General features: G+C 63.1%; 72 protein-coding genes and 1 pseudogene (1 of these 73 only partly in view). 24 read left to right on the top strand and 49 right to left on the bottom strand.

All coding sequences use genetic code 11. The features are described 5' to 3' along the window. Window positions 1–151: 151 nt before the first annotated feature. Window positions 152–1,201 (bottom strand): threonine aldolase family protein, encoded by a 1,050-nt coding sequence (locus NKJ67_RS23685; RefSeq protein ID WP_127329363.1) that lies wholly within the window; start codon window positions 1,199–1,201, stop codon window positions 152–154. A 509-nt stretch (window positions 1,202–1,710) separates the two neighbouring features. Here NKJ67_RS23685 and gltB point away from each other — a divergent pair. Together gltB and NKJ67_RS23675 are read left to right on the top strand one after the other, a co-directional pair. Then, window positions 1,711–6,447 (top strand): glutamate synthase large subunit, encoded by a 4,737-nt coding sequence (gltB, locus tag NKJ67_RS23680; RefSeq protein ID WP_128363167.1) that lies wholly within the window; start codon window positions 1,711–1,713, stop codon window positions 6,445–6,447. A 141-nt stretch (window positions 6,448–6,588) separates the two neighbouring features. Continuing rightward, window positions 6,589–8,043, top strand: coding sequence for a glutamate synthase subunit beta (locus NKJ67_RS23675; RefSeq protein WP_127272441.1), 1,455 nt, complete (start codon window positions 6,589–6,591; stop codon window positions 8,041–8,043). Between the two features lie 21 nt (window positions 8,044–8,064). Here the strand turns inward: NKJ67_RS23675 and NKJ67_RS23670 are convergent, their stop codons facing one another. Together NKJ67_RS23670 and NKJ67_RS23665 are read right to left on the bottom strand one after the other, a co-directional pair. Further along, complete coding sequence (locus NKJ67_RS23670) at window positions 8,065–9,273, bottom strand: SGNH/GDSL hydrolase family protein (protein ID WP_292559420.1); 1,209 nt, start codon at window positions 9,271–9,273, stop codon at window positions 8,065–8,067. A gap of 98 nt (window positions 9,274–9,371) precedes the next feature. Next, window positions 9,372–10,592: a lytic murein transglycosylase gene (locus tag NKJ67_RS23665; protein WP_352583408.1), complete on the bottom strand. Its 1,221-nt coding sequence runs from the start codon at window positions 10,590–10,592 to the stop codon at window positions 9,372–9,374. A 209-nt stretch (window positions 10,593–10,801) separates the two neighbouring features. On the opposite strand from NKJ67_RS23665, the gene galU reads away from it, so the two are divergent. Beyond that, the gene (gene galU / locus NKJ67_RS23660; protein WP_127270261.1) at window positions 10,802–11,707 is read left to right on the top strand and encodes a UTP--glucose-1-phosphate uridylyltransferase GalU; all 906 of its coding nucleotides are present in this window, start codon (window positions 10,802–10,804) and stop codon (window positions 11,705–11,707) included. Between the two features lie 71 nt (window positions 11,708–11,778). Here the strand turns inward: galU and NKJ67_RS23655 are convergent, their stop codons facing one another. Then, entirely contained in the window at window positions 11,779–13,557 is a 1,779-nt protein-coding gene (locus tag NKJ67_RS23655; RefSeq protein WP_352583406.1) for an outer membrane beta-barrel protein, read from the bottom strand. A gap of 245 nt (window positions 13,558–13,802) precedes the next feature. Here NKJ67_RS23655 and NKJ67_RS23650 point away from each other — a divergent pair, with 245 nt between their 5' ends. After that, a complete protein-coding gene (locus NKJ67_RS23650; RefSeq protein ID WP_352583404.1) occupies window positions 13,803–14,804 on the top strand; it encodes a KpsF/GutQ family sugar-phosphate isomerase in 1,002 nt (333 codons plus the stop codon). Window positions 14,805–14,970: 166 nt separating this feature from the next. Here the strand turns inward: NKJ67_RS23650 and NKJ67_RS23645 are convergent, their stop codons facing one another. The 8 genes from NKJ67_RS23645 to NKJ67_RS23610 form a co-directional block, all read right to left on the bottom strand. After that, window positions 14,971–15,435, bottom strand: coding sequence for an NfeD family protein (locus tag NKJ67_RS23645; RefSeq protein WP_127269754.1), 465 nt, complete (start codon window positions 15,433–15,435; stop codon window positions 14,971–14,973). Between the two features lie 11 nt (window positions 15,436–15,446). Continuing rightward, complete coding sequence (locus NKJ67_RS23640) at window positions 15,447–16,397, bottom strand: SPFH domain-containing protein (RefSeq protein WP_352583402.1); 951 nt, start codon at window positions 16,395–16,397, stop codon at window positions 15,447–15,449. A gap of 121 nt (window positions 16,398–16,518) precedes the next feature. Beyond that, window positions 16,519–17,730: an NAD(P)/FAD-dependent oxidoreductase gene (locus NKJ67_RS23635; RefSeq protein WP_352583400.1), complete on the bottom strand. Its 1,212-nt coding sequence runs from the start codon at window positions 17,728–17,730 to the stop codon at window positions 16,519–16,521. A gap of 51 nt (window positions 17,731–17,781) precedes the next feature. Next, entirely contained in the window at window positions 17,782–18,846 is a 1,065-nt protein-coding gene (gene hemH / locus NKJ67_RS23630; protein WP_352583398.1) for a ferrochelatase, read from the bottom strand. Between the two features lie 234 nt (window positions 18,847–19,080). After that, complete coding sequence (locus NKJ67_RS23625) at window positions 19,081–21,153, bottom strand: 5'-nucleotidase C-terminal domain-containing protein (RefSeq protein ID WP_352583396.1); 2,073 nt, start codon at window positions 21,151–21,153, stop codon at window positions 19,081–19,083. A gap of 187 nt (window positions 21,154–21,340) precedes the next feature. Then, window positions 21,341–21,718, bottom strand: coding sequence for an outer membrane lipoprotein Omp10 (omp10, locus tag NKJ67_RS23620; protein ID WP_127259982.1), 378 nt, complete (start codon window positions 21,716–21,718; stop codon window positions 21,341–21,343). 183 nt (window positions 21,719–21,901) lie between these two features. Then, window positions 21,902–23,347, bottom strand: coding sequence for a homospermidine synthase (locus tag NKJ67_RS23615; RefSeq protein WP_352583394.1), 1,446 nt, complete (start codon window positions 23,345–23,347; stop codon window positions 21,902–21,904). 233 nt (window positions 23,348–23,580) lie between these two features. Then, entirely contained in the window at window positions 23,581–24,630 is a 1,050-nt protein-coding gene (locus NKJ67_RS23610; protein ID WP_352583392.1) for a LacI family DNA-binding transcriptional regulator, read from the bottom strand. A 193-nt stretch (window positions 24,631–24,823) separates the two neighbouring features. Between NKJ67_RS23610 and NKJ67_RS23605 the strand changes: the two genes are divergently transcribed. Further along, window positions 24,824–25,153, top strand: coding sequence for a MoaF-related domain-containing protein (locus NKJ67_RS23605; protein WP_352583390.1), 330 nt, complete (start codon window positions 24,824–24,826; stop codon window positions 25,151–25,153). A gap of 128 nt (window positions 25,154–25,281) precedes the next feature. Beyond that, window positions 25,282–25,725 carry a hypothetical protein gene (locus tag NKJ67_RS23600; protein WP_352583388.1) on the top strand — a complete coding sequence of 148 codons (444 nt, stop codon included), beginning with the start codon at window positions 25,282–25,284 and terminating at the stop codon, window positions 25,723–25,725. Here the strand turns inward: NKJ67_RS23600 and NKJ67_RS23595 are convergent. From NKJ67_RS23595 to NKJ67_RS23575, 5 genes are all read right to left on the bottom strand, one after another. Beyond that, window positions 25,722–26,663 (bottom strand): heme-dependent oxidative N-demethylase family protein, encoded by a 942-nt coding sequence (locus NKJ67_RS23595; RefSeq protein WP_352583386.1) that lies wholly within the window; start codon window positions 26,661–26,663, stop codon window positions 25,722–25,724. The two genes, NKJ67_RS23600 and NKJ67_RS23595, sit on opposite strands and share 4 nt — an antisense overlap. A 12-nt stretch (window positions 26,664–26,675) precedes the next feature. Continuing rightward, complete coding sequence (locus tag NKJ67_RS23590) at window positions 26,676–27,338, bottom strand: aminotransferase class IV family protein (RefSeq protein WP_352583384.1); 663 nt, start codon at window positions 27,336–27,338, stop codon at window positions 26,676–26,678. Then, the gene (locus NKJ67_RS23585; RefSeq protein ID WP_352583382.1) at window positions 27,287–28,432 is read right to left on the bottom strand and encodes an aminodeoxychorismate synthase component I; all 1,146 of its coding nucleotides are present in this window, start codon (window positions 28,430–28,432) and stop codon (window positions 27,287–27,289) included. Before NKJ67_RS23585 ends, NKJ67_RS23590 begins: the two co-directional genes overlap by 52 nt. A gap of 179 nt (window positions 28,433–28,611) precedes the next feature. Continuing rightward, window positions 28,612–29,352 carry a helix-hairpin-helix domain-containing protein gene (locus NKJ67_RS23580; protein ID WP_352583380.1) on the bottom strand — a complete coding sequence of 247 codons (741 nt, stop codon included), beginning with the start codon at window positions 29,350–29,352 and terminating at the stop codon, window positions 28,612–28,614. 361 nt (window positions 29,353–29,713) lie between these two features. After that, window positions 29,714–31,546 carry a M3 family oligoendopeptidase gene (locus tag NKJ67_RS23575; RefSeq protein WP_127290769.1) on the bottom strand — a complete coding sequence of 611 codons (1,833 nt, stop codon included), beginning with the start codon at window positions 31,544–31,546 and terminating at the stop codon, window positions 29,714–29,716. A 177-nt stretch (window positions 31,547–31,723) separates the two neighbouring features. On the opposite strand from NKJ67_RS23575, the gene NKJ67_RS23570 reads away from it, so the two are divergent. From NKJ67_RS23570 to NKJ67_RS23560, 3 genes are all read left to right on the top strand, one after another. Beyond that, window positions 31,724–33,259, top strand: coding sequence for a sigma-54-dependent transcriptional regulator (locus NKJ67_RS23570; protein ID WP_352583378.1), 1,536 nt, complete (start codon window positions 31,724–31,726; stop codon window positions 33,257–33,259). A 403-nt stretch (window positions 33,260–33,662) separates the two neighbouring features. Beyond that, a complete protein-coding gene (locus tag NKJ67_RS23565) occupies window positions 33,663–35,489 on the top strand; it encodes a peptidoglycan L,D-endopeptidase MepK (RefSeq protein ID WP_352583376.1) in 1,827 nt (608 codons plus the stop codon). A 165-nt stretch (window positions 35,490–35,654) separates the two neighbouring features. Further along, window positions 35,655–35,846 (top strand): hypothetical protein, encoded by a 192-nt coding sequence (locus NKJ67_RS23560; protein WP_352583374.1) that lies wholly within the window; start codon window positions 35,655–35,657, stop codon window positions 35,844–35,846. Between the two features lie 73 nt (window positions 35,847–35,919). Here the strand turns inward: NKJ67_RS23560 and NKJ67_RS23555 are convergent, their stop codons facing one another. Next, a complete protein-coding gene (locus NKJ67_RS23555) occupies window positions 35,920–36,558 on the bottom strand; it encodes a 2-dehydro-3-deoxy-phosphogluconate aldolase (RefSeq protein WP_352583372.1) in 639 nt (212 codons plus the stop codon). A 311-nt stretch (window positions 36,559–36,869) separates the two neighbouring features. Here NKJ67_RS23555 and trhO point away from each other — a divergent pair, with 311 nt between their 5' ends. From trhO to NKJ67_RS23540, 3 genes are all read left to right on the top strand, one after another. Further along, window positions 36,870–37,790: an oxygen-dependent tRNA uridine(34) hydroxylase TrhO gene (trhO, locus tag NKJ67_RS23550; protein WP_127268076.1), complete on the top strand. Its 921-nt coding sequence runs from the start codon at window positions 36,870–36,872 to the stop codon at window positions 37,788–37,790. A gap of 117 nt (window positions 37,791–37,907) precedes the next feature. Further along, window positions 37,908–38,645: a tellurite resistance TerB family protein gene (locus NKJ67_RS23545; protein ID WP_127809400.1), complete on the top strand. Its 738-nt coding sequence runs from the start codon at window positions 37,908–37,910 to the stop codon at window positions 38,643–38,645. Between the two features lie 258 nt (window positions 38,646–38,903). Beyond that, a complete protein-coding gene (locus tag NKJ67_RS23540; protein ID WP_352583369.1) occupies window positions 38,904–39,659 on the top strand; it encodes an SDR family oxidoreductase in 756 nt (251 codons plus the stop codon). On the opposite strand, the gene NKJ67_RS23535 is transcribed toward NKJ67_RS23540, so the two are convergent. Next, on the bottom strand, window positions 39,660–40,025 hold the full coding sequence (locus NKJ67_RS23535) for a YciI family protein (protein WP_352583367.1): 366 nt from the start codon (window positions 40,023–40,025) through the stop codon (window positions 39,660–39,662). It lies immediately after the preceding gene. Window positions 40,026–40,177: 152 nt separating this feature from the next. Then, window positions 40,178–41,362: a pyridoxal phosphate-dependent aminotransferase gene (locus tag NKJ67_RS23530; protein ID WP_352583365.1), complete on the bottom strand. Its 1,185-nt coding sequence runs from the start codon at window positions 41,360–41,362 to the stop codon at window positions 40,178–40,180. A gap of 83 nt (window positions 41,363–41,445) precedes the next feature. Between NKJ67_RS23530 and NKJ67_RS23525 the strand changes: the two genes are divergently transcribed. From NKJ67_RS23525 to denD, 4 genes are all read left to right on the top strand, one after another. Further along, window positions 41,446–42,132, top strand: coding sequence for a GNAT family N-acetyltransferase (locus tag NKJ67_RS23525; RefSeq protein ID WP_352583363.1), 687 nt, complete (start codon window positions 41,446–41,448; stop codon window positions 42,130–42,132). 10 nt (window positions 42,133–42,142) lie between these two features. Further along, window positions 42,143–43,126, top strand: a complete 984-nt coding sequence (locus NKJ67_RS23520) for a cation diffusion facilitator family transporter (RefSeq protein ID WP_352583361.1) — start codon at window positions 42,143–42,145, stop codon at window positions 43,124–43,126. Window positions 43,127–43,215: 89 nt separating this feature from the next. Further along, entirely contained in the window at window positions 43,216–43,428 is a 213-nt protein-coding gene (locus tag NKJ67_RS23515; protein WP_128308117.1) for a hypothetical protein, read from the top strand. 16 nt (window positions 43,429–43,444) lie between these two features. Further along, window positions 43,445–44,422 (top strand): D-erythronate dehydrogenase, encoded by a 978-nt coding sequence (gene denD / locus NKJ67_RS23510; protein WP_127326656.1) that lies wholly within the window; start codon window positions 43,445–43,447, stop codon window positions 44,420–44,422. Between the two features lie 23 nt (window positions 44,423–44,445). Here the strand turns inward: denD and NKJ67_RS23505 are convergent, their stop codons facing one another. The 4 genes from NKJ67_RS23505 to NKJ67_RS23490 form a co-directional block, all read right to left on the bottom strand. After that, on the bottom strand, window positions 44,446–45,654 hold the full coding sequence (locus NKJ67_RS23505) for a nickel/cobalt transporter (RefSeq protein ID WP_352583359.1): 1,209 nt from the start codon (window positions 45,652–45,654) through the stop codon (window positions 44,446–44,448). Further along, on the bottom strand, window positions 45,651–46,319 hold the full coding sequence (locus NKJ67_RS23500) for a DUF1007 family protein (RefSeq protein ID WP_256745502.1): 669 nt from the start codon (window positions 46,317–46,319) through the stop codon (window positions 45,651–45,653). The genes NKJ67_RS23505 and NKJ67_RS23500 overlap by 4 nt, the downstream gene beginning before the upstream one ends. 82 nt (window positions 46,320–46,401) lie before the next feature. After that, window positions 46,402–47,301 carry a LysR family transcriptional regulator gene (locus tag NKJ67_RS23495; RefSeq protein WP_352583357.1) on the bottom strand — a complete coding sequence of 300 codons (900 nt, stop codon included), beginning with the start codon at window positions 47,299–47,301 and terminating at the stop codon, window positions 46,402–46,404. 2 nt (window positions 47,302–47,303) lie between these two features. After that, on the bottom strand, window positions 47,304–48,500 hold the full coding sequence (locus tag NKJ67_RS23490) for an amidase (RefSeq protein WP_127326658.1): 1,197 nt from the start codon (window positions 48,498–48,500) through the stop codon (window positions 47,304–47,306). Between the two features lie 540 nt (window positions 48,501–49,040). Here NKJ67_RS23490 and odc2 point away from each other — a divergent pair. Then, window positions 49,041–50,174, top strand: coding sequence for an ornithine/lysine decarboxylase (gene odc2, locus NKJ67_RS23485; RefSeq protein ID WP_127320768.1), 1,134 nt, complete (start codon window positions 49,041–49,043; stop codon window positions 50,172–50,174). A 170-nt stretch (window positions 50,175–50,344) separates the two neighbouring features. Next, entirely contained in the window at window positions 50,345–50,914 is a 570-nt protein-coding gene (locus NKJ67_RS23480; protein ID WP_127270036.1) for a GNAT family N-acetyltransferase, read from the top strand. A 91-nt stretch (window positions 50,915–51,005) separates the two neighbouring features. Here NKJ67_RS23480 and NKJ67_RS23475 read toward each other — a convergent pair whose 3' ends face one another. The 11 genes and pseudogenes from NKJ67_RS23475 to NKJ67_RS23430 form a co-directional block, all read right to left on the bottom strand. After that, window positions 51,006–51,290, bottom strand: a complete 285-nt coding sequence (locus NKJ67_RS23475; RefSeq protein WP_013529756.1) for an SCP2 sterol-binding domain-containing protein — start codon at window positions 51,288–51,290, stop codon at window positions 51,006–51,008. 198 nt (window positions 51,291–51,488) lie between these two features. Then, the gene (locus tag NKJ67_RS23470) at window positions 51,489–52,004 is read right to left on the bottom strand and encodes a hypothetical protein (protein ID WP_127270032.1); all 516 of its coding nucleotides are present in this window, start codon (window positions 52,002–52,004) and stop codon (window positions 51,489–51,491) included. Between the two features lie 97 nt (window positions 52,005–52,101). After that, entirely contained in the window at window positions 52,102–52,527 is a 426-nt protein-coding gene (locus NKJ67_RS23465) for a hypothetical protein (protein ID WP_127270030.1), read from the bottom strand. 13 nt (window positions 52,528–52,540) lie between these two features. Beyond that, window positions 52,541–53,152 carry a rod-binding protein gene (locus NKJ67_RS23460; RefSeq protein WP_164748967.1) on the bottom strand — a complete coding sequence of 204 codons (612 nt, stop codon included), beginning with the start codon at window positions 53,150–53,152 and terminating at the stop codon, window positions 52,541–52,543. Continuing rightward, window positions 53,140–53,295, bottom strand: a complete 156-nt coding sequence (locus NKJ67_RS23455) for a hypothetical protein (RefSeq protein ID WP_164748966.1) — start codon at window positions 53,293–53,295, stop codon at window positions 53,140–53,142. Before NKJ67_RS23455 ends, NKJ67_RS23460 begins: the two co-directional genes overlap by 13 nt. Before the next feature lie 46 nt (window positions 53,296–53,341). Beyond that, window positions 53,342–54,235, bottom strand: a complete 894-nt coding sequence (locus tag NKJ67_RS23450) for a carbohydrate ABC transporter permease (protein ID WP_127271704.1) — start codon at window positions 54,233–54,235, stop codon at window positions 53,342–53,344. A gap of 1 nt (window position 54,236) precedes the next feature. Beyond that, window positions 54,237–55,088 (bottom strand): carbohydrate ABC transporter permease, encoded by an 852-nt coding sequence (locus NKJ67_RS23445; RefSeq protein ID WP_372337954.1) that lies wholly within the window; start codon window positions 55,086–55,088, stop codon window positions 54,237–54,239. Window positions 55,089–55,281: 193 nt separating this feature from the next. Further along, window positions 55,282–56,607 (bottom strand): ABC transporter substrate-binding protein, encoded by a 1,326-nt coding sequence (locus NKJ67_RS23440; protein ID WP_352583353.1) that lies wholly within the window; start codon window positions 56,605–56,607, stop codon window positions 55,282–55,284. Between the two features lie 36 nt (window positions 56,608–56,643). Next, window positions 56,644–57,729 (bottom strand): ABC transporter ATP-binding protein, encoded by a 1,086-nt coding sequence (locus tag NKJ67_RS23435; RefSeq protein WP_127271287.1) that lies wholly within the window; start codon window positions 57,727–57,729, stop codon window positions 56,644–56,646. A 180-nt stretch (window positions 57,730–57,909) separates the two neighbouring features. Continuing rightward, a pseudogene (locus NKJ67_RS35170) lies at window positions 57,910–58,092 on the bottom strand (hypothetical protein); the annotation flags it as partial. Between the two features lie 93 nt (window positions 58,093–58,185). Next, window positions 58,186–63,183 carry an autotransporter domain-containing protein gene (locus tag NKJ67_RS23430; protein ID WP_352583351.1) on the bottom strand — a complete coding sequence of 1,666 codons (4,998 nt, stop codon included), beginning with the start codon at window positions 63,181–63,183 and terminating at the stop codon, window positions 58,186–58,188. A gap of 57 nt (window positions 63,184–63,240) precedes the next feature. Between NKJ67_RS23430 and NKJ67_RS23425 the strand changes: the two genes are divergently transcribed. The 4 genes from NKJ67_RS23425 to NKJ67_RS23410 all read left to right on the top strand — a co-directional run bounded on the left by NKJ67_RS23425 (window position 63,241) and on the right by NKJ67_RS23410 (window position 67,116). After that, complete coding sequence (locus NKJ67_RS23425) at window positions 63,241–63,903, top strand: hypothetical protein (protein WP_352583349.1); 663 nt, start codon at window positions 63,241–63,243, stop codon at window positions 63,901–63,903. Window positions 63,904–64,282: 379 nt separating this feature from the next. Further along, entirely contained in the window at window positions 64,283–65,731 is a 1,449-nt protein-coding gene (locus NKJ67_RS23420) for a sensor histidine kinase (protein WP_352583347.1), read from the top strand. After that, complete coding sequence (locus NKJ67_RS23415) at window positions 65,728–66,423, top strand: response regulator transcription factor (protein ID WP_352583345.1); 696 nt, start codon at window positions 65,728–65,730, stop codon at window positions 66,421–66,423. The genes NKJ67_RS23420 and NKJ67_RS23415 overlap by 4 nt, the downstream gene beginning before the upstream one ends. A 174-nt stretch (window positions 66,424–66,597) precedes the next feature. Then, complete coding sequence (locus tag NKJ67_RS23410) at window positions 66,598–67,116, top strand: anthrone oxygenase family protein (protein ID WP_352583343.1); 519 nt, start codon at window positions 66,598–66,600, stop codon at window positions 67,114–67,116. Window positions 67,117–67,135: 19 nt separating this feature from the next. Here the strand turns inward: NKJ67_RS23410 and NKJ67_RS23405 are convergent, their stop codons facing one another. The 3 genes from NKJ67_RS23405 to flhA are packed head-to-tail and all read right to left on the bottom strand — an operon-like array spanning window position 67,136 to window position 70,358. Beyond that, a complete protein-coding gene (locus NKJ67_RS23405) occupies window positions 67,136–67,519 on the bottom strand; it encodes a hypothetical protein (RefSeq protein ID WP_352583341.1) in 384 nt (127 codons plus the stop codon). Window positions 67,520–67,521: 2 nt separating this feature from the next. Then, a complete protein-coding gene (fliR, locus tag NKJ67_RS23400; protein ID WP_023810025.1) occupies window positions 67,522–68,274 on the bottom strand; it encodes a flagellar biosynthetic protein FliR in 753 nt (250 codons plus the stop codon). Continuing rightward, the gene (flhA, locus tag NKJ67_RS23395; RefSeq protein ID WP_352583339.1) at window positions 68,271–70,358 is read right to left on the bottom strand and encodes a flagellar biosynthesis protein FlhA; all 2,088 of its coding nucleotides are present in this window, start codon (window positions 70,356–70,358) and stop codon (window positions 68,271–68,273) included. The genes fliR and flhA overlap by 4 nt, the downstream gene beginning before the upstream one ends. A 570-nt stretch (window positions 70,359–70,928) precedes the next feature. On the opposite strand from flhA, the gene NKJ67_RS23390 reads away from it, so the two are divergent. Further along, the gene (locus NKJ67_RS23390) at window positions 70,929–71,228 is read left to right on the top strand and encodes a putative quinol monooxygenase (RefSeq protein WP_352583337.1); all 300 of its coding nucleotides are present in this window, start codon (window positions 70,929–70,931) and stop codon (window positions 71,226–71,228) included. A 134-nt stretch (window positions 71,229–71,362) separates the two neighbouring features. Next, window positions 71,363–73,144 carry a chloride channel protein gene (locus NKJ67_RS23385; protein WP_352583335.1) on the top strand — a complete coding sequence of 594 codons (1,782 nt, stop codon included), beginning with the start codon at window positions 71,363–71,365 and terminating at the stop codon, window positions 73,142–73,144. Window positions 73,145–73,158: 14 nt separating this feature from the next. On the opposite strand, the gene NKJ67_RS23380 is transcribed toward NKJ67_RS23385, so the two are convergent. From NKJ67_RS23380 to fliK, 11 genes are all read right to left on the bottom strand, one after another. Continuing rightward, a complete protein-coding gene (locus tag NKJ67_RS23380; RefSeq protein ID WP_352583333.1) occupies window positions 73,159–74,802 on the bottom strand; it encodes an MFS transporter in 1,644 nt (547 codons plus the stop codon). A 230-nt stretch (window positions 74,803–75,032) separates the two neighbouring features. Then, entirely contained in the window at window positions 75,033–75,299 is a 267-nt protein-coding gene (gene fliQ / locus NKJ67_RS23375) for a flagellar biosynthesis protein FliQ (RefSeq protein WP_023810020.1), read from the bottom strand. A 24-nt stretch (window positions 75,300–75,323) separates the two neighbouring features. Continuing rightward, the gene (flgD, locus tag NKJ67_RS23370) at window positions 75,324–75,731 is read right to left on the bottom strand and encodes a flagellar hook assembly protein FlgD (RefSeq protein WP_013529774.1); all 408 of its coding nucleotides are present in this window, start codon (window positions 75,729–75,731) and stop codon (window positions 75,324–75,326) included. Continuing rightward, a complete protein-coding gene (gene flbT, locus NKJ67_RS23365; RefSeq protein WP_023810019.1) occupies window positions 75,731–76,174 on the bottom strand; it encodes a flagellar biosynthesis repressor FlbT in 444 nt (147 codons plus the stop codon). Before flbT ends, flgD begins: the two co-directional genes overlap by 1 nt. After that, on the bottom strand, window positions 76,171–76,518 hold the full coding sequence (flaF, locus tag NKJ67_RS23360) for a flagellar biosynthesis regulator FlaF (protein ID WP_023810018.1): 348 nt from the start codon (window positions 76,516–76,518) through the stop codon (window positions 76,171–76,173). The genes flbT and flaF overlap by 4 nt, the downstream gene beginning before the upstream one ends. Window positions 76,519–76,549: 31 nt before the next feature. Then, a complete protein-coding gene (locus tag NKJ67_RS23355) occupies window positions 76,550–77,593 on the bottom strand; it encodes a flagellar hook-associated family protein (RefSeq protein WP_127269451.1) in 1,044 nt (347 codons plus the stop codon). Between the two features lie 4 nt (window positions 77,594–77,597). After that, window positions 77,598–79,052, bottom strand: a complete 1,455-nt coding sequence (flgK, locus tag NKJ67_RS23350; protein ID WP_352583331.1) for a flagellar hook-associated protein FlgK — start codon at window positions 79,050–79,052, stop codon at window positions 77,598–77,600. Between the two features lie 27 nt (window positions 79,053–79,079). Then, window positions 79,080–80,336, bottom strand: a complete 1,257-nt coding sequence (locus NKJ67_RS23345; protein ID WP_256745508.1) for a flagellar hook protein FlgE — start codon at window positions 80,334–80,336, stop codon at window positions 79,080–79,082. A gap of 79 nt (window positions 80,337–80,415) precedes the next feature. Further along, complete coding sequence (locus NKJ67_RS23340) at window positions 80,416–81,084, bottom strand: response regulator transcription factor (protein WP_013529780.1); 669 nt, start codon at window positions 81,082–81,084, stop codon at window positions 80,416–80,418. A gap of 222 nt (window positions 81,085–81,306) precedes the next feature. Then, a complete protein-coding gene (locus tag NKJ67_RS23335; RefSeq protein ID WP_352583329.1) occupies window positions 81,307–81,894 on the bottom strand; it encodes a transglycosylase SLT domain-containing protein in 588 nt (195 codons plus the stop codon). Further along, on the bottom strand, window positions 81,824–82,781 hold the 3' portion of the coding sequence (gene fliK, locus NKJ67_RS23330) for a flagellar hook-length control protein FliK (protein WP_352583327.1). Its footprint extends 425 nt past the window's final position; 958 of the gene's 1,383 nt are visible here — the last part of the coding sequence; its start codon lies beyond the right edge, outside the window; it ends in the stop codon at window positions 81,824–81,826. Before fliK ends, NKJ67_RS23335 begins: the two co-directional genes overlap by 71 nt.

Below are 82,781 nucleotides of genomic sequence, written 5' to 3'. Positions count from 1 at the left end.
CCCACGCCAACCGCACTCCGCGGCGCGGGGGGGGGGGTGGTTTTTTTAAAAACGCCCCTGGCCAACCCCCTATCAAAAAAATACCTGCCCCCCCGGTAGCCGCTGGGCGCCCCGACGCGCCCCGCTTTTTTGTTGTCGGGGAAATCCGTTATCAGGCGATCAGCTGGCCAAAACGGTCGACTTCATCGGCTGTCGTCGCAAAGCTGGTGACGAAGCGGTAGAGCAACTCGTCCTCGCCGATGTGGCCGTCAAAGCCATGCGGCTTGTGCCAGTCGTAGAAGGCGGCACCCGCGGCCTGCAGCCTCTCGGCCTCGGCCTTCTTGATCACCGCGAAAACCTCGTTCGCCTGCGGCAGCCATGCCAGCTTGGCCGTTGCCGAATCCTCGATCGCGGCGGCAAGGCGTGCGGCCATGGCGTTGGCGTGGCGGGCGGTGTCCAGCCACAATCCGTCCTTGAAATAGGCTTCGAACTGCGCCGCGACGAAGCGCGATTTCGAAAACAGCTGGGCGGCGCGCTTGCGCAGGAACGCCAATTCCCTGGCACGATCAAGATCGAACAGCACGATCGCTTCGGCGCACCAGCAGCCGTTCTTGGTGCCGCCGAAGGAGAGGATGTCGACGCCGCGTTTCCAGGTCATTTCGGCCGGTGTCGTGTCGAGTGCGACCAGCGCATTGGCAAAGCGGGCGCCATCCATGTGCAGGGGCACCGAATATTGTTTGGCGATCGCCGAGATCGTCTCGATCTCATCCAGACCGTAGATGGTGCCGACCTCGGTCGACTGGGTGATCGAAACGGCCATTGGCCGTCCCCAATGGACAATTTCCGGTGCGAAACGGCCGATGGTCCTTTCCAGATTGTGCGGATCGATCTTGCCCAGCGCGCCATCGATCTCATGCAGGCGAGAGCCGCCGGAAAAATATACCGGCGCGCCGCATTCGTCCTCGATGACATGCGATTCGCGATGGGCAAAGGAAATGCCGCCCGGCTTGTTGTAAGCGGTGAGCGCCAGCGAGTTGGCGGCCGTGCCGGTGGCGACGAAGAACACCGCGACCTCGCGTTCGAAAATCTCACTGAAGCGCTGGTAGACTGCCCGGTCGAGCGCACCGTCGCCATAGGCGGTGGAAAAGCCGCCGGCATTGGCCGACAGGCCGGCGGCAATATTGGGATGGGCGCCTGCCCAATTGTCGGAAGCGAAGAACATGCATCTGCCTATGTCTTGGGAGGTCGGGGGGTTGGGGAGATCGGGTTTTGGGGAAATCAGTCTGAAGTTGACCGGTTTCGCGAGCGGACCGCAAGGGGCCAGGCGCCGGAAAAACAGTAAAGCCAGCCAACCGGCAAAGCCCAAGTCGACGACTGAAGCTTACGTTTTTCCCGGACTTGACGACATTTTCTGTCGCGAAAAGCCCAAGTTTTTTGTGAATCGGTCTTGTGTGCGTCCCAGATTTCTGCCATAAAAATTTAGGACAGTAGTGCTGTCTTATTTTGTCGCACAAAACGAGCCGGATTGGCGTATCATTGGGCCTCTCCGGCTGTTGCCGCGAGCGACAGGTGGACAGCCAGACTCTGGCCTGTACGATTACCAGATGCGATCCATGCGGAAAGCCGCCTGGTTCGGCAAGGATTTCGCAAGACGTGCCACAAGGATCAGGGTGAGCCAAGCGCTTGCCGAGGCAAACCAGCGCCTGAATGGCTGGGAATGGAGGACAGGAGATGACGGACATGACGCACTCTGCGACGAACGGCCAGGCCGCGCAGACGAAAGCGGCAACCGTCAAAACCACCTTGCGATCCAATATTAGCCGAACCGCCAACGGCTTTTCCGCCCAGGGCCTCTACGATCCGCGCAACGAGCATGACGCCTGCGGCGTCGGCTTCATCGTCAATATGAAGGGCGTGAAGTCGCATCAGATCGTCAAGGACGGGCTGGCTGTGCTCGAAAACCTGACGCATCGCGGCGCCGTTGGCGCCGATCCGCTGGTCGGCGATGGCGCCGGCGTGCTGGTGCAGCTTCCCGACCAGTTCTTCCGTGAGGAGATGGCGGCCCAGGGCATCGAGCTGCCGCCGGCGGGTCAGTACGGCGTCGGACACTGGTTCATGCCGCAGGACGCGGCCCTTCGCGCCCATATCGAGGACATCATTGTCGAATCGGCGCAATCCGAGGGGCTTCCGCTCATCGGTTTCCGTGACGTGCCCGTCGACAATTCGTCGCTTTCGAAGGCGCCTGACATCGTGGCATCCGAGCCATTCCACCGGCAGATCTTCATCGGCCGCACGCCAGACATTACCGATGACGAGGAATACGAGGCCAGGCTCTATCTGCTGCGCAAGGTCATATCGGGCCGCATCTACGCCGAGAACGACAACAAGGACATCGGCGCCTATTGCGTGTCGCTGTCGGCGCGCACCATCGTCTACAAGGGCATGTTCCTGGCCTACCAGGTCGGCGCCTATTACAAGGACCTGATCGATCCGCGCTTCGAGACCGCGCTGATCCTCGTCCACCAGCGCTTCTCGACCAACACCTTCCCGTCTTGGAAGCTGGCGCATCCCTACCGCATGGTCGCCCACAATGGCGAGATCAACACCGTGCGCGGCAACAACAACTGGATGGCTGCGCGCCAGGCGTCGGTCGATTCCGAACTGTTCGGCAACAACATCTCGAAGCTGTGGCCGATTTCCTATGACGGCCAGTCCGACACCGCCTGCTTCGACAATGCGCTCGAGTTCCTGTTCCAGGGCGGGTACAGGCTCAGCCATGCCATGATGATGCTGATCCCGGAAGCCTGGGCGGGCAACAAGCTCATGGATGCCGATCGCAAGGCCTTCTACGAATACCATGCGGCACTGATGGAGCCGTGGGACGGGCCGGCGGCGGTGGTTTTCACCGATGGCCGCCAGATCGGCGCCACGCTCGACCGCAATGGCCTGCGCCCGGCACGCTACATCGTCACCGATGACGACCGCGTCATCATGGCCTCGGAAGCCGGCGTGCTGCCGGTGCCCGAGGAGAAGATCGTCAAGAAGTGGCGGCTGCAGCCAGGCCGGATGCTTCTGATCGACCTGGAGAAGGGGCGTATCGTCTCCGACGAGGAGCTCAAGTCGGAGATCGCGACCAAGCATCCCTACAAGACCTGGCTCGCCAACACACAGCTCATTCTCGAAGATTTGAAGCCGGTCGAGCCGCGCGCGCTGCGCAAGGATGTCAGCCTGCTCGATCGCCAGCAGGCATTCGGCTATAGCCAGGAAGACACCAAGCTGTTGATGTCGCCGATGGCGACGACAGGCCAGGAAGCGGTGGGCTCGATGGGCACCGACACGCCGATCTCGGCGATGTCGGACAAGTCGAAGCTGCTCTACACCTACTTCAAGCAGAACTTCGCCCAGGTCACCAACCCGCCGATCGATCCGATCCGCGAGGAGCTGGTGATGAGCCTGGTGTCCTTCATCGGGCCGCGGCCCAACATCTTCGACCTGGTCGGCAATTCGCGCCGCAAGCGGCTCGAGGTGCGCCAGCCGATCCTGACCAATGGCGATCTCGAAAAGATCCGTTCCATCGGCCACACCGAGGACCGCTTCGACACCAAGACGATCGACATCACCTATGGCTCGGCCGAAGGGGCCGCGGGCATGCAGGGCGCCATCGACCGGTTGTGCGAGCGGGCGGAGGCGGCGGTCGCCGGCGGCTACAACATCATCATCCTGTCCGACCGCCAGGTCGGGCCGGACCGCATCGCCATCCCGGCGCTGCTGGCTACGGCCGCGGTCCATCATCACCTGATCCGCAAGGGGCTGCGCACCTCGGTCGGCCTCGTCGTCGAATCCGGCGAGCCGCGCGAAGTGCATCATTTCTGCTGCCTTGCCGGCTATGGCGCCGAGGCGATCAATCCGTACCTTGCCTTCGACACGCTGCTCGACATGCACAAGCGCGGCGAACTGCCGAAGGAAGTGGACGCCTACGAGGTCGTTTCGCGCTACATCAAGTCGATCGGCAAGGGCATCCTCAAGGTGATGTCCAAGATGGGCATCTCGACCTACCAGTCTTATTGCGGCGCGCAGATTTTCGACGCCATCGGCCTGAAGACCGATTTCGTGCAGCAATACTTCACCGGCACCGCGACGCTGATCGAAGGCGTCGGCCTGGACGAGATCGCGGCCGAGACGCTCAGCCGCCACAATGACGGTTTCGGCAACGACCCCGTGCTGCGCAACAGCCTCGAGGTCGGCGGCGAATACATGTTCCGCATGCGGGGCGAGGCGCATATCTGGTCGCCCGACGCAGTCGCCACCTTGCAGCACGCCGTGCGCCAGGGGTCGTGGGAAACGTTCAAGGACTATTCCGCCCAGATCGACAGCGAGACGGCCCGCGCCCAGACCATTCGCGGCCTGTTCAAGATCAAGCTGGCCGGAGAAACCGGCCGCAAGAAGGTGGCGCTCGACGACGTCATGTCAGCGGCCGACATCGTCAAGCGGTTCTCGACCGGGGCGATGTCGTTCGGGTCGATCTCGCGCGAAGCGCATACCACGCTGGCGCGCGCGATGAACCAGATCGGCGGCAAGTCGAACACCGGCGAGGGCGGCGAAGAGGCCGACCGCTATCTGCCGCTGCCTGGCGGCGGCAAGAACCCCGAACGCTCGGCGATCAAGCAGATCGCCTCGGGCCGTTTCGGCGTCACGGCCGAATACCTCGTCAATTCCGACATGATGCAGATCAAGGTGGCGCAGGGCGCCAAGCCCGGCGAGGGCGGCCAGCTGCCCGGCCACAAGGTCGACGCGACCATCGCCAAGGTCCGGCATTCGACGCCGGGCGTGGGCCTGATCTCGCCGCCGCCGCATCACGACATCTATTCGATCGAGGATCTGGCACAGCTGATCTACGATCTGAAGAACGTCAATCCGGCGGCCGACGTGTCGGTCAAGCTGGTGTCGGAAGTCGGCGTCGGCACGGTCGCGGCGGGTGTCGCCAAGGCACGCGCCGACCACATCACCATTTCGGGCTATGATGGCGGCACTGGCGCCTCGCCGCTGACCTCGCTCAAGCATGCCGGCAGCCCATGGGAAATGGGCCTTGCCGAGACGCACCAGACGCTGGTGCTGAACGGTCTGCGGTCGCGCGTCGCGCTGCAGGTCGATGGTGGCTTGCGCACGGGGCGCGACGTTATCATCGGCGCGCTGCTTGGCGCCGACGAGTTCGGCTTCTCGACCGCGCCGCTGATCGCGGCCGGCTGCATCATGATGCGCAAGTGCCATCTCAACACCTGCCCGGTCGGCGTCGCGACGCAGGATCCGGTGCTGCGCAAGCGCTTCAAGGGCACGCCCGAGCATGTCATCAACTTCTTCTTCTACGTGGCGGAAGAGGTGCGGGAGCTGCTCGCCGAGATGGGTTATACCCATATCGACCAGATCATCGGCGACAGTGATCTTCTGGAAAAGCGCGACCTGATCGTGCACTGGAAGGCGCGCGGGCTCGATTTCTCTAAGATGTTCTTCAAGCCGGATGCGCCGCATGAGGCGGTGCACTGGACCGAGCGCCAGAAGCACCCGATCGACGACGTGCTCGACCGCAAGCTGATCGAACTGGCAAAGCCTGCGCTCGAAAGCAAGCTGCCGGTCAAGATCGAGGTCGATATCCGCAATGTCGACCGCTCGGCGGGCGCCATGCTGTCGGGTGAAGTGGCCAAGCGCTTCAAGCACAAGGGCCTGCGCGAGGACACCATCCAGGTGAAGCTGACCGGCACTGCCGGCCAGTCCTTCGGCGCCTTCCTGGCGCGCGGCATCTCGTTCGAGCTTGTCGGCGCCGGCAATGACTATGTCGGCAAGGGCCTGTCGGGCGGCCGCATCGTCATCCGGCCGCCGGAAGAGGCCAAGATCGTCGCGGCGGAGTCCATCATCGTCGGCAATACGGTGCTCTATGGCGCCACCGAGGGCGAGGCCTACTTTGCCGGCGTCGCCGGCGAGCGTTTCGCCGTGCGCAATTCGGGCGTCGCCGCCGTCGTCGAAGGCGTGGGCGACCATGGCTGCGAGTACATGACGGGCGGCATCGTCGTCGTCATCGGCAAGACCGGCCGCAATTTCGCCGCCGGCATGTCGGGCGGCGTCGCCTATGTGCTGGACGAGGCGGGCGATTTCGCCGAGCGCTGCAACATGGCGATGGTCGAGCTGGAGCCGGTTCCGGAAGAAGACGATCTGATGGAAAGGCTGCTGCACCATGGCGGCGACCTTGACCACAAGGGTCGCGTCGACGTCTCCGGCGACATGACCAGCCATGACGAGGAGCGGCTTTACCAGCTGATTTCCAACCATGTGCATTACACCGGGTCGGTACGCGGCCGCGAGATTCTCGACGACTGGACGATTTTCCGGCCGAAGTTCCGCAAGATCATGCCGGTCGAATACCGCCGCGCCCTGATCGAGATGGAACGCATGCGCATGGGCGTCGCGGCGGAATAGGCTTTGCAATTGCCGGGGAGCCCAGGCTTCCCGGCCCATCTTCATCGACAGTTTGACCTCCGGCGCAAGGTTGCCATGGCTGCCTCAAGGGGTTAACGGGTGCGGCGAAAACCGCACCATCTGGACAGCAGGAACTGGACTATGGGCAAGGTAACAGGCTTTCTCGAAATCGACCGGCAGGTGCACAAGTACCAGCCGGCCTCCGATCGCATCCGGCATTTCCGTGAATTCACGCTGCCGATGTCCGACAAGGAGGTCGAGAAACAGGCCGCGCGCTGCATGGATTGCGGCATTCCGTTCTGCCATGGGCCGACCGGTTGCCCGATCCACAACCAGATTCCGGACTGGAATGACCTCGTCTACAATGGCGACTGGGACAACGCGATCCGCAACCTGCATTCGACCAACAATTTCCCGGAGTTCACCGGCCGCATCTGCCCCGCGCCCTGCGAGGAAGCCTGCACGCTGAACCTCGAGGACATCCCCGTCGCCATCAAGACGGTCGAGCAGGCGATTGCCGACAAGGCCTATGAAACCGGCCACATCAGGCCCTATCCGCCGGAGAAGAAGACCGGCAAGCGCGTCGCCGTCATCGGCTCCGGCCCCGCCGGCATGGCGGCAGCCCAGCAGCTTGGCCGCGCCGGCCACGATGTCCATGTCTACGAGCGCGAAAGCCGGCCCGGCGGGCTGATGCGCTACGGCATTCCCGACTTCAAGATCGAGAAGCACTATATCGACCGGCGCATCGAGCAGATGCAGGGCGAGGGCGTGACCTTCCATTGCGGCGTCAATGTCGGTGTCGACAAGCCGGTTGCCGAGCTGCTCGCCGAACATGATGCCGTGCTCTATTGCGGCGGTTCGGAAACGCCGCGCGCGGCCGGCATTCCCGGCGACGATCTCGGCGGCGTGCATGACGCGATGCCCTATCTGGTGCAGCAGAACCGGCGTGTCGGCGGCGAACCGATTCAGTCGGTGGCATGGCCGTCGCATCCGATCATCGCCGGCGGCCAGCATGTCGTCGTCGTCGGCGGCGGCGATACCGCCTCCGACTGTGTCGGCACTGCTTTTCGCCAGGGTGCGGTGCGCGTCACCCAGCTCGACATCCGTCCGCAGCCGCCGGAGAAGGAAGACAAGCTTTCGGTCTGGCCCTATTGGGCGACCAAGATGCGCACCTCGTCCTCGCAGGCCGAAGGCGCGGAGCGCGAATTCCAGGTGGCGACACTCGAATTCATCGGCGAGGAAGGCCAGCTGACCGGCGTCAAGTGCTGCGAGGTCGACGACAAGCGCAAGCCGATCGCCGGCACCGAATTCGTCATTCGTGCCGATCTCGCCTTCATCGCCATCGGCTTTGCCGGGCCGGCTGCGGCCGGGGTGGCGAAGGAATTGGACGGTGAGATGAAGATCGCCACCGACAGCCGCCGCTCCAGGAATGTCGAGGCCAATGACCGCGACTACAAGACCAGCGTGGACAGGCTCTATGCGGCCGGCGACGTGCGTCGTGGCCAGTCGCTGGTCGTCTGGGCGATCCGCGAGGGCCGCCAGGCGGCACGCTCGATCGACGAGGCGTTGATGGGGTCGAGCGTTCTCCCGCGCTGAACCCAGGAGCGTGCAGCGATACTAACGATTGATCGCGGTCGTGGTATCGGTCGCGGCCTTTGGCGGCCATGAGAAATCGTCGGCGCGGCCGGGCGATGCAATCGGTGCCTTGCCCTCGACCACAAGCTTTTCACCGGGCAAGTCCGGATTGGCCTTCGCCGGCGGTGCCGCGCCCAGCAATTCGGAGCCACCGTCGAGTGCCGGATCGCTGAGCAGCATCGGCGCGGTGCGGTCGATAACGATGGGGGCCGCGGCCGGCGCCGGCGCCTCGACAGGTGCGCCCGCCGGAGCGGACGGTGTAATCACGCTTCCAGGCGCGGTCAGGCCGAGGATCTTCAGCAGCGGTTTTTCGGTGTAGAAGGCGAGTTTGCGCTTGCCCGCCCTCGAGACGTTGATGCCGTCATCGGCGCGCAGCCGCACCGGCTGGCCGTTGATGTCGGGGCCGCTGGTGACGAAAGCACCGTTCTCATCGACGAAGCCGTCCCAGACGTCGACGAATTCACCGCCATGGCTTTCAGCGGCCTGATGATAGATGTCGTTGAAGGCCAGCATATCGGAGGTCATCTTCGACACCCGGAACGCCGGCATGCCGACCCAGAGGAAGGGTACCTTTGCCTCCGCGACAGCTTTGCCGAACGCCTCGGTCCGGCGCTCATATTCCTTGGTCCAGGTTTCAGAGCGGGGCTGCTCGCGCACGTCACCCACCTTCATCTGCTGGCGGTCGTTGGAACCCAGCATGACGATCACGGCGGCAGGTTTTTCGGTCTCGATCAGCAATTTGATCTGTTCGGGCCAGTTGTAGAAATCATCGCGTACGAAGCCGGACGAGCCATTGCTGCGAACGACGATCCTGACGCCGGCATTCTCGGCAAAGGCGGTGTCGAGGCCTTCGGCGAGGCCGGCCGCCATGAAGTCTCCGACCACCAGCACGGTGCGAGCGTCCGGTGCCTTGTCGACCACCGGGATTTCCGGCTCCGCGGGCGGGCGCGGGGCGCGGGGTTTTTTCGCCTTGGGCCTGGGCCTCGGCTTCTGGATGTCCTGCGGCGGCTCGATGCGCTCGCTGCGGCGCGGGAACAGAAGGTCTCGCAGCGACCAGCCGCGGTTTTGCTGCTCCTGCGCCATGGCCGGCGCATGGAAGGCGCCAGCCACACCGACGGTGAGCACGATCACGGCCAGGATGAGCACCGGCATGCGACGAACAAGCCCTGCGATGCGCGCAGCCGAAGCCAATCGTTTCCTCCATCCCTTGGCGCAGCAAATGCCGCGCCAACCAGATTGCTACAGTGTCCTTTGCGCGCCCGAAAGGCCGCGCGGCACCGCAGGCGGCTCTATTTCTGCCGGAGCCACTTCAGCACTTCCATGCTCGGGTAACCGTCCTGGGTCAAGCCGGCCTTGGCCTGGAAGGCCAAGATGGCTGATTTCGAGCCGTCGCCGATCTTGCCGTCGAACTTGCCGTCATAAAGGCCATGTTGGGAAAGCCGCTGCTGCAGCTCCTGCCTTTCCTCGAAAGTGAGCTTGGTGAAAGGCCGCTTCCAGTCCTGCACGAGACCGCTGGAGCCGGCGATTTCGTCGGCAAGAAGGCCGACGGCCAGCGCATATTTGTCGGCGTTATTGTAGGCTTTGATGACCGTGAAATTCTTGATCATCAGGAAGGCCGGCCCGTTGCGGCCGTCCGGCACCTTCAGCGTCGCCTTGTCGGAGCCGTTCTTGAACGGCTTGCCGTTGGCCCTGACCACGCCGAGCGCCTGCCATTGCGACAGTGTTTTCGAGCCGCCGGGAAGCTTTCCAGCGGGCAAAGCAACCTCATAGCCCCAGGTCTTGCCGGCCTGCCAGCCATTCTTCTTCAACAAATTGGCTGATGTCGCCAGCGCATCGGGGATCGAATTCCAGATGTCGCGTTTGCCATTGCCGTCCATGTCGACGGCATAGTGCAGATAGCTGGTCGGGATGAACTGGGTATGGCCCATGGCGCCGGCCCAGGATCCGCTCAGATGGCTTTCGTCGATATCGCCGGTCTGCAGGATCTTCAGCGCGGCGACCAGCTGGGTGCGGGCGAATTTCGCCCGCTTCGGATCGGCATAGGCCAAGGTCGCCAGCGAGCGCACGACATTGCGCATGACGTCGTCGCGCTTGAGGATCTCGCCATAGTTCGATTCCATCGACCAGATGGCCAGCAGGATGTAGCGGTTGACACCGAACCTGGCCTCGATCCGGTCCAGCCACGGCTTCCATTTCCTGGCCATCTGCTGGCCGACGGCGACCGACTGGTCATGGACGCGGTTGTCGAAATAGTCCCAGGCAGGGGCCGTGAATTCAGGCTGCGTACGCGCCTTCTCCAGCACCACCGGATCGATATCCCCGATGTTCCTGAAGGCCTGGTCGTAGAGGGCGCCGGAAACGCCGCTCTGCACGGCGGTGGCGCGGAAGCCGGCGACCCACTGCCGGAAACCGGCATCGGCGAAAGCGGGGCCAGGCATCAGCAGAGCGAGCGATAGGCTGGCTGCCGCCATGACGCTGGTAAAAATTTTTGCGGCATTGCGAACGGACATCTTTTCCTCCTTCTCTGTCTCAGGAAAGACCATTCATCGCCGAACCAGGTTAGGAATTAGTTTACCATAGGCGCCACCGGGAACGAAAAGACGCTTCGAAGCTTTACCGGTGGACATTCCTCTCAGTTGCCCAGTAGTCCCGAATTCCGGCGTGAAAATGTCTTGGAACGGGGATTGCGGAGCTGGCCCTCAAACGGATAATTGAAAGCATGAAGAGAGTTCGCAAGGCAGTCTTCCCGGTCGCCGGTCTCGGCACACGGTTTCTCCCGGCCACCAAGGCTGTCCCCAAGGAAATGCTGACCGTCGTCGACCGGCCGGTGATCCAGTATGTGGTGGATGAGGCACGCGAGGCCGGCATCGAGCATTTCATCTTCGTCACCGGCCGCAACAAGGCCGTCATCGAGGACCATTTCGACATCCAGTTCGAACTCTATGACACGCTGGCCCAGCGCGGCAAGGACGACCAGCTCGCCCGCCTGCAACGGCTGCAGCCGGCGCCGGGGCAGACCAGTTTCACACGCCAGCAGGTACCGATGGGACTTGGCCATGCCGTCTGGTGCGCCCGCGAGCTCGTCGGCGACGAGCCCTTCGCGCTGTTGCTGCCCGACATGATCATGCAGTCGGAGAAGAGCTGCACGAAGGCAATGGTCGAGCTCTACGAGGAGACCGGCAACAACATCATCGCGGTGCAGGAATGCGCTCCCGCCGAAACCCACAAATACGGCATCGTCGGCCGCGGCGAGGACACGCATCACGGTTTCCGCATCACCGAGATGGTGGAAAAGCCGAAGGCCGGCACCGCGCCGTCCAATCTTTACATCAACGGCCGCTACATCCTGCAGCCGGAGATCTTCAAGATCCTTGAAGGCCAGGAAAAAGGCGCCGGCAACGAGATCCAGCTCACCGACGCCATGCTGAAGCTGGAAAAGCAGCAGCCTTTCTACGGCTACCACTATCGAGGCCGCACGTTCGACTGCGGATCGCCGGAAGGTTTTGTCGAGGCCAATGTCGCCTTCGCGCTGTGGCGCAGCGACATGAACGAGAACATGGCCGGTGTGATCCGCACGCTTCTCGATGAGATGAAGCCATCCGAGCGCCGCGGCGCCGCATCTTAAGTCGATGTCGATGTTCAGCCGGTCCGCGGAAGGGCCGGTCTGATCTCAACGCACGTTTGGCACGCAAGTCCTCAGCGCTGCACTTTCACGCCGAGGAAGATGCTGTTGGCGGTGTAGTCCCGGCCCGGCAGATTGCTGGTCAGTTTCTCGGTCCTCACCCTTGTGGTGAGGCCGGCGTAGCGGTTCAGCCACCAGGTCAGTCCGGCCTCGGCGCTCAACACCCTGTCATGGCCATCGATGCCGATGTAATCACGCCAGTCGAGGCCCAGAGCCGCATTGGCGGTGAGGTTGGCGCGAATCTGGCGTTCGCCGGTCAGGCGACCGGAATAGAGGATGTCGCCGCTTTCGCCCGATGTGGTCGTGGGCTCGACGGTGGTCCGCCCGGTCAGGCCGATCGTGGTGCCGCGCTCCGGTGACCATTTGAGGTCGGCGTTGACGGTGGCACCCGAGATCGCATCAAGGTTTTTGTCGTCGATCGCTTCCCTGAGCCAGCCGGCCGAGAATTCGCCCGACAGCTTCTCGCCCATGTCGAGTGCAAGGCCAGCGCGGGCGCCGAGCCGCGTCGACGAGCGCTCGAAGCCTTCATTGTCGATGCGTTGATCATAGGTCCGGCGGCCGACCTCGATTTCAGTGAACGGGGTCAGGGCAGGGGAGATCTCGTAGCCGGTGCGCAACGTCGCGGTGTAGAGCGTCGAGTCCTGATCCTTCTGCGACAGCGAGGTGCCGTCCGAGAGCTTGGCGTCGCCGTAAAAATCGTGCGAGACCGCGCCGGTTAGCGTGTACTGCATCTTGCCGAGATGCTTTTCGACGGCGAGGCTGCCATCGATGGTCTGCCGCAGCGGCTGCTTGCTGACGCCGGCAATGGCGTCCGGTGATGATGCCGATTCCGGCACGGCCTCGTAGCCGAGCTTGGCGATGGCTCGCAACTCATTGTCGAGGTCGACATTGAGCTGGCCTTCGATGCGCCCTTGCGCGTCGTGAACCGGGTAACCCGACACGGTCTCGCGAAAAAGGCCATAGCCGTCGATCGTGGCTGAGTTCTCGCGCCAGTCGGAGGCGGCGGAAAAGCGCAGCGCTGTCTCGGACAGCAGCGCCGACGTGCCGGCACTGCTCGAATCGCCGTTCGAGGTGGCGGTCAGGCCCTGTTCGATCGTCGGCCGGATGACGAAGGAGCCCCATTTGACGCCGGTGGCGGCAAACGGATCATCCTCCGGTTTCTTCTTCTGGCCTTCGATGGCGTCCGTGCGCTCCGCGCCTGGGTCGAGCTTCTGCCTGTCGGCACTGTCGATGGTGAGGGCGCGGCGGTTGGCCGTGTCCGCATCGGTGTCTTCACCATCGGTGGCGTCCGTCGTGGAGGCGGTGATGTCGGAGGTGTCGGCCGTCGATTTCTTCTTCTTTTTCGACTTGTCGGCAGCCTTGTCCTTGGCCTGGTCAGCAGCATTCTGCCCGGCAGTCGATGAGCGGCGGCGAGGCTTGGGCGGCGCCGCGATGTCGGCGGACGTGTCGTCAGTGGCTGCCGGCTGGTCGAAGAGGCTGCCGGTCGCGATGGCATCGCCGGTATCCGTATCGTCAGGCACAGCACCGGCGCTGGCCGGCAGATAGGTGCGGGCCGGCGCATTGTCCTGCGCGGCATTGGCCGGCTGTTGACCCTGCGCTGCCAGGGCCAGCTGTCTCGCCTTGCGCTGCTGGTCGGACAGGATCGCCGATTCCGAAACCTCGCCGCGCAGTTCGGTTTCCTGGGCATGGAGCGCAGTCGGGCGCAGCAAGGCAAACATGCTGGTTGCCAGCAGCAAGGCGCAGACCGCCTTGCCCTTTCTTCCTGTCGAATTTTCTGGCTGGGCCCCGGACATCGCCACCACTGCTTGCGCGGCGCACGCGCGCCATACTTACCGAACCGTAAATGGGGATGGTTAACGGAGGGTTGAGGCGGCGGCCCGTCAACCAGCTGAAGCGCTGATTTCCAAAGGGATTCATACCGCCTGCGTTAAGCTTTTGGTTTTCGCGCCTGCCGTCATCTAAAACCACCGCACGATCGGGCATGCCTTGGGCCATTTCTGTTGGACAGCGCGCCGGCAAAGCGCTAATCGCATCAGCCATGCATGCGGGATCCCTGGATAAGAAACCTTCGGACAGGCAAGCCTCGATCGCTTCGGCGCTGAGGACGGTGGCGACAGAACAGGCTGGTGTCGCAGCCCTCGCCGAGGCCTTGGAGAACGGATTGGCCGGGCCTTTCGCCCAGGCCGTCGAGACGATCTCGGGGATTGAAGGCCGGCTCATCGTCACCGGTGTCGGCAAAAGCGGCCATATCGGTTCGAAGATCGCGGCGACGCTGGCCTCGACAGGCACGCCGGCTTTCTTTGTCCATCCCGCCGAAGCCAACCACGGCGATCTCGGCATGATCGCCAGGGACGACGCCATCATCGCCATGTCGTGGTCGGGCGAAAGCAAGGAACTGATGGGCATCGTCGCCTATTCCAGGCGTTTTTCCATCCCGTTGATCGCCATCACCGCCGGAGAGACGTCGGCGCTGGCGCGGGCGGCGGACGTGGTGCTGCTTTTGCCACGCGCTCCCGAGGCCTGCCCGCACGGCCTGGCGCCAACGACATCGACGCTGCTGCAACTGGTGATGGGCGACGCGCTGGCGATTGCGCTGCTGGAAGCGCGCGGCTTCACGCCGGACCATTTCCGCACCTTCCACCCGGGCGGCCAGCTCGGCGCAAATCTGACGCAGATCCGCGAGATCATGCATGTCGGCGACAGGCTGCCGCTGGTGGTTGCGGGCACCGGCATGCAGGACGCGATCCTGGAACTGTCGCGCAAGGGATTTGGCTGCGTCGCGATCACCGACGCCCACGGGGCGCTGGTCGGCATCATCACCGATGGCGACATCCGCCGTCACATCGGCAGCAATCTGCTGGCGATGACGGTGGATCAGGTGATGACAAAAGGCCCGAAGACCGCGACGCCGGACACGCTGGTGGCAACGGCGCTGCAGACGATCAACAATTCAGCCATCACCAGCCTGATGGTGGTGGAGGGCCGGAAACCAGTCGGCCTCATCCACCTGCACGACCTGCTGCGTATCGGCGCCGCCTAAGGTGTGCTGATCTTAAGGTGATGCCGGCCTGCAAACGACGGTTTCCTGCGCTTCCGGTGCTCACGTACCCAAAGTACGCTCCGCTCTGGTTCTCGGAACCCACCGTTTTCGACTCGGCCTGACCTGAATCTCAACACACCTTGTCCAAGCGGTGGGTTTCAAGAATTCAGACCGCCTCGACGGTCAGTTCCAGATCCGTATCGGCCGCGCCCGTCACGCGCACTTGCGTGCCGGCCGGCAAATCCGGGCCGGAGACACGCCACAGCGTATCGCCCAGCTTGATGCGCCCGCGTCCGTCCCGGATCGGCTCGGCAAGTGTCGCCATCCTGCCGACCATTTGCGCGCCGCGCCGGTTGAGCAGCGGCTGGTCGGTCGGGTCGTTGCGGCTGCCGACCAGCTTCTTGCCGACATAGGCCGAGACCAGCGACAGCGCCAGGAAGGCGAGGACCTGGACCTGCCAGGTCCAGAAGCCGGCGTCCCAGACCAGCAGCGACACGGCGCCGATGATCAGCGCGGCGATGCCGATCCACAGCATGAAGATACCCGGCGCGATGACTTCCATCACCAGCAGGATGAAACCGAGTACCATCCAGTTCCACGGGCCGAGTTCGGAAACGATGCGGTCGATCATTGGTTTCGACCTCAGTTGTCGGTTGTGCGAACGACCGGCGGGCGCGCGGCCTGCCTCTGCGAGCCGGTCGTGCCTTCGCTGCGGAAGACTTCCTTGGCGATTTCGCCAATGCCGCCGAGCGAACCGATCAGCGACGATGCCTCGAAGGGCATCAGCACGATCTTGCTATTGGTGGCCGTGCCGATCCTGCCAAGCGCTTCAGTGTATTTCAGCGCTACGAAGTAGTTCAGCGCCTGCACATCGCCTTTGGAGATCGCTTCCGACACCACCTGGGTGGCGCGGGCTTCCGCCTCGGCCGAACGTTCGCGCGCCTCGGCATCGCGGAAGGCGGCTTCCTTGCGGCCCTCGGCCTCGAGGATCTGCGACTGCTTGAGGCCTTCGGCGGCAAGGATCTGGGCACGCTTGTTGCGTTCCGCGGTCATCTGCCGGCCCATCGATTCGATAAGGTTGGCCGGCGGGTTGATGTCCTTGATTTCGACGCGGGTGATCTTGATGCCCCACGGGTGGGCTGCCTCATCGACGACACGCAGCAGGCGCTCGTTGATGGCGTCACGGTTCGACAGGAGTTCATCGAGATCCATCGAACCCATGACGGTACGGATGTTGGTCATCGTCAGATTGAGGATGGCGTTCTGCAGGCCGGAAACCTGGTAGGCGGCCTGCGCCGCGTTGAGGATCTGGAAAAAGGCGATGCCGTCGACACCGACAATGGCGTTGTCGCGGGTGATGATTTCCTGGCTCGGAACGTCGAGCACCTGCTCCATCATGTTCATCTTGGCGCCGATACGGTCGATGAACGGGAAAATGAAATTGAGGCCTGGGCTCAGTGTCTTGGTGTAACGGCCAAAGCGCTCCACCGTATAATTGTAACCTTGCGGGATTGTCCTGATGCCTTTGATCAGCAGCACCAATACCAGAAGTGCAAGTGCACCAATCGCAATATCGAAACCACTGAAATCCATTTGGCTCTCCCTCAGACGAAGGCCGCACAAGCCATTCTCGCGCCGCCGACTTCACCAAAGACTTAAGTGTATTTCAGATGCGTTACAATCAGGTGATGATGGATTGTTTATAGGGTTGCACTCAGCGGTTGAAGGCAAACAATCTTGCATCCATGTCATCCAGCCCGTTGATCGAAGCCGGGACAATCTCGGAAGCGACCTGCGAGAAGGTGATGCCGTTGCCGCCGTAGCCCATCACCGCATGGATGCGCGGGTGGCGGGGAATGGCGCCGATATAGGGCAGGCCGGTGGTCGTGGTGCCGAACGAGCCGGTCCAGGCAAAATCGGGTCTGGTGTCGAGATGCGGAACTATCAGGCCGAGCTTCTCGGCGATGCGTGTGCTCTTGTCGGCGATCAGTGCGTCGCGCCGCGCTTCGTCGATAAAATCCTCGTCCTCGCCGCCGCAAATGACCCGGCCGTCGACCGTCGTGCGCATATACAGATACGGCTCCGACGCTTCCCAGATGAACGCTGCGTCCGGCCAGAGCTTTCGCGGTTGCGGGCGTGTCGCAATCGCCCATGTCGAGATGATCCGGTGGGCGGTGGCCGGCACGATGTCGACAAGTTCGTAGCCGGTGGCCAGAACAACATGTCGTGCGGTTATGGTCGGGCCATCCCTGGTCGTGACGACAACAGCTTCGGCGCTGTCCTCGATCATTGTGGCTTCCACGGGGGCATAGAAGCGTGCCTTGCGCTCCAGGGATTTCAGCAGCAGCCCAGCCGTCAGCTTGCGTGGGTCGAGGGCGATATTGCCGTGGCCGAGAATGGCGCCTTCGCGGTCGATGCCGAATTTCTCGGCTAGCTGTTGTCGGGTTAAGCAGATGGCGCCGATGCCGGCTAGCCGACGTGCCTCGGCCTCGTCGCGCAGTTCCGGCGGACCAAGCATCGTGCCGGCCAGATAGAGTGACGGCATGCGGCTTAGGCCACAGTTGATGCCGAGTTCGGCAATGCGTCCGGCGAGATTGGAAACGGCGAGCCGCGAGCGTCGCCAGGCCTGCTGGGCCGAAGCTCTGCCGACCATCTTCGAGAGCGTGGAGAGAGGCTGGTCTATTTCGAATGCCACCAGTGCGGTGGTTGCGGCCGTCGAGCCCTTCAGCGGGCCGCGCCGGTCGATGCAGATGACCCGATGGCCATCGGCCGTCAGCGCCTCGGCCATCATGGCGCCGCTGATGCCCATACCGACGACCAGCACATCCGTGTTGACGTCCCGGATCAGGCCGTCCGTCGGCACCGCAGGCGCGCGATAGGCCGACCAGACGGGCTGGCCAGTTCTGAGGTCGAGTTTGCGGGGCATCGCATTCTCCGGAGGCGCGCCTTAACGCCCCGGAGCTTGTGTTGTTCCGGGTTAGACCCAGCCGGACAGTTCGCGCCGCACCATCGCCTCGATCACCGCCATCCCTTCCGCGCTATCGTTGAGGCAAGGTATATGGGCGAAATTCTTGCCGCCGGCATGGTGGAAGGTTTCAGCCGCCTCGCGGCCGATCTCGTCCAGCGTCTCGATGCAGTCGACGGAAAAGCCGGGATTGACGATGCCGATCGACTTGACGCCGTCCTGCGCGAGTTTTTCCACCGTCTTGTCGGTGTAGGGCTGCAGCCATTCCTGCGCGCCGAAGCGTGACTGGAAGGTGATGATCAGTTTCTTGTCATCCCAGCCGAGCCGTTCGCGCAACAGCCGCGTCGTCTTCTGGCAATGGCAATGATAGGGGTCGCCCTTCTCGAAATACGGTTTTGGAATGCCGTGATAGGAGGTGATGACCACCTCCGGCTCGAAGTCCAGCGTCGCCAGATGCCGTTCGATCGAGCGCGCCAGCGCCTCGATATAGACCGGCTCGTCATAGTAGGGCGGCACGCTGCGGACGGCCGGTGCGCGGCGCATCTTCATCAGCGCGCGAAACAGCTGATCATTGGCGGTTGCCGTGGTCGTCGCCGAATATTGCGGATAGAGCGGGAAGGTAAGGATGCGGTCGCAGCCCTGGTCGACCAGACGCTGGGCAATGCTGGCGGTTGAAGGGTTGCCGTAGCGCATCGCCCAGTCGACGACGACATCAGGCAGGTCGCGCAGCGCTTCGGCCAGCTTTTCGGCCTGGGCGCGGGTATAGGTGCGCAGCGGCGACTCGTTCTTTTCCCGGTTCCAGATCCGTGCGTAGTTGGCGCCCGATTTCTTGGGCCGCCTGGTGAGCACAAGGCCATAGAGGATCGGGTACCAGATCGCCCTGTTGAGTTCGATGACGCGCGGGTCGGACAGGAATTCACGGAGATAGCGCCACATCGGCTTGAAATCGGTGCCGTCGGGCGTACCCAGATTGACCAGCATGACGCCGATCTTGCCCGCCTTGACCGGCGGATGCCCAGCGGGCAACGGGCCGGGCGCCTTTGCGGCCTTGGGTTCGGCAGGGGTGGGAAGCGTCATAAGGGTTCTCCGGAAGACGCGAACCTAACCATCTTGCGCGCGCATTCAATGCAGCGTCTGGCCGCACCTTAAAGCGGATTGTCTGAATGGATTCAGACGACCCGCTTTAAGCCTTTGTTTTTATGCACCTCGTTCTCCCAAACCGAGGTCACTTTGGGGCGACATGAATTAGCCCGAAAACAGGACGCCCGTCCGGTTTTCGGACGGGCGGTGTCATTCAGGCATATAGCGGGGCTATTGCGGCGGGATGGTCAGCGTTGCGCCAACAGGAAGCCGGCGCGGCTCATAACCCTCGTTGGCGCCCGAAATGACCTTCCATTTGGCACCGTCGCCATAGGCCTTCTTGGCCAGATCCCAATAAGTGTCGCCGGCAACGATGACATGGCTGGCTTCGGCCGGCACGGCCTCCGCTGGCTTTGCCGGCTCGGCGGCGGGAGCCGGTGCCGCCGGGGCGGGGGCTGCTTCAGCCGGTTTTGCCGCCTCTGCCGGTGGCGCCGGCGGGGGTGGCGCTCCCTCTGTCGATATGGCCGGGGGTGTGTTGGCGATATCGCCCGAGTTGGCCGGCAATTCGGGCATTGCCGGTGCCGCATCGGCAGGCTTGGCGGCTTCAGCCGGTGCGGGCGCCGGCGTGGCCGGCGCTGCTTCGGCTGGCTTGGCCGGATCGGTTGCCGGGGCCGCAGGCGCCGCGGCGACGGTCGCGGCTATTTCGGTGATGCGGCCGTCGAGCTTCGGCGTGTAGGGCCGGTGGGCGCCGAGGTAGTCGGCAACCACCTGTTCGAGGCCGGGGCCGTAATCATAGGCATTCTTGGCCTTGTCGGCGAAGACCTTGTAGCCGTCGCCACCCTGGCGGACATAGTTGTTGGTGGCGACCAGATAGTCCTTGTCCGGCTTGATCGGCGTCCAGGCGCCGCCCTCCATGACCTCCACCGATTTGACGCGGCCGGCATTGGGCGCGACGGATTTGTCGAAGGAGTATTTCAGGCCGGCGACCTGCGGGAAGCGCCCGGCGCCGTCCTCGACCTGGCTGAGGCCGCCCTCGAGGCTGGCCACCAGATCCTTGCCCGAAATCTGGAAGGTCGCCAGCGTGTTCTGGAACGGCAGCACGGTCAGCACTTCGCCCATGGTGACGGTGCCCTTGTCGATCGAGGCGCGCAGGCCGCCGCCATTGGAGATGACGATCTCGACGCCCTGTCCCTTGACGCGGTCGAGGATGGCGTCGGAGACGAGATTGCCCATCGCGCATTCGCGGGTGCGGCAGCTCTCGCGACTGCCGTCGATGACGTCGGTGGTTTCCGCCACTTCCTTGTTCTTCAACGCCTCGATCGGCGCTCCAAGCTCCTTGATACGGGCGAGCACGGCCGGGTCGGGGGTGATCGACTTGTCGAGATAGATCGGGTCGCCGCTGGCCGATTTGACGACGCCATTGTCGTCGAACACCACCTTGAACTCGCCGAGATATTTCGAGTAGGACGCCGCCTGCACCACCGGCACCTTGTAGCCGTCCGGATTGTCGACCATCGTCGGGTAGGGGCCTTCCGCCTTGGGGTCGGTGTTCGACAGCAGCGAATGGCTGTGGCCGCCGACGACGACATCGATGCCCGGGATCTTGGCAATGACGTCACGCTCGCGCCTGTAGCCGATATGGGTCACGGCGATGATCTTGTTGACGCCTTCGCCCTTGAGCTTCTCGACCTCGGCGGTGATCGACTTGACGTCGTCCTCTATTGCGACGTTGGGTCCGGGGGAAGCGAGGTCCGGCGTGTCGTTGGTGATCGCGCCGATGATGCCGATTTTCTGGCCGCCGACCTCGACGACAACAGATGGCTTGACGCGGTCGCCGAGCTTGGATTGCGCGTTGGCCTTCACATTGGCGCCGAGCACCGGGAACTTGATCATGTCGAGGAACGGCGCCAGGGCCACTTCGCCGTCGTCGAATTCATGGTTGCCGAGCGCCATGGCATCGAACTTCATGTCGTTGAGGAATTCGCCTTCGACCTTGCCCTTGTAAGTGGAGTAGAACAGTGAACCCTGGAAATTGTCGCCTGCGCTGAGCAGCAGCACGTTCTGGCCTTGCAGCTTCTTGCGCTCCTGGGCGATCGCGGTGATCAGCCGGCCCGCGCCACCGATGCACTCGCCCTTGGTTTCCTCGTCCGCCGAGCAGGTCGATTCATATTTGTTGTTGCCTTCGATGCGGCTGTGCCAGTCGTTGATATGCAGGATGTTCAGCGTGTAGTCGGCAAAGGACGCGCCGGCCGACAGACCGAGGGCTGAGGCTGACAGGGCTGCAATGGCGGCAAGCTTCTTCATCTTCGTCTCCCGGAAAGCTGATCAGAGGCCATTAGCGCTCTTGCTTGACTGGAACATAACAGCCGGCGCTTCGGCCATGTTCCCATCGCGTTCTGGATGACGCAAGCGGAATCCGGGACCCTTTGCCGGCATAAAAAAGGACGGCCGCCAAACGGCCGCCGTCCTTGAGAAACGAATGGTCGTGGGTTCAGACGCGCCTTGTCAGCACGAAATTCTGACCGCTGGAGCTGGTGCAGTTGAGCTGGCTTGTCGACACCATCAGGCAGTTGAAACTGACCGCGGTCTGGCGGATCAGCGAGGTGCCGTTGATCTGCACCGATGTGGCGCCGGTCATCGTATAGCTGCCGTCGGCAAGCTTCTGGCCGGTGTCGGTGGCGACCGTCGTGAAGGTACCGCCGGCGAAGGTCGACAGGCCGGTGCCCTTGGCGTCGATCCATGAGCCCTCGACACCTTTCGGCGCCGCTGCCATCGGCGGTTCATCAGGGCCGCTGGTCGCACAGGCGGCGAGCATCGTCGCAATGGCACCCGCCACGCTCATCGAAAGAATTTTGCGCGCAATGATCATGTGAAAATCCTCTCCTCTCGCATCGGCCCGAAAATCGGAATCGATTTTCGACAAGCACGAGGCGTGCATCCAAGTTTCCAGAGCGACATGCGTCCAGATGAATGCGTGTCGTTGTGGTCCGCATCCCTTCAATCGCCCGATTTCCGGGCGATTGCAAGGCGGTGAGGCAGGTAGGCGGTGCTGCTATCGCACAAGGATGTTGCGGAACTGCCACGGGTCGTTCCGGTCGAGGTCTTCCGGGAACAGGCCGGGACGGTTATCGAGCGGCGTCCAGTCGGTGTAGTAGCCCTTGACCGGTCCGAGGTACTGGGACTGCACTTCCAGGCACCGCCTGTAGTCCATCTCGTCGGCTTCGACGATGCCGGCCTCGGGGTTCTCGAGCGCCCAGACCATGCCCGAGAGCACCGCCGAGGTGACCTGCATGCCGGTGGCGTTCTGATAGGGCGCCAGCTTGCGCGCCTCGGCGAGTGACAGCTGCGAGCCGTACCAGTAGGCATTCTTGTCGTGGCCGTAGAGCAGCACGCCGAGTTCGTCGACGCCGTCGATCAACTCGTTCTCGTCGAGCACATGATGCACCGGCTGAGGCTTGCCGGCGGCGCCGAACATCTCGTCGAGCGACAGCATCGCGTCGTTGCAGGGATGATAGGCATAGTGGCAGGTCGGGCGGTACTGGACCTTGCCCTTCTTCGAACGCACGGTGAAGAAATCGGCGATCGAGATCGCCTCATTATGCGTCACCAGCAGGCCGTATTGCGCGCCGGGAGTCGGACACCACGAGCGCACGCGCGTGTTGGCGCCCGGCTGCTCCAGATAGATGGCTGCCTTCGAGCCGTGCTTGTGCTTCTTGGCGTTCTTCGGCATCCATGTCTCGTGTGTGCCCCAGCCAAGTTCCGCGGGCTGCAGGCCCTCGGAGATGAAGCCTTCGACCGACCAGGTGTTCCAGAACACATCCATCGGTTTCGGCTTCTTGGCGCGCTGGGTGTCGCGTTCGGCGATGTGGATGCCCTTGACGCCGGCCTTCTTCATCAGCTTGGCCCAGCCCTCGCGGTCGTCCTGCGCGGGCTCCGAGAACTCCAGGCCAAGATCGGTGGCGAGATTGACCAACGCCTGCTTGACGAACCACGAGACCATGCCTGGATTGGCGCCGCAGGTGGAGACCGCCGTGGCGCCGCCGGGCTTGTCGTGCTTTTCCTTGAGCAGCGACTCGCGCAGCGCGTAATTGGTGCGGCTGGCGTTGTCCGCCTTGGCGTCGAAATAGAAGCCGAGCCATGGTTCGACGACGGTGTCGATGTAGAGCACGCCGAGTTTGCGGCAGAGCCGCATCAGGTCCACCGAGCCGGTATCGACCGACAGGTTGATGCAAAAGCCCTGGCCGCCGCCATTGGTCAGGAGCGGCGTCAAGAGCTTCTTGTAGTTCTTCTCGGTCACGGCTTCCTGGACGAAGGCGATGCCGCGCTCGTCGAGCAGCTTGCGGTCGGTGTCGCGCGGGTCGACGACCGTCATGCGCGACTTGTCGAACTTGAAATGGCGTTCGATCAGCGGCAGCGTTCCACGGCCGATCGAGCCGAAGCCGATCATCACGACAGGGCCGCTGATCTCACCGTAAACGGGCCAGTTTTCATTCGCCATTTTATCGAGCACTCCTTCAAAACCCAGGAACCTGGGAAAACATGCGCAAAACCGGGAATTTTTGCCCGGCGGCCATGCGCTACATCACAGATCATTGTCACAAACCAGAGAAAAGCGCCAACTAGCGGCTACGCTGCGTTGGCTACGTGGTTAAGGCTGAAACCGTGGATGAATGGCTCTACCCGAACCGAAGTTAGCTCATTCGCCAAGCGCAAGCGACGTGCCCCGTCCGTTCAAGGGATTTTTGCCCTCGGCGCAGCTGTGGACGCCCGAACGACCAACTCCACGGGCAGAACGACTTGGCGGGGCGGTTGGTTGTCAAGAACCATGCGGGCGGCGAGCCTGCCTTTTCCGATCACGTCTTGCGCGACAGTCGTCAGCGGAGGTGTGGTGCGCGCGGATTCAGCAGTGCCATCGAAGCCAATGACCGACACGTGGCCCGGCACCTCTATGCCGCGACAAACCGCCTCGTCGAGTATTGTGATCGCCTGCCAATCCGACATGGTCAGGATCGCGGTCGCTTCAGGCACATTGTCGAACACAATCGCTCCAGCAGCCGGCTCGCCTGGCGTCGTCTCGATGATCGGGACATCGTCGATCGACAGGTTCGCCTCGGCCAAACCCTGTTTGAAGCCGTCGAGCCTCTCGTTGTCGAGCGAGAAGCCGGCTAGAAGCGGGCGCTTTGCCTGTCCGGGCATGTGCACGATCGGAGGGCCTGGAGTCCTCCGTATGGACAGGATAGCAAAATGTCGGTGTCCCAGCCCGGTCAGATGCCGGACGGCAGCGATCGCACCACTCCTGCCGTCGATCTTTATCGAATTGATGTCGGGACCTGCGTCGCTTTCGAGAATGACGAAGGGCATACGCCGTCGTTGTGCCGATGTTATGAGGCCGATATCCGCGCTGTGACCAAGGATGAAGCCGTCGACCAGGGCCTCGCGGATATTGGCGATGCGCGTGTTGTCGGTGCCGTTTACAAGACTGAGCGCCGCTCCGGCCTCGTCGCAGGCGAGCGAAACGCCTAACACCAACTCGCGGAGATAGGGACTTCTGAGCACGTCGGAGATGGCGTAGGCACCAGGCGGCATGAACCCGATGGCGTTGAACTTGCCATCCCGCAGCAATCGACCCTTTGGATCGGGGCCGCCAAATCCAAGCGCTCGCGCAGCCGCTTCGACACGTTCGCGCAACTCAGGCCTAACCAGCTCCGGCCGGTTGAAGACGTTGGAAACAGTGCCCCGGGAAACGCCGGCAGCCTTGCCCACGTCGGCTAGCGTTGGCATTGCGATTCACCCATTTACCTTCAGTTAGACCATTTTTTGGAGCGCTCCAAGAATTTTGTTGACTGGAAAGTGGAAAAGGCGGATCGTATCACTTGGAGCGCTCCAAGCAGGCGTATCTGGGCATTTTTCGCGACTGAAACATCGAAGATCGTCAAATGGCTTGGTCCCAACGGCCACGCCCAGGGAGGGAGTTATGGCAGAAACCAATGTTTTTCCCGCCTCGCTTATCGGTAAGACTTTCGACTGCGTTTTCGGCCCGTTCGTACCCCGGCTGACGTTTTTCTCGCCGGAAGAACTACATGTGCGTGCGTCGATCGGAGCCACCAAAATTGACGAGGTGGTCAAGATCGACATGACCAGCGTACGCCCGAACCTCGTGCTCATGAGCTGGACGGAGCAGAGCGGCAACTTCATCGTGCAGTTGCAGGATCATGAGAACGGGATCGTCCACAATTATGCGCGGCTGGCCGACGGGCAGCTCTTCTGTGCCCAAGGCGCCATTCAAGCCGTTTCGCCTGCGTGACGCTCCCGCGTCGGGGCCCGGCAAAGTGCGGCATCGACCGGCATACTGCTGTTTCCTAGTTGAAGTACTTCGGATTACGATCTGCTGAATTGCCGTCATCGATTTCCCTATTGAAGGAGGAAAGTGCGATGGAACTCGCTTACGACAGTCATCTGCTTGCCCGAATTCTGCTGAGCGTCGCGACCGTGGGCTACGGTTTGGTGACGATCAAAGCCGACCTCAACGCCACCCACGCCACCAATCCGCTGTGGACTCCGCACGCCCGGTTTCACGTCGTTTGGCAGGTGCTGAGCTACACCGGAGTCGCGCTGATTGCGCTGGGGCTTATCTGGATTGGAGGGCCACTCCAAGCCGAGCGGCTCTATCTCGCCGGGGGATTGGGCGTCGCCATGTATGGAGCGTTCTTCGTGGCCATGCTTTCACGACCGATCTATGGCGGCGTGCTCTACGACGAGAACGGCTACCTGCCATTCCGACCGCCGTTCGGACCGGCGGGTTGGCGGTGGGATGTCAACGTCACCGTCTTTAGCGCGATGTCCGCGATCCTGCTGCTGGGCCTAGCCGCGATTTAGGACAGCGCCAGCGCCCCGAGCCGGTCGACTAGCCGATCGCGGTCTGATGTCAGGCCCTTGTAGTCGAGCTGAGCGAGATCGAGCGCTTCGAGCTGGGCGGCGAAAGACGCCGCGAGCTTCGCCCGATCAGGGTGCCTGGCCAGCACGGCGAGCGGATCGAGATGGATGCGGATGGTGAACAGGATATCGCGTGAAACAGGCAGTTTGCGCAGGGTCTGCCGCTCGACGCGGATGAACGCATGGGCGTCGATGTCGCCATCGGGAAAGCGCGACGGCCGGTTGGTGGCGCGGTCGATGCGCTGCAGGTCGGAGAGCGGATGATAGAGCGCGTTGTCGGACTGGATCGACCAGTTGTAGCGCTCGACGGCCTGCCCCTGGAGGCCATCGAACATCCGGTTGATGAGTTCCGCCGGACGCGTGCCCGGGCCGAAACCCGGCACCGGCGCGTGGATGTCCTGCAGCGGCTTGCCGAATTTTTCCAGGAGCGACCAGGACGAGGGGAAGCAAAGCGAGCCGGCAACCAGCCGCCAGCCGCTGTCGCCACGGCGCATCAGGATCAGGTCTTCCTGGACGAGCTGTGAGGCCTTGGCCAGCGGCGCATCGGCGAGGGAAGCAGGCAGTCGGTTCGCCGCGCCCGCCACCTCGACGCCTGGTCCGCCGAGCCGATGGGTTTCGGGGAACCTCTCCAGGAGATGCGCAGCGAGCAAGTCGAGCACTTCCTGCTGGGCATCGCGCGTGCCGTCCTCTTCGACGAAAACGCGCTCTGGGATTTCGGCATAGAGCCGGTGCTTCTCGGCGAGATACGGCAGCAGATGGCCGTCGATCTCGATCCAGTCCGCCGGATCGAGCGGCTTCAGCCCGATACTGAACAGTTTCGACGAGCCGTCATAGGGCGTGTGGGTGGGGAGCGTATGCTCTGGGGGCGTGTGAGTGGGCACAGTCGTCCTGTTTCAGGTCAGTCTTGCGGGGATCAGTCCGCGCAGCGAATTGCCGACGAACAGGGACTTGGCGGATTTCAGATCGTCCAAGCTGTAGATCGCTTCGCGGGCGCGGCCTTCATCCAGAAGCTGCGCGCGCAATACACCAGGCAGCAGGCCGCAGTCGAGCCGGGGCGTGGCCAGCACGCCGTCGCCGAGATCGGCAAAGACATTGGTGATCGTGCCTTCACAGATCTCGCCGCGCTCGTTGGCCATAAGCACCTCGTCGGCCTGGGTGATGAGGTGTTCGGCGCGGGCACGCGTGTAGAGCTGCCGCCGGCTGGTCTTGTGGCGCAGCAGCGTGTCGTGCGAATCGAGCCCCGTCCGCGCCAGCCGCAGCATCCAGACCTTGTCGGCGGCGAGCGGTTCATAAGGCTGCGCCGAGGCCGCCACCTCACCATCGTGCGACAGGACGAGCCGCGTGCGCATGGCAACGCCGGAACCGCCGACTGCGCTGCTCAGTGCCTCGCCGACCGTGCCTGGATCGCAGTGGAAGCCGAGCTCCGCCGCCGAGCCATAGAGGCGCGCAAGATGGCGATCGAAGCGCAGGAAGCCCGGGCCGGGTTCCCAGCGCATGGTCTCGATCAACTGAAAGTCGGCGGTGTTCCCGTCGCGAAGCGCGCTTTCAGCAGACACTCCTGATACTCCTCCTGCGCCGTCGAATCGAAGACGACGCCGCCTCCGACATTGTAGACGGCCTCGCCGCCCGAAAAGAGCGAGATGGTGCGGATCGCCACGGAAAAGCGCATCGGGCCGCCGGGCGCGATCCAGCCTATGGCGCCGCAATAGGCATCGCGGGGCGTGCCTTCCAGGTCGCGCAGGATCTCCATGGCACGGATCTTAGGCGCGCCGGTGATCGAACCGCAAGGAAACAGCGCCGCGAAGATCTGGCGGATAGAGAGACCCGGCAGCAGTTTGGCCCTGACGTCGCTCACCATCTGATGCACGGTCGGGTAAGTCTCGATGCGGAACAGCGCCGGCACGTCCAGCGTGCCGACCTCGCTGATCAACGAGATATCGTTGCGCAGGAGATCGACGATCATGCGGTTTTCGGCCTGATTCTTCTCGTCATTGCGCAGGAAGATCTTCTGCCGTTCGTCCTCGGCCTTGGTCGCGCCTCGCGGCGCCGTGCCCTTCATCGGATGCGTCTCGATCATGCCCTCGGCGTCGATCTCGAAGAACAGTTCAGGCGAGCGCGACAGCACGATGGGTTCACCGAGCGCGATCAGCGCGCCATATTTCACCGGCTGACGTTCCGTCAATGCATCGAAGGCGGCCAGCGGCTCGCCTGACCATTGCGCATGCACGGGAAAGGTCAGATTGCCCTGGTAGCAATCACCTTGCCGGATGTGCTGGTGCAGCCGCGAGAAGCGTTTTTCATAATCCTCGGGCGACCACGTCGCACGGGCGTCGAAGATAGGGCCGTTGGTCGCCGTGGTGTCGCGCGGCGGCACCGCCTCTTCGACCGGGGCATCGAAAACCCCAAGGCACACGAGTGGGGCCCGGCGTCCATTCGGCAGCAGGGGAACGAGCTTGGGTTCGAGCAGGTAGCCCGCCTCATACGAGAAATAGCCGGCAAGCCATTTGCCTGCATCATGCGCGGCTTGTGCTGCTTCCAGAGCCGGTTCGAAATCCCCTGCTTCGTGCGCCACGATGACATCGGCCGGCCGGTCGAAAACGAGCTGGCGCGCGCTTTTGTCATTGCGAAAAATTGCGGCGGGCAGGGACATGGGACTCATGCTGCGGTCTATGAAGCATCAACCGCTCTATATGGGGTGCCGCCCGCGCGCAATCGAGGGAACGGCACGCTGCCTCTTAAAGCCGACGTTTGGGCCAACTCAGGAACCAAGAGCAAACGGCGGCGCCGATATGGCGCCGCCGCTTGCAATCTTCAGGTCTCGCCTGGCGATCAGCTGTTGCTGGAGGTTCCGGCTGTTGGAAACTGCTTGGCGAATTCCTTCTCGTTGCCGGCGGCGAGCAGCTTGGCCTGCTCGATCCAGCGTTCGCGCGCGATGCGGCCGTCGAAATTCATGATGTCCTCGATCCGTTTGATATCGGCCGTGGTCCAGGACGCGATCTGGGCGAAGTTGGTGACGCCTTGCGCCTTGAGCAGCTTCTCGTTGACCGGACCGATACCGATCAGCCGGCGCAGATTGTCGGGCTTGCCGGATGCTGGACCGGCTGCTGGTTTGGCTGTTGCAGGCTTGCTCGTTGCGGATTTGGCTGGAGCCGAGGTTTTGGTGACGGCGGGTTTCGCCGCCGCCTTGGCAGAGACCGGCTTGGCAGAGACCGCTTTCGCAGCGGCGGCCGGTTTAGCCGGCGCGGGCTTTGTGGCGGCGGATTTGGCCGGCGCGGGGGTCGACATCAGGGCCGCCGGCGCCTGGCTTGCCGGCTTTGCCGCGCTGCTTCCGGCGGCAGGTGCGGCCGACGCTTCACGCAGCCGGCGCTCGAGGTCGGCGCGGGTCTTGCCGCATGCATCGAGTTCGCCGGTCAGGCGGTCGCCGTCGGTGCGCAGCCTGTCGCGTTCGCTGCGTGTACGGTCGAGGTCGCCGCGCAAGCTGTCGAGTTCACCGCGCAGGCGCCCCCAAAGGAACCAGCCGACCAACACGCCTATCAGGAACGCCAGGACCACGTAGAAAAAAGTGCCCATTGTCTCTCTCCAGTCAGATCCGTCTGCCGTGGGTCATGACCTTCGGCGAAGGACTACTCTTGGTGGTTCCGCGGTAAGCAGAACAGCCGGCTTCGGTTCGAGCTGCGGCGATCGGCTTTGCTTGCCCATGGCCAACGGCCGTTGTCGCGTTCGCCTGAGCGCCACGGTTGGCTGAGATTTCTCCTCGCCGATCCGCATGCGCTCCGGCTGAGCTTGGAACGAAGGCTATCATAGAGCTTGTGGAAAGCTATCGGAAAACTTCGGTGGAGAGTACTTCAAGAACAGATATTTAGGGCGATAGTAGAGCTGTCCCAACATGCATTCCGGCTAAACTGTTAGAGCGACGCCTGAGGGACGCGTTTCAAGCGTCGAGCGCTTCCAGCTCGTCGATCAGGCCACTGATGACGCCAAGTCCGATCTGCCAGAAGGCGGGATCGGTGGCGTCGAGCCCGAAGGGCGCCAGAAGCTCGGAATGATGCTTGGTGCCCCCGGCGCGCAGCATCTCGAAATACTTGTCCTGAAAGCCGCGCTCGGCGTTCTGGTAGACCGCGTAGAGCGAGTTCACCAGGCAGTCACCGAAAGCATAGGCATAGACATAGAAGGGCGAATGGATGAAGTGCGGGATGTAGGTCCAGAACACCTCGTAGCCTTCGCGCAGTTTGATGGCGGGACCTAGACTTTCGGCTTGCACTTCGAGCCAGAACTGACCGAGCCTGTCGGAGGTCAGTTCGCCGTTCTTGCGTTCGGCATGCACCTTGCGCTCGAATTCATAGAAGGCGATCTGGCGCACGACCGTGTTGATCATGTCCTCGACCTTCTGGGCGAGCATGGCCTTGCGCTCGCGCCGGTCGGTGGTCTGGTCGAGCAGCGAGCGGAAGGTCAGCATCTCGCCGAAGACCGATGCCGTCTCGGCCAGCGTCAGCGGCGTCGAGGCCATCAGTGCGCCCTGGCCGCCGGCCAGCACCTGATGGACCCCATGGCCAAGCTCGTGCGCCAGCGTCATCACATCGCGCGGCTTGCCCATGTAGTTGAGCAGGACATAGGGATGCGCCGACGGTACGGTCGGATGGGCGAAGGCGCCAGGCGACTTGCCGGGCCGCACCGGCGCGTCGATCCAGTTGCGGTCGAAGAAGGTTCGCGCGATCTCGGCCATGTCGGGCGAAAAGCGCTGATAGGCGGACAGCACCGTGTTCCTGGCCTCGTCCCAGCCGATGATCGCCTGGGGCGTATCCGGCAATGGCGCATTGCGGTCCCAGTGGTTCATCACCTCCATGCCCAGCCAGCGTGCCTTCATCGCGTAATAGCGATGCGACAGGCGCGGATAGGCATCGCGAACGGCGGAAGCCAGGGCGTCCACCACGCTGCGCTCGACGCGGTTGGCGAGATGGCGTGAATCGGCGATGTCCTCGAAGCCGCGCCAGCGGTCGGATATTTCCTTGTCCTTGGCCAGCGTGTTGGTGATCAGCGTGAAGGTGCGCAAATTTTTGCGGAAGGTCGTGGCCAGCGCCTCGGACGCCCGGCGGCGCACCCCGCCGTCGGCGTCCTGCAAACGGTTCAGCGCCGGCTCCAGCGTCAGTTCCTCGCCGTCGATGTCGAAGCGAAGGTCGGTCATCGTCTCGTCGAACAGGCGGTTCCAGGCGCCGCGTCCGGTGATCGACTTTTCGTGGAAGAGCTGCTCGACGCGGTCCTCGAGCTGGTAGGGCTTGTCCTTGCGCAGATCGAGCACCCACGGCCGGTAGTGACCGAAGGCGGGATCGCCGACGAGCGCGCCTTCGATCGACGCATCGTCGATCAGGTTGAGTTCGAGCGCGAAGAACAGAAGGTGCGCGCTGGCGTCGGTCATCTTCTCCTGGACGTCGCCATAGAGCTTGGCGCGCTGGGGATCAGCGGTGTTTCCGGCATAAACCAGACCCGCATAGGAGACGATGCGGCCGATCAGTTCCTCCAGCGCCTCGTAGGCGACAAGCGCCTCGCCCAACCTGCCGGCGCTGCCGCGCTCGGCCTCGGCGGCCAGCGTGCCTTTCCAGCGGTTCTCGAAGCTGGTCGCATCAGTGGCGGCCTTGGCGATGTCGCGCTTCAGCTCCGGCGCATCCATGCCGGCATAGAGGTCGGCAAGGTTCCATTCCGGCAGGTCGCCCAGCTCGGCCGCGCCCTGACCGGACGCCGGCGCCGCAAGCCGCCGAGCAGAGACCATGTTGCCAGAATCCTTATGCATTGCCGACACCTTCCGTGGCCAAGGTTCAAGGGGAAACGAGAAGCCGGTCAAATCCTAAGGAATTCATTCACCGGGTTTTTTGAAACCTTATTTAGAACCCTGTGCCAAGATGGTCCACAGGGCAGGATTCCTCGGGCGGGCATAGTCGTATCAGTCATGACAGGTTCCATACTCATAGTCGATGACGATCCGGTGCAACGCCGGCTGCTCGAAGCGGCGGTGACGCGGTTCGGCTACAGCGCAATCGTCGTCGATGGCGGCGCGGCCGCTCTCGATATCCTCGATGGACCCGGCGCCCGCGAGGTGTCGGTGGTCATCCTCGATCTGGTCATGCCCGGTCTCGACGGTATCGGCGTGCTGAAGGCGATGCGCGAGCGCGACATCCACGTGCCGGCCATCGTGCAGACCGCGCAGGGCAGCATCGAGACCGTGGTATCGGCGATGCGTCACGGCGCCTTCGATTTCGTCGTCAAGCCGGCGTCTCCCGACAGGCTGCAGGCGTCGATCGGAAATGCGCTCAAGGTCGAGGCCGTCGAGGGCGAGGTCAAACGCACGTCGCGCCGGCGCGGCGGCCTCCTGACCTTCAAGGACATGATCACGCACAGCCCGGCCATGGACAGGGTGATCCGCCTTGGCCAGAAAGCGGCGGCATCCAACATCCCGATCCTGATCGAGGGCGAGTCCGGCGTCGGCAAGGAACTGGTGGCGCGCGCCATCCAGGGCAGTGGCGACCGCCGTTCGAAACCCTTCGTCACGGTCAATTGCGGCGCCATTCCCGACAATCTGGTCGAATCGATCCTGTTCGGCCATGAGAAGGGCTCGTTCACCGGCGCCACCGACAAGCACACGGGCAAGTTCGTCGAAGCGCATTCGGGCACACTGTTCCTCGACGAGATCGGCGACCTGCCGCTCGACGTGCAGGTCAAGCTGTTGCGCGCGGTCCAGGACGGCGAGGTCGACCCGGTCGGCGGACGCTCGACCGTCAGGGTCGACATCAGGCTGATTTCGGCGACGCACCGCAACCTCCTGCAGCAGGTCAAGGACGGCAAGTTCCGCGAGGATCTGTTCTACCGGCTGAACGTCTACCCGATCTTCGTGCCGCCGCTGCGCGACCGCCGCGACGACATCCCGTATCTGGTCACCCATTTCATGGAGAAGGTGGCGCCGGCCGACCCGCGTCATCGCCTGCAAGGTATTTCGGCGGCAGCGCTCGCCGTGCTGCAGGCCTATGACTGGCCCGGAAACATCCGGCAGCTCGAAAATGCCGTCTTCCGGGCCTCGGTGCTTTGCGAAGGCGATGTGCTTTCCGCCGAGGACTTCCCGCAGATACGGGCGCAAGTGGAAGGCACCGTCAACCTGGATATGGACGGCGATGCGCCGGCGCCCTCCCAGTCTTTGCAGGAGCGCGATGACGAAGCCTTGCCCGGCGAGGGCGGCCCAGCAATCGCGTTCGATCCGCCGGCAAGGCTGCAGCCTCGCTTCGGCACGTTGCGGGCGCTCGACGAGCGCGGCAATGTGCGGGCACTGGCCGATGTCGAACTCGAGATGATCAAGCTTGCCATCGATCACTACAACGGACAGATGAGCGAAGTCGCCCGCCGACTCGGGATCGGTCGCTCGACGCTCTATCGCAAGCTCAAGGAACACGGCATCGATCCGGAGACGGGCCGCGTAGACCGGCTCGCCTCCTAAGGGCGATGCCGGGCTGAGCTTCGGAATCCGGCTTGCCGCAAGGCCGACGCCAGCTTGCAATGCCACAGCAGGCCTTGTATCGCCGTTTCGGCGGCATTGTGGCTGTGTCATGGACAGCTCTGTTCACGCATTAAGGCTAACGGTAACAGATCGTGTTCGGGCCGAAGGCGGAAATCTGATCTAAACCAGCGGTTTACCAAGAAACCTTGTGAACAATTTTTGACGGGATATCGCCACGGTGTTACCGCATTTCGGCTTCAATAAGCGATGATTAACCATTAGGATCGATATTCGGGTGTGCTAATGCCACATCCGTTTGGACAAATCCGGGGACAAACGGCAGCCTGCAAGGCCTTTTGATTTGAACAGAATCGAACGACACACAAACAGGCGGCACCATCATTTGAGCGTCTGGCCGAAGTGGCTGGCAGTGTTGGTTGTCGCTTTTGGTTTTGTTGCCGCGGCTGCGAGCGGAGCCAGCGCCGAAACACGGTCGCTGAAGCTTTATCATCTCCACACCCACGAGAAGGCCGAGATCGTCTACAAGCGCAACGGCCGCTACGTTCCCGAGGGTCTCAGGAAGATCAACATCATTTTGCGCGACTGGCGTCGCAACGAGCCGACCAAGATGGATCCGCGCCTGCTGGATCTGGTCTGGGAAGCGTATCGGGAAGCCGGCGCCACGGACTACATCCAGGTCATCTGCGGCTATCGCTCGCCGTCGACGAACTCGATGCTGCGCGGCCGCAGCAGGGGCGTCGCCGAGAAGAGCCAGCACATGCTCGGCAAGGCGATGGATTTCTATATTCCCGGCGTGCCGCTTAAGAAGCTGCGCAACATCGGTCTCAAGATGCAGGGCGGCGGCGTCGGCTACTATCCGTCATCCGGTTCGCCGTTCGTCCACATGGATATCGGCAATGTGCGCCATTGGCCCGGTATCAGCCGGCAGGAACTGGTCAGCCTGTTCCCCAATGGCAAGACGCTGCATGTGCCGAGCGACGGCAGGCCGCTGCCCGGCTTTGAGCAGGCGCTCGCCTCCTACAAGGCGCGCAAGGGTTCAGGCTCGCCGGCCATCGAGATGGCCAGTGCTGGCGGCAGCGGCAAGAAATCAGGTGGCTTCCTGTCGGCTTTCTTCGGTGGCGGCGGCGACGACGAGGCCGACGACAGCGCCGATGTCCAGACCGCTTCGGCCGCCCCTCCGCCCAAAGCGAGAAACCTGAAGCCGGCAGCGGCAGCCAAGACCAGCAACCTCCCGGGCATTGCCATCGTGGCGCCGGAGAATGCGCGGCGCGCCGAGATTCCGCAGGTGGCCGAGCAGCAGGCTCCGGAGCCGGAAGAGGACACGCCGGAGACGATCATCGCGGCATTGCCGGCCCGAAGCGTTCCGCTGCCGGATTTCGCACCGCGGCCGAAAGCCGATGTCGGCGCTCAGCAGCCTGAGAATGTTCCTTTTGCGATGGCGGAGGCGACAGCCACCACCGAGCAGGCCGTGGCGACCGCGCATGCGCCGGCGAGCGTTCCTTTCGGCGTGGCCGATGCAACGGCTTCGGCTAATCCGGCCCAGGTCGCGGTCAACAACATACCGTTGCCGACATGGCGTCCCGACAATTCGCTGCCGGCCGCTTTGGCTGCGGCGCCCAGCAAGGATGTGCTGATGGCGCTGGCCGAGACGGCTGATCAAAGCAAGACGGCGACCGATGCGTTCTCGGTGCTGCCGACGGCGCGGCCCGAGATGGCCAGGCCGGATGCGGTCAAGGCCGTGCTCGACGAGGCCAATGCCCAGGTCGGTGCGGCCGATTACCAGCTTGCTTCCTTGTCCGGATCCGAGCCGCGTTCGGCGTTCAACGATCCGGGCACCAACGCCGCTTCGCCGCGCGATGCCGTCGTTGCCCGCCCAGTCGGTTCCGATCCGGCCGCCGCGATCGGCGCCGGCGTCAAGACGACCCGCAAGGAATCGAGAGCCACCGCCCGCGACCTGAAGCCAGGCCCCAAGGCCATGGTGGTTGCAGCCGCACCGCAGGCCGCCCGCTGGGCATTGACCAGCGGCGACCATGTCGCCACCGTTTCAAGCGCGACGACGGCGCCGGGCTACGCCTACAGCATCGTGCACACGGCGCCGAGCGAGGTCTACACGGCCGGCTTCCAGCCGAGCAGCCAGGTGGCCGATGCCAACCGCTTCACCGGCAACGCCGTCAAGTTCATGTCGGTAGCCCGCTTCCAGACCAAATGACGGCAGATCAATCGGCAAAGCCGCGCCGGGCAACCAGCGCGGCTTTTTGCTGTTCAGCGAACCGGGCCAGCCTGCACGGTCACGCGCGGCTGAACTTCTCGTGAAGCCGGAACGGTCGGCCTATTCCCCGGGTTAATACAGGTTCGTTCAAACCCGGGGAGATCCATGAAGAACATCCTATTGGCATCGGTCATCGCATTGGCAACCGCTTCGGCGGCCATCGCCCCTACGCAGGCCGAGACCATTGTCGTCAAGACTCATGACCATATGCACATGAAGAAGCACTGCGGCACCAAGGTGGTCACAAGCTCGAAGCATCACCACAGGGTGGTTGAAAAGGTTCGGGTCTGTAGCTGATCCGGTTCGGAGCCGATTTGGCAAACCCGGTCGACGCGAGTCGGCCGGGTTTCTTCATCCCGTGGCCGAGGCCTTATTTCGCAAGCTTGCTCGCGGCGCGCGCCAGGGCTTCGATCTCGTCCCACTTGCCGGCCTTGACGAGGTCGTCGGGCGCCACCCAGGAGCCGCCGACGCAGACCACGTTGGGCAGGCTGAGATAGTCGGCCGCGTTCTTGGCCGAGATGCCGCCGGTCGGGCAGAATTTCACATCGGCGAGCGGCGAGGCAAAGGCTTTCAGCGAAGCGATGCCGCCCGACTGCTCGGCCGGGAAGAATTTCAGGAAGCGCAAGCCGGCTTCCCGTGCAGCCATGATCTCGCCGGGCGTGATGGCGCCGGGCAGCAACGGAACATCGCTGCCGGCGGCGGCCGACAGAAGCTCGCGGGTGATGCCGGGGCTGACGATGAACCGAGAGCCCGCGGCAGCCGCCTCTTCGAACTGCCTGGCATCGAGAATGGTGCCGGCGCCGACGATGGCGTCCTCGACTTCACCAGCGACCCGCCGGATCGCTTCCAGCGCGTCGGCGGTCCTCAGCGTGATCTCGATTGCCGGCAGGCCGCCGCGCGCCAGCGCGCGCGCCAGCGGCACGGCACTGGCGATATCAGAGATCTTCAGCACGGGGATGACCGGCTGGCCGTTGAGGAGCGACAGGAGTTTTTCGGTCTTGCTGGGCATGTGTCTCTCCGTAGCGTGGACAATTCAACCGATTAGCAGAAGGCCGTTTTCCTGTCCACGAAACCGGCCGTGTCGCGATGTCACGTGTCGCCCATGCTCGCCAAGCTTAGCTCACAAAGGCGGCTGCCAGCTCGGCGGCGGTGTCGGCAGGTTTGTGCCGGCAGCTTTGTCAGGATAGGAATTTTTTCTTGACTCCCTGATCTCAGCTATGGTACAAATTCGCCTATGGTGCAGATTTGCGCCCGGGACCTCCGAACAGGATGCCTGCTTTGCCTTGAATAGGCTTTCGTGAGCGTCTAGTGGCTTCGGCAATGACATCACTTCCACCCTTCCGCGTCGCAGCGCTCTACCGGTTTGCCCGGCTCGACGCTTTCGAAGAACTGCGCGCGCCGCTCGCCGCCTTCTGCTGCGGGCGCGGCATCAAGGGCACGCTGCTGCTGGCGCATGAAGGCATCAACGGCACCGTCGCCGGCAGCGAGGCGGCAATTGCCGAACTGATCCTGTATCTCGAAGCCATCGAAGGGCTGGCGGGCCTCGAGGTCAAGTACAGCGCAGCCGCGGACATGCCGTTCCACCGCATGAAGGTGCGGCTGAAGCGCGAGATCGTTACCATGGGCGTCGACGACATCGATCCTTCGAAAAGTGCCGGCACCTATGTCGCGCCGGCCGACTGGAACGCGCTGATTTCGCAGCCCGGCACTGTCGTCATCGACACGCGCAATGCCTACGAGGTGTCGATCGGCACATTCAGGGGTGCGATCGACCCGGCCACCGCAAGCTTCCGCGAGTTCCCGGCCTGGGTGGAGGCGCACCGGGGGGAACTCGAAGGCCGCAAGGTGGCGATGTTCTGCACCGGCGGCATTCGCTGCGAAAAGGCAACCGCCTATGTCAAATCGCTCGGCTTCGAGGATGTCTTCCATCTCAAGGGCGGCATTCTCAAGTATCTCGAAGAGGTTCCGGCCGAACAGAGCCTCTGGCAAGGCGAGTGCTTCGTCTTCGACGAGCGCGTTTCGGTGTCGCACGGCCTCGCCGAGGGCGAAGCGGAACTGTGCCGCGCCTGCCGTCACCCGCTGACACCGGGCGACCTGACGTCGCCCAAATTCGCCGCCGGTATTTCCTGCCCGCATTGTTTCGATGCGCGTTCGAACGAGGACCGCCAGCGTTATGCCGAGCGCCAGCGCCAGGTCGAGCTTGCGCAGGCGCGGGGCAGAGAGCCGCATATCGGCTCCTGATCCAGGCATCGAGCTGCTGCAAAGCGGCCGCCTGTCATTGCAATGTCAAGTTTCGGGACCTACGTCTTCGACGTTCGAAACCTGCCCGTTCGGCCGGGCAAATCCTGGAGGCACTGAATGTTCGATCCCAAGAAGCTTCTCGACGATCTGCTCGGCTCGCAAATCCCCGGCACCAGTGGCACCGTCCGCGACAAGGCGGGGCAGGCCGTGCAGATGGCCAAGGACAATCCGCTGGCCGCCGGCGCACTGGCCGCCGTGCTGCTTGGAACTGGTGCCGGTCGTAACGTGACGGGCGCCGCGGTGAAGCTTGGCGGACTGGCTGCCATCGGCGGCCTCGCCTACAAGGCCTACCAGAACTACAAGGCCGGCAACGCACCCGCCGAAGCACCGGCGGCCGGCGAACCGGAATTGCTGCCGCCGCCCAAGGACACCGCCTTCCACCCGTCGCAGGCGCCGCAAGGCGAGGACGAATTCACGCTGACCCTGATACGGGCGATGATCTCGGCGGCGAAGGCCGATGGCCATATCGACGATGAAGAGCGCCAGAAGATCGCCGGCAAGCTCAGCCTGGCCGGCATAGACTCCGATGCCGAAAAGTTCCTGATGGCGGAGCTGGCAAGCCCGCTCGACCTCGACACGCTGGTCGCCGGCGCCAAGACCGACGCGCAGAAGCTCGAACTCTACACGGCGTCGCGCCTGACCATCGATCCCGACACCCGCGCCGAGCGTGGCTACCTCGACCTGCTTGCAGGCCGGCTCGGCCTGCCGGACGCGCTGGTCGACCATGTCGAGGCAACGGTTTCGGCGGCCAAGGTGCCGGCCAAGGCAGGGACGTCACCCAATCCGCGCTGGTAGGCCAAAACGGCACAGGAGGCGCTTTCCGGGTTAACCTCTCGTTAACCCAGCAAGCGCATCATTCAACACAGTCGGATCGGCTTTTCCTCCTCCCAAGCCCGGTTCAGATCAGGGGCGGTCGCCAATGGCCGCCCTTTTTGTCGGCCCGATCAGATGGACACGCTTGCCATCGCCGCCGTCATTTGCGATGCCTTCCTTTTTCGAGCCAAACCCCGAAAATCAGTCGAGCAAGCGCAGCGCTGCCGGAGGACAACAGCCATGACCGAACAAAGAACCGCCATCGTCACCGGGGCCGGCACGGGCATCGGCAAGAGCGTCGCCACGGCGCTGCTCAAGGCGGGCTGGAACACAGTGTTCTGCGGACGCCGCAAATCCGTGCTGGATGCAGCCGTGGCCGAGGCCGGGTCCACCGACGCCAACGCCCTGGCGGTTGCCTGCGATATCAGCAAGGCAGGCGAGGTCGACGATCTGTTCGAGACCGTGGCGGCGGCCTTCGGCCGTGTCGACCTGCTCTTCAACAATGCCGGCATGGGCTACAAATCGACGCCGATCGACGAGATACCGGTCGAAGTGTGGAACGATATCGTCGGCGTCAACCTCACCGGTTCGTTCCTGTGTGCCCGTGCCGCCTTTGGCGCCATGCGCAAGCAGAAGCCGATGGGTGGCCGCATCATCAACAACGGTTCGGTGTCGGCCTATGCGCCGCGCCCGGGCTCGGTGCCCTACACGGCGACCAAGCATGCCATATCAGGGCTGACCAAGACGCTGGCGCTCGACGGCCGGCCTTATGACATCGCCTGCGGCCAGATCGACATCGGCAATGCGCTGACCGATATGGCGCAGCCGATGACGGTCGGCGTGCCGCAGGCCAACGGCTCGATATCAGCCGAAGCGGTGATGGATGTTCAGCGCGTCGCCGACGCCGTCGTCCACATGGCCAGCCTGCCGCTCGACGCCAACGTGCTGTTCATGACCGTGATGGCGACCAAGATGCCGTTTGTCGGGCGTGGCTAGTCATTCTCCCGGTAGCTCTGCGCCGGGCAGATAGAGCGCGATAGGACGGATCTCGTAGACGGCGGTCGGATTGACGCGACGAAAGTCGCGCGCGATAGCGATGGCATCGTCCCGCGTCGGGCAGTCGACGACATAGAGGCCGAGAAGCTGTTCCTTGGTTTCGGCGAAGGGGCCGTCGACGATCATGCCGCCGCGCAAGGTGCAGGCCGATTGTGTCGCGCCAAGCCGCGCCGACGGGCCAAGGCTGCCGTCGGCATAGAGCCCTTCATGGATCTTGAGCAAGTCAGCCATCAGCGCCGTATCTTCCTGCGGCGTCAGCGCCTTGATTGCGTCTTCCACATGATAGGCAAGGATTGCATAGAACATCCGATGTCACCCCTCTTCGATCCTGATCCGAGGACCGTAGCCGTTCTCGACATGCACGCCCAGTCTTGGCCGCGCGCCTCCGGACGGCTCATGACACCGTCATGCCACAAGCCGCAAATTGTCCGGAAGAGGACAGCGGGCCGCTTTCAGGCTTACTTCGCCAGGAAGGCCCCGATCCGTTCCAGCGCCCGCAAGATGTTCTCCTCGGAATTGGCGTAGGAGAGCCTGATATAGCCTTCGCCGAGAATGCCGAAATCGGGACCGCCGATCAGCGCCACGCCGGCCTCGTCGAGCAGCGCCGAGGCGAGTTTCTTGGCTTTCCAGCCGGTCTTCGAGACGTTGGGGAAAGCGTAGAACGCGCCTTTGGGCGTGATGCAGGACATGTTGGGCAGCGCGTTCAGCCCCTCGACGACGATCTTCCGGCGGCGGTCGAAGGCGCCCATCATCTTGTCGACATCGTCTTGCGGGCCGTAGATTGCCGCGATGCCGGCGAACTGGCTCGGCGCGTTGACGCAGGACCAGCAGTTGACCGCCAGCTTGCGCACCTTGTCGTAGAGATGGGCGCCCTTGTCGCCATTCGGCCAGATCGACCAGCCCATGCGCCAGCCGGTCATCGCCCAGGTCTTCGACCAGCCGTTGAGCACGATCAGCCGGTCGCGGATCTCGGGAAAGCCGAGCAGCGAGCAATGCGTCTCGCCATCATAGGTCATGACGTCGTAGATCTCGTCGGAGAGGATGGCGACCTGCGGATGCGCCTCCAGCCCCTTGACCAGTTTCTCGATCTCGGCACGCGGCGTGACGCCGCCGGTCGGATTGGCGGGCGAGTTGAGGATCAGCAGCCTGGTCTTCGAAGTGATCAGCGCCAGCGTCTCCTCGGCGGAGAAGGCAAAGCCGTTTTCCTCGCGCATCGGCACGGGAATAGGGGCTGCACCGGTGAACTCGATCATCGAGCGATAGATGGGGAAGCCTGGATCGGGATAGAGGATTTCGGCGCCAGGTTCGCCGAACATCAGGATCGCGGCGAACATGGTTGGCTTGCCGCCGGGCAGGATCATCACCGTTTCGGGCGATACTTCGACACCGGTGGTGGTGAGCGTGCGGCGCACCACCGCCTCGCGCGTCGCCAGCAGGCCATTGGCCGGTGTATAGCCGTGATGGCCGTCGCGCAGCGCCTTGATCGCCGCCTCGACGATGTGCTGCGGCGTCTTGAAGTCCGGCTGGCCGATGCCGAGATTGACAATGTCGCGGCCTTGTTGGGCAAGTGCTGTGGCCCTCGCGAGCACGGCAAAGGCGTTTTCCTCGCCAAGGCGGTCGAAGGCCGAAATCGTGTGGAGCATTTTTCCCGTCCGTGTGGTTCTTGCTGTTGGGTCGCGTTTTTGTGAGCTTCGGCTGGCAAAAGTCAAACGGATTGGAGCTTTCGGTGTCGGAAAATCTCAGGGATTGGCAACCGCGCCCGCGGCCCGAACGCAAGACCATCGACGGAAGCACTGTCCGGCTCGAACCGCTGAGTGCCGCAAAACATGGCGATGGCCTCTATGAAGCGTCCTCCGTGTCCGACATCGACGGCCGCTTCGCCTGGTTGCCCGATTATCCGCCGGAGACCCGCGCCGCCTTCCAGCCATGGCTGGACAAGGTCGAGGCCAGCGAGGATCCGCTGTTCTTCACCGTCATCGACAAGGCCAGCGGCAAGGTCGCCGGACGCCAGACGCTGATGCGCATCGATCCGGCGTACGGCGTCATCGAGATCGGCAACATCTATTGGGGGCCGCTCATCTCGCGCAAGCCGGGAGCAACCGAAGCGCAGTTCCTGTTCATGAAATACATCTTCGACGAGCTCGGCTACCGCCGCTACGAATGGAAGTGCAACAACCGCAACGAGCCATCGAAGCGGGCCGCCGAACGGTTCGGCTTCAAGTTCGAAGGCATTTTCCGCCAGCATCTGATCGTCAAGGGTGAAAACCGCGATACTGCGTGGTATTCGATCATCGACAAGGAGTGGCCGGCGCTGCGCAGTGCCTATGAGGCGTGGCTCGATCCGGCCAATTTCGATGGCGACGGCCAGCAGAAGCGACGGCTCGAGGATTGTCGCGCGGAATTCGGCGCCTAGGAGTTCGCCATTGGCACATACCCACGATCACAGCGGGCACGATCACATTGGGCACGATCATGGGCCCGGCCATGTCCATGGCTCGACCGACAAGAAACGCGTTCTGATCGCAGCCTGCCTGACCGGCGGCTTCATGGTCGCCGAAGCGCTTGGCGGCATCCTCACCGGCTCGCTGGCGCTGCTGGCCGATGCCGGCCACATGCTCGCTGACTCGATCGCGCTCGGCCTTGCCTGGTATGCGTTTCATCTTGGCGGCCGTCCGGCGACCGTTCGCCTCACCTATGGCTTCGGCCGGGTCAAGACGCTGGTGGCCTATACCAACGGCATCGCCATCTTCGTCATCGCGCTGTGGATCGTCTACGAGGCCTGGGGGCGCCTGCAGGCGCCGGCACCGGTGCTTGGCGGGCCGATGCTGGTGGTGGCGATCCTCGGCCTGCTGGTGAACATCGGCGCGTTCTTCGTGCTGCATGGCGGCGACCGCGAAAGCCTGAACATGCGCGGCGCCATCCTGCATGTGCTTGGCGACCTGCTCGGCTCGGCGGCGGCCATCGCGGCGGCGCTGGTCATCCTGGCGACCGGCTGGACGCCGATCGACCCGATCCTGTCGGTCCTGGTCTCGCTGCTGATCCTCTACACGGCGTGGTCGCTGATGCGCGAAGCCGCCCATGTCCTGCTCGAGGGCGTGCCGCCAAGCCTCGACCGCGATCTGATCGCCAGGGATCTCGAGGCGACCGTCCGGGGGGTGCGCGAAGTGCACCATATGCATGTCTGGTCGCTCGACGGGACCAGCAACATGGCGACGCTGCATGCCTGTCTCGACGAGGGCGTCGATGCGCATCAGGCGGTGAGTGCCGTCAAGAAGCGGCTTGCCAGCGAGCACGGCATCAGCCATGCCACCGTGGAACCGGAATTCGGCCAGTGCGCCGACGACGGCGACGAGCACGAGCATGGGCACGAGCATGAAGCGGCTGCATATCACGACCACCATCACTAGGACCGGATCGATCGATGTCGATTGTCCTGCCTCGGGAGTTGCAAAACCTTGAAAACCAGCTTGATGAACACCCGCTGCCCTGGTGCGGCGTGATGGATCGTGACACCAGGAATGCTCTTGTCGCTGCCGTGTGGATCATGCTTCTGTTTGGCATCGGCGCCTACTATCTGCCGACCGTAATGCTGGCACTCGGCAGCCTTTCGACGGTGCTGGCCGGCGCCTTTGGCATCGTCTTCGTGCTGGCGTTCTTCTCGGTGTTCTGGTTGCGGGCCCGCAACCAGCGTAAAAATCAGGGTAAATAGGCAAGGGATTTTCGATATGCGCATTCTGATCACTGGCGCCGCGGGTATGGTCGGCCGCAAGCTCATCGCCCGGCTGGCCAAGGACGGCACGCTGCGCGGCCGCAAGATCACGGCGCTGGATTTACACGATATCGTGCCGCCGCAGGCCCCGCGCCTGGATGGCGTCAGCGTCACGCTGCACACTGGCGATCTCGCCGAAGCGGGTGCCACTGAGCGCCTGGTCGCATCGCGACCCGACGTCGTGTTCCATCTTGCCGGCATCGTGTCGGGCGAGGCGGAAGCGAATTTCGATCTCGGCTACCGCGTCAATCTCGATGGCACGCGGGCCCTGTTCGATGCCATCCGGCTGGCGGGCTTTGCGCCGCGCGTCGTCTTCACCTCGTCGATCGCGGTGTTCGGCGCGCCGTTCCCGGATGTCATTCCCGACGACTTCCATCCGACGCCGCTGACCTCCTACGGCACCCAGAAGCAGATGAGCGAAGCGCTGCTGGCCGACTATACCAGGCGCGGCTTCTTCGACGGTATCGGCATCCGGCTGCCGACGATCTGCGTGCGGCCGGGCAAGCCGAACAAGGCGGCGTCCGGCTTCTTCTCCGGCATCATCCGCGAGCCGTTGAGCGGCCACGAAGCGATCCTGCCGGTGCCGCGCTCGGTCGTGCACACGCATGCCAGCCCGCGCTCGGCGGTGAACTTCCTGATCCATGCGGCAGGGATCGACGGCAGCGCAGTCGGGCCGCGCCGCAACCTGACGATGCCCGGCGTTGCCGTCACCGTCGGCGAGCAGATCGAGGCGCTGGAACGCATCGCTGGGCCGAAGGCGGTAAGCCTGATCCGCGAGGTTCCGGATGACACGATCTGGGCGATCGTCAAGGGCTGGCCGACGCGCTTCGAGGCAAAGCGGTCACGGGAGCTCGGCTTCAGCGCCGAAAAGAGTTTTGACGAGATCATCCGCGCTCACATCGAGGATGAGCTCGGCGGCAAAATCGCGGGTTAAACTCCGAACCTCGTGGCGCCGGCCTATCCGCCGCTCGCCAAACTCGCCGACAGCAGCAGCAGTCCGAACAGGAACACAAACGCCGCGCCGCCGATCTCGACGATCGAGTGGATGCGGTTGCCCATGCGGCCGTCGCCGGCGAAATACACCGCCCAGTTCTTGGCGGTCACCGCCAGTGTCGCCAGTGCCGAAACGGTGATGGCCGTGCCAAGCGACATCGCCAGCACCGACAGCAGGCCGCCGAGCCAGAGGCCGTTGAGCAAGGCGAAGCTCAGCACGATCAGCGCGCCGGAGCAGGGGCGGATGCCGACCGCCGCCACCGCCGTCCACGCCGTGCGCCAGTCGAAGCGGTCGCCCGACAGCAGCGCCGGATCGGGTGCGTGCGAATGGCCGCAGGTATCGCAGACTTCGCCGGCCGCGTGATCGTGATGAGCGTGATCGTGTTTGGCATGATCGTGATGATCGTGCGAAGGGCCGTGCACATGGTCATGCGCGTGTAGCGCGTGCGAATGAGCATGCGCCGAATGGCTGTGAGCTGCATGGGAGTGACCGGCATGCGAATGCGCGCCGTGCGAATGGCCCCCATGAGAATGACCCCCATGAGAATGACCGGCGTGAGAATGGCCGGCATGAGCCGCCGACAGGCTGTAGGCCGGGCCCTTGCCGAACAGACGCAGGACGGCGGGGCCGAGTTTGCGCCACAGCAGCCAGGCGCCGAACAGGGTGACGAAGACAAAGCTCATGATCTCCATGAACCAGGCCGCGTCCGTCATCGAGACGGAGGTGCCGCGCAGGACGAAATAGGCGACCCCCATCACCGCGATCGCGGTCAGGCCCTGCAGCAGCGCCGAGACGAAGGACAAGAGGATGCCGCGCCGCAACGCCACCTCATTGGCCACCATGTAGGACGAGATCACGGCCTTGCCGTGGCCGGGGCCGGCGGCATGGAAAATACCGTAGGCGAAGGACAGGCCGACGAGTATCCAGATCTTGCTGCCGTCCTGGCGCATCGCCTTCATCGCCGTTGCCAGCGCGCGGTAGAATTCCTGCTGCCTGAGATTGATCCACATCAGGATATGGGCGAACGGGCCGGTGGTGGGCGCCATGCCGTCATCGACGCCGATGCCGAGCGAACTCTGGGCATGAGCGGCGTCGGCGAAATGCATCATGGCGACAGTGAGGGCCAACAGGCCGAATGCCAAACGCAGGGACGGTTTCGTCACCGGCTTCATCCTTCTGGCTGACAGGTCAGTTCGAGCTTGGTGGCGAAGATCTTGCTCATATCGGTGCCGGTCGGATCGTTGAAAAAGGCATCGGTGAGGGTCTTCTGGTTTTCCTTGATAGCCTCGTCCGGATCCGGACGGACCACCTTGCTGGTGCAGTTCGAGGGCAGGCCTTCAACCGTGATGTTGGAGTCCTCGGTGAAGTCGATCGCCGTGTAGAATGTCGGATCGTAGACGCCGATATCGATCTTGCCGTTAAGCTTGATCGGCACCTTCGGTTCGGACTCGAACAGGATGATCAGTTGATCGTTGTCGAAATTGGCCATCAGATGCGGCGGCGGCGTCATCGCCACGTCCTTGCCGTCAACGGTGACGAGCTGGAAGTAATTGAACTCGGCCAGCGAGGCATGAACGGTGTCGGCGACTTCCTTCAGCTCCTTGTCATCGAGCTTCAGGTCGGAGTTCTTGTCGAACTCCATCATCACGGTCGAGGAAAACAGATCGTCGAAGCGCCAGAGATGACGCAGAGCCTTCACGCTTTGGTGATCCGGGGAGAGAATCACATCGAGGCGGGCCTCGGCGAAGACATGCGGATGCACGTAAGCCGGTCCAGTGGCGGCAAAAGTAGCCGCCAAGGCCGAAGCCAGCATGATTGCGTGCCGTTTCAGATTCATTCTCGGTCCATAGGCCTCGGAAGAGTTGCCGAGAGTTACCAGAAAGGGGGCGAAATTGGGACCACGAGGCTATTGACGCCGGTCAGCCACCCTCGCGCGTCCTGAACCACTGCACCAAAAAGTCGACGAAGACGCGGACTTTCGCCGGCAGATAGCGGCGGTGCGGGTAGACGGCGAAGATGCCGCCGCCCGACAGGATACGGTCATCCATCACCGCCACCAGCCGGCCGCTCGCGAGGTCGGGCGCGGCGATGAAATCCGGCAGGACGGTAAATCCGAGGCCCGCCACGGCCGCGGCTCTCGCCGTCATCGGGCTGTTGACCTCGACCGGACCGGACACCGAAACGCTCACCGGATCGCCATTGTCGCCCTTGAACGGCCAGTTGTTCAGTCCGCGGCCATTGGTGTCGACGATGCAAGGCATGCGGCTGAGATCCTGCGGCCTTGTCGGCATGCCATGCTTGGCGATCAGTTCGGGGGAGGCGCAGAGCTTTATCGAAAACGGCGCCAGCCGCCTGGCGATCAGCGACGAGTTCTCCAGCCGCGAGATGCGCACCGCAAGATCGAAGCCCTCCTCGACCAGATCGACGAAGCGGTCGTCGAGCTGGATGTCGAGCACGATGTCGGGATGCTGCTTGGCGAAGTCGATCAGCGACTGGCCGATCGGCGCGTCGGCGAAGGTGCGCGGCGCCGACAGCTTGATCCGGCCGCGCACGTCGCCGGAGGATTCACGCACCGCGTCGGCCAGGCTGTCGACCTCGCGCACGATCTCAGAGGCGCGCCGGTAATAGGTGTGGCCGGCCTCGGTCATCGAGAACTGGCGCGTGGTGCGGTTGAGCAGCAAAGCGCCGAGTTCGTCCTCCAACTCGCGCACATATTTCGACAGCAAGGCCTTGGAGCGGCCGATCTTGCGCGCCGCCGCGGAAAAGCCCTCGGCCTCGACCACGTCGATGAAGGCACGCATGCGCGTCAGTGTGTCCATGGTCAGGCCTTTCGTGCCGCGTCGAGAAGTTTCCGGCCGAGCCGTATCAGGGCAATGTCGCTGCCGGAAGGGCCAAGCAGCGACAGGCCGAACGGGGCGCCGGCGACCGAGCCGACGGGCAGCGTGATCTGTGGAAAACCGGACAGGCCGGCCAGGCACAGAAGTTGGAGCGCCCGTTCGCGATAGGCCTGGAACTGCTCCGGCGTGCTGTCCACGTAAGGCGCCGGACCAGGCACCGTCGGCAGGACAAGGAAGCCGTTCTTGCCGAGCAGGGCGTTCAGTTCGCCGCGAAAGGTCAGACGTCGCACCTTCTCGGCCTGGGCTGTCCTGTCATCGACGGCGCGGCCAAAGCCGAAACGCTCCTCGACACCGGGGCCGAGGCCGCGCTCGCCGCTGGTGATCCATTCGCCATGCACCGCCCAGGCCTCCCTGGCCTGCAGCCGGCGAAAGCACCAGTAGAGTTCATCGGGAGATGAGGAGAAGCGCACTCCCGGCGTCACCGGCGCGCCGAAGACCTTGCCCGCCAGCCCCTTCATTTCACCATATTCGGCAAGCGCCGGTCGGGCGACCAATCCATCCAGCCAATCCAGCGCCAGCGGCCGGTCCAACACGTGCTGGTGCGGATCGCGGCCGAGCAGCAGCTTGCCGACGGTCTCATAGGTCTCGATGTCGTCGGCGAACCAGCCGAATGTGTCGAGGCTCGGCGCCAGCTTCATCGTGCCGTCGAGCGGAATGCGGCCATGCGTGGTGCGCAGCCCGATCAGTCCGCAAAAGCTCGCCGGGGCGCGGATCGAGCCGCCGGTGTCTGAGCCGGTGGCGATATCGGCCAGCCTGCCCGCCACCGCCGCCGCCGACCCCGATGAGGAGCCGCCGGTGACGCGGTCGGGTGCCGCCGGGTTCACCGGAAACGAGAAATGCGCATTCTGGCCGAACAACGCGAAGGCAAGCTCGTCGGTCTGCGTCTTGCCGACGAAGCGTGCGCCGGCATCGAGGATCATCTGCACGGCGGGTGCGGTGCGCGAGGCTGCGTGGCTTTCGGCGAATTTTTGCAAATTGCCGCAACCGGTGCGGTAACCGGCGACGTCGTAGATGTCCTTGACGGCCAGCCGCAGGCCGGCCAGCGGGCCGAGCTGGGCATGTGCCACTGGCATCTGGCGAAGATCGAGAAAGGCGTTGAGAGGGCCGTGCGTGCCTGTCATCGTTCGATATCCGGATACGGTTGCCGCAACATTGTTCGACGCCAGAAATTTTACAACCTGCGATACGATTTTTATTGATTGTGAAAGTCTTCGCCCTTATATCGCGCTTGCCCAAAGTCGCACGTGCCTGTGGGTGTCCGCCGATCCTCGAATGGTGAGGGAAATCGGTAAGGTAACTGGAGCCAACCCCTCCAGTCGGTCTAGCGGCCAACCGCCAGCCCGAGGACACCTTGAAGCAACGACGGTGCGGGCCTTTCTGGTGTTCTGCCGGTTGTCCAAAAACCGGGGTTACTGAAGAGGCACACCTTCATTGCCGGCAGTGCGGACGGGTCTCCCATCCAAGCCAAGGCAGACAAAGCGAACCGAGGCCGGGCAAGGCCAAGGTTCACCGCCGCGAGACGGCGCTTCATGGTTCCGGGGTCTCCACCGGCTGGTTCCATGGATATCCGTCCCGCCTTTGTCCACCGCGTGTTCGCGAGGCTGACAGCCCGCGTCCCGCAGCCTTATTGCGCGCCGAAAGGCGCTGATGGAGAGACCCCAATGGCCACCCAGCGCATCCTTGACTTCCTCGCCACCCGACGTCCGTCCGGCCCCTGCCTCGTCGTCGACCTCGATGTCGTGCGCGACAATTTCCGCGCCTTCGAGAAGGCGCTGCCCGATTCCAAGATCTACTATGCGGTGAAAGCAAACCCGGCACCGGAAATCCTGCGCCTGCTTGCTGCGATGGGCTCGTCCTTCGACACCGCTTCCGTTGCCGAAGTCGAGATGGCGATGGACGCCGGCGCGCCGGCGGACCGCATCTCCTTCGGCAACACCATCAAGAAGGAGCGTGACATCGCACGCGCCTACCAGCTCGGCATCCGCCTGTTCGCCGTCGATTGCGTCGAAGAGGTCGAGAAGATCGCCCGCGTCGCTCCAGGCGCGCGCGTGTTCTGCCGCGTGCTGACCGATGGCGAGGGCGCCGAATGGCCGCTGTCGCGCAAGTTCGGCTGCGTGCCGGCGATGGCCGTCGACGTGCTGCGCCATGCCAAGGGGCTCGGCCTCGACGCTTATGGCGTGTCGTTCCATGTCGGCTCGCAGCAGACCGACCTGACCGCCTGGGACCGTGCGCTGGCCGACGCCAAGGTGGTGTTCGCGACGCTCGCCGAAGAAGGCATCGTGTTGAAGATGGTCAATATGGGCGGTGGTTTCCCGACGCGCTATCTGCGTGACGTGCCAGCCGCCCAGGCCTATGGCCAGGCGATCTTCTCGGCGCTGCGCAAGCATTTCGGCAATGCGCTTCCCGAGACCATCATCGAGCCGGGCCGTGGCATGGTCGGCAATGCCGGCGTCATCAAGTCGGAAGTCGTGCTGATCTCGAAGAAAGCGGCCAATGACAATGTGCGCTGGGTGTTCCTCGACATCGGCAAGTTCGGCGGTCTTGCCGAGACGATGGACGAGGCGATCCGCTACCCGATCGTCACGCCGCATGACGGCACGGAGACCGCACCTTGCGTGCTCGCCGGCCCGACCTGCGATTCGGCCGACGTGATGTACGAGAAGACGCCCTATCCGCTGCCTTTGTCGCTGACCATCGGCGACGAGGTGCTGATCGAAGGCACAGGCGCCTACACGACCACCTACTCGGCGGTCGCCTTCAACGGCTTCGAGCCTCTCCGATCCTACGTGATCTGACGGCGCTTCCTCAGCGCATTTTCGGACGGCGAACCGGACACAACTTCGCCTGAAAATGCGCTGAGAGAGCCGATCAGATCATCCCGGTGGGCGCGTGTCGTCCACCCAGGCTCGCCTGTGGAACAGATCTCCGCTCGCCAGGGATTGCGGAAATGGAAATGTCAGTTGAAATGGAAATGCCAGTTGAAATTGGGGGCCACGCACCGGCCTCTGTGATGGTCGCCGAAACCGCCGCCGATGTTGCGGCGCGCGAGGCGTTGCTCGATCGGGCCATGGGGCCGAAGCGCAGGAAAAAGTCGTCGGAGAAGCTGCGGCGTGGCCGGCGGCCCTCGGAAGGCCTGGCCTTCGTCGCCCGCGATGCTTCGGGCGGCGTGGCCGGCACCGTGCGGCTGTGGGATGTCAGGCTGGGCGAGGGCGGTGCGGCCGTGCTGCTGCTTGGCCCGCTTGCCGTCGACCCGTCGCTCAAGAATGCCGGCATCGGCTCGGCGCTGATGCGCCATGCCATCGCCGAAGCGGCGCGTCTTGGCCATGCCGCTATCCTTTTGGTCGGCGATGCGCCCTATTACGCGCGCTTCGGCTTCTCGGCCGAGAAGACCGGTTCACTTGCCATGCCGGGACCCTATGAGCGGCACCGCCTGCTGGCGCTGGAACTGGTGGAAGGCGCGCTTGACGGCGTGCACGGCACGCTGAAGGCGGCCGGCCGCAAGCTGAAGGCGCAGGAACTGATATCGGCGGCCTGACACGAAGCCGGCAGCATTCATGCAAAAACGCCGCCCGAAAAGGCGGCGTTTTTTTGCACTTGGTGGGTGCCGCCTAGGCGGCTGGATGCCTTCAGCCGATCAGCTGGCTGAGCGCCATGGCGACGGTCATGTCGCCTTCGACCTTTATCTTGCCGGTCATGAACGCCATCGTCGGGTTCAGGTCGCCAGCGATCAGCGAATCCAGATCGTCGAGCGAGAGCTTGATGGTGCAGTCGGTGGGTGCATCGGTGTTCGAGACGGTTGCGCCGTCGATGACGATGACGCCGTCGCTGCCGGTGTCGAATTTCACGGAACGATCGAACCCGCTGCTGGCCACGCGCGACTTGATCTTCTCGGCAATCTCCTGAACGCTCACGCTGTTCTCCTTGTCTGGTTGCATCTGTCTCGCAACGGCGCTTCGATCCAGCCGAAGCCCATGCCGCGGTTTCGCGATCACGGTCGCTGCCGCATATAGCTTTGGGTTGACGTTTACGTCAACGCGAATTCGGGCGGTTGGTTCCTGCCGTCGCGGCAGGTGAGCCCCGATGAGACCGGGACTCCGAGCCGGGGCAACTCAGTGTTCCTTGAACGCCTTGGTCATTTCGCTCGCCGTCTCGCTTTTCTTGCGGCGCAGCCAGTTGTCGCGGATTTCGTCCTTCGACAGGAAATTGACCTGGTCGATCAGAACCTCATGCACCAAGGGCGCGCCGACACGCGCGTTGACGGTATCGCGGATTGCGGCGCGGAAGGCATCGAGATCGATCGTCGCCTTGTTGGTGAAGTCGATCTGCGGATTGGAATAGAGGTAGGAATAGACCTGGTCGGTGATCAGCGCTTCGGCCGGAATGGACAGCTTCTTTATCTGCTCGGGTTCGACGGTGTAGACGAGCTTGGTCAGGAAATAGCCGCCGATCTCAGAATCGCGGATCAGCGGCACCGAAATGATGTCGGTCTTGACGTAGTCGAGACCGCCCAGCATCGGCTTCGGCGTTTCGCCGACACCGCGCTCGCCGGCCGCCTGAAACGAATAGAACACGGCGCCGAGGGTTGCGGCGCAGATCCAGACGGCGATGGCGATGACCTTGATCATCGGCTCTTGTCAGTCCCTTGATCAGTCCCTTGCGAAGGCGACGCGGCACTGCGCCGTTGCTTCGGCAGTATCTCCCAAGTGTCGCTCGTGTTCGGCATCATGCCTTCATCCAGCCGAACTCGCCGGCGGAGTAGGTGCCGTCGGTCTCGGCGCGCTGGATGGCGTGCCGCAGCAGGCTGGCGACTTCGTTGACCGCGCTGAGATGCGCCAGGATCGCCGCTTCGTTCTTCGCCAGCTTCTGGCGCAGCCGGGTCAGGCCCTCGCGGTGCTGTTCGAGGAATTCGGCTTCGCTGCCGCCCTTCATGGCGCGCGTCAACTCGTAGAGGTAGCGGCTCTTGCGGGCGTTCGACGCCTTGAGATCATAGTTGGTCGCGTTGCGGATACCGGCCGTCTCTTCCTCGACCACTTCCTCGATGCGACCGATGATGGCGGCGAGGTTGCCGGGCCGCGCGAACGGGATCGGCGCTTCCGACGCGGTCGTGCGTGCTGGCAGATTGGGGGTGGATTCTGAAAAGTCGGCCATGGCGTTTCCCAGTTTAGATCTTGATGTTTGTTTTTATGGTCGTCTCGTCACCGGTCATCGACCCCGCAGCCTTGCGCTGCAATTGGTGGACCAGCGAGGTCGACAGGCTGTTTTGCTGGTCGATCTCGGTCTTTTCCAACCCGCCCGAGACCGGACCGACCGGAACCACGCGCTTGCCTTCGAGATAGTGGTCGGCAAGCATCGACTTGGCGATGCCGATGCCGCCGCGTTCGGCCATCACGTCGGCCACCCGCTCGGCAAGCTGCGATTTCCACATGTCGCCAGCCAGGCCCTTGCCGTAGACGCCCTCGGTGTCCTTTGGCAGCATGTTCTGGATGAAGGTCTGCAGCACCATCGCCTCGAACTTCTTGAATTTGTTGGCCGGGTCGGTTGCAGCGGCGGCCTTGTCGGCGGTGGCGCGCGACAGGATCGAGCCGGCATCGACCGAAGCGGCGGTGTCGAGTGAAAACGTGCCCGCAGCGCCGCCGGCCCGCTTTGCCAGCGCGGCGCGGGCGGTCTCGATATCCGCCGGGTCGGCGGCTCGGGCCACATCCATAACGATGTCGCTGGGTGGAGAAATCGCCAAGAAAGTCCGCCTTTTACCGGTTTTCCTTAGCCAGACCATGCCTCAACAAGCTTGTGGCAGGCTTGCGGGAAGGAGAGGGAGCGGAGTGCGCGGATCGGATCGAAGCTGCCGGCTTCGCGCCATCGGGCAGATTTTTCCATCGTCGCCTTTGGCCGGAAGCTGACGATCAGCTTGGCACCCACGAGCTTGCTTCGATGGTCCGCCGAGGGTGGGATTTCCGCCTCAGCTTCACTCCTTGACCGCCCCCGTCATCGAGGAGACGTAGTGCTCGACAAAGAATGAATAGAGCACCACCACCGGCAGGGAGCCGATCAGCGCGCCTGCCATCAGGGCTCCCCATTCATAGACGTCCGAACGTACGAGCTCGGTAAGCACGCCGACCGGCACGGTCTTGTTTTCGGACGATTGGATGAAGGTCAAGGCGTAGATGAATTCGTTCCATGACAGGGTGAAAGCGAAGATGCCGGCGGAAATCAGGCCGGGCACCGACAGCGGCAGAACTATCTTGGTCAGGATTTGCCAGCGGCTCGCGCCGTCGATCAGCGCGCATTCTTCCAGTTCGAAGGGTATCGAGCGGAAGTAGCCCATCAAGAGCCACGTGCAGAATGGAATGAGGAAGGTCGGATAGGTGAGGATCAGCGCGAACGGCGTATCGTAAAGCCCGAGGTTGAACACCATTACCGACAGGGGAATGAACAGTATCGAGGGCGGCACGAGATAGGCCAGGAAGATTGCCAAGCCGACCTGCCGCGCCCCGGAAAACCTCAAGCGCTCGATCGCATAGGCAGCGAACACCGCCGCCAGCAGCGACAGGAAAGTTGAGGCGGTCGAGATGATGATCGTGTTGAGAAGCCAGCCCGGATAGGATGTGTCGAAGAGCAGATACCGAATATGCTCGAGTGTCGGATTGACGACCCAGAACGGATTGAAATTGGCATAATCCGTCATCTCGAGATTGGGTTTCACCGCCGTGATCGTCATCCAGTAGAACGGGAACAGCAGCACGATGACGAAGATCAGGAGCGGCAGATAAACGGTGACCACGCGCCGGGGCAGGCTCTGGAGATAGCCCATGCCGCCTTCATCCGTGTTCGGACGATTGTTCGTTTCGATCGCGGCCATGTCAGTCTCCACCGCCCTGCTGCCATTTACGACGTTGCAGCCCGAAATAGCTGAAAAGGATCGCCGCTAGCAGGAACGGGATCATCGCCACCGCGATCGCGGCTCCTTCGCCAAGCTGGCCGCCGGAAATGCCCCGCTGGAACGAGAGCGTCGCCATCAGATGGGTGGCATTCACCGGCCCGCCGCGAGTCAGCACATAGATCAGCTGGAAATCGGTGAAGGTGAACAGGACCGAAAAGGTCATGGTGATGGCGATGATCGGCGTCAGCAGCGGCAGCGTCACATAGCGGAACAATTGCCAACGGCTGGCGCCGTCGAGCGTCGCGGCCTCGTAAAGCGATTGGGGAATCGTCTGCAGGCCGGCCAGCAGCGTGATGGCCACGAAAGGAATGCCGCGCCAGACATTGGCAGCGATCACCGAGGCGCGTGCGTTCTCCGGATCGCCAAGGAAATTGATGCGGTGATCGATCAGTCCCATTTCCATGAGCGCCCATGACAGGATGGAGAACTGCGAATCGTAGATCCACCAGAAGGCGATGGCCGAGAGCACCGTCGGCACCACCCACGGCAGCAGGACAATCGCGCGGAAGAACGATTTGAAGGGAAGGTTCTGGTTGAGGAGGAGCGCTAGCCAGAGGCCGAGCGCGAATTTCAGGATCGAGGCGCTGATCGTATAGAGCAAGGTGTTGAAGACGGAGAGCCAGAAGACGGCGTCGCTCCACAGATATTCATAGTTTTCGATGCCGATGAAGATGCCGGGGCGGCCGATGCGGGCGTCGGTGAAGCCGAGCCAGACGCCGAGCCCCAGCGGATAGGTCAGGAAGACAAGCAGCAGTGCAGCCGCCGGAAGCATGAAGCCGAAGCCAAGTGCGTTCCGGCTTTCGCTCCAGCGCGATAGAAGCCGTGAGAAGATCGAAGGTCGCGGCTGGATAGCAGCTGACGGCACGGCCATGGATTGGCTCCTGCTGAGGTCTCATTGATAGGCCGGATCGGCCGCGACGCAATCCGAAGCCAGCCGGGCAGCGGCGCTGCCCGGCTGAGCCGGCTCAAACGCGATAATAGCGATTTGCCCGCTTCTCGGCCTCTTCCATTGCCTCTTGCGGCGTGGCCTGGCCGGTCACCGCTTTGGCGAACATGTCGACCAGCACGTAGTCGGCCATGGTTGCCGCCGAGGCATAGCCGAGCGGCCCGGCATAGCCGTTAGGCCGCAGAGTAGCCGAAGCCTTGGCGTAAGCGGCGTTGTTGGGATCGGCAGTCCACACGGGGTTGTTGTCGAATGCCTTCAGTGTCTGGCAGCAATATCCGGCCGAGGAGGTGATCCAGTCCTTCATTTGCGGTTCCTCGAACATGAACTGCAAATACGCCTTAGCCGCGTTGGGGTAGGGCGTGTAATTGAAGATGACAGCCGTGGTCACCTGGAACAATTCGACGGATTTGCCGACGGGACCGATGGGCAGGTTGGTCGTGCGTATGTCCTTGGCGATTTCAGCCAGCTTTGGATCTTTGTCCTTATTGATCTTGGCCGTGTTGTAGGCGGAAATTCCATTGGCGATCACCCCCAGTTCGCCGGCCAGGAAGGCGCGGTTGTTGTTGACGTCGAGCCAGCTTTCGGTGCCTGGAATGAAGGTCTTGTAAAGTTCCTGCGCGTATTCGATCGCCTTGAGGGTCTCGGGGCTGTTGATCGTTACCTTGCCACTCTCGTCGACCATCTGGCCGCCATGGCTCCACAGCAGCCAATGAGCATAGTTGTTGCCGTCACCGACGCCATGGCCATGCGTGAAGCCGGCCGGATGTCCCTTCGCTTGCAAGGCCTTGCAAAGTTCCAGGAAGCCTTTCGTGTCCTTGGGAAACTCCGAAAAGCCGGCCTCTTTCACCCAGCTTTCCCGATAGACGATGGCATTGCCGATCGTGGCCAGGGGCAGGCCGACGAACTTCCCGTCGCGTGTCGCATATTGCTTAGGTCCCTCGTGCCAGCCGCCATATTTCGAGCCGAGATACTCGCCCAGTTCGCTCACGTCGTGCAGCTTGTCGGGATATTGGTGCGGGTCATCGAACCAGACGAACATCAGGTCGGGGCCGGACCCGACATTTGCTGCGACCGCCGCCTTGGGACGAATGTCCTCCCAGCTTTCCTTGTCGACGCGAACCTCGACACCTGTCGCCTCGATGAAGCGTTTGGTGTTGGCCAGCCATTGGTCCTCATCGCCCTGGACGAAGGGCGACCAGCGCAGCAGTCTAAGCTTGGCGCCATCCTCGGGTTTGTATTTCAGTCCGTCCTGGGCAAGGGCCGGAGAGCTGATGAACCGACTTCCCAAGGCACCCGCCGCCGCGCCGGCGGTGGTGCGGATCACGTCGCGTCTGGTGAACTTCATGCTCGTTTCCTCCTGTTGTTGTCCTTGCCTGTGGTCCTACTGATCGATACGTGTCTGGAATCTCTGTCCGGTTTCTGCGTGAAAGAGATGGATAAGGCTGGGCTCGGCCGTAAGCCGGATGGTTTCGCCCGGCGTAAAGGAATGTCGTTCCCGGAAATTCGCGACGATCTCTTCGCCGCCGGCTGTCCGGCCGATGAGCTGCACTTCGGACCCGGTTGGTTCAACCACCGCGACGGTGACCGGAATGCCCTGGTCGTCGGACAGCCGCAAATGCTCGGGCCTTATTCCCAGCACCACAGGCTCGCCGTTGCGGATGGAAAGTGCCGAGGCCAACGGGACCGAAATCCCCCCGGCGCCGCGGAACGAGGGTGAGCCGTCGGTAGCGATCTCGCCCCTCAGCAAATTCATGGCCGGCGAGCCGATAAAGCTGGCGACAAAAAGATTGTTCGGCCGGTCATAGAGTTCCAGCGGCGGCCCTATCTGCTCGACGATGCCGTCATGCATGACCACGATCTTGTCAGCCATGGTCATGGCTTCGATCTGATCGTGAGTGACGTAGACTGTCGTGGTCTTGAGGCGCTGGTGCAGTTCCTTGATCTCGGCGCGCATCTGCACCCTGAGTTTGGCGTCGAGATTGGACAGCGGTTCGTCGAAGAGAAAGACCGCCGGATCACGCACGATCGCGCGGCCCATTGCGACGCGCTGGCGCTGGCCGCCGGAAAGCTGCCGAGGATAGCGCGCCAGCAACGGTACCAGCCCAAGGATTTCGGCTGCGCGGCGCACGCCGGCATCGCTCTCCGGCTTGGAAACTCCTTTGAGCATCAGCGAGAACGCCATGTTCTCGGCGACGGTCATGTGTGGGTAGAGCGCATAGTTCTGGAAGACCATGGCGACGTCGCGCTCCTTGGGCGCAACGTTGTTGACGACACGTTCGCCGATCGCGATCTGGCCGCGTGAAATCTTTTCCAGGCCGGCGATCATTCTGAGGAGGGTTGATTTTCCGCAGCCCGACGGTCCGACCAGAGTGACGAACTCGCCGTCCTCGATGTTCACGCTGACCCCGTGCAGGATCTCGACAGCGCCGAATGATTTATAAACTTCGCCAATTGCGACAGACGCCATCGATCCTCCCAACAAATTCCCGCGACGTCGTCGAAGGAACAACGCTTCCGCTAGCGACAGCCCTGGCTCCTCCCAGGCTCACGCTAGGCCGAAACGGTAGCGCTACCAAACCGGGCTGTAAAGCGTTTACGGGAAAGCCGAACCTTGGAGGGTCCGCTTCGCGCCACACAATGCTCCCAGCTACTCCTGCGTCCGCTTCTGCGTGATCAGGTCCAGCCGCTCGCGGTCGGAGCGTTTGCGTTCGTCGCGGCTGCGTACGTCCTTGTAGGCGCGCTCGACCATGTTGGTGCGGGCGGTCGCCGCGGCGATGAGGCTGGCTTCCTGCCTGGCGCTCGCCAGGTTCGCCTCCTGGCGTACGACCGCCGGGCGATGCGATAAGCGGTCGTAGTGATATTCCGGATCGAATGGCCCTTTTTCCTAAGGGGCAGTCATTCCGGAACGATCCTTCCCGCTTAGTTAGAATTCCACGTTGAGCTTTGCATTGAAGCCGTTCTGCTGGACGCCGGAGCCGAACTGACCCTGATAGGCGACGCTGAGGGTTGCGGCATCGGTCAGGTTGAGATCGAGCCCCGCTTCGATGGCGGCACTGTCCTTTGCGATCGGTACGCCAGCGATTGTGAAGGCATCACCGGCAGAGAAGGCATGTGTGCTGGTCGGTATGATGCTGCCATAGGCATGGCGCCAGCCCAGCATGCCGCGCGCTGTGGCATCGATGGCGCCGAGCGTGAAGCCGGCGGAGGCTCTGAGACCAAGCGTGGTGAAAGTGGCGTCGGTGGTCTGGCTTGCACTGGTCAATGCCGCCGCACCGCCCTTTTCCGTGAAGCCGTCCGTATGCAGGTTGACATAAGCGAGGTTGGCAAAGGGCTCGAAGGCCGCGACTGGCGTATCGATGCGATAGCCGAGTTCCCCGAACGCCTGGAAAGTGCCAGCGTTGTAGTCGCCGCTCAGGCTGTCGGCAAAGCCGGGCATGGCCATCGAGCGCGATGTCTTGATGTCATGCCACGTATAGGCAAGCCCGGAGCGGAAGGCGAGAGCGCCCCGCTGCGTGCCACCATAAAGGCCGAGATGATAATTGTCGCTCGAGCCTGACGAGGATCGGCCATCGGCATCGAAGCTCGTGTGGCTGTAGCCAGTCATGATGCCAAGGCGCACATCCTCCGCGACAAGGCCGTCGACGCCGGTAAGAAAGCCCCCGGTGGAGGTATCGAGGCCCGCGGCATTGCCGTCGCCGTCGAAGGAGCCCCATGACCCGAAAGCCGTGCCCCAGGCGGCAAAGCGATCGGTGGCGGCAGGCGCCAGCACCGGACCGCCCTCGCCATAGGCCAGCACCGGGATTGCCGGGATACCTACCCCCTCGAAGGCCGCGCGCAGGCGGTCATTGATGGCATCGCGGACAAAATGGCTGTCCTCGATCAGCGCGGATTTGGCGGACGCGTGGATCTCGCCAGATAGCGCATCGAAGGCTTTGCGTGCGGTTTCGTCGTCCGGCAGGCCGGCGATTGCATTGTAGATCGGGTTGCCCGGCCCGGCGCTTTCGGCGCCATTGGCGGTGGCACACTGGTTGCGGGTGCCGGCCACGTCGCAGAACGACACGTCATTGCGAGCAACGTCGAGATAGACATTGCCGGGATCGTAGACGAGTGCCAGATCGACAAACGGGGCGTTCTGGTCGAACGCATCATAGGTGCCCGTCACGCCCTGATCCGCGCTCAGGATCGTGTAGCGGGTTCCGGCACTGTAGCCGCCCGGTGCCTTGAGCGCGAAGACGGTGCCACCCTGGATGGTGGCTTTGCCCGTCACGTCGATCAGGTCGGAATTGCCGGCCGGATCGATCTCGGCCAGATAGGTCGAGCCTATCTCTTGTGTGTAATCGCCTGACACATTCAGCGTGCCGATCGAGTTGCCCGGCGTAATCGTGCCGCCAGAGGCGATCGTGGTCGTGCCCACCGTTCCCGAACCACCGAGCGTGCCGCCGGCTGCAACCGCAATGGCGCCAGCAATGCTTGCCCCGGAATGGCTGCCGTCGCCGACAACGAGCTTGCCGCCGCCGATGGTGGTCAGACCGGTGTAGGTACTAGCGCCGTTCAGCGTCAGCGTGCCGGCGCCGGTCTTGACGAGGCTCCCTCCGATGCCAGTGCTGCCATCCTGGATGACGCCGCCGATCGTGTCGTTCTTATCCAATCCGCCAAGCGTCAGCATCTTCGAGCCGAGAAAGACGAGACCATTGCCCGAAAGCGAGCCAATCGCGATACCGTCCGACGTCATTTCGGAGATGTCGACCTTTCCATCCGTATCGTTGATGATCGTGGCGCCATCCGCGGTGTTGGCGCCATGGAAACCAACGAAGCCGCCCTTGTTAGTGATGGCGGCGCTGCCGGCAGACGCGGTGTCGTAGAAGTCGAGCGTTCCTTGGATTGTAACGCCAATCGTGGCATTGGCGGCGCTCGAATTGCCGTTGAAGGACGTCCTGCTACCATTGCCGGTGATCGAAGCCGCACCGGCCGATGTTTCGTCGTTGAAGTTGATGCGGCTTTGGGTAGTGACGATCGTCGCCGTTCCCGCCGACGCACTGCCATCGAAGCGCATCGTTGCGTTTGTTTCCATGACGATGTCGAGGCTCTCGGCGCTTGCATCATTGATGAAGCGGAGGTCACCGGCCTTGACATTCACCGGTCCGCTGCCCAGCGCGCCTGTCGTCGCCGCGGTGATGGATCCTGCCGAAACAGTCGTCCCACCGGCGTAGCTGTTGGCGCTCGAAAGCACCAGCCCGCCGGCTCCGGTCTTGGTGAGCGCACCGGTCCCGGAGATGATGCCGTTCGCCGTCAGGTCGGCATCGGTCTGGAACGTCCCACCGCCGGCATCCAGGGTGACGTTGCGCGCCGTCGCGAACGCCGCCGTGTTCCGCAGCGTGCCGCCATTGAATGTCAAGGCACCGCTTGCAGCGCCGAGATTGGCATCGGAAGAAACGGAAATAGTCCCGCCCAGAAGCCGCGTGCCGCCCTGATAGCTGTTGCTGCCTTCCAGGACGAGCGTGCCGCCTTCCGTCTTGCTGACCCCGCCCGCGCCTGTAATCGTCGTCGCGATGGTGGCTGCCGTGCCTGCCAGCACCCGGATCTCGGCATTGCCGGAGCCGCCCACGTCAAGTGTGCCGGGGCCTTCCAGGCGATAGCCGTTGTCGACGAATTGCAAGCCCTCGAAGCTTTGCGCTCCCTCGACGGCGATCGTGCCGCCGTCGAAGCCGCCCGGTTCGTTCTTGAACACCGCATGGTTGCCTGCCCAGGAGACGAGAGTGTCGCCGCCCTGATCCAGCCATTTTTCGTTCGTGGTGTTCCAGGTGCCGTCGCCGCCCTGCCAGTGCTGCAGCGTGTCGTCTCCCGGCGTGCCCGAAGCGGGAACAAACAGATCGACATTGCCATTCCCGGCCTGGATTTCATAAAGACTGGCATCGCGATAGGGAACCGCACCGATCGTCAAACCATCGCCTGACAGCGTCCCACCATAGGTCATCAGCCGATAATAACCCAAGCCTGCCGACCCGTCTCCCGGGTTTCCGCTCTGTGCCAGGTTAATCGTGCCATTAAGCGTAAGGTTGTCACGCACTGCTATCTGGTCGCTCACGCCCGTGGCCGGATTTCCGGCCGTGCCGGGACTACCCAGCTCGTAATCGAGGATCGATCCGGCCGACAGCTCCAGATTGCCATCGACCGTCAGCGTACCCACGGAATTGCCTGGCCCGATATGCCCGCCATCGGCAACCGTCGTCGTGCCCACCGTGCCCGAGCCACCCAGCGTGGCGCCGTCCTCGACATTGATCGTGCCACCGAGGAAGCCGGCACTGGCATGGTCCCCGACAAGAAGCGTGCCGCCTGCAACGGTGGTGGCACCGGTGAAGCCGGAACTGTCTGCAGCCAAAACGGTCGTGCCGCTTTCATGGAGGATGGTCCCCAAGCCGGTCAGGGAAGGGTTGAAAATCAGATCGGAGCCATCGGGATTTCCCAGGTGATTGAACACAACCGTACCGGTGCCAGGGCCAAAAGCTATCGACGCCGTATCGACCGTGCCGGCGGCCTTCGCCTCTTCTCCACTTGCCGCACCGATGTTGAGCGTTCCGAATGATCCTGTCTGGGCCGCCAACACAACGGTAGCAGGCCCCCCCGCAACCGAAACCTGCCCGCCCTCCGACAGAGTCAGCGTGCCCTTGCCAACGTAGCCAACGGCAATGAAGGCGTTGCCTGTCCAAACCGACCCGCGGCCCGTAATATTCACAACTCCGGTGGCTTGAGCATCCGCACCAATAATGGCGTTGCCGCTGGAAACCTGCCCGCCATATTCAATGCTGAGCAATCCATAGCCGTAGTGACCAACCGAGATGCCATCGAGTGTCCAACTCGAATCATTTCCGGAAATCACCGCGGAGCCAGTGCTGCCCGCGCCCTGGGCCAGAGCTCCCGCGGTACTGAAAACCTGACCGCCATTCTCGACGATCAAGCTCCCTTTCCCTTTATCGTGATCCCCGACAATAAGGACGTCGGCAGTCCAGGTGGCCGACCCTGAAACTCTTGCGGTGGCCGACTCGTCCGGATCAGTTCCGTCGGTATCAATCATCCCGGAAACAGAGGTGAGCTGCGTGTCGATGTCGAGCGTGCCTGCCGAGACGTATACGTTGCCCGCGAGGTCGAAATTGTCGCCCGACAGCGTCAGCTTACCGGCGCCGGTCTTGGCGAAATGGCCGGGGCCGGTAATGATCCCGTCATAGGTACCGTCGCTCGCCTGGTCGAAGACGACGCCGCCGCCGCCCAGGCCGGAGAAGGTCAGATTGCCGCCGAAGCTGTTGGTGTCGCCGACCAACGTGCCTTGATCTATGGTCCAGTCCTGCGCACCAGTGCCGGTCAGGGTCACGGTATTGGTTCCGGCCTTGTTGAAGCTCGTGAAGCCGACGAACTCGTCACTCGCGCCTACCGTGGCCGTATTCACGAGCTTCGAGACATCGAAGGCCGGTGTGGAAGGCAGCGTGTCATAGTCCCCGAGCATCAATGAGCCGGTCGCGCCACTCTCCACCACGACATTGCCGGTGATAATCGAGCCGTTTCGCAGGGAAAGCGTGTTGGCGCCGCCGGTGAAGGTGATGGCGTTAGCCCGGCCAAAGAAAGAATCTCCCCCAGTAATCACCCCAGCGTTAAGCACCATCAAATTGGCGCCTATGATGCCGGTACCACCGTTTCCATTGCTGGGCGTCAGGGGAATATAGCCGGGGGCGCCGCCACTGCCGGTTCCGCCAGCAGGGCCGTCAGAGCCGCCGGCATGGCCACCGTTGCCCTCGCCGCCAATGATCACTCCGCTGTTAAAAACCGTCCCGCCATTTCTGAGGTCGATCGCTGCGCCGGCGGGTGCAGAAACCCCGGCGCGGCCACCGGTAATGCGACCGTCGTTGACGATACTGCCAGAATCTCCCATCACAATGGCTGTTCCGCCGGTGGCTAAAGCCCCGCCCGTGCCACCGAGGACATCGCCATGGTTGGTCAAATTGCCGCCGGTGTTCAAAACAATGCCCGCACCACCACCACCGCCGAAATTGGCGCCAGGATTGCCACCGTTTCCGCCAGCAACGGTGGCCGAGCTTTCAACGGTGATGGCGCCGTTGTTCAAAAGCACCATGCCGGCGCCCCCGCCGCCGCCGCCGCCGGCAAACGGGCCATTGCCATTGCCATCGCCGCCATCGCCGCCATGAACATCAGCCGTCACGGAAATTGCCGGGTTCGTCTCTGCATTACGCACGCCATCGCCACCAGCGCCGCCGCCGCCATAGCCTCCGTCCAAAAAGCCGCCGGCGCCGCCATAGCCTCCATCGCCGCCATTGAGGGGCGCAGAAATATCGCCAGCAATGATATTGCTGTAACCACCGCCGCCGCCACCACCACCACCGCCACCGGAGCCGCCGTTCTCGCCATTTCCACCGTCTGGAATGGCCTGCGTGCCGGCCGCCCCACCGGTCCCTGCATCCGGACCGTTGCCCGCGACGCCGGCGTCACCTGCATCGCCACCTTCGCCACCGTTGCTGTTTACGTCACCACCACCGCCCTGGCCTCCGGTCGCACCATAAAGAGCCTGTGCATGCGCCGGCGCCGTCAGGACGACTGGCAGCAGCAACGACCCCGCGAGCGCCGTGGAGCATAAAAGTACAAGCGGGCGCATAAGCGAGCGACGATCGCGAATTGTCATGGAATTCCCCCTCGTGTGCCGCAAGCAACGATTCCGCCGCCCGCCCGATCGCCGGGCGTCCTGCGAAAATCATCGCTTGCCGCTGCGTCGGGTCGCATGCGTCCGCCACGCACCGCCCCGACCGCTTCCTCACGATCGGCCCGGCGAAACCACCAAGACGATCGCGATCGATGATAAAACGTCCTCTCCCGGCAATTCCACCGATCAATTCTATTGAATTCTGACCAATTCTTGCACGCGCGGATCGCGCTTGCCTCCCCGCACAACTCCTGCGAGATTCAACATTCGGCGCATCGGGGGATGCGGCAGGGGAACCCCGTGCGAATGCTCGACCATGCTTGATCTAAAGACCGTTCTGGTTGTCACGTTCGCAACCGCAAGCCTGCAGGCCGTCACCTGGTTGTTTGTGTGGCTGGCGTGGCGCCGTCTCTATGAGTTGAAGTTTCTTGCGGCCGGCTTCGTCGCTATCGCGGCGGGGGTGCTGCTGATTCTCCTGCGCGGGGAGCAGCCGGCGGCCTGGGCCATCGTGCTCCACAACACGATCATCAAGCTGGGCCTTGTGTTGCTGGCCGAGGGTCTGGCGCGCTTTCTGGGGCAGCCACGCTATACCTGGATCAGCATTTCACTGCTGATTATCCAAATTGTCGTGTGGAGCGCCGCCCTCGCGATTGATCCGGGCGACATTGCCATCCGCATTCACGCATCGACCTTCTTTACGGTCGTCATGATGTCGGTGATGTGTCTTGGGCTGATGCGGGACCGGACGCAACCATCCCTCCTGCGCTGGATCACGATCGGTGTGCTAGCCGAGTATATCGCGGCTAGCGTTCTCCAGAGCATCATCGAATACCGGCTGCCGGTCGATTTTCAAAGCGCCTCGGTTCTGGCCGACCGCAACGCCTGGTATCTGCTGCAGGGCGCGCTGTTCCTGATCGCCTTTTTCGGCTGCCTGCTGTTCATGGTCAGTTCGCGGCTGTCCTCCGCGCTGCTCGAGAAAAACATCGCCCTGTCGCGGGAGGTACGGGAACGACGACGGCTGGAAAGCCGGTTGAACGCGAGCCTGGCGGCCGAACGCGTGCTTCGCGACGAGCAGGCGGACTTCATGCGCGTCGTCAGCCACGAGTTTCGCACCCCGCTCGCCATCATCCGCAACGCGGTCGACATGATCGGCCTTGTCGGCAACAAGTCGCCCGAAGCGACACGAGAACGGATCGCCGGCATTGGCGAGGCGCTCGATCGCCTGTTTTCCCTGATCGACCGCTTCATGGCCAATGACCGCGACAGCGGGTTTCAGCCGGAGACGATACGCGTCGGTTTGCTTATTGCCGATGTGCGGCTGCATTTCGGGATGACCGGGCGCGGCGAGCGCCTGATCTTTACGGCCGATGACGACGACGTTTTGCTTGTCGCCGATCCCGAGATGCTGGCGACCGTCCTGATCAACCTCATCGACAACGCGCTCAAATATTCGCCAGAGGACCAGCCAGTCGATATCGATGTGCGCAGCGAGGGTCGAAGTGTGGTCATTCGGGTCAGTGACCGTGGCATCGGCATTCCACAGGCCGAGCTTCACAAGATCGGCAGGCGCTTCTTCCGGGCCTCCAATACGATGGCGGGAACCGGAACCGGGCTTGGCCTCTATTCTTCGCGCAAATTGCTGGCCTATCACGGCGGCAAGCTGCAGTTGCTCGCCAACGACGACCAGGGCACTACGTCCATCGTCAGCCTGCCTCTGGCAGGCGAGGCAACGGATCGACTTTCGCCGCAGGAACTGACCGCATGACGCATATCCTGATCGTCGAAGACGAGCCCCGGCTGCGCAAGGACCTGGCGGATTTCCTGGAACTGACGGGCTTCACGGCCGAAGGCGTCGCGACCGCAGCGGAATTGCGCCAGACGCTAGCCAACGGCAGTTCGCCCGCTGTCATCATCCTCGATGTCGGGCTGCCCGATGGGAATGGGTTCGATCTGGCAAGCGAAATCCGCAAATCACATGCCTGCGGCATCATCATGCTGACGGCGCTCGGTGACAGCGACGACCGTATCCGTGGCTTTGAGAGCGGCGCCGACATCTACCTGGTCAAGCACAGCACGCTGCGCGAGATCGACGCCGCAATTCGCAGCCTGCTGCGACGGACGGGAGCCCCGCCCGACTCTGCGAACGGCAGCAGCGATCAGTGGGTGCTGGACGGTACGAACTGGATGCTGATCGCGCCCAATCACCGTTCGCTTAAACTGACGGCGGCCGAGTTCGCCTTCATGAACGTGCTCTGCAACCGTAGCGGTGAAATCTGCCAGCGCGAGGATCTGGTGGAGCTTGTCGCCCGTCCCAGATCGAACTTCGACAACAGGCATCTCGACGCCGTCGTCAGCCGGCTACGGCGCAAACTGGAGGAACACATCAGCTTGCCCGCGCCGATCAAGGTCGTTTATGGCGTCGGCTACACATTCACCGCCACCGTATCGGTGGAATGACCATCGGCTTCTGGCGCAGCAAAGCGGGAGAAACGACTGCTTGTAGCAGGCTTGCGCGGCGGGCGATGCAGGCGGTGGTACTGGGTGTCTGCCGAGTGCGCCCTTAAATCCAGAAAGCTGCAAATGGAACATTGGGTGCCCAACGGCGTTCCGCCGCAGTGCCAGGTAATATCGATGGCGAACCTGGAGCTCCGAATGTTAGGTCTGCTGCAAGTTGCGGTCGTCATGATCGTTGCGCTGCCCATGGCGCTATCGGTCGCGCATGCCTTGGAGCTTCCAGGGAAGATGCGGCTTGACGAGCGCACATATCGTGCCGTGCAGCACATCTATTACCCCGGCTTTACGATCGGCGGCGCAGCCGAACCGCTGAGTATAATCGTGACCGGTCTCCTGCTATTTCTCGTCCCGGCTGGAACCGCCGCCTTCTGGCTTGTCATGGTCGCCTTTGTCGCCTTGCTGGCGACGGTTGCGATCTATTGGATCGCCGTTCACCCGATAAACAAATACTGGATGGAAGATGCGGCAGCGGGGGTGTTTGGCGCATCCTTCTTCAGCGCTGGCGGGAAACGCGATGGTCCGCAGGCGAATTGGACGGAACTGCGTGATCGTTGGGAGTACGCCCATGTCGCACGGGCCGTTCTCACCAGCGTCGGCTTGCTGGCTTTGGTGATCTCGCTCGTCGTCCAGACGTAGCTGAGCAGAACACCCGCAGCTACTCCTCATTCCGCTTCTGCGTGATCAGGTCCAGCCGCTCGCGGTCGGAGCGTTCGCGTTCGTCGCGGTTGCGTACGTCCTTGTAGGCGCGCTCGACCATGTTGGTGCGGGCGGTCGCCGCGGCGATGAGGCTGGCTTCCTGCCTGGCGCTCGCCAGGTTCGCTTCCTGGCGCACCACCGCCTGGGCAATGCGGCGATGGTAGAGATCGGGAAACAGGGCGGAGAGCGAATCGGCCTGGTCGAAATGGCCGACCAGTTCCTTGGCCTCGGCCTCGGCGGCACTGGCCGCCGCAAGGAAGGTGGCGTGGCGGGTTTCGTGCAGCGCCTTCAGCTGTTCCTGAACCTTGACCAGCTTCTTGAGGCGGTCCTTGCGCGTGCTCATTTCTATCTCGCCAATGTCAGATCGACGAAGCCGTCGACGAACAGCGACAGCATGGTGCCGACGGCGAAATAGAAGATGATCATGCCGCCGGCGATGATGAAGGGCTGGGAGATGAAATAGATCGGGATCTGCGGCGTCAGCTTGTTGACGAAGCCGATCGTCAGATTGACGAGAATAGCATAGGCGACGAACGGGCTGCCGAGGCGGATGACCAGGAAGAACGTGTCCGACACCGTGTCGGTGACATCGACGAGGGCGGCCTGCGGGTTGAAGAAGACGTTGACCGGCGCGACCGTGTAGGAGGAAACCAGCGCGCGTATTATCTCGTGGTCGAAATCGAAGACGAACAGCATCAACAGCGCCGAGAACGAGATGATTGCGGCAAGGGCTGCCTGGGGTTCGGGCTCCTCGATCGCCGGTCCGCCGGTGCCGCCATAACCGACCAGCATGGCGATGGCCGAGCCCATGAAGCGCAGGGCTTCCATGTAGAGCCTGGTCATGGCGCCGATCAGGCCGCCGACCAGAAGTTCCGAGATGATCATCGGCACAAGGATCTGCGGGCGCGGGTCGACGAAAGGAAAGATCTTGTCCCACAGAAAGGCGAGCAGGCCGCCGGTGGCGGCGACCGCCACGAACAACCTGACCTGGACCGGGACGCGGGCGCTGGAGAGGCCCGGCATCAGCATGAAACAGGCGCCGATGCGGCAGAAGGCGAGGAACGCCGCGATGACGACGCCTTGCGACAGCACGCTCACGATATGGTTCCGAGCACCTTGATCTCGACGCCCTTGGCGATTTCGACATGGCTGAGCACCGGCAGCGTGGTGAACAGGCGCTCGATGATCATGCGCACATAGGGGCGGGCGTCGGGCGCGGTGACGAGGACGAAACGCTCGCCGGCTTCCAGATATTTCTTGATCGCCTTGGTGGCGTCCTGGCCGAACTCCTCGAGCTGACGCGGGTCGATGTCGAATTCGCGCACCTCGCCCTTGGCGTCGCGCTTGAGGCTCTGGTGGAAGGCGAGATCCCAGCGGTTGCCGAGGCGCAGCACTTTCAGCACGCCGCCCTCGGACAGGTCGCCGCATATCTGCTGGGCCATGCGGATGCGGACATGCTCGACAATCTGCTCGGTGCGGCGCACATGCGGCGCGATCTCGGCGATCGCCTCGATGATCAGGTGCAGATTGCGGATCGAGACGCGCTCGGCCAGCAGCAGCTTCAACACCGCCTGCAGGCCGGGATAGGAGATGTGCGTGGTGCAGATCTCGTCGGCGAGCTTGCGGTATTCCTGGTCCTGGCGTTCGAGCAGCGCCTTCATGTCCTTGTAGGACAGAAGCTGCGGCAGGTTGTTGCGGATGACCTCGGAGAGATGGGTGAGCAGCACCGACATGTTGTCGGCGAAGGTGTAGTTCTCGCGCTTCAGATCCTCGGCGAAGGCTTCGACGACGGAATAGGCGCGCATGCCGAAGGCCGGCTCGCGGATTTCCTCGCCCGGTATCTCGGGTATGTCGCGATTGCCGAGCAGCACCATGATCTCGCCGACGCGCATCTGGTACTCGGCCACCACGGTGCCGTGCACCTTGATCTGGTAGCTCTTCGGCGGGATGGCGAAATCGTCGGCGACGCGCACTTCCGGCACGACGAAGCCGTACTGGGTGGCGAATTTCTTGCGCATCTTGCCCATGCGGAAAACCAGTTCCTGATGCGATGTCAGCAGCCTTGTCGACAGCTGCTTGCCGATCAACAGCTCGATCTCGGCGGTGGCGAGCGAAGCCTTGACCGAGTTCTTTTCCTCCTCGACCTTGGTCGCCTTTTCCTGGTCCTTGATCGCCTCGGCTTCGGCGAGGACCCGGTTGGCGCGCATCGGGATGACGTAGCCGAGACCGGCCATGCCGGCGGCGAGCGCAAAGAACGGGAACAGCGGCAGGCCGGGCATCAGGCCGAGCAGGACCAGCAGCGATGCCGCGACATAGAGGGCGCGCGGGTGGGCACCGAGCTGGCCGAACACCGCCTGGTTGGTCGAGCCGCGGGTGCCGCCCTTGGAGACGAGCAGGCCGGCGGCGAGCGACACGATCAGTGCCGGGATCTGGGTGACGAGGCCGTCGCCGACCGACAGCTTGATGAACACGTCGGCGGCTTCGCCCATGCCCATACCGTGCCTGATGTAGCCGATGGCAATGCCGCCGACGATGTTGATGGCGGTGATGATGAGGCCGGCGATGGCGTCACCGCGCACGAACTTCGAGGCGCCGTCCATCGAGCCGAAGAAAGAAGATTCTTCTTCCAGCTCGCGGCGGCGCAGCTGCGCTGTCTTGTCGTCGATCATGCCGGCCGACAGGTCGGCGTCGATCGACATCTGCTTGCCTGGGATGGCGTCGAGGGTGAAGCGCGCGCCGACTTCGGCGATACGGGTGGCGCCCTTGGTGATGACGATGAAGTTCACCACGATCAGGATCATGAAGACAATCAGGCCGATGACGAAGTCGCTGGCCATCACCAGCTTGGAGAAGCCGGCGATGACATAGCCGGCGGCATGCGTGCCCTCATTGCCGTGCGACAGGATCATGCGCGTGGTGGCGATGTTGAGCGACAGCCTGAGCATGGTGGCGATGAGCAGCACGGTCGGGAACGACGAGAAATCGAGCGGCCGCTGGATCCACAGCGCCACCATCAGGATCAGCACCGAAAGCGCGATCGAGAAGGCGAGGCCGATGTCGATGAGAAAGGCCGGAATCGGCAGGAACAGGACGGCCAGGATGATGACGATGCCGATGGCGAAGAAGACGTCGCGGCCGTTCTTGGCCACCGCGCCGGGCTGAATGCTTTCGCTGATCGCCATATCGTCCTCAAACCCCATAGACTGCCGAGCGCGCGACAGGCGTCAAACCTAACTGGCCAAGCTTGCGCGAGGGTGGGAGGCTGGATTCAGCGCTGCGTTCAAGCGCCAGGATTTGGTTTGGCGTTGCGCGCGGACTAGCGCGCGCCTAGACAGCTTCGGCCAAACTTCATATCGTTTCGTGATGACAAATCTGATATTAAGCTCAGATTATTATGTTGTGTCCGATGCAGATGGACTGTTTCAACACGGCGAGATTTTCCACATATCGCGCAACAAAGCTGGAGGATCGGTTAGCACCCGGGTTGGACGCTTTCATACATGGCGGCCGCAGCTTCATCCGGAAGGGTATTTCCCGCACTCCAGGGTCGATTGTCATGTCGATGATGATCCCCTCGCACCCGAACCGTCTTGGCTTGCGCGTACGCTTCTAGACGCGCTGATACAGCAGGGTAACATATCAGAGCCAATTTGGTTGGGATGGCATAAAACCACAGAGCTGGATGGTGAAGAACTAGGCCAGGTTTTTGACCTAGGCTAAACACGTAGTCCCTGTTCTCGAAAGAAAACCACATGCTTCTGATCATTGGCACCGTCCGCCTGCCGCCGGAAAAGCTCGGAGAGGCAATGCCCGCGATGGAGCGCATGGTTTCCGGCAGCCGCGCCGAGCCCGGCTGTCTCGAATATTCCTATGCGCAGGATGTCTTCGATGCCGGGCTCATCCGGGTCACGGAAGTCTGGAGCGACAGGGCGGCGCTCGACGCGCATTTCGCCTCGCCGCATATTGCGGACTGGCGTGCGAGCTGGCCGGCGCTTGGCATAGGCGAGCGCAACCTCGTGCTCTATGAAGCCGGCGAGCCCATGTCGACCTGAACGGTCCGTCAGCCGATCGATATCGCGCCCGCTGTCGCCAATATGGTGTCTGTCGGCATTGTGGTTGCCATGCCGTGCCGCCGGGCGTATCAGGCTGGTTTTCCACTGCCTTTCGATATCGGCGAGCCGCCCCGGTGCCTTCCAGAAACCACAGCGAAGTCTATGCCCGCCGGCTGCGCGCGGTGCTGATCAGGTCGTTGCCCCTGCTCGAGGCACGCGGCATCGTGGTGGTCATCCTCGCCGGTGTCGTAGGCGTAATGGCGGGCATATTGGTCACGGCGATGAGCCAGATCGTGCAGGACCTGCACGGGCTGCTGTTCGGCGTTCAGCCAGGCGGCCGGCTTTCCGGCATGTTCTCGCTCGCCAATCCGATGCAGGCGTTGATACCGGCGATCGGCGGCATGCTGCTGGGGCTGACGGTGGTCTGGCTCAGGATACGGAAATTCCGCACGCCGATCGACCCGATCGAAGCCAATGCGCTCTATGGCGGGCGCATGTCGCTGACCGACACCTTCATCATCGCCGGCCAGACCATGATCTCCAGCGGTTTTGGCGCATCGGTCGGGCTTGAAGCCGGCTATACGCAGGTTGGCTCCGGGCTGGCATCGCGGCTGGCGGGCATCTTCAGGCTGCGCCGCAACGATGTCCGCATCCTGGTCGGCTGTGGTGCGGCCGGCGCCATCGCTGCTGCCTTCGATGCACCGCTGACCGGCGCCTTCTACGGCTTCGAACTGGTCATCGGCATCTACTCGGTCGCCAATGTCGCGCCTGTCATGACCGCCGCGATCTCAGCCTCGCTGACCGCCGAAATGTTCGGCGGCGTGCCGTTTCCGCTTGAGCTTTCCGGTCTGCCGGCGCTCACCGCCAGCCAGTATGTGCCGTTCCTGCTGCTCGGGCTGCTCGGCGGCGCCGCCTCGATCGCCATCATGCATCTGGTGACGCTGATCGAGCGCGGTTTTGCCAGGCTGTCGATCGATGCGTCGCTGCGCCCCGTCATCGGCGGCGTCATCGTTGGCTTGTTGGGGCTGATCACGCCGCAGGTCCTGTCCAGCGGCCATGGCGCGCTGCATCGCGAATTCTCGATGAATTACGGGTTGGCCGTGGTGGCCAGCGTCTTCGTGCTCAAGCTGGCGGCGTCGGCGGTCTCGCTGGGGTCGGGCTTTCGCGGTGGACTGTTCTTCGCCTCGCTGTTCCTCGGCGCGCTGCTGGGCAAGGCGTTCGCGGATGTGATGCTTGTTATTTCTCCGGCAACCGGCATCGACCCTGCCGTCGCCGCCGTCGTCGGCATGACTTCGCTCGCCGTCGGTGTCGTCGGCGGTCCGCTGACGATGACCTTCCTGGCGCTGGAATCGACCCGCGACCTGACGCTGACCGGCGTCGTGCTGGCCGCCTCGATCATGTCGGCCATCCTGGTGCGCGAAACCTTCGGCTACTCGTTCTCGACATGGCGCTTCCATCTGCGCGGCGAGACCATCCGCAGCGCCCACGATGTCGGCTGGATGCGCAGCCTCACAGTCGGCTCGATGATGCGCAAGGACATCAAGACCATCTATGCCTCGACGACGCTGGCAGCCTTCCGCAAGCAAGTGCCGCTCGGCTCGGCCCAACGCGTCATCGCCGTCGACGCGGGCGACCACTATGTCGGCGTGCTGATCGTGGCCGAACTGCACAGCGATCCTTCCGATGGCGAGGTGCCGGTGCGCGATCTTGCCAAATACAAGGACGCGGTGCTGGTGCCGAGCATGAACGTGCAGGCCGCCGCGGAAACATTCCAGCGCGCCGGCGCCGAAGAACTCGCTGTCGTCGAGGATTTCACCGACCACATCGTGCTGGGCCTGTTGACCGAAGGTCATCTGATGCGGCGCTATGCCGAGGAACTCGACAAGGCGCGCCGGGACCTGTCGGGCGAGGGCTAAGGGACAACCCGGAGTCAGTGTTCAATAGGTCCCTTGGCCATCACAAGCGCTGTGCCGGCGGTGGTCGGGCGTTCGATCATGCGCCGCACGCGGGGCGGTTCGTCGCCGCTGTGCAGCGCCCGCACGCGTTCGCCGATGACGGCGTCGGCATGGGTGATGCGTCCATTGTGCCTGATATATTCGATCCAGGTCGGCGTGTGATAATGCTCGATCCATACGGTGGGATTCTCGAGATCGCGCGCCAGCGTCCAGTTGCGGGCGCCGTCACGACGGCGGATGCGGCCGCGTTCGGCCATGATGGCGAGGAACTCCGGTTCGTCCTCGTGCCGGATCACATACTCGATCATGATGGCGATGGGACCACTGCGCGGCTTCAGGTCAAGCGCAAGGTGCGGTTCCTTAAAGCGATTGAGCGGGTCGAGGTTGAGCACCTGCTGTTGCGGCAGCGGGAGCAAAAGACCGATGGCGCCGCCGGCCAGCATGGCGACGCTGGCTGCGATCAGCGCGGTTTCGGCGCCGTGCGCATCGGCGACGACACCCCAGATCCAGCTGCCGAGCGCGATGCCGCCGAAAGTCGCGGTCTGGTAGACCGACAGCACCCGGCCGACCACCCAGCGCGGCGTCGCCATCTGCACCGTGACGTTGAAATGCGACAGCGCGATCACCCAGCAGGCGCCGCCGACAAGCAGGCCGAGCGACGTCTGCCAGGCATGCTGGCTGACGGCGGCATTGGAGGCGCAGACGGCGAAGCCGGCGAAAGCACAGCGCACCATCGTCTCGCTGGACAGCAACTGCCGCAGCCTGACGCTGATCAAGGCGCCGCCGACCGCGCCGATACCGAAGGCGCCGAGCATGATGCCGTAGGTCAGCGCATCGCCCTTGACGACATCGCGCGCCACCAGAGGCAGCAACGCAAGCACAGCGCCTGCACTGAAGCCGAACGCAGCGCCCCTGACCAGCACCTTGCCGATGTTGGGCGACATGGCGACATAGCGCAGGCCGGCGCCCATGGCAGCCCCCAGAGACTCGCGCGGCAAGGTCGATACCGGCACGTTCGGCTTCCAGCGCGCCAGCACGACGATCAGGCCGATATAGCTCACCGCGTTCGCCGCGAAGGCGGCCGCGGCACCGGCCGCGGCGACGATGATGCCGCCGATTGCCGGACCGACGCTGCGCGTCAGGTTAAAGCCCATCGAATTGAGGGCGACGGCTGCCGGCACCTTGTTGCGGGGAACGATATCGCCGACGGAGGCTTGCCATGACGGGCTGTTGAGCGCGGTGCCGCTGTCGATCAGGAAGGTGAAGGCAAGCAGCGTCCATGGCGTGATCAGGCCTGAATAGGTGAACAGGGTCAGAAGCACCGACACCACCAGCATGAAGGTCTGGGCGACCAGCATCACCTTGCGCCGGTCGAAACTGTCGGCGATGGCGCCGGCGACGAGTGCAAACAGCATGATCGGCAAGGTGGTCGAAGCCTGGACCAGGGCCACCTGATAGGGCGAGGTGGCGATCGTGGTCATCATCCAGGCGGCGCCGACACCCTGGATCAAGCCACCGAAATTCGAGACGAGGCTTGCGCCCCACACGGCGCGGAAAATGCCGTGCCGGAAGGGCGCCAGCGCCGAGACGCTCTCGCTGTCCGGCTTTTCGTCAATCATTTGGGGTTCCTGCCATGTCGTGCCTGCTCGTCAGACAATCCGTTTGCGCAGACCGTTTGCCGAAAGTAGGGCATGGCGCCGCAAAGGGCAAAAAAGCTCATGGTCCAACAATGGGATAGAGGCGGTCCAGGCCTTGTCCGCCGTGGGTCCGGAGGTGCTGCGGGGATCGGCGGCGTCTGTCCTCAGACAATTGCGAACGGCATGCCGCGGCACACCATCCTGGAACAGGCTCAGAAGCCGTTCTGGATGCGCTCGAAGATGACGTTGGTGAAGGCCGATATCTGGCTGCCGATGAAGGGGCCGGTCAACGCCACCACCAGCATGATCGCGACGATCTTCGGCACGAAGGTCAAGGTGATCTCCTGTACCTGCGTCAGCGCCTGGATGAGGGCGATGCCGATGCCGACCGCCATGGCGACCAGCACCACCGGAGCGGACGCGACGAGCACCGTCCACACCGCGTACTGGACGATGTCGAGAGCGTCGGCCTCATTCATAGGACTGGCTCTCTGCCGAAAGCGTCAGCTTGCTGCCTTGACCGAGACTCCCGGACCGACCGCGACTTCGGTGCCGTTCTGCAGCACGGCGATGAGACCGTTGCTGGCGAGGCGCACCGAAGCCACGGTGCCCGTGGTCAGGCCGTCGGCGGAGGTGATCGAGCGCCCGATCAGTGCGTCGGCCTGCGACAGCGCCGAGGACTGCATGATCTGATTGAGCTTGGTGTTGGTCTGCACAGACTGCTCGACCTGAGAGAAGGTGGCGAGCTGGGCGACATATTGCGTCGAATCCATCGGCTTGGTCGGATCCTGGTTCTTCATCTCGGCGATCAGAAGCTTCAGGAAGGACTGGTAGTCGACCGCTGTCTTCGAGGTCGACGCCGTGGCCTGATTGGCGCCTGTCGGAATCGTCGTCGTCATGTCCACGTTCATCAGTATCGTGCTCCCACGGCCAGCGGGCGCTCGGCACCCGAAACATCGTCATTACCACCCAGCGCGCGGCGTTCGAGCGGATAAAGCGCGCGGATCGCCTTCAGCGCCTCGTAGATATGATCCTCGCCGACCATGCGGTCGATCTGTTTCAGCGCGCTGCAGATCTGGGTGTCCTCGAAGCTTGCCAGAAGCAGCGGCAGCGAACGGCGGAACATGTCGCGCGCGGCGGCGGCGCCGGCCGGGTTCATCAGCATGACCTGCAGGATGAAATAAAGCTGCTTGAGCGGCGTCGAGGCATCGTCGGCCTGGATCACGTGGCTTTCGAGCAGGAACTGGACGTCGTTCATCAATTCGACGGTGACCTTGCGGTCGACCCGGATGACGGCGCCGTTGATGTAGATCTTTTCGTTCGGCTTCAGCGATATCTTCAGCGTGTTGGTCATTGAATGCCGTCCCTGATGATCTGGGACACCTCGATCAACCCTTCGAAATTGTTGGTGCGGCCCTGACGGATGTCCTCCGCCTCGCGCAGCAGCCACAGGCCGATGGAAATGAGATTGGCGCGCAGTTCCTTGGGCAGGGCGTTGTCGCTGGAGCCAAGATCCTCGACGAAGGCGGTCCAGACGCGGTTGGTGAAGTGAAGCGCCTCGATCGCTTCCATGGAATCGTGGCCGGCCGCTGCTGCCGCCGCCAGCATGTCGATCGAGCGGGTCAGAAGCTCCCGCTCGCGGTCCTTCGCGTCGGCAACGGAGTTGCTCTGGATGTCGGCGTAGGAGAATTGGTACATCGTTGGGGCTCTACCGTTCCGTTAAGCGTTGTCAGGTCAGGTAATTCAACAGGCTGAGCTGCTGCAGGCGTGCGGTCAACGCGAAAGACGTTTCGATGTGCTGTGTCAGGTCCGCGACCCGTGTCGCGGCTGCCGCCGGATCGACGGCTTCCAGATCGAGAATGTGCCGTTCGAAAAGGTCGACCTGCGTTTTCATCCGATCGTTGGCATCGGAAACCCGCTTCTGGACGATGCCGGTCTCGGATTGAAGCTGGCCAATGCCGCTCAGCGCTTCGCCGACCAATGTGGTGGAGCGGCTGACAACCGTATTCTTCGCCGCCTGGCTGATGTTGCTGGACATCAGGCTGCTGACCATGGCTGCGGCCATGGCGAGTTTCTGAATGCCATCGCTGTTGGCGCTGGTCGAAGTCGGTGTGGTTTCGTTGAGTGCGATGCGGCTGACGATCTGCTGGTCGGTGGCGTTCGACCAGTCGCCCTGCCAACCCGCGCCCGTGAACAGCGGCGCGACATCGTTGGTGATGAAATCGTCCATCTGGGCGGCCGTGATGTTGGCCGCTGCCGGGTCGTCCTGGGTGAAACCGAAATTGGTGAGGAAAGCGGTATCGAATGCAGCCTTGGCGGGAGAGCCGGCAGCCGTGAAATCGTTGATCGGCTTGACGTCGGTGTTGGTGCCGGCAAACAGATATTCACCATTGACGCTGGTGTTGAGGATCGAGGTCAGCTGCTGGATGGTCGCCTTGCCGGAGTCCCGGGTGAGGCTGTTGGACGAGTCGCTTGAGGAAGCGGTGGTCAGGGCGGACAGGAAGGTCTGAGCGGCGCCGGAGAGCTGGCCAAGCGAGGTCTGTGTCGAGGAAAGCCTCGCGCCGACCAGGCCGTTGGAATCGATAATGACGTTGAGCCGGTCGAGATCGCGCGAGAAGGTGACGGACTGGGCGGTGCGCCCTCCGAGAGCCAGCCCGACATCGGCGACCCTGCCGGTCGACGCTTCCTTCGTGGCTTTGACGAGTTCGGCCTGCATGCGCATCTGCTGGGAGCGCATGGCATTGGAGATTGCGGCCGAGGAGACTGAAGTCATGGAATTATCCCACCGCGTTAAGCAAGGCCGTCAGCATGTCGTCGACGGTTTTCATCATCCGGGCCGATGCCTGGTAGGTGTGTTCGAGGTCGAGCAGCAACGACATTTCCTGGTCGACATTGACCCCGGTCGCGTTGGACAGCGCCTCTGCGCTGCGCGATGCCAGTGCTTCCTTGGCATCGGAGGCGGTCGAAGCCTGCTGGCGCACGCCCTCGAACCAGCCGATCGAACTGGCGGCGTAGTCGGATACGCTGGAGGTTGCCGAAACGCCGGCGGCGGGGTCGAAAGTCATCGGCTGGTCGAGCCGGTCGCCATAGGCGACCAGAAGGGTGGAATAGGACGCGCCGCCGCCCGTGTTGGCGACATAGGCCGCACCATTGGCGCCGCCGTCGCGCAGCAGCGTCGGGTTGCCGCCGGTGCTCGGGTCCATCGCTGCATTGACGCTGATGGACGCGGCAAGGCCGGTGACCAGCGTGCCGGCGGCCGGCACGGCCGGCGCTCCCGACCAGGTGAACAGGCCGGCGGCATTGGCCATCGAGGGTGCGGTCTCGGCAAAAGCGGTGATCAGGCCACGCGCCGTCTCGTCGAGCTGGCTCTGCATGGTCGAGGCGACGCCGTCGCGCAATTGCAGCAGGCCGGCAAGCGTGCCGCTGGCGCTGGTGTTGCCGCCGGCTCCCGCCGAGATCGGCACGTTGTCGATGTAAACGGCATTGCCGGCGGCACCCGCGGTATAGCCTGCCGACGCCGCGAAGGTGACCGTGCGCGGTATCGTCTCGAACAAAGTCGTGCCGTCGCCGGTGGTGATGACCATGTCATTGTCGCCTCGTGTGAAGGTCGACACTGGGACATAGTTCGAAATCTTCTTCAAAAGCGCGTCGCGCTGGTCGAGCGCATCGGAAACGTCGGTGCCGGAACGGGTTCCGGACATGACCGCCGTGTTGGCATCCTGGAACTGGCTGAGCAGCGAGTTCAGGTCATCGACGGCGGTGGCGATCTGGCTGTCGGTCTGGGTGCGGAAATCCTGGACTGCCTTGGAGCCCTCGTTGAGCGAGCGCACGACCTGTTTGGCGGCGTCGATGACCGAGGCGCCGAGGTTCTGGTTCGACGGCGAGGTGGCGTAGAGCTGCAGCGCCTGCTGCAGGTTGGCGATCGCGGTCGAGGGCGAGGACGCATTGTCGACGCCATTGACCGCGACGCCCAGCTGATCCATGCCGCTGTAGAGCGCGTTCTGCCCGCTCCAGGCCGATAGCGCGCCGAGATTCTGGCGAAACAAAAGCTCGTTGGCTGCGCGCTGGATATCGACCGAACGCGCGCCCGGCGCCGTGCTGGTGACGACGGCCTGGCGCCGCGAATAGTCCGGATTGGAGGCGTCGGCGACGTTGCGCGAGACAACGCTTGTCTGTCGCGCGGTGTTCATAAGCGCCGACTGGGCGATACTCAATGCGGTAGACAGTGACATGCGGGTCTTTCGCGGGCGACGCCCGTCTTATCTCTTCAGGTTGACAAGGACGTCCATCAGATCGGAACCGGTCTGGAAGACTTTCGAATTGGCGGTGTAGCTGCGCTGCGCCGCGATCATGTTGGTCAGTTCTTCGGCGATGTCGACGTTGGAATTCTCGAGCGCGCCGGAGATGATGGAGCCGAGTTTGCCTTCATTGGCAAAGCCGACACGAACCGCGCCGGACTCGGTGCCCTGCGAATAGACGTTGCCGGGCAGCGCGGTGAGCTGGTCCGGGCTCTGCACGTCGGCCAGCGGAATCTTGTAGAGCGGCTTGGTCGAACCGTCCTTGTACTGTGCGTAGATGGTGCCGTCCTTGCTGATCTGGACCTTGTCGATGGTGCTCGGCGCGTTGCCGTTGACCTGGGCATCGGAAACCGTGAAGCCGGCGCCAAGCTGGGTCAGCGCAGACAGATCGAGCGAAAAGGCGGCGCCGTTGGGCACGGTGAGCGAGACGCTGTCGACGGCGCCGGTGAGCTTGCCGGTGGTGGCGTCGAACGTCAGGTTGGCCGAGCCCAGCGCGCCACCGGTATAGGGGAATGCTGTCCCGGCCGTGGCCTGTGACTGATCGAAGACCGAGACCTGCCAGGTGCCGGCGCCGGTGTTGGTGAAATAAACGTCGAGCAGCTTCTTGTTGCCGAGATTGTCGTAGGCAACCATGGAGGATTTCGAGGTGTACTGCGCGCCGACAGCATTGGTGGTGGGCAGATTGCCGGCGGCGATCGGTGTCGCGCCGGCCGGCAGGTTGCCGGCATAGCTGCCCTCGGTGCTCGGTGTTGCGGTCATTCCCTGGTCGGAGATGACAACCGGGACCAACCCCTCGAAGCCATTGACCGTCGCTGCCGGTACGCCGTTGTCGTAGCTGTACGCCATCAGCTGGAAGCCGGCCGAGTTGACAAGTCTGCCTTGACCGTCGGGAACGAAAGCGCCGGCCCGGGTCAGGTAGGGGGTGCCGCTCGGATCCTGGACGACAAAGAAGCCATCGCCGCTGACGGCAAGGTCGGAAACCGAGGTCGTGTACTGAAGCACACCCGGATCGCTGACCGCCTGGCGGATCGTCGTGGTGACGCCGCCGGAATTGTAAGCACCGCCGGTCGACGGCATGACCAGCGTCGAGAATTCGGCGGAGGAGCGCTTGTAGCCGGTGGTGTCGGAATTGGCGATGTTGTCGGCGACCGTCGATAGGCGGTTTGCCTGGGCGTTCATGCCGGAAACGCCGGTCCGCATCATTCCGTAGAGGCTCATCGAAACGTCTCCGCTGTGTCCATGCTGCTGGCTACAAGGCTACGCATGTTTTCTTGCGCGAGGCTGGCGCGGCGCTGCATCAGAAGACGAGCCGGTAGCCGAGGAAACGCTTGGAATCGATCGGGTCGGTGCCCAGCTTCTCGCGCAGCTTCTTGCGCAGTTTGCTGATGTGGCTTTCCACCACGTTCTCCTCGACCTCTTCGTCGAAGATGCCGTAGATGGCGTTGAAAACCTGGGTCTTGGTGACACGGCGCCCGCGATTGCTCGCCAGATATTCGAGGATGCGGCGTTCACGGCGCGGCAGGGGGAGGGGCTGACCGTCGATCTCGGGGTCGCGGCCATCCATGAAGATGCGCATGGCGCCGATCTCGGTGTAGGCGACGTCTTCCTGGGCGCGGCGGCGGATGGCGGTGATGCGGGCCAGGATCTCGCGGATATGGACGGGCTTGCGAATGACGTCGTCGACGCCGCTCTCGAACAACCGGAGCGTGTTCTCCAGCGAATGCTGTTCGCTGAGCGCAATCACCGGGGCGCCGGTGCGGTCGCGAATCTGGCGCGGAGAGATGGAACCCTCGCGGCAGTCGCCGATGAGGAAGGCCCTGACCGAGCGCAGATCGGTGTCTGCGGCAGAGTTCACCCACTCACCGAATTCGCCGGACGCAAAGCCTGCACAGGCGATGCCCTCACGATCGAAAAGTGAATTGTATCCCTCTGTTACGAGCTCGCGCTCGTCAACGATCACAATCATCGGCCCCGCCTTCCGAATCAAATCATTTGCCCCGTGAAGAGAGGCGTATCCGCTGGCGGGAATCCTGAACAACCGTCATTTCTTGTAGCTAGTTTCTTGGGAGTCTGGAATCGTTTCGGTTGCATTAGCGGGCGGCCAGATGTGCTTTCGGCGGCAAGTTCTGACCAAGTCAAACCAACAATTCGGGTTGTACGGTTTGTCTATTAGTAACGGGAAATGCGCTTACGGGTTGCAGAAGCCGCGGGCGTTCGCGGTCCATTTTCCAAAGCCGGTGGCGACCATGTTGGCAATGACGCGGCAGACATAGATCTTCTGCGCCGGGTCGTTGTCGGGACCGGCATGATAGCGGGCCACGGCCATAGACCAGGTCTCGTGACGGGCATGAAGGCTGGCCAGGAAGCGCGCCGCATAGTCGACGTTCTGGCGTGGGTCGAGCATGTCCTCGACGCTGCGAAAATGCGATGCGTGGTAGTGGTGATTGATCTGCATGCAGCCCAGATCGATCAGGGTCTTGCCCTCGCGCCGGGCATTGGCGAAGGCGGCAAGGGCCTCGGTCCGGCTCCTCGGAAAGACTGCTTTTCCTTCTATATTCAAGGCATTGGGTTGAAGGCTGCCCTTGTTTCCGGTCTCCGTCAGGCCAACGGCATAGAGGATGCCGGCGGGCACGCCATAACGATCGGCGGCGCGCAGGATCTCCGGCTCGCAGGGGTTGGCCGCGGCTGCGGCGGCGTTTGCCGTGCTAGATAAAGATATCGCCGCCAGCGCGCTCGCGAGCAGGCGAAGTGCCGCGGCCGTAGTCCTGCGCGTCATCGTTGCGTTTCCCTGAGGATTGCTGGCCCGGTTGCTGGCCGCCGGCTCCACCATTGCCGCTGCCCGAATTCCCCGGTTGAAAGGATGCCGGATCGCGGCCTGTCGACGCCGCCATAGGAGCGGTTGCATCCGTCCGGGTTGCAGCGGGAACTGCTACCGAAGGTTGCAGGATCGTGACCTTGTCAACCTCGAAGCCGAGCCCCCGCAACGACTTGACGATGGCCTCGCTGTCGGCCGACAGCCGACGATAAGCGTCGTGCGTTTCAGGCTTCAGCTCAATCGAAAGTTGTTCCCCGGAGAGGCGAAGATTGGCCGTCACCATGCCGAGTTCGGCGGGGTGGAGTTCGATCTTCAACACATGTGTCGGAACGGCAACAGAGCTGGCCAGATGGGCGGACGTGGGTGAGGCTGAAAGCGCCTTTTGCGGCCCGGCGTCGGCGGCTATGGCGTTGATCACATTGAGGGCTGCCTGGCTGATGGGACTCTGCGGCGGTGCGGGGAAGCTCCGTTCCGAGACGACGTCGATGCGCGCAGTGGACAGGGACTGTTTTCCCGCTTCTGGACGCATCGAGGACTGGACATCCTCGATGCTCTTCATCGCATTCGCGGTGTGCTTCGACCGCACGCCGGGCACATCGGCAGCCGGCGCGTCCGGCAGCTTCTGGGCCGCCGCCGCGGCGTCACGTTTTGGCGCGCTGGAGGCAGCGCTCGGTGACTGACCGTCAAGCGCCGTCAAAGGTCCGTCGACGATCGACGCCTGCTCCGGCTTCGACATGGTTTCGAGTGCTTCGCGTCCGCCCGCGGATTTTGGCCGGTAGGTCTTTGGCAGTGAAGCCTGCCCATCGAGCGCCGGGTCCGACGGATTCTCGCCGGTGGTCGTATTGCCT

Origin of the sequence: Mesorhizobium sp. M0088 (assembly GCF_040322895.1) — a bacterium.
Taxonomy (GTDB): domain Bacteria; phylum Pseudomonadota; class Alphaproteobacteria; order Rhizobiales; family Rhizobiaceae; genus Mesorhizobium.
The sequence above is the reverse complement of the archived record's forward strand: the minus strand, read 5'-3'. Positions and strand labels throughout refer to the sequence as shown.

Bases quoted from the DNA above. Each gene is read 5' to 3' on its own strand.
- NKJ67_RS23685 (WP_127329363.1), bottom strand. From the start codon at position 1,201: ATGTTCTTCGCTTCCGACAATTGGGCAGGCGCCCATCCCAATATTGCC.
- gltB (WP_128363167.1), top strand. From the start codon at position 1,711: ATGACGGACATGACGCACTCTGCGACGAACGGCCAGGCCGCGCAGACG.
- NKJ67_RS23675 (WP_127272441.1), top strand. From the start codon at position 6,589: ATGGGCAAGGTAACAGGCTTTCTCGAAATCGACCGGCAGGTGCACAAG.
- NKJ67_RS23665 (WP_352583408.1), bottom strand. From the start codon at position 10,592: ATGTCCGTTCGCAATGCCGCAAAAATTTTTACCAGCGTCATGGCGGCA.
- galU (WP_127270261.1), top strand. From the start codon at position 10,802: ATGAAGAGAGTTCGCAAGGCAGTCTTCCCGGTCGCCGGTCTCGGCACA.
- NKJ67_RS23655 (WP_352583406.1), bottom strand. From the start codon at position 13,557: ATGTCCGGGGCCCAGCCAGAAAATTCGACAGGAAGAAAGGGCAAGGCG.
- NKJ67_RS23650 (WP_352583404.1), top strand. From the start codon at position 13,803: ATGCATGCGGGATCCCTGGATAAGAAACCTTCGGACAGGCAAGCCTCG.
- NKJ67_RS23645 (WP_127269754.1), bottom strand. From the start codon at position 15,435: ATGATCGACCGCATCGTTTCCGAACTCGGCCCGTGGAACTGGATGGTA.
- NKJ67_RS23640 (WP_352583402.1), bottom strand. From the start codon at position 16,397: ATGGATTTCAGTGGTTTCGATATTGCGATTGGTGCACTTGCACTTCTG.
- NKJ67_RS23635 (WP_352583400.1), bottom strand. From the start codon at position 17,730: ATGCCCCGCAAACTCGACCTCAGAACTGGCCAGCCCGTCTGGTCGGCC.
- hemH (WP_352583398.1), bottom strand. From the start codon at position 18,846: ATGACGCTTCCCACCCCTGCCGAACCCAAGGCCGCAAAGGCGCCCGGC.
- NKJ67_RS23625 (WP_352583396.1), bottom strand. From the start codon at position 21,153: ATGAAGAAGCTTGCCGCCATTGCAGCCCTGTCAGCCTCAGCCCTCGGT.
- omp10 (WP_127259982.1), bottom strand. From the start codon at position 21,718: ATGATCATTGCGCGCAAAATTCTTTCGATGAGCGTGGCGGGTGCCATT.
- NKJ67_RS23615 (WP_352583394.1), bottom strand. From the start codon at position 23,347: ATGGCGAATGAAAACTGGCCCGTTTACGGTGAGATCAGCGGCCCTGTC.
- NKJ67_RS23610 (WP_352583392.1), bottom strand. From the start codon at position 24,630: ATGCCAACGCTAGCCGACGTGGGCAAGGCTGCCGGCGTTTCCCGGGGC.
- NKJ67_RS23605 (WP_352583390.1), top strand. From the start codon at position 24,824: ATGGCAGAAACCAATGTTTTTCCCGCCTCGCTTATCGGTAAGACTTTC.
- NKJ67_RS23600 (WP_352583388.1), top strand. From the start codon at position 25,282: ATGGAACTCGCTTACGACAGTCATCTGCTTGCCCGAATTCTGCTGAGC.
- NKJ67_RS23585 (WP_352583382.1), bottom strand. From the start codon at position 28,432: ATGTCCCTGCCCGCCGCAATTTTTCGCAATGACAAAAGCGCGCGCCAG.
- NKJ67_RS23580 (WP_352583380.1), bottom strand. From the start codon at position 29,352: ATGGGCACTTTTTTCTACGTGGTCCTGGCGTTCCTGATAGGCGTGTTG.
- NKJ67_RS23575 (WP_127290769.1), bottom strand. From the start codon at position 31,546: ATGGTCTCTGCTCGGCGGCTTGCGGCGCCGGCGTCCGGTCAGGGCGCG.
- NKJ67_RS23570 (WP_352583378.1), top strand. From the start codon at position 31,724: ATGACAGGTTCCATACTCATAGTCGATGACGATCCGGTGCAACGCCGG.
- NKJ67_RS23560 (WP_352583374.1), top strand. From the start codon at position 35,655: ATGAAGAACATCCTATTGGCATCGGTCATCGCATTGGCAACCGCTTCG.
- NKJ67_RS23555 (WP_352583372.1), bottom strand. From the start codon at position 36,558: ATGCCCAGCAAGACCGAAAAACTCCTGTCGCTCCTCAACGGCCAGCCG.
- trhO (WP_127268076.1), top strand. From the start codon at position 36,870: ATGACATCACTTCCACCCTTCCGCGTCGCAGCGCTCTACCGGTTTGCC.
- NKJ67_RS23545 (WP_127809400.1), top strand. From the start codon at position 37,908: ATGTTCGATCCCAAGAAGCTTCTCGACGATCTGCTCGGCTCGCAAATC.
- NKJ67_RS23540 (WP_352583369.1), top strand. From the start codon at position 38,904: ATGACCGAACAAAGAACCGCCATCGTCACCGGGGCCGGCACGGGCATC.
- NKJ67_RS23535 (WP_352583367.1), bottom strand. From the start codon at position 40,025: ATGTTCTATGCAATCCTTGCCTATCATGTGGAAGACGCAATCAAGGCG.
- NKJ67_RS23530 (WP_352583365.1), bottom strand. From the start codon at position 41,362: ATGCTCCACACGATTTCGGCCTTCGACCGCCTTGGCGAGGAAAACGCC.
- denD (WP_127326656.1), top strand. From the start codon at position 43,445: ATGCGCATTCTGATCACTGGCGCCGCGGGTATGGTCGGCCGCAAGCTC.
- NKJ67_RS23505 (WP_352583359.1), bottom strand. From the start codon at position 45,654: ATGAAGCCGGTGACGAAACCGTCCCTGCGTTTGGCATTCGGCCTGTTG.
- NKJ67_RS23500 (WP_256745502.1), bottom strand. From the start codon at position 46,319: ATGAATCTGAAACGGCACGCAATCATGCTGGCTTCGGCCTTGGCGGCT.
- NKJ67_RS23495 (WP_352583357.1), bottom strand. From the start codon at position 47,301: ATGGACACACTGACGCGCATGCGTGCCTTCATCGACGTGGTCGAGGCC.
- NKJ67_RS23490 (WP_127326658.1), bottom strand. From the start codon at position 48,500: ATGACAGGCACGCACGGCCCTCTCAACGCCTTTCTCGATCTTCGCCAG.
- odc2 (WP_127320768.1), top strand. From the start codon at position 49,041: ATGGCCACCCAGCGCATCCTTGACTTCCTCGCCACCCGACGTCCGTCC.
- NKJ67_RS23480 (WP_127270036.1), top strand. From the start codon at position 50,345: ATGGAAATGCCAGTTGAAATTGGGGGCCACGCACCGGCCTCTGTGATG.
- NKJ67_RS23470 (WP_127270032.1), bottom strand. From the start codon at position 52,004: ATGATCAAGGTCATCGCCATCGCCGTCTGGATCTGCGCCGCAACCCTC.
- NKJ67_RS23465 (WP_127270030.1), bottom strand. From the start codon at position 52,527: ATGGCCGACTTTTCAGAATCCACCCCCAATCTGCCAGCACGCACGACC.
- NKJ67_RS23460 (WP_164748967.1), bottom strand. From the start codon at position 53,152: ATGGTCTGGCTAAGGAAAACCGGTAAAAGGCGGACTTTCTTGGCGATT.
- NKJ67_RS23450 (WP_127271704.1), bottom strand. From the start codon at position 54,235: ATGGCCGCGATCGAAACGAACAATCGTCCGAACACGGATGAAGGCGGC.
- NKJ67_RS23445 (WP_372337954.1), bottom strand. From the start codon at position 55,088: ATGCTTCCGGCGGCTGCACTGCTGCTTGTCTTCCTGACCTATCCGCTG.
- NKJ67_RS23440 (WP_352583353.1), bottom strand. From the start codon at position 56,607: ATGAAGTTCACCAGACGCGACGTGATCCGCACCACCGCCGGCGCGGCG.
- NKJ67_RS23435 (WP_127271287.1), bottom strand. From the start codon at position 57,729: ATGGCGTCTGTCGCAATTGGCGAAGTTTATAAATCATTCGGCGCTGTC.
- NKJ67_RS23430 (WP_352583351.1), bottom strand. From the start codon at position 63,183: ATGGGAGATTCTGGCAGTATCGTCAACGACGGTCGCATTACCGGTGGC.
- NKJ67_RS23425 (WP_352583349.1), top strand. From the start codon at position 63,241: ATGGTTGGTCAAATTGCCGCCGGTGTTCAAAACAATGCCCGCACCACC.
- NKJ67_RS23420 (WP_352583347.1), top strand. From the start codon at position 64,283: ATGCTTGATCTAAAGACCGTTCTGGTTGTCACGTTCGCAACCGCAAGC.
- NKJ67_RS23415 (WP_352583345.1), top strand. From the start codon at position 65,728: ATGACGCATATCCTGATCGTCGAAGACGAGCCCCGGCTGCGCAAGGAC.
- NKJ67_RS23410 (WP_352583343.1), top strand. From the start codon at position 66,598: ATGGCGAACCTGGAGCTCCGAATGTTAGGTCTGCTGCAAGTTGCGGTC.
- NKJ67_RS23405 (WP_352583341.1), bottom strand. From the start codon at position 67,519: ATGAGCACGCGCAAGGACCGCCTCAAGAAGCTGGTCAAGGTTCAGGAA.
- flhA (WP_352583339.1), bottom strand. From the start codon at position 70,358: ATGGCGATCAGCGAAAGCATTCAGCCCGGCGCGGTGGCCAAGAACGGC.
- NKJ67_RS23390 (WP_352583337.1), top strand. From the start codon at position 70,929: ATGCTTCTGATCATTGGCACCGTCCGCCTGCCGCCGGAAAAGCTCGGA.
- NKJ67_RS23380 (WP_352583333.1), bottom strand. From the start codon at position 74,802: ATGATTGACGAAAAGCCGGACAGCGAGAGCGTCTCGGCGCTGGCGCCC.
- fliQ (WP_023810020.1), bottom strand. From the start codon at position 75,299: ATGAATGAGGCCGACGCTCTCGACATCGTCCAGTACGCGGTGTGGACG.
- flgD (WP_013529774.1), bottom strand. From the start codon at position 75,731: ATGAACGTGGACATGACGACGACGATTCCGACAGGCGCCAATCAGGCC.
- flbT (WP_023810019.1), bottom strand. From the start codon at position 76,174: ATGACCAACACGCTGAAGATATCGCTGAAGCCGAACGAAAAGATCTAC.
- flaF (WP_023810018.1), bottom strand. From the start codon at position 76,518: ATGTACCAATTCTCCTACGCCGACATCCAGAGCAACTCCGTTGCCGAC.
- NKJ67_RS23355 (WP_127269451.1), bottom strand. From the start codon at position 77,593: ATGACTTCAGTCTCCTCGGCCGCAATCTCCAATGCCATGCGCTCCCAG.
- flgK (WP_352583331.1), bottom strand. From the start codon at position 79,052: ATGTCACTGTCTACCGCATTGAGTATCGCCCAGTCGGCGCTTATGAAC.
- NKJ67_RS23345 (WP_256745508.1), bottom strand. From the start codon at position 80,336: ATGAGCCTCTACGGAATGATGCGGACCGGCGTTTCCGGCATGAACGCC.
- NKJ67_RS23340 (WP_013529780.1), bottom strand. From the start codon at position 81,084: ATGATTGTGATCGTTGACGAGCGCGAGCTCGTAACAGAGGGATACAAT.
- NKJ67_RS23335 (WP_352583329.1), bottom strand. From the start codon at position 81,894: ATGACGCGCAGGACTACGGCCGCGGCACTTCGCCTGCTCGCGAGCGCG.